This is a genomic window from Nocardioides limicola, assembly GCF_016827675.1.
Lineage (GTDB): Bacteria > Actinomycetota > Actinomycetes > Propionibacteriales > Nocardioidaceae > Nocardioides > Nocardioides limicola.
Genome location: NZ_JAERJA010000003.1, coordinates 115,344 through 230,686 on the forward strand (window position 1 = coordinate 115,344; position 115,343 = coordinate 230,686).

97 protein-coding genes, 1 tRNA gene and 3 pseudogenes (2 of these 101 cut by a window edge) are annotated in these 115,343 nt (G+C 69.1%); 49 read left to right on the forward strand and 52 right to left on the reverse strand.

Going from position 1 to position 115,343, the window contains the following annotated elements:
* From JKG67_RS07720 to JKG67_RS07735, 4 genes and pseudogenes are all read left to right on the forward strand, one after another.
* Positions 1-1,133 carry the 3' portion of a DEAD/DEAH box helicase family protein gene (locus tag JKG67_RS07720; RefSeq protein WP_203336721.1) on the forward strand. 2,233 nt of this gene lie to the left of the window's left edge, so 1,133 of the gene's 3,366 nt are visible here — the last part of the coding sequence; the start codon falls outside the window, past its left edge; it ends in the stop codon at positions 1,131-1,133.
* Positions 1,134-1,380: 247 nt separating this feature from the next.
* Complete coding sequence (locus JKG67_RS07725) at positions 1,381-2,625, forward strand: esterase/lipase family protein (protein WP_203336722.1); 1,245 nt, start codon at positions 1,381-1,383, stop codon at positions 2,623-2,625.
* Complete coding sequence (locus tag JKG67_RS07730) at positions 2,622-4,997, forward strand: hypothetical protein (RefSeq protein WP_203336723.1); 2,376 nt, start codon at positions 2,622-2,624, stop codon at positions 4,995-4,997. The genes JKG67_RS07725 and JKG67_RS07730 overlap by 4 nt, the downstream gene beginning before the upstream one ends.
* A gap of 198 nt (positions 4,998-5,195) precedes the next feature.
* A pseudogene (locus JKG67_RS07735) lies at positions 5,196-6,388 on the forward strand (IS3 family transposase).
* Between the two features lie 142 nt (positions 6,389-6,530).
* Here the strand turns inward: JKG67_RS07735 and JKG67_RS07740 are convergent.
* The 4 genes from JKG67_RS07740 to JKG67_RS07755 form a co-directional block, all read right to left on the reverse strand.
* Positions 6,531-8,927 (reverse strand): AAA family ATPase, encoded by a 2,397-nt coding sequence (locus JKG67_RS07740; protein ID WP_203336724.1) that lies wholly within the window; start codon positions 8,925-8,927, stop codon positions 6,531-6,533.
* 405 nt (positions 8,928-9,332) lie between these two features.
* Positions 9,333-10,448, reverse strand: coding sequence for an AlbA family DNA-binding domain-containing protein (locus JKG67_RS07745; protein ID WP_203336725.1), 1,116 nt, complete (start codon positions 10,446-10,448; stop codon positions 9,333-9,335).
* Positions 10,449-10,628: 180 nt separating this feature from the next.
* The gene (locus JKG67_RS07750) at positions 10,629-11,492 is read right to left on the reverse strand and encodes a GIY-YIG nuclease family protein (protein ID WP_203336726.1); all 864 of its coding nucleotides are present in this window, start codon (positions 11,490-11,492) and stop codon (positions 10,629-10,631) included.
* Positions 11,493-11,818: 326 nt separating this feature from the next.
* Positions 11,819-12,910 (reverse strand): helix-turn-helix domain-containing protein, encoded by a 1,092-nt coding sequence (locus JKG67_RS07755; protein WP_275403312.1) that lies wholly within the window; start codon positions 12,908-12,910, stop codon positions 11,819-11,821.
* Positions 12,911-13,016: 106 nt separating this feature from the next.
* On the opposite strand from JKG67_RS07755, the gene JKG67_RS07760 reads away from it, so the two are divergent.
* The 3 genes from JKG67_RS07760 to JKG67_RS07770 all read left to right on the forward strand — a co-directional run bounded on the left by JKG67_RS07760 (position 13,017) and on the right by JKG67_RS07770 (position 15,960).
* Positions 13,017-14,006 carry a phosphotriesterase family protein gene (locus JKG67_RS07760; RefSeq protein ID WP_203336728.1) on the forward strand — a complete coding sequence of 330 codons (990 nt, stop codon included), beginning with the start codon at positions 13,017-13,019 and terminating at the stop codon, positions 14,004-14,006.
* 18 nt (positions 14,007-14,024) lie between these two features.
* Entirely contained in the window at positions 14,025-15,536 is a 1,512-nt protein-coding gene (locus tag JKG67_RS07765) for a class I adenylate-forming enzyme family protein (RefSeq protein ID WP_203336729.1), read from the forward strand.
* A gap of 64 nt (positions 15,537-15,600) precedes the next feature.
* A complete protein-coding gene (locus JKG67_RS07770) occupies positions 15,601-15,960 on the forward strand; it encodes a hypothetical protein (RefSeq protein ID WP_203336730.1) in 360 nt (119 codons plus the stop codon).
* A gap of 82 nt (positions 15,961-16,042) precedes the next feature.
* Here the strand turns inward: JKG67_RS07770 and JKG67_RS07775 are convergent, their stop codons facing one another.
* The 5 genes and pseudogenes from JKG67_RS07775 to JKG67_RS07795 form a co-directional block, all read right to left on the reverse strand.
* Positions 16,043-16,297: an LmrA/YxaF family transcription factor gene (locus JKG67_RS07775; RefSeq protein ID WP_203337074.1), complete on the reverse strand. Its 255-nt coding sequence runs from the start codon at positions 16,295-16,297 to the stop codon at positions 16,043-16,045.
* Positions 16,180-16,497, reverse strand: coding sequence for a TetR/AcrR family transcriptional regulator (locus JKG67_RS19175; protein WP_372442056.1), 318 nt, complete (start codon positions 16,495-16,497; stop codon positions 16,180-16,182). The genes JKG67_RS07775 and JKG67_RS19175 overlap by 118 nt, the downstream gene beginning before the upstream one ends.
* 260 nt (positions 16,498-16,757) lie before the next feature.
* Positions 16,758-17,628: pseudogene (locus tag JKG67_RS07785) on the reverse strand (IS3 family transposase); the annotation flags it as partial.
* 31 nt (positions 17,629-17,659) lie between these two features.
* Entirely contained in the window at positions 17,660-18,229 is a 570-nt protein-coding gene (locus JKG67_RS07790; protein WP_203336732.1) for a hypothetical protein, read from the reverse strand.
* 967 nt (positions 18,230-19,196) lie between these two features.
* Positions 19,197-19,754, reverse strand: coding sequence for a TetR/AcrR family transcriptional regulator (locus tag JKG67_RS07795; protein WP_203336733.1), 558 nt, complete (start codon positions 19,752-19,754; stop codon positions 19,197-19,199).
* Between the two features lie 128 nt (positions 19,755-19,882).
* Between JKG67_RS07795 and JKG67_RS07800 the strand changes: the two genes are divergently transcribed.
* From JKG67_RS07800 to JKG67_RS07810, 3 genes are read left to right on the forward strand one after another with little or no spacing between them, the layout of a single operon-like run.
* A complete protein-coding gene (locus JKG67_RS07800; protein WP_307816471.1) occupies positions 19,883-22,351 on the forward strand; it encodes a molybdopterin-dependent oxidoreductase in 2,469 nt (822 codons plus the stop codon).
* Positions 22,348-22,521 carry a hypothetical protein gene (locus tag JKG67_RS07805; RefSeq protein ID WP_203336735.1) on the forward strand — a complete coding sequence of 58 codons (174 nt, stop codon included), beginning with the start codon at positions 22,348-22,350 and terminating at the stop codon, positions 22,519-22,521. The genes JKG67_RS07800 and JKG67_RS07805 overlap by 4 nt, the downstream gene beginning before the upstream one ends.
* Positions 22,518-22,862, forward strand: a complete 345-nt coding sequence (locus JKG67_RS07810; RefSeq protein ID WP_203336736.1) for a DUF2200 domain-containing protein — start codon at positions 22,518-22,520, stop codon at positions 22,860-22,862. The genes JKG67_RS07805 and JKG67_RS07810 overlap by 4 nt, the downstream gene beginning before the upstream one ends.
* On the opposite strand, the gene JKG67_RS07815 is transcribed toward JKG67_RS07810, so the two are convergent.
* The 3 genes from JKG67_RS07815 to JKG67_RS07825 form a co-directional block, all read right to left on the reverse strand.
* Positions 22,859-23,629 (reverse strand): hypothetical protein, encoded by a 771-nt coding sequence (locus tag JKG67_RS07815; RefSeq protein WP_203336737.1) that lies wholly within the window; start codon positions 23,627-23,629, stop codon positions 22,859-22,861. The two genes, JKG67_RS07810 and JKG67_RS07815, sit on opposite strands and share 4 nt — an antisense overlap.
* Before the next feature lie 221 nt (positions 23,630-23,850).
* A complete protein-coding gene (locus JKG67_RS07820) occupies positions 23,851-24,465 on the reverse strand; it encodes a mobile mystery protein B (RefSeq protein ID WP_203336738.1) in 615 nt (204 codons plus the stop codon).
* A gap of 100 nt (positions 24,466-24,565) precedes the next feature.
* A complete protein-coding gene (locus JKG67_RS07825) occupies positions 24,566-25,078 on the reverse strand; it encodes a mobile mystery protein A (RefSeq protein WP_203336739.1) in 513 nt (170 codons plus the stop codon).
* Positions 25,079-25,947: 869 nt separating this feature from the next.
* Here JKG67_RS07825 and JKG67_RS19180 point away from each other — a divergent pair.
* Positions 25,948-26,073, forward strand: coding sequence for a Clp protease N-terminal domain-containing protein (locus JKG67_RS19180; protein WP_372442057.1), 126 nt, complete (start codon positions 25,948-25,950; stop codon positions 26,071-26,073).
* Positions 26,074-26,198: 125 nt separating this feature from the next.
* Positions 26,199-27,566 (forward strand): HNH endonuclease signature motif containing protein, encoded by a 1,368-nt coding sequence (locus JKG67_RS07835; protein WP_203336740.1) that lies wholly within the window; start codon positions 26,199-26,201, stop codon positions 27,564-27,566.
* A gap of 13 nt (positions 27,567-27,579) precedes the next feature.
* On the opposite strand, the gene JKG67_RS07840 is transcribed toward JKG67_RS07835, so the two are convergent.
* Genes JKG67_RS07840 through edd form a run of 3 tightly spaced genes read right to left on the reverse strand, consistent with a single transcriptional unit; the run spans position 27,580 to position 30,454 of the window.
* On the reverse strand, positions 27,580-27,933 hold the full coding sequence (locus JKG67_RS07840) for a DUF1801 domain-containing protein (protein ID WP_203336741.1): 354 nt from the start codon (positions 27,931-27,933) through the stop codon (positions 27,580-27,582).
* A 39-nt stretch (positions 27,934-27,972) separates the two neighbouring features.
* Positions 27,973-28,596: a bifunctional 4-hydroxy-2-oxoglutarate aldolase/2-dehydro-3-deoxy-phosphogluconate aldolase gene (eda, locus tag JKG67_RS07845; protein ID WP_203336742.1), complete on the reverse strand. Its 624-nt coding sequence runs from the start codon at positions 28,594-28,596 to the stop codon at positions 27,973-27,975.
* The gene (edd, locus tag JKG67_RS07850) at positions 28,580-30,454 is read right to left on the reverse strand and encodes a phosphogluconate dehydratase (protein ID WP_307816472.1); all 1,875 of its coding nucleotides are present in this window, start codon (positions 30,452-30,454) and stop codon (positions 28,580-28,582) included. The genes eda and edd overlap by 17 nt, the downstream gene beginning before the upstream one ends.
* Before the next feature lie 86 nt (positions 30,455-30,540).
* On the opposite strand from edd, the gene JKG67_RS07855 reads away from it, so the two are divergent.
* Positions 30,541-31,710 (forward strand): ROK family protein, encoded by a 1,170-nt coding sequence (locus JKG67_RS07855; RefSeq protein ID WP_203336743.1) that lies wholly within the window; start codon positions 30,541-30,543, stop codon positions 31,708-31,710.
* Between the two features lie 29 nt (positions 31,711-31,739).
* Here the strand turns inward: JKG67_RS07855 and JKG67_RS07860 are convergent, their stop codons facing one another.
* Positions 31,740-33,854 (reverse strand): DEAD/DEAH box helicase, encoded by a 2,115-nt coding sequence (locus tag JKG67_RS07860; protein WP_238998140.1) that lies wholly within the window; start codon positions 33,852-33,854, stop codon positions 31,740-31,742.
* 334 nt (positions 33,855-34,188) lie between these two features.
* Here JKG67_RS07860 and JKG67_RS07865 point away from each other — a divergent pair, with 334 nt between their 5' ends.
* The 5 genes from JKG67_RS07865 to JKG67_RS07885 all read left to right on the forward strand — a co-directional run bounded on the left by JKG67_RS07865 (position 34,189) and on the right by JKG67_RS07885 (position 43,554).
* Positions 34,189-39,678: an ATP-binding protein gene (locus tag JKG67_RS07865; protein WP_203336745.1), complete on the forward strand. Its 5,490-nt coding sequence runs from the start codon at positions 34,189-34,191 to the stop codon at positions 39,676-39,678.
* A 399-nt stretch (positions 39,679-40,077) separates the two neighbouring features.
* Positions 40,078-40,914, forward strand: a complete 837-nt coding sequence (locus JKG67_RS07870) for a TIGR03619 family F420-dependent LLM class oxidoreductase (protein WP_203336746.1) — start codon at positions 40,078-40,080, stop codon at positions 40,912-40,914.
* A 97-nt stretch (positions 40,915-41,011) separates the two neighbouring features.
* On the forward strand, positions 41,012-42,259 hold the full coding sequence (locus JKG67_RS07875; RefSeq protein ID WP_307816473.1) for an NADH:flavin oxidoreductase/NADH oxidase family protein: 1,248 nt from the start codon (positions 41,012-41,014) through the stop codon (positions 42,257-42,259).
* Between the two features lie 7 nt (positions 42,260-42,266).
* On the forward strand, positions 42,267-42,845 hold the full coding sequence (locus JKG67_RS07880; RefSeq protein ID WP_203336747.1) for a TetR/AcrR family transcriptional regulator: 579 nt from the start codon (positions 42,267-42,269) through the stop codon (positions 42,843-42,845).
* Between the two features lie 94 nt (positions 42,846-42,939).
* Complete coding sequence (locus JKG67_RS07885; RefSeq protein WP_203336748.1) at positions 42,940-43,554, forward strand: hypothetical protein; 615 nt, start codon at positions 42,940-42,942, stop codon at positions 43,552-43,554.
* A gap of 74 nt (positions 43,555-43,628) precedes the next feature.
* Here the strand turns inward: JKG67_RS07885 and JKG67_RS07890 are convergent, their stop codons facing one another.
* Entirely contained in the window at positions 43,629-45,056 is a 1,428-nt protein-coding gene (locus tag JKG67_RS07890; protein ID WP_203336749.1) for a phytoene desaturase family protein, read from the reverse strand.
* Complete coding sequence (locus JKG67_RS07895; protein WP_203336750.1) at positions 45,053-46,906, reverse strand: DUF3556 domain-containing protein; 1,854 nt, start codon at positions 46,904-46,906, stop codon at positions 45,053-45,055. The genes JKG67_RS07890 and JKG67_RS07895 overlap by 4 nt, the downstream gene beginning before the upstream one ends.
* A gap of 201 nt (positions 46,907-47,107) precedes the next feature.
* Here JKG67_RS07895 and JKG67_RS07900 point away from each other — a divergent pair, with 201 nt between their 5' ends.
* On the forward strand, positions 47,108-48,394 hold the full coding sequence (locus tag JKG67_RS07900; RefSeq protein WP_238998142.1) for a PucR family transcriptional regulator: 1,287 nt from the start codon (positions 47,108-47,110) through the stop codon (positions 48,392-48,394).
* 9 nt (positions 48,395-48,403) lie between these two features.
* On the opposite strand, the gene JKG67_RS07905 is transcribed toward JKG67_RS07900, so the two are convergent.
* Positions 48,404-49,282, reverse strand: coding sequence for a MerR family transcriptional regulator (locus tag JKG67_RS07905; RefSeq protein WP_203336751.1), 879 nt, complete (start codon positions 49,280-49,282; stop codon positions 48,404-48,406).
* Entirely contained in the window at positions 49,257-49,724 is a 468-nt protein-coding gene (locus tag JKG67_RS07910; RefSeq protein WP_203336752.1) for an SRPBCC family protein, read from the reverse strand. Before JKG67_RS07910 ends, JKG67_RS07905 begins: the two co-directional genes overlap by 26 nt.
* Positions 49,725-49,816: 92 nt before the next feature.
* Between JKG67_RS07910 and JKG67_RS07915 the strand changes: the two genes are divergently transcribed.
* The 7 genes from JKG67_RS07915 (at position 49,817) to JKG67_RS07945 (ending at position 57,460) form a co-directional block, all read left to right on the forward strand.
* Positions 49,817-51,085: an NAD(P)/FAD-dependent oxidoreductase gene (locus JKG67_RS07915; protein WP_203336753.1), complete on the forward strand. Its 1,269-nt coding sequence runs from the start codon at positions 49,817-49,819 to the stop codon at positions 51,083-51,085.
* Positions 51,082-51,828, forward strand: coding sequence for a DUF1365 domain-containing protein (locus JKG67_RS07920; RefSeq protein ID WP_307816474.1), 747 nt, complete (start codon positions 51,082-51,084; stop codon positions 51,826-51,828). Before JKG67_RS07915 ends, JKG67_RS07920 begins: the two co-directional genes overlap by 4 nt.
* Positions 51,825-53,102 (forward strand): SAM-dependent methyltransferase, encoded by a 1,278-nt coding sequence (locus JKG67_RS07925; protein WP_203336754.1) that lies wholly within the window; start codon positions 51,825-51,827, stop codon positions 53,100-53,102. Before JKG67_RS07920 ends, JKG67_RS07925 begins: the two co-directional genes overlap by 4 nt.
* Positions 53,099-54,445, forward strand: coding sequence for a cryptochrome/photolyase family protein (locus JKG67_RS07930; protein ID WP_307816475.1), 1,347 nt, complete (start codon positions 53,099-53,101; stop codon positions 54,443-54,445). The genes JKG67_RS07925 and JKG67_RS07930 overlap by 4 nt, the downstream gene beginning before the upstream one ends.
* A 33-nt stretch (positions 54,446-54,478) precedes the next feature.
* Complete coding sequence (locus JKG67_RS07935; RefSeq protein WP_203336755.1) at positions 54,479-55,831, forward strand: TIGR01777 family oxidoreductase; 1,353 nt, start codon at positions 54,479-54,481, stop codon at positions 55,829-55,831.
* Positions 55,828-56,799 carry an SDR family NAD(P)-dependent oxidoreductase gene (locus tag JKG67_RS07940; protein ID WP_203336756.1) on the forward strand — a complete coding sequence of 324 codons (972 nt, stop codon included), beginning with the start codon at positions 55,828-55,830 and terminating at the stop codon, positions 56,797-56,799. Before JKG67_RS07935 ends, JKG67_RS07940 begins: the two co-directional genes overlap by 4 nt.
* A 184-nt stretch (positions 56,800-56,983) precedes the next feature.
* A complete protein-coding gene (locus JKG67_RS07945; protein WP_203336757.1) occupies positions 56,984-57,460 on the forward strand; it encodes a DoxX family protein in 477 nt (158 codons plus the stop codon).
* An 11-nt stretch (positions 57,461-57,471) separates the two neighbouring features.
* Here JKG67_RS07945 and JKG67_RS07950 read toward each other — a convergent pair whose 3' ends face one another.
* The gene (locus JKG67_RS07950; RefSeq protein ID WP_203336758.1) at positions 57,472-58,131 is read right to left on the reverse strand and encodes a TetR/AcrR family transcriptional regulator; all 660 of its coding nucleotides are present in this window, start codon (positions 58,129-58,131) and stop codon (positions 57,472-57,474) included.
* 125 nt (positions 58,132-58,256) lie between these two features.
* Here JKG67_RS07950 and JKG67_RS07955 point away from each other — a divergent pair, with 125 nt between their 5' ends.
* The 5 genes from JKG67_RS07955 to JKG67_RS07975 are packed head-to-tail and all read left to right on the forward strand — an operon-like array spanning position 58,257 to position 61,862.
* Positions 58,257-58,925 carry a class II aldolase/adducin family protein gene (locus JKG67_RS07955; RefSeq protein ID WP_203336759.1) on the forward strand — a complete coding sequence of 223 codons (669 nt, stop codon included), beginning with the start codon at positions 58,257-58,259 and terminating at the stop codon, positions 58,923-58,925.
* Positions 58,922-59,878, forward strand: a complete 957-nt coding sequence (locus JKG67_RS07960; RefSeq protein WP_238998143.1) for a carbohydrate kinase family protein — start codon at positions 58,922-58,924, stop codon at positions 59,876-59,878. The genes JKG67_RS07955 and JKG67_RS07960 overlap by 4 nt, the downstream gene beginning before the upstream one ends.
* Positions 59,875-60,336 (forward strand): SRPBCC family protein, encoded by a 462-nt coding sequence (locus JKG67_RS07965; protein ID WP_203336760.1) that lies wholly within the window; start codon positions 59,875-59,877, stop codon positions 60,334-60,336. The genes JKG67_RS07960 and JKG67_RS07965 overlap by 4 nt, the downstream gene beginning before the upstream one ends.
* Before the next feature lie 30 nt (positions 60,337-60,366).
* Positions 60,367-61,002 (forward strand): flavin monoamine oxidase family protein, encoded by a 636-nt coding sequence (locus tag JKG67_RS07970; RefSeq protein ID WP_203336761.1) that lies wholly within the window; start codon positions 60,367-60,369, stop codon positions 61,000-61,002.
* Positions 60,945-61,862 (forward strand): flavin monoamine oxidase family protein, encoded by a 918-nt coding sequence (locus tag JKG67_RS07975; RefSeq protein WP_203336762.1) that lies wholly within the window; start codon positions 60,945-60,947, stop codon positions 61,860-61,862. The genes JKG67_RS07970 and JKG67_RS07975 overlap by 58 nt, the downstream gene beginning before the upstream one ends.
* Positions 61,863-61,928: 66 nt before the next feature.
* Here JKG67_RS07975 and folP read toward each other — a convergent pair whose 3' ends face one another.
* On the reverse strand, positions 61,929-62,813 hold the full coding sequence (gene folP / locus JKG67_RS07980; protein WP_238998144.1) for a dihydropteroate synthase: 885 nt from the start codon (positions 62,811-62,813) through the stop codon (positions 61,929-61,931).
* Entirely contained in the window at positions 62,810-63,721 is a 912-nt protein-coding gene (locus JKG67_RS07985; RefSeq protein ID WP_203337046.1) for a bifunctional methylenetetrahydrofolate dehydrogenase/methenyltetrahydrofolate cyclohydrolase, read from the reverse strand. Before JKG67_RS07985 ends, folP begins: the two co-directional genes overlap by 4 nt.
* A gap of 138 nt (positions 63,722-63,859) precedes the next feature.
* Here JKG67_RS07985 and JKG67_RS07990 point away from each other — a divergent pair, with 138 nt between their 5' ends.
* From JKG67_RS07990 to JKG67_RS08005, 4 genes are all read left to right on the forward strand, one after another.
* Positions 63,860-64,693, forward strand: coding sequence for an IclR family transcriptional regulator (locus tag JKG67_RS07990; RefSeq protein ID WP_203336763.1), 834 nt, complete (start codon positions 63,860-63,862; stop codon positions 64,691-64,693).
* Positions 64,694-64,913: 220 nt separating this feature from the next.
* Positions 64,914-66,602: a BCCT family transporter gene (locus JKG67_RS07995; protein ID WP_203336764.1), complete on the forward strand. Its 1,689-nt coding sequence runs from the start codon at positions 64,914-64,916 to the stop codon at positions 66,600-66,602.
* A 79-nt stretch (positions 66,603-66,681) separates the two neighbouring features.
* On the forward strand, positions 66,682-67,767 hold the full coding sequence (locus tag JKG67_RS08000; RefSeq protein ID WP_203336765.1) for an S-(hydroxymethyl)mycothiol dehydrogenase: 1,086 nt from the start codon (positions 66,682-66,684) through the stop codon (positions 67,765-67,767).
* The gene (locus JKG67_RS08005) at positions 67,764-68,393 is read left to right on the forward strand and encodes an MBL fold metallo-hydrolase (RefSeq protein WP_203336766.1); all 630 of its coding nucleotides are present in this window, start codon (positions 67,764-67,766) and stop codon (positions 68,391-68,393) included. The genes JKG67_RS08000 and JKG67_RS08005 overlap by 4 nt, the downstream gene beginning before the upstream one ends.
* On the opposite strand, the gene JKG67_RS08010 is transcribed toward JKG67_RS08005, so the two are convergent.
* The 11 genes and pseudogenes from JKG67_RS08010 to JKG67_RS08060 form a co-directional block, all read right to left on the reverse strand.
* Positions 68,387-70,684: an FdhF/YdeP family oxidoreductase gene (locus JKG67_RS08010; RefSeq protein ID WP_203336767.1), complete on the reverse strand. Its 2,298-nt coding sequence runs from the start codon at positions 70,682-70,684 to the stop codon at positions 68,387-68,389. The two genes, JKG67_RS08005 and JKG67_RS08010, sit on opposite strands and share 7 nt — an antisense overlap.
* Complete coding sequence (locus JKG67_RS08015) at positions 70,684-72,054, reverse strand: L-serine ammonia-lyase (protein WP_203336768.1); 1,371 nt, start codon at positions 72,052-72,054, stop codon at positions 70,684-70,686. The genes JKG67_RS08010 and JKG67_RS08015 overlap by 1 nt, the downstream gene beginning before the upstream one ends.
* The gene (locus JKG67_RS08020; RefSeq protein WP_203336769.1) at positions 72,054-72,668 is read right to left on the reverse strand and encodes a sarcosine oxidase subunit gamma; all 615 of its coding nucleotides are present in this window, start codon (positions 72,666-72,668) and stop codon (positions 72,054-72,056) included. Before JKG67_RS08020 ends, JKG67_RS08015 begins: the two co-directional genes overlap by 1 nt.
* Entirely contained in the window at positions 72,661-73,776 is a 1,116-nt protein-coding gene (locus JKG67_RS19185; protein ID WP_372442058.1) for an aminomethyl transferase family protein, read from the reverse strand. The genes JKG67_RS08020 and JKG67_RS19185 overlap by 8 nt, the downstream gene beginning before the upstream one ends.
* A 153-nt stretch (positions 73,777-73,929) precedes the next feature.
* Positions 73,930-75,543 (reverse strand): annotated as a pseudogene (locus tag JKG67_RS19190) (2Fe-2S iron-sulfur cluster-binding protein); the annotation flags it as partial.
* Entirely contained in the window at positions 75,540-75,839 is a 300-nt protein-coding gene (locus JKG67_RS08035; RefSeq protein WP_203336770.1) for a sarcosine oxidase subunit delta, read from the reverse strand. The pseudogene JKG67_RS19190 and the gene JKG67_RS08035, both read right to left, overlap by 4 nt.
* Before the next feature lie 23 nt (positions 75,840-75,862).
* On the reverse strand, positions 75,863-77,080 hold the full coding sequence (locus JKG67_RS08040) for a sarcosine oxidase subunit beta family protein (protein ID WP_203336771.1): 1,218 nt from the start codon (positions 77,078-77,080) through the stop codon (positions 75,863-75,865).
* A complete protein-coding gene (gene glyA, locus JKG67_RS08045) occupies positions 77,080-78,366 on the reverse strand; it encodes a serine hydroxymethyltransferase (protein WP_203336772.1) in 1,287 nt (428 codons plus the stop codon). The genes JKG67_RS08040 and glyA overlap by 1 nt, the downstream gene beginning before the upstream one ends.
* A 16-nt stretch (positions 78,367-78,382) precedes the next feature.
* Positions 78,383-79,597, reverse strand: coding sequence for a formaldehyde dehydrogenase, glutathione-independent (gene fdhA, locus JKG67_RS08050; protein ID WP_203336773.1), 1,215 nt, complete (start codon positions 79,595-79,597; stop codon positions 78,383-78,385).
* Positions 79,598-79,643: 46 nt separating this feature from the next.
* Positions 79,644-80,798, reverse strand: a complete 1,155-nt coding sequence (locus JKG67_RS08055) for an FAD-binding oxidoreductase (protein WP_203336774.1) — start codon at positions 80,796-80,798, stop codon at positions 79,644-79,646.
* A gap of 26 nt (positions 80,799-80,824) precedes the next feature.
* Positions 80,825-82,135: an aromatic ring-hydroxylating oxygenase subunit alpha gene (locus tag JKG67_RS08060; protein WP_203336775.1), complete on the reverse strand. Its 1,311-nt coding sequence runs from the start codon at positions 82,133-82,135 to the stop codon at positions 80,825-80,827.
* A 278-nt stretch (positions 82,136-82,413) separates the two neighbouring features.
* On the opposite strand from JKG67_RS08060, the gene JKG67_RS08065 reads away from it, so the two are divergent.
* Positions 82,414-83,262: a methylenetetrahydrofolate reductase gene (locus JKG67_RS08065; protein WP_203336776.1), complete on the forward strand. Its 849-nt coding sequence runs from the start codon at positions 82,414-82,416 to the stop codon at positions 83,260-83,262.
* 8 nt (positions 83,263-83,270) lie between these two features.
* On the opposite strand, the gene JKG67_RS08070 is transcribed toward JKG67_RS08065, so the two are convergent.
* Genes JKG67_RS08070 through JKG67_RS08085 form a run of 4 tightly spaced genes read right to left on the reverse strand, consistent with a single transcriptional unit; the run spans position 83,271 to position 87,351 of the window.
* A complete protein-coding gene (locus JKG67_RS08070; protein WP_203336777.1) occupies positions 83,271-83,912 on the reverse strand; it encodes a DUF1638 domain-containing protein in 642 nt (213 codons plus the stop codon).
* Positions 83,851-85,806, reverse strand: coding sequence for an ASKHA domain-containing protein (locus JKG67_RS08075; protein ID WP_203336778.1), 1,956 nt, complete (start codon positions 85,804-85,806; stop codon positions 83,851-83,853). The genes JKG67_RS08070 and JKG67_RS08075 overlap by 62 nt, the downstream gene beginning before the upstream one ends.
* Before the next feature lie 7 nt (positions 85,807-85,813).
* A complete protein-coding gene (locus tag JKG67_RS08080) occupies positions 85,814-86,686 on the reverse strand; it encodes a dihydropteroate synthase (RefSeq protein ID WP_203336779.1) in 873 nt (290 codons plus the stop codon).
* On the reverse strand, positions 86,686-87,351 hold the full coding sequence (locus tag JKG67_RS08085) for a cobalamin B12-binding domain-containing protein (protein WP_203336780.1): 666 nt from the start codon (positions 87,349-87,351) through the stop codon (positions 86,686-86,688). The genes JKG67_RS08080 and JKG67_RS08085 overlap by 1 nt, the downstream gene beginning before the upstream one ends.
* A 38-nt stretch (positions 87,352-87,389) precedes the next feature.
* On the opposite strand from JKG67_RS08085, the gene JKG67_RS08090 reads away from it, so the two are divergent.
* Positions 87,390-88,925, forward strand: coding sequence for a trimethylamine methyltransferase family protein (locus JKG67_RS08090; RefSeq protein ID WP_203336781.1), 1,536 nt, complete (start codon positions 87,390-87,392; stop codon positions 88,923-88,925).
* Positions 88,926-88,986: 61 nt separating this feature from the next.
* Here JKG67_RS08090 and purU read toward each other — a convergent pair whose 3' ends face one another.
* Entirely contained in the window at positions 88,987-89,868 is an 882-nt protein-coding gene (purU, locus tag JKG67_RS08095) for a formyltetrahydrofolate deformylase (RefSeq protein ID WP_203336782.1), read from the reverse strand.
* 227 nt (positions 89,869-90,095) lie between these two features.
* On the opposite strand from purU, the gene JKG67_RS08100 reads away from it, so the two are divergent.
* From JKG67_RS08100 to JKG67_RS08125, 6 genes are all read left to right on the forward strand, one after another.
* Positions 90,096-92,621, forward strand: a complete 2,526-nt coding sequence (locus tag JKG67_RS08100) for a GcvT family protein (RefSeq protein ID WP_203336783.1) — start codon at positions 90,096-90,098, stop codon at positions 92,619-92,621.
* Between the two features lies 1 nt (position 92,622).
* A complete protein-coding gene (locus tag JKG67_RS08105) occupies positions 92,623-93,396 on the forward strand; it encodes an electron transfer flavoprotein subunit beta/FixA family protein (protein WP_203336784.1) in 774 nt (257 codons plus the stop codon).
* On the forward strand, positions 93,393-94,376 hold the full coding sequence (locus tag JKG67_RS08110; protein ID WP_203336785.1) for an electron transfer flavoprotein subunit alpha/FixB family protein: 984 nt from the start codon (positions 93,393-93,395) through the stop codon (positions 94,374-94,376). Before JKG67_RS08105 ends, JKG67_RS08110 begins: the two co-directional genes overlap by 4 nt.
* A gap of 87 nt (positions 94,377-94,463) precedes the next feature.
* Positions 94,464-95,825: an MBL fold metallo-hydrolase gene (locus JKG67_RS08115; RefSeq protein ID WP_203336786.1), complete on the forward strand. Its 1,362-nt coding sequence runs from the start codon at positions 94,464-94,466 to the stop codon at positions 95,823-95,825.
* Complete coding sequence (locus JKG67_RS08120) at positions 95,822-97,144, forward strand: MFS transporter (protein WP_307816476.1); 1,323 nt, start codon at positions 95,822-95,824, stop codon at positions 97,142-97,144. Before JKG67_RS08115 ends, JKG67_RS08120 begins: the two co-directional genes overlap by 4 nt.
* The gene (locus JKG67_RS08125; RefSeq protein WP_203336787.1) at positions 97,137-97,802 is read left to right on the forward strand and encodes an ArsR/SmtB family transcription factor; all 666 of its coding nucleotides are present in this window, start codon (positions 97,137-97,139) and stop codon (positions 97,800-97,802) included. Before JKG67_RS08120 ends, JKG67_RS08125 begins: the two co-directional genes overlap by 8 nt.
* A gap of 146 nt (positions 97,803-97,948) precedes the next feature.
* On the opposite strand, the gene JKG67_RS08130 is transcribed toward JKG67_RS08125, so the two are convergent.
* The 6 genes from JKG67_RS08130 to JKG67_RS08155 all read right to left on the reverse strand — a co-directional run bounded on the left by JKG67_RS08130 (position 97,949) and on the right by JKG67_RS08155 (position 104,391).
* On the reverse strand, positions 97,949-99,136 hold the full coding sequence (locus JKG67_RS08130) for a fatty acid desaturase family protein (protein WP_203336788.1): 1,188 nt from the start codon (positions 99,134-99,136) through the stop codon (positions 97,949-97,951).
* 31 nt (positions 99,137-99,167) lie between these two features.
* The gene (locus JKG67_RS08135; protein ID WP_203336789.1) at positions 99,168-100,283 is read right to left on the reverse strand and encodes a ferredoxin reductase; all 1,116 of its coding nucleotides are present in this window, start codon (positions 100,281-100,283) and stop codon (positions 99,168-99,170) included.
* A 183-nt stretch (positions 100,284-100,466) separates the two neighbouring features.
* Positions 100,467-100,667, reverse strand: coding sequence for a hypothetical protein (locus tag JKG67_RS08140; protein WP_203337075.1), 201 nt, complete (start codon positions 100,665-100,667; stop codon positions 100,467-100,469).
* Entirely contained in the window at positions 100,583-101,017 is a 435-nt protein-coding gene (locus JKG67_RS19195) for an SDR family NAD(P)-dependent oxidoreductase (RefSeq protein WP_203336790.1), read from the reverse strand. The genes JKG67_RS08140 and JKG67_RS19195 overlap by 85 nt, the downstream gene beginning before the upstream one ends.
* Before the next feature lie 6 nt (positions 101,018-101,023).
* On the reverse strand, positions 101,024-103,033 hold the full coding sequence (locus JKG67_RS08150) for a fatty acid desaturase (protein ID WP_203336791.1): 2,010 nt from the start codon (positions 103,031-103,033) through the stop codon (positions 101,024-101,026).
* Positions 103,034-103,122: 89 nt separating this feature from the next.
* On the reverse strand, positions 103,123-104,391 hold the full coding sequence (locus tag JKG67_RS08155; protein ID WP_203336792.1) for a PucR family transcriptional regulator: 1,269 nt from the start codon (positions 104,389-104,391) through the stop codon (positions 103,123-103,125).
* Between the two features lie 58 nt (positions 104,392-104,449).
* On the opposite strand from JKG67_RS08155, the gene JKG67_RS19200 reads away from it, so the two are divergent.
* From JKG67_RS19200 to JKG67_RS08170, 3 genes are all read left to right on the forward strand, one after another.
* Entirely contained in the window at positions 104,450-104,686 is a 237-nt protein-coding gene (locus tag JKG67_RS19200) for an SDR family oxidoreductase (RefSeq protein ID WP_203336793.1), read from the forward strand.
* Between the two features lie 252 nt (positions 104,687-104,938).
* Complete coding sequence (locus JKG67_RS08165) at positions 104,939-105,754, forward strand: SGNH/GDSL hydrolase family protein (RefSeq protein WP_203336794.1); 816 nt, start codon at positions 104,939-104,941, stop codon at positions 105,752-105,754.
* A gap of 235 nt (positions 105,755-105,989) precedes the next feature.
* On the forward strand, positions 105,990-106,247 hold the full coding sequence (locus tag JKG67_RS08170) for a hypothetical protein (protein WP_203336795.1): 258 nt from the start codon (positions 105,990-105,992) through the stop codon (positions 106,245-106,247).
* Positions 106,248-106,702: 455 nt separating this feature from the next.
* Here the strand turns inward: JKG67_RS08170 and JKG67_RS08175 are convergent.
* From JKG67_RS08175 to JKG67_RS08200, 6 genes are all read right to left on the reverse strand, one after another.
* Positions 106,703-106,776, reverse strand: a tRNA-Met gene (locus JKG67_RS08175).
* Between the two features lie 131 nt (positions 106,777-106,907).
* Positions 106,908-109,853 (reverse strand): UPF0182 family membrane protein, encoded by a 2,946-nt coding sequence (locus tag JKG67_RS08180; protein WP_203336796.1) that lies wholly within the window; start codon positions 109,851-109,853, stop codon positions 106,908-106,910.
* Between the two features lie 62 nt (positions 109,854-109,915).
* Positions 109,916-110,485: a PPA1309 family protein gene (locus tag JKG67_RS08185; RefSeq protein ID WP_203336797.1), complete on the reverse strand. Its 570-nt coding sequence runs from the start codon at positions 110,483-110,485 to the stop codon at positions 109,916-109,918.
* On the reverse strand, positions 110,482-111,537 hold the full coding sequence (locus JKG67_RS08190; protein WP_203336798.1) for a YlbL family protein: 1,056 nt from the start codon (positions 111,535-111,537) through the stop codon (positions 110,482-110,484). Before JKG67_RS08190 ends, JKG67_RS08185 begins: the two co-directional genes overlap by 4 nt.
* 57 nt (positions 111,538-111,594) lie before the next feature.
* Positions 111,595-111,840 (reverse strand): hypothetical protein, encoded by a 246-nt coding sequence (locus tag JKG67_RS08195; protein ID WP_203336799.1) that lies wholly within the window; start codon positions 111,838-111,840, stop codon positions 111,595-111,597.
* 35 nt (positions 111,841-111,875) lie between these two features.
* Positions 111,876-112,301, reverse strand: coding sequence for a molybdenum cofactor biosynthesis protein MoaE (locus tag JKG67_RS08200; protein WP_203336800.1), 426 nt, complete (start codon positions 112,299-112,301; stop codon positions 111,876-111,878).
* Between the two features lie 45 nt (positions 112,302-112,346).
* On the opposite strand from JKG67_RS08200, the gene JKG67_RS08205 reads away from it, so the two are divergent.
* From JKG67_RS08205 to JKG67_RS08215, 3 genes are read left to right on the forward strand one after another with little or no spacing between them, the layout of a single operon-like run.
* Complete coding sequence (locus JKG67_RS08205; protein WP_203336801.1) at positions 112,347-113,645, forward strand: zinc-dependent metalloprotease; 1,299 nt, start codon at positions 112,347-112,349, stop codon at positions 113,643-113,645.
* Positions 113,642-114,241 (forward strand): NUDIX domain-containing protein, encoded by a 600-nt coding sequence (locus tag JKG67_RS08210; RefSeq protein WP_203336802.1) that lies wholly within the window; start codon positions 113,642-113,644, stop codon positions 114,239-114,241. Before JKG67_RS08205 ends, JKG67_RS08210 begins: the two co-directional genes overlap by 4 nt.
* A gap of 10 nt (positions 114,242-114,251) precedes the next feature.
* On the forward strand, positions 114,252-114,770 hold the full coding sequence (locus JKG67_RS08215; protein ID WP_307816477.1) for a M48 metallopeptidase family protein: 519 nt from the start codon (positions 114,252-114,254) through the stop codon (positions 114,768-114,770).
* A 39-nt stretch (positions 114,771-114,809) separates the two neighbouring features.
* Here JKG67_RS08215 and JKG67_RS08220 read toward each other — a convergent pair whose 3' ends face one another.
* Positions 114,810-115,343 carry the 3' portion of a PHP domain-containing protein gene (locus tag JKG67_RS08220; RefSeq protein WP_203336803.1) on the reverse strand. Its footprint extends 486 nt past the window's final position, so only the last 534 of its 1,020 coding nucleotides appear in the window; its start codon lies beyond the right edge, outside the window — the gene reads right to left on this strand; the stop codon is at positions 114,810-114,812.

The window sequence follows — 115,343 nt, forward strand, 5'->3', positions numbered from 1 at the left end:
TCAGTCAAGACCTCCCCGGGTCTGAGGGGTCGACACAGAAGTCGCTGGCTGAGCGGCTGTTCGAGGCCCGGCTCGGCCTGGTCACTGCGCTCGGCGACGACGAGCCGGAGCTGCGGGCAGCCACCACGACGACGCTGCACGAGATCGTGTCGGCGATGAACCTCGACAACTTCGTGGTCCGCCCGCACCGCAAGGCTGTCGAGCGGTTCGCGACGGCCGATTCCTGGGGTGCGCTCACGCCGGAGGACGCCGAGGCGGCCTTCAAACTCGCCGGTCTGCCGTCGGCGGTCCGCGATGACGACGAGGACGCCAAACGCTTCGACCTGCTGATCCTGCGCCGACAGCTCGCCCAGCTCGACGGCGACGCCGTCCTGGCCGAGCGGCTTCGCGAGACCATCCAGAACATCGCAGCCGCGCTGCTGGGAAAGACCGCGATCCCGTCCGTGGCCGAGCAAGCCGTGCTCATCGAGTCGGTCGCCAGCGACGAGTGGTGGGTCGATGTCACCCTCCCCATGCTTGAGATCGCGCGTCTGCGGCTCCGGGCCTTGGTGCGCTTCATCGAGCGCACGACTCGCAACCCGGTCTACACCGACTTCGAGGACGAGCTCGGGCCCACAACCGAGATTCACCTGCCCGGGGTCACTCCGGGGACGAACTTCGAGCGCTTCCGCGCCAAGGCAGCGGCGTACCTCAAGGAGCACGAAGACCACGTGGCGCTGCAGCGCCTCCGTCGCAACAAGCAACTCACCGCCGAAGACCTCACGTCACTCGAGGAGATGCTGGTGGCATCAGGCGGCCAGCAGGTCGACATCGCGTGGGCCGATCAGCAGACCGGCGGCCTGGGACTCTTCGTGCGCTCCTTGGTCGGCCTGGACCGCGCGGCAGCGGCCGAGGCATTCGCGCGCTACCTCGACGGCTCAAGGTTCTCGGTCGAACAGGTGAGATTCGTGAACCAGATCGTCGACGAACTCACCGCAAACGGGGTCATGGAACCCGGACGCCTGTTCGAGTCGCCCTACATCGACCACGCCCCCACCGGCCCGGAGTTCTACTTCCCTGACGCGGACGTCGAGGTCATCGTCGACACCCTCCGCCACATCAAGCGGACCGCTGTGCCGGACGAGGTGGCCTGATCCGCTGACTGCTACACCGCAACGTGTCCGACTCGCTTCCGGGGCCCGATCGGGACAGAGATCGGGGTCCCAGGCTCGCTGGGGTTCCATGTCGCAGCGCTGCGGGTGAGGGGCGCGAGCCGTTTCCCCCTTGACGCAGGGCTGCGTTGCGAGAGCGCCTCGTCCATAGCGAAATCTGAAACGGTCCGAAGAACCAGCCGCAGGATCCACTGATTGGCACTAGCCTCGTGCACGCGAGAGGAGATGCATGGGGAAGCTCATCACAGATCAAGTGGAGTTGGACAAGCGGTCTTTCAGCACAGATCCATTCGTCGTCCTGACACGGCCGGATCGCGAAAGGCCTCGCGGCGTCGTTGTCATGATCCACGGACTTGCCGGTTCCGGCTTCGCAACCTGGAGAACCCTCCCCGCTCATCTGCTTCAGTCGCAGCAGGCCAACGTTGACGTCGCGATTCTCGACTACCGGAGCGCTTGGCGTGCACTGAGCAGGAAGCCAAAGCTGGAGATGGTCGTCGACCTTCTCTACGGCGAACTGCAGGCCCTCGACTATGAGTCGATCGTCCTTGTCGGCCACAGCATGGGAGGTCTCCTGGCGGCCTCCACAGTCCGTCACTGGAGTTCGGTCCTGAACCCCCAGACCGGTATCGAGCGGGTGGCTGGGATGATCTACGTCGCATCGCCACGAGCTGGCACGAAGTGGCTCGTACCCACACGGGAACGTCGCCTCCTCAAGCGTCACAGTGCGGATCAGCGTCTCAACGAGAGGTTTCTGATCGATCATGTCGATCCAACAGTTGGCCGCAAGGGTGTCGGGCCGCGAAAGATCCCGAGCTTCACAGCGACCGCTAGTCGTGATCGATTCGTCGGGAGGTGGAGTACGGAACTCGGCATCCCGGTCGGCCAGACGCGCGTCTTCGATGGCAGCCACAGCGGGGTCCTTGCCAATCCCACGCTCCACGGTTGGCTCGATGAACGGATCTCGGAATCGCTCGCAATCCACCGGCTTCCTCTGGGGCCCGACGTGCTCGCCGCAGGCCCTACGACGCAGTTCAAGGGCGATTCAATGAATGGCTCTTGGGAAGACGCCTACCTCGGCGCCCTCCTCCGTCACCGGAACACCCATGGTGTCGTTTGCCGAGATGTCGCGGAATCGGAGAGCGACATCGGACTCCGGATGCGGGTGGTCTCAGACGAGTCGGTCGCCGGGGGTGAATGCCGCGCAGACCTTGTACAAGATGTAGCCGATCACGACTGCAGGCGGATCGGCGCTCTGGGCATCGCGACATACGGTCAAGACCCGTCATCGATTAAGACCGTCCGAGAGATCGCTGGAACAGCGGACAAGAGGTGGCTAAAGGCGACATCAACGCGTGGAGAGTTGGAGGACGAGATGGCGAGGTGGCTCGAGCGGCTCGCGATCAATCCCATTCTGAGCACAAGAACTCGCGCCGCGGAACGACACGACCTAGGCCACGAGGGGAGCCTCCTGTGAGCACAAACATGCGATGGATCGCGGCACTCTTGGCGAGCAACGCCGTCGCCGTGCATCCAAACTTTCGCTCAACGGATCCTTCGTCGCTCGAAGCGGTGTTGGCCGGACACTTCTTGGGCCGCTCGCCCGGCGCCACCGACTACCTCAATTCGGATGAGTTCAAAGCTGCATCAGCCAATGACCCCGCCGGCGCGTCATTGCTCGCTGCGTCTATCGCAGCAACCACCTTGGGCACCGTTCCGCAGGGCATCAAGGAACTGGAGCGCCTTGTAAGCAAGGGAACCGATACGGCGATTACGACCTGTGCCGCGCTGATCGCGTCCACGGCACTCATGGACTTGGATGACGTTGAGTCGGCTCTCCGGGTGCTCCGCAAGGCGCTCGACTTGACCGCTCAGGCACCAGGAGACGGATTGCTGCGCGCCGTGCTCCTGCAAGGAATCGCACACAGAACTTGGGACGCAGGCGAGGTTGGCACTGCCGAGGCGGAGGAAGCTCTCCGCAACCTTGACCATTTCGTGCCGTCCACGGTTCCCACCTTTGAAGTGAGTCGTCGCGTCGCAGGTGGATCACACGCAATCCTGGCCGAAATTGAAGACCTCATCCGCGACGCATGCCATTCATATGCTGTGGCAGCCAGCCCGGACATGGGCGCGCGCGTCGAGCGCATCGCGGTCGAACGTCCGACCATCTACAAGCAGGTCGAGCTTCGGGCAGGAGGATCCTTGGGAGACATGCAGGACCGCTCGTTGCTGGCCTCACTTGAGGGATCGCGGAACTCAATCACTTGGCGCAACGAACGCGGCGACGAGGCCGTCGTGCATGCGCTATACGTCTTTGAGTTCGCGGGCCACCCCCAGGCTCGCTACTATAGACAGTTGGCCGGCGTTGTCCGTGGGTTGATGGCGTTAGGCGACGGTGAACGCTGGCTTCTGCGGGAATCGCTGCGGCTACTACGTCACGCGGGGGCAAGAAAGCACGTCGATGCCCTTCTCCGAAGACTCGATTACTACGGCCCGCTCGAAGTCCTCAAGGAAGAGACCTACCAAGTCGCGCAACAGTGCACGCGAATCGGACAGCTCGACGAATGCAACCTGCGCGTCCTCGCCGTCGGTGCGGCTTGCCTCGATCCAGTCTTGGCTAAGGAACTCCTTGCAAGACTCATGGCTGTCCGACATGTCGCGCCGGTCCAACGTGGATTCGGATGGCAGTCACACGGCACCCGAATCGAGACCCTATGGCCCGCGATCTTTGCCGTAGCGGCGTCAGCAGAACGTCTCGACGAGGCAGCCGTAACGTTCATCGAGGACCTCAGTCACACTCCCAGCGCCGATCTGGACCCCTCGTATGCACGGTCCTTCCCGCAACGGTCGAAGCTCGCTGATGAAACGCTTGTGGCGTTCGCGGCATGGGCAGAGTCTACTCAATCAGCCGAACTTCCTGAGTCGGCGCAAGCCGCGCGTGACCTCGCGGGCCATCCGTTGGTCCCGCCCCTGCCGACGAATCCGTCCCTCGGCGAGATCAGGCGTACATTGAACGCCGCTCTGGCCGCCGAGGGGTGGCCGTCCAATGCAGATCTCGGCGCCATGGAACCGGTCCTCAGAGACAAGATGGACCAGATCCGGAGTTCGGCCTCCAACGGCACATTCACGTTCGGAGGAGTTTCAGCAGCGGCGCTGGCGGTTGTAGCGGCTGAGTTCGGTGCGAACCTCTGGACCGAGATCGCTGCGTTCATCCTTGATCCAGCCGTTGCGCGACAGGACAAGACAGGAGCCTTGCATCGGCTGTCTCGGGCAGGGGAGAAGGTTCCAGCTGACCTCATCAAGACCTTGCGAGACCAGGCGCGCGATCTCTTGGAAGGCCACAGCACCTTCCGAGAGAGCCCGCTCGATCCCTTCCCTGAAGGACTCCAGGTCTTGGGTTCTCTGCGTCTTGCGAGCGACGGGGATCTGCTCGTACTCCTCAGTCAACTCCTGGGGAGTGGCGAAGACGGGGCACGGTATGAAGGGGCCCAAGTGGCTCGTCAGTGGGCGATGTCCGGGATGAGCGAACCGTGGCTGGAGGTACTGCTCATCTCCCTGAGCCACTCGGCTGATGATGAGGTGAAGGGTGTCGCGATGAATGCGCTCTGTCACCTTGACTCGGGTGGAGATGGATTGACCGAGGCTGCCGAGCTTCGAGCCCTGCAACTCCTCCACGGCGACGGTTCGCTAGTGCCGCGGCAGGTCCTCAACGGACTCAAGGATGGTCCACGACGCCTAAGCGCGGCGACCGAGCGACGAATCGAGCACATGGCTGCCCAGCACGTCCATAGAGAAGTCCGCGACCTCGCACGGACGGTGCTTGCGACGAATCGCGACAACCGGGCATGAGTCGGAATGTTGTGATCGATGGTGTCCGCAGAGCCTACTGCTCGGGTCCTCGGCCGCGCCGACTTGTCAACGGCGGCTGCGCGTGTCGGCCACAGGGATACGGTTGCGAGGGCTTTGGCCATGACGATCGGGTCTGCTGCACGGATCGGTGACAACCGATCTGCCTAGTCGAGAGACTGGGCTGGAAGGATGTTCACCGTGTCCAAGCCGTACCCCAAGGAGTTCCGTGACGACGTGGTCCGGGTCGCGCGGAACCGTGAGCCCGGTGTCGGGCTCGATCAGATCGCCAAGGACTTCGGGATCCACTTCACGACGCTGTACTCGTGGATGAAGAAGGCCGACATCGAGGACGGGGAACGCCCTGGGGCGAGCGAGGCCCAGTCGGCTGAGCTGCGTGAGGCCAAGCGGCGGATCCGGACGTTGGAGCAGGAGAACGAGGTCCTTCGCCGCGCGGCTGCGTATCTGTCGCAGGCGAACCTTCCGGGAAAATGATGTACCCGCTCGTCCGCGAGCTGGCCGAGGACGGAGTCCCCGTCACGGTGACGTGCCGGGTGCTCAAGATCGCCCGCCAGCCCTACTACCGCTGGCTGGCCAACCCCATCACCGACGCCGAGTACTAGGAGGCCTACCGCGCCAACGCTCTGTTCGACGCCCACCGCGACGACCCCGAGTTCGGCTACCGGTACCTGGCCTACGAGGCCCGCGATGCTGGTGAGGCGATGGCGGCACGCACCGCGTGGCGGATCTGCTCGGACAACGGCTGGTGGTCGGCGTTCGGGAAGAAGCGCGGCAAGAACTCCAAGTTGCCCGGCCCGCCGGTCCACGACGACCTGTGCGCGGTGACCGATGAGAACGGACGGGTCCGGCACGAGTTCACCGCCGATGCGCCCAACGAGTTGTGGGTCGGCGACATCACCGAGCACTGGACCGGCGAAGGGAAGCTGTACCTCTGTGCGTTCAAGGACGCCTACTCCAACCGGATCGTGGGCTACTCCATCGATTCGCGGATGAAGTCCCGCCTCGCCGTCGCCGCGTTGAACAACGCCGTGGCCAGGCGCGGCGATGTGGCCGGCTGCATCGTCCACACCGATAGGGGGTCGCAATTTCGCAGCCGGAAATTCGTCCGCAGACTCAACCACCACCGCATGGTCGGATCCATGGGCCGTGTTGGCGCAGCCGGCGACAACGCCGCCATGGAGAGCTTCTTCTCGCTACTGCAGAAGAACGTCCTCGACCGCCGCTCCTGGGCCACCCGCGAAGACCTCCGCATCACGATCGTGACCTGGATCGAGCGGACCTACCACCTCCGTCGACGCCAAGACGGACTCGGCCGGTTGACCCCCATCGAGTTCGAGACCATCATGACCACGCCAGCCAGTCAGGCTGCGTGACTAACCACTGTCACCCATTCGTGCAGCAGACCCCTCGGATGAGACGGCCTGGCGGCTCTTCGACCCCCCGCGTGACGCATGTGGGGCAACACGGAGCTGTCGACCAGAAGTGACTAGGGCGGCGTTCGGGACTCTGGATGTGCTACCGGACTGCGGCCTCGCGGACGGCCTTGTAGGCTAATCCGTCGAGGGCCGTGAGGAGCCCGTCGAAGTCGGTAACATGCTTGCGCGGGTCTGTGTCAAGTTCGAACCTCGCGTACCAGGTGCGCATTACGGCCCGTACATCCTCGGCCTCCGGGGTACGGTCGAGTTGGCTTCCTATTTCCTCTATGAGTGTGGCGACGTCCTCGCGACGCGCTTGGCTAGCATGGGTGCGCGTGAAGTCCTTCTTGGCGCGGTTGATGCGGCTAGAGATCTTCTGGACAGACTCGGCTCGCTCGGCCTTCCGCTGGCACAGGGCGATGTTCTTTAACAGCAGCTTGAAGTTCTCGGCCGCGGTCTCGCGGTCCTCCCCGGTTGCCTTGACGTCGTCGACGGTGCCGGTCAGTGCGTCGATTGTGGCGCGTGAGAACGCAACCTTGTCCAAGTGGAAGCTCGGCATCCCCGCCTGTACCGCGATGGCCCCCTCGAGGAACTTCAGGGTGCCGGAGTTCTTGGGCGCTTTCCCGTCGGGACCGACTGCATCCGGGTAGACCTTCGCAGGGACGACGTCGAGGTCGAGCGGGCTAACGCTCGGTACGAACTCCCGGCAGTAGATCGCGGCTGCGAGGACTGCGACGTTGAACGGGACGATGTCCTCGATGCCCGCAATGCCGAGCGGGTTGTCGGTCACTAGGCCAGCGAGGTCGCCTTGTGCGAGCTGGAGGACTAGATCCTCGTCAACAAGCTTGTCGCCGTACGCACCGCCGGCCGCGAGGTCGTCCCTCGCATCGTTGCCGGCTTTGTCGTTGTCCAGGAGCGCAACGACGGGCGGCTTGTCTATGTCGCGTCCGCGGGCCAGGTACACGAGGTAGGGGATGTGACGGGTGCCGCCGGCGGGAACGATGGTGATGTGGTTCAGGTCCAGTCGGTCACGGCCCGCAATGCCGAGCTTCTTGAGCCATCGCGATGCCCCGGCAATGAGGACCTGGTCGGACGGTCCCTCGACCATGAGGTTGCAGTTGCCGATAAAGGTGGTCTCGGCGACATAACTGCCGAACGCCGAACGCAGCGGCTCGTAGTGATTCGCGGCGGCACTAGTAACGACGCGTGTGCCCTCGTCGTGCTCGCCCTTCTCGAGGACGCGGATGCGGTCGGCTTCGTTCTTGTCGATGAGGAACGGCGAGTGCGTCACGTATACGACCTGAACTGGGTCGCGGCCTGCATCCTTGGGGTCGGCGAAGTCGTCGAACACCCGAAGCAAATCTTGTTGGCCTGATGCCGACAGAAACTGGTCCGGCTCGTCCATGAGGAGGATTTCGGGGCGGCCGTCGGGTCGCACTTCATGGGCGAGGTATTGGACGAAGTAGGACAGGAAGTACTTTAGACCGGCACTGCGCTCGTCGAACCCGTAGGTGCGTCCGGTTCGGTCGCGAATCATGAAGACGAGATCGAACTCGTACAGCGAGACGAACAGCTCGAATTGGGCGTCCTGAGACCACCAGTGAGGGAAATCGAGGGCCTTCGCGAGTTCGCTGTTGATGGTGTCGACAATGCTGTTGGCGTAGCCGTTCTTCTTCTTGACGTGCTCCTGGAGTTCCTTTAGAAGTTCCTTCTTGATGCCGGCGACCTTGAAGATGAGGTCGCCCGCGAGCTTGTACATCTCGACCTCCGCCTCGGTGGCCTGACGCACGGGCTGGAACAGCTTGGAGATGCCGCCGGCGTTCGTCGTGATGGTCTGGTCGGACTCGAACCAGGCGTTGTGCTTCTGGAATCCGTCCCAGAGCTCACGCAGCAGGTCCCGGCCGAGCGGCGCAGTCTTGTTGCCCGAGACGAGGTAGTCGAGGGGAACGCTGTCGGGGAGCGGAACGCCCGCGTCGATGTGAAACGGAACGGGGACACCGAGATCTGCGAGTGCGGTGGGCTTTTCGACATGCTCAGGACCCGTCCACTTGTCCTTCTGTCGGACGTAGACCCGGAACTTGGGCGTCTCGTTCATTCGAAAGAACGCGACCCGCTCAACGTCGTGGAGGTCGCTATGGCCCGAGATGCTCTCTATGAGCTTAACCGCCTCATCCGTTACGTCAGCGAAAGCCGCGCCGAACTCAGGCAGCACGATGTCATTGTGGACACCGAAGAACCGGGAGTAACGACAGAAGTCGCTGCGCTCGAACCCCTTGCCGGTCAACGCGGCTTCAATGGCGCTGAGAACCTGGGACTTCCCGGACTCGTTCGCGCCGACGACAGTCGTGATGCCCGGGCGGAGCTTGATGCGGACGAACGGGTATTCGCCCTCAGGCGTGGAGTCCCATGGGTCCGGGTCGTACTTCTCGCCCGATGCGCGTATGAAATCGTAGTTCAGCGACCGGTAGAATCGTGCGTACACCGAGTGAAGTCTCATGCGGTCTCCTGTCTTGGGTCCGAGTCAGGACTCTGTCACACGGGACCGACGGTTTGTGGGTCATGACGCAGACTCAGAGATCAGACAGTCCTCGCCGTCCTGGCGGGTCGCCGTCGCCCGCGGGTCGGAAAGGCGCCGACGTTGCCGACCTCGCGCAGCAGCTCGGCCCAATGCCAAGGCCGCTCGTCCATGTAGCCCAGGTGATTTCATCATTGTGAGCGCTGCCTTCGTCGACACCCTGCTCGGGGCAGACGCCCTCCAGCGGCTGGCCGTACATCACCACGGTGCCGACTGCGTGGAACGTCTTGGGGGCCCCGTGCTTCGTGCGTTCCGGCGTGCGTCTGACCGCCGCCAACGAAAGCTTGACAGGTCCCGGAATCCGCCGGGATCGCGGAACTCGCCTGCTCACTCGTTGGAGTCCTGGGGCCGGCCGGCGCCTCTCAGAAGAGCGCGGCCGGCTGCAAGGGAGGCGTGAATCATCGGTGCGGTGATGGGCATGCTGCCTTCACCGCGGCGTTGTACGACGCTGATGAACGAGCCTTGGGTGTCGCCATCGGCGGTGATGGCGCCGTGAACGAGGAACGGTTTGAGTTCCTCGGGCTGCGGTGGGATGTCGATACTGATGAGGGACTTGTCGTCGGTGGTCGGAACGACGTCGATACGCAGACCCCACACCGGTGGATACAGGTGGTGGTCGAGGATGCGGCGGTATCGGGCTTCGGTGTCTTTGTAGCGCGGAGAGACGCCGGGGACGCTGCGGATCTCCTCACCGCCGGGAATCTTCTTGGCGTGGGCACCGATGATGATGACCCCGCCGTCTTCGCCGTTCGCGAACCGGGCGACAGCCTGCGCAAGACCGACCTTGCCTCGCAGCGTAGCGAGGTCGTACTCCTGGGCTTTCGCGTCCAGCCAGTTTCCTTCCGGTTGCCCAATGAGTAGTTCGGCTGCACCGCCGCGGACTAGGTCCGCGACCACGCCTCTCGATACGGAGCCTGAGCTCAGCGTGTCGCAGAGCTGGCGTGTTCCGTCGCCGATGTCGTGCAAGTCTTGGACAGTGCGGCCGCGGATGGGCAGCGCGATTCGGAGTTCGATCGCGAGGTGTTCCGGCCCGGAGTAGGCGTCTACCACGTTGGCGGATGCCAGCGTTGCGCGCTTGTGGGCCAGGTATGGCGCGATGAGACGCTCGACCTTCGCGACGGCTGCGTGTTCATCACCATCGTGGGACCGATCCCCGAAGTGCATGGCGGTTACGAGAAGGTGCCCGTCTCGGTACTCGAACCCGACTTCAATGCCGACTACGTCGGTGTCCAGGTTGGCTAGGGAGAGCGGTGATACACAGGCTGCGGAGTCCTTGTGGCCCGAGTACTCGGCTTTTGACGAGAGGGCGTCGCGCAGGTCTACCGCTCTAAGGTCCGCTAGTTCGTCATGGGCCAGGACGAGGTCGCCGCCCATGCCACTGCGACGTTCCTCTCCGTGCACGAGCCACTCGCCGTCACGCTTTGAGAAGGCCACGGTCCGCACAACCCGGAGCCTAACGGCCCCTAGCCGTTGACGATGGGTCGAATCGGGCTAATGCGTTCGGCGGCGCAGCCTCACATGTAGTCCGGGGCCGGCGTGCGCAAGGGGCAACGCCCCACCGAGACGGAACGCATCTGCCGCAATCGGTGCGTCACTCCGCCGCGATCCGGCGCAGACCACGATTCAGTTCTCGTTCAGTCCATGCCTGCGGGAGTCGAGGGCGTCCTTGTAGTGCTTCTCAACCGCGTTGATGTCTGCCTCTGCTGAGGACGGGTCCAGGACTCGCAGGACCGAGTAGCGGAACTTGGTCGCGTCCCGTCGCTTCAAGCCAACGTTTCCACCGTGCCCGTTTGTGGCGTAAGCGCTCCAACGTTGCAGCAGAGTCTCGTGTCCGTCGGCCTTGCCGACATAGTGACGGCCGTCGGAGGTGTCGGTGATCAGGTAGATCCCGACTACCGACGACAGCGCCGTACGCCATGCCGCGTAGACAGGATCCCGAACGACCGCTTGAAGGCGTTCGTGGTCAACGACGAGGTGATCGAAACCCGGGAAAGGTTCGGGTTCGACATCAGCCACGTCGAGGATGGGGTACTTCGCAGCCGTTGTGCCGTGGACCCACCAGGCACGCGGCGAGCCCCACTGGATGACGCAGCGACCGGTGAGGTCGGACAGCAGGTCGACTAACCTCAAGTCGAAGCTCCGGTGCTGCTCGCTCGACGGAGCCTCGCCCCGGTTTTCCACGATCCGCCACAGCCGCGCACGCGTCCCCTGCGCCGGCAGCAGGATCACCCAGTAGCGGGGTGGCTTCTTGGCGAAGCCGTTGAGGCTCTGCGTGCTCGTGTAGGTGAGGATCTCCCGATCGGTCGAATCGGCATGGATGCCCGGGTACCCGTCCTTGTGGATCTTCACGTAGGCATGCCGGATCGCCATCACCTCGTTGAGCGAAATGCCCGTCTTGGCGAGAGCGTCACCGAGCGTGAACGTCGAGACGGCAAGGAGTTTTGGATCCGGCGTCTCGGCGGAGCTCGTCTCGTCGGCAATCGTCACCCACTCATCATGCACCGGGTGACTGACCGATGTGCTCGAACAGGGAGCCTGACACGCCCAGGCAGGGAGTGGGACGTGATTCCCCCGGGGCGAGTCAATCCGCCGCGAGTGATGCTCGCGCCCAGACAGGCCCGGCGCCGCACCTTGAGCCTCAGCCACCCGCCCCCAACAACACACCCACCTGCCTCGCCGCGTCGTACAACGGCTGCGTCGACCGCCCACTCCGGGCCACCATCAGCGCCCCCTCGACGGCAGCCGCGATCGGGCAGCCGAGGCCTTGCCCGACCCGCTTCATCCAGGAGCGGCCGACTGGGTCGAACGGTTCCTCAACAACTGGCCGGACCGGGCGGACCGATCTCGTGTCTTGTCTCGCGTGGCGACTGCCCGAAGTGCCGGCGGTAGGCATTGCTGAAGGCGCTTGGTGATGTGAAGCCGACTGACATGGCGATTGCGGCGACGTTGCGGGACGCGAAGGCCGGGTTCGCGAGCCTGGCCCTTGCGAGCTCGAGTCGCTCGATGCGGATCAGCTCCCGGGCCGTCAGGTTCTCCCTCGCCAGCACTGACTGGACGTAGCGCAGCGACCAACCGATCGCGTGGGCCATAGCGGCCACGGTGAGCTCTGGGTCCGTAGCGTGCTCTCGGATGTAGCGGCGTACCGCTTCCAGCACAGGCTGAGTGTCGGCAGCGTCGGGCAGCTGTTCGTCACCGTCCGCTGCGAGGCACAGGAGGTCGACCACCCGATCGGCCGCGGCGTCGAATCCCCTGCCGGAGAGCGCGTTCCGTTCCCGCAGCAGGCTGACGATCAGGTCACGGCCAACCTTCGCCAGGCCTCGCGAGGCGTGCACTCGCGCGCCGCGGTCAGAGGTGGGCCCGAGCCGCTGGTCGATGCGTTCGCCCGGAACCAGCAGCGTGAGGGCACGGGCACCGCCGTCATGGGCGACCTCGAACGGGGTATCGAAGGGGACGATGGCCATTTCGCCGGGAACGAGCCGGGACAGTGCCTCCGCGACCCCCACGACGAGGGTCCCCTGCAACGGCACGAGCAGCTCGTAGTGACCGCGCGGATCGCGGCGGATACCTGCGGCCCGGCGCTTGAGGACCTCCGCTTCGCTGGTCCAAGCAACGAGCTGGTAGTTCGAGGTGCGCTGCCGAACGACGCGCCCGCGGTAGCCCTCGTTGCCGAAGGTGATGTCGAACATGCCGTGGACGTCGTTGCACCAGTCACGCCAGGCGTCCTGGGCGGTCGTTCCGACGGAGTCGGGCCCACCGGTGACCAGACCATCGATCGTGTACGTGGTCGTCACCCCCTGTTCGCGGTGCGCCCAAGGATATACCGCGGCGCAGGAACGGGGTCGATTTCGTCGCGGTTCTGACCCGCCGTACCGGACTGTGCGCCTCAACGACAGAGGTGTGCGCATCGGCGCGAGACCGGACCGGGTGTGACCACGTTCACTCAGGTATCGCCCATTCACTCATGCGCAGCGGCCGCCGGGGGCGAGGCGGTCGCGTCAGAAGGAGCAAGCAATGACAACTGGCACTGTCGCCACGGTGCGCGGCCCGATGGCCGTTGACCAGCTCGGAAGCACGCTGATGCACGAGCACGTCTTCGTGCTCACGCCAGACGTGATGGCCAACTATGGGAGCGAGTGGTGGGACGAGGAGCTCCGGGTCGCTGACGCAGTCGAGAAGCTTCGGGCCTTGAAGGCGGCCGGCATCGACACCATCGTCGACCCGACGGTGGTCGGGCTCGGCCGCTACATCCCCCGGATCCAGCGAGTCAACGCCGACGTCGACCTCAACATCATCGTGGCCACGGGCCTCTACACCTTCGACGAGATCCCGCACTACTTCCACTACCGGGGACCGGGTGCGCTGTTCGATGGGCCCGAGCCGATGACAGACCTGTTCGTGAAGGACATCACTGAAGGCATCGGGGAGACCGGCGTCCGGGCTGCCTTCCTCAAGGGTGTCATCGAGGAGCGCGGCCTGACGCCGGACCAGCTGCGAGTCCAGACGGCGATCTGCGAGGCCCATGTGCGGACGGGAGCCCCGATCACCGTGCACACCAATTCGGCCGCCAAGACCGGACTGATCGCCCTGGACTTCTACCGCAAGCACGGGGTGGACCTCACCAGAGTGGTGATCGGGCACGCCGGCGACAGCAATGACCTCGACTACCTCCGCGAACTCATGGATGCCGGGGCCACGATCGGCTGTGACCGGTTCGGTCTCGACGTCTTCAACTCGACGGCCGACCGGGTGCGCACGATTGTCGCCCTGTGCGAGGAGGGGTACGCCGATCGGATCGTGCTCGCCCACGACGCGTCCTGCTACATGGACTTCTTCTCTGGCGAGGAATCGCAGGCGCAACTCAGCACCGCGGTGCCCAACTGGAACTACCAACACATCTCCGAGGACGTCCTGCCCGCCCTCCGCGAGCAGGGAGTCAGCGACGCTCAGATCACCACGATGCTCGTGGACAACCCGCGTCAGCACTTCACGGCGGGGGTGTGACTGCGGATGAGGGAGTCCTTGACCAGGCCGTTCGACCTGACCGGGATCACCCGAGATGCCAGCGGCATCGCGCGATACGACGGCCTTCCGGCGTCGCTCGTGGAGGCGGTCCGGATGTCCGTGGAGGCACACCCGGACCGGGATGCCATTGTCGAGGTCGGCGGCAACACCTACACCTACGCGCAGCTCTGGGAGCGGGCCGCACGGGTCGCCGGAGGGCTGCATGAGCACGGGCTCGTGCGTGGCGACCGGGCGGCGATCCTTCTCCCTGCCGGCGCCGACTGGGTGCTCGCCTTCCTCGGGACGCTGCTCGCCGGCGGAGTAGTCGTCCCGGTCAACACGAGGTTCGCCGAGCCCGAGATCGACTACGTGGTCGAGGACGCGGGCGCGGCGTACGTGTTCCGCCCGGAGGTGGTGCTGCCCGACGGGCCGGCGTACGCCGTCGAGGACCTGGCGTTGTCCGATCCGGCGGCGATCTTCTACACCAGCGGCACCACGGGCTTTCCCAAGGGCGCGATCACGACCCACGAGAACTTCCTGTCGAACATCGAGACCGCGATTCGGGTCATGCCGCTGGACCGGAGCGCCGGCCCCACCCTGCGGAGCCTGATCTCGGTGCCGTTGTTCCACGTGACGGGCTGCAACACCCAACTGCTCGTGCAGCTGGCGCTGGGGGGTGCGGCGGTAGTGCTCCCGGTGTTCGATGTCCGCGCCTTCCTGGCCACGATCGTGGACGAGCGGATCGACGTGCTCGTATCGGTGCCCGCGATCTACGCGCTGGCGCTGTCTCATCCAGACTTTGCAGCGATCGACACGAGCCGCGTCTCGCTCGTCGCCTATGGCGGTGCGCCGATCGCGCCCGCCCTGGTCGAGCGGATCAAGGCCGGCTTCCCGGCCGCGCGGGTCGGCAACGGCTTCGGCCTGACCGAGGTTTCCTCGATCGCCACCTACCTGCCTCACGAGTGGTCGAGCGAGCATGCCGACTCCGTCGGCTTCGGGGCTCCGGTCGTCGACCTGCGGCTGCTCGACCCGGATCCCGTGACCGGAGTGGGTGAACTGCTCCTGCGCGGACCGAACACCGTGGCCGGCTACTGGAACAAGCCGGAAGCCACGGCCCAGGCGTTCCAGGACGGTTGGCTCCGAACCGGAGACCTTGCCCGTGTGGACGACGAAGGCCTGGTGTACATCGTCGATCGGGCCAAGGACATGATCAACCGAGGCGGCGAGAACGTGTACTGCGTCGAGGTTGAGAACGCGCTGGCCGGGGCTCCCGGGGTCGCGGAGGCGGCGGTCGTCGGCGTTCCCGACCCGGTCATGGGCGAGAAGGTGGGTGCGGTCATCGTCCCGGGGCCTGCAGGCGTCGACGTGACGGAACTCTTGGGCTACTTGGAGCAGCGGCTAGCAGACTTCAAGGTGCCCCAGTACGTCGCTCTTCGAGACCTTCCTCTGCCGCGCAATCCGGGAGGAAAGGTACTGAAAGGTGACCTCCGCGAACACACCGAGTGGGGGCGGCAAGTGCGGGGGCGGTGACGGCCCGGTCTGTGCTCGGGAAACGTGGTGCGCTCTGCCTGCGTCGGTCCGTACACTCCGAGCCGTGCCCTCACCCGATTGGATCGAACACCGGCGCTCCGACGGTGAGCGCGTGGGTTGGATGGTGCCCTCGGGCGACGCCTTCCACGTGGTCGACCTGCTGGGCCGCCAATGTACGGATGTCCCGGTTGACTGGTTGCAGGCAGAGGAAACTATTGAATCGCTCGGCATCCGCTACCTCGCCCACCGCTACGTCCTACGCCTTGCAGATGGCAGCGAGCGCCGCGTCCGCATCAGTGAGGTAAGTACATCGCGCATAGTCGTTCTGGATGATGAACTCGGCAGCGCCTCCGTGGTCGGGGCCCAGCCGGAGGCGTTTGACTTGCCGTTCCCGGCGCCCGAAGGCTTGCGGTCGCTCGACTGACGCCCACGGAACTCCGGAGTGCGGCTATCCGCCGTGAGCGACGCTCTCGCCAAGAGTCCGCCCGGTGCCGAGCATCGGAGCCTCAGCCACCCGCCCCCAGCAACACGCCCACCTGCCTCGCCGCGTCGTACAACGGCTGCGTCGACCGCGCACTCCGGGCCACCATCAGCGCCCCCTCGACAGCGGCCACGATGAACCGCGCCAGCGACTCGGCCTCCCCTACCTCGCGCCCTTCGGCGACCAGCGCCGCGCTGAGCTCATCGGCCCAGCTGTGGAATGCCTCCGCGGCAGCGGCGCGCCCTGGCCGCCCACATCCTTTCCGACCCGCTTCATCCATGAGCCTGCCGCCCTGGTGGAGGCAGCGATGAGTTCGTCCTTGCCTCCCGGGAAGTGCTGATAGATCGAACGTCGGGCCGTGCCGGAGCGCTCGAGCAACTCCGTCAGACCGGTGCCCTCCACGCCGTGGGCGCGGACCAGCGCGATCGAGCTGCGCAGCAGCCGCTCCCGGGGGTGCTTCCAACTCCACGTGTTCGGCAGTCAGCCCAGGCAGCCGCTTCTGGTACTCACGCAGCAGCTTGCCCACGACGTACAGGTAGGTCTCTCGAATCCCGCGAGTCATCAGGACGGCGTAGATGTCCAGGACGAAAGCGAGCAGTTGCTCGTCAGCGACCGGCGGGCAGAGCCCCGCGTACCGCCCTGTTGCCACGCGGTCGGCAAGAGATGCCCCGCGCCTGCGCTCGATTCAACATCTCGCTTCGTGCCCTCACGACAGAGAACTGGCATAGCGTCGCGAGCGGGGTCTCGGCGAGCGCGTTGTCATACGAGTCGCCCGCGGTGCCGATCGACGGAATGGCGCCGATCTCGGCGAGCCGCTCCCTTTATCGCAGGCTGGTGAACTGGGCGAGTTCAACCGGTCGAAGCCCCTTGAGTTGGGTGCCGCGTGACCAGCGGACCATCCCGATCGCGTCGAGCACCGTCTCGGTGCGCATGTTCGACGGGACCCGCCACCCGACGACCATCCGGTTGAACGCGTCGATGATGAAGCAGACGTAGGCGATCCCGGCGAACGTCGGCACGAAGGTCAGGTCGGTGACCCACAGCTGGTCCGGCCCGGTGGCCGTGAAGTTCCGCTTCACCAGGTCCGGATGCCGAGCTGCAGCCGGGTCCGGTCTGGTGGTGCGGACCCGCTTGGTGCGCCGGACGCCCTCGATGCCCTCGGCACGCCTCAGCCGGGCGACCTGGTCACGGCCGGCATCGTGGCCGGCTCGCGTGGCAGCCTTCCGCAGCTTCCGTGCCCCGTAGGCCCGATAGTTGTCCTCCCACAGCGCCCGGAGCGCCGACCGCAGCAACGCGTCACGCCGAGCGCGCAACGACGGCTGCCGGGACCTCGCGGCGCAGTAGGTGCTCGGAGCCACCTGCAGCCCGCCGTGGACAGGGTGCTGCAGATGGACTCGACCCCGAGCTTCTTGCCGCCCACGACGTCGTCGCGGTTGGCATCGATGAACGCGACTACTTCTTGTGTTGGCGGTCGAGTTCCGCCCTGAAGAAGCTGGCGGCCTTCTTCTGGATCTCGTTGGCCCGCTTCAACTCGCGGTTCTCCTGCTCGAGCTCCTTGATCCGCTTGGCCTCGGCCGTGGTGACACCCGGCGCGTGGCTCTCGTCGATGTCACACCCCAGGGGACTCTCCTCCCGGCAGCGATCAGAGCCGGATTGGGTGGATCAACGCGGCTGCAGCGATAAGCGCAGGTCCCGTCACCCCGCCCATGGCGATGATCGGCGCCCACTGCACCCAAGAGATCGGGAAGTAGACACCGTTGCCGTTATTGACCAGGGTGATCTCGGCTGCCTTGATGATCAGGACCGCCGCGATTGCTGCGCCGGCAACGGTGGCCAGCCCACCGGTCACAAGCCCCGCATTGGTGATGACCGTGCCAGCCAGACCTGAGAGCGTGGCCATGGTCGCTCCGCCACCTGCGATGTCCTTGCACAGCGTGTCGTTCATCGTGAATGTGACGCCCCACCAGTCCCAACTGACGGTCAGCTGCTCTGACTCGGCCAGGGCAGCGTGGAGACTTACCCCTCGGTCGGTCGCGGCTGAGTTGGCCAGGACGGAGGCCCCCGGAGGTGTTAGATCCTCCTGAGCTACTAGGTCTACGCCGTGCTTCTGGAGGTACACCAGGGGCTCTTTGATGAAGGCATCATAGTTGCCTTCATCCGCCTTGATATCGGCCAGCATTACTGAAAACTTCTGCTCATTCGAGTTGGTCATCACTTTGTCCTTACCTGAGTCGGAATCGAGCACCCTCCCGAACGCCAGTAGTTCATGAAATCGGCGTCCTACTTAGCGTGACAGCCGAGCGGAGACTCCGCAACAGAATGGCGAGGTTAAACGAGCAACGAGAAAGGCGGCGTCTGGGCTTGCGTAGGGCGTCTCGCACGACTGCCGTAGTTTGCGGTTGGAAACGCCACGTACTTGACCAGCCTTTACCTGTGAACAGGTCTAGCGCCCGAGGGCTCACTGCTGCTGACGGTTGTGCGCTGCTCCCACCTGAAGGCGCCCCAAGGGCCACGCGGACTGTGTGCCGATGGACGATCCTCCAATGGCGAACGTCGAGCGCAGAGTTGTGGACAGTTTCTGGGACCTCCGCGACGACGCCTATACCCATCCCGGGCGTTGGTAGGAGACCACGGGCCGACGTCCTCTCACCGCCTCGCCGACTACGTCGAGGAAGCGAAGGAGCGCGAGGAGCGCGTTGGCTGGCGTGGCCGTAGCGGAGCGCATGATCGCTTGGCGAGCAAGCGAAGGTGGAGCGGAGTATGAGTCGGCTCCGCGTCGCGGAGGTAGTGCCTAGGCAATGGCCCGGGATCATGGTGCGAGGTGCGACCGCGAGGCGCGAGCCGCGGGATGCGTCGTTTCGCTTGCTGGCGCGCCTCAGAAGCCCGATCATGGCGATGATTGGGCAGTCAATCCTTGGGCAGACTTCCTCCTTGCGGCGCCGCCATCGCCGGCGTACGGAGCGTGGTCTGTCCTGCTGTTTCTGTTCTGCGGCCAGGAGCGCGCCCCAGATCGCCTCAGGATCGTTCGGGGTAGCCGGTGGCAACAATAGGCCTCGGCCTTCTGCCTCTGCACGAAGCAGCCGGACCAGGTCGCCCGTCCGACTACTTCCGGACGATGGCCCCATTCCGCCGCGAGTGACGCTTGCACAGAAGGCATGCCCGGCGCCGCACCTAGAGCCTCAGCCACCCGCCCCCAACAACACCCCCACCTGCCTCGCCGCGTCGTACAACGGCTGCGTCGACCGCGCACTCCGGGCCACCATCAGCGCCCCCTCGACGGCGGCCACGATGAACCGCGCCAGCGACTCGGCGTCGGCTACCTCGCGCCCTTCGGCGACCAGGGCCGCGCTGAGCTCATCGGCCCAGCTGTGGAACGCCTCCGCGGCAGCGGCGCGCACAGGGAGTGAGTCGGCGAAGGCAGCCGCAGCGATCGGGCAGCCGAGGGCGAAGTCCTCGGCTTCGAGGTTGCGGGCGACCTCGGTGATCACCAGGGTGACCGCGGCGGCGACGTCGCCCTGGCCGCCCACGTCCTGCAGGACCCGCTTCATCCAGGAGCCTGCCGCCCTGGTGGAGGCGGCGATGAGTTCGTCCTTGCCGCCCGGGAAGTGCTGATAGATCGAACGTCGGGCGGTGCCGGAGTGCTCGAGCAGTTCGGTGAGGCCGGTGCCCTCCACGCCGTGGGCGCGGACCAGCGCGATCGAGCTGCGCAACAGGCGCTCGCGGGGACCGTCGGTCATCGATGTGCCACCTCCTCTCGCTGCACCAGGGTAGACCGTCCGGTCTATCCGTGCTCTACTGTAGACCAATCGATCTACCCGCGCGGGAGTGCGCCGCTCCCCCACCCGTCGCACCCAAGGAGCGAGCCGTGACCGAAGCCCCCACCGCCCCGGAGTGGAAGAAGTCCGCCTGCATCCTCTGCGAATGCAACTGCGGCCTCGAGATCCAGCTCGACGGCCGCCGGCTGGCCAAGATCCGCGGCGACAAGGCGCACCCCGCCTCCGCCGGCTACACGTGCGAGAAGCCGCTGCGCCTGGACCGCTACCAGAACAGCCGGGACCGGCTCACCTCGCCGCTGCGCCGCAACGCCGACGGCGGCTACGACGAGATCGACTGGGACACCGCCATCGCCGAGATCGCCGCCAAACTCAGCGCCGTCAAGGACCAGCACGGCGGCGACAAGATCTTCTTCTACTCCGGCGGCGGCCAGGGCAACCACTTCCCCGGCGCCTACGGCCAATCACTGCGCGCCGCCCTGGGCACCAAGTACTACTCCAACGCGCTCGCCCAGGAGAAGACCGGCGAGATGTACGTCGACGGGCGGCTGTACGGCGGCCACACCAAGGGCGACTTCGAACACGCCGAAGTCGTCCTCTTCCTCGGCAAGAACCCCTGGCAGTCCCACAGCTTCCCCCGCACCCGACCCACCCTCAAGGAGATCGCCGCCGACCCCGACCGGGCAATGATCGTCCTCGACCCCCGCCGCACCGAGACCGCCGACCTGGCCGACTACCACCTCCAGGTCCGCCCCGGCACCGACGCCTGGTGCCTCGCCGCGATGCTCGGCGTACTCGTCCAAGAAGACCTCCTCGACCACGACTTCCTCAGCACCCGCACCACCGGCGCCGACCAGGTGCTGCCGCTGCTGCGCCAGGTCCCCGTCGCCGAGTACGCCGAGAAGTGCGGCGTGCCCGAAGAGCTCATCCGCGCCGCCACCCGACGCTTCGCCGCCGCGGCCACCGCCACCACCTACGAAGACCTCGGCACCCAGCAGGCGCCCAACAGCACCCTCACCTCCTACCTCAACAAGCTGCTGTGGATCCTCACCGGCAACTTCGGCCGCCCCGGCACCATGTATCTGCACTCCAGCCTGGTCAGCATCGGCGGCGGTGGCAGCGGCAAACCCCGCAGCACGCCCTCACCCGCGGCGAGGGCCGCCAAGACCGCCGCCGCGCGAGCCACCACGCTCGCCGCCGGCGGCCTCAGCCACGCCGTCGGCCTGGCCGCCCGTACGCCGGTCCCCGACGACGTACTCGCTCGGCTGGCCAGGCTGGCCGTGGACCCGATGGCTCCGCTGGTCGGCGGCTCAACCGTCGGAATCGGCGGCGGCGCCTCGAAGACCACCCCGGTCACCGGCGCCCGGATCATCGGCGGACTGATCCCCTGCAACTCCATCGCCGACGAGATCCTCACCGATCACCCCGACCGGTTCCGGGCGATGTGGATCGACTCCTCCAACCCCGCGCACTCCCTGCCCGACTCAGGCCGGTTCGCGGACGCGCTGGCCGCGCTCGACCTCGTGGTGGTCGTCGACATCGCCTTCACCGAGACCGCCCGGCTGGCCGACTACGTGCTGCCCGCCGCCACCCAGTACGAGAAGTGGGAGGCGACGTTCTTCAACTTCGAGTTCCCGCGCAACGTCTTCCAGCTCCGCGCCCCGCTGCTCGACCCACTGCCCGGCACGCTGCCCGAGGCCGAGATCTACACCCGGGTGCTGCGCGCCCTCGGCGCGGTCGACCCGGCCGTCATCACGCGGCTGCGGGCGGCCGCCGAACGAGGCCGGGACGTGTTCGCGCTCGCCTTCTTCACCGCCGTGGCCGCCGACCCGTCGCTCATGAAGATGGCGGCCTACGTGCTCTACGAAACCCTCGGACCCACCCTGCCCAACGACGCCGCCGCGGCAGCGTTCCTGTGGGGCGCCTCGCACCTGTGCGCGCTCGCCCACCCCGCCGCCGTCGCCCGCGCCGGTTTCGACGGCCCAGGCCTCCGACCCGGCGAGAAGCTCTTCGACGCGATCCTCACCCAGCGCAGCGGCGTCACCTTCACCGTCGACACCTGGGACAACGCCTGGGACCACGTCCGCGGCGACCGGTTCACCCTCGCCATCCCCGGACTCCTCGACGACCTCGCCGGACTCGGGGAGGCGCCCTCGAGTTGGACCAGTGAGGAGTACCCGTTCGTCCTCGCCGCCGGCGAACGCCGCGCGTTCACCGCCAACACGATCATCCGCGACCCCGAATGGCGCCGCCGCGACGGCCAGGGGGCGCTGCGGATCAACCCCGCCGACGCCGACCGGCTCGGCGTCGAGACCGGCGGCCGGGTCCGCGTCGTCACCGAGACCGGCAGCGCCGAAACCGTCGTCGAAGTGACCGACACCCTCCAGCCCGGGCACATCACCCTGCCCAACGGCCTCGGGGTCGACCACCCCGACGAGTCCGGGCAGACGGTGGTGACCGGCGTACCGCTGAACACTCTGACCAGCAGCCGCTACCGCGACCCCATCGCCGGTACGCCGTGGCACAAGTACGTGCCCGCGCGAGTGGAGGCGCTCGCGTGAGCCGTGGACTCGCTGGGCTGGTCGTGGCGGACGCGATGCTGCGACACCCGAAGGTCGACGGCGTGGACGTCACGGTGGCGGAACTGCGTGCCTTCTTCGCCGACCTGGACGAGGTCTGGCAGACGATGCGCACCCAGGCGCGCCTGCCTCTCGGTAGCCTTCTGAAATGAGCAGGATCTTCACCACCAGCGTTGCCTCGGTCTATCCGCACTACCTGACCAAGGTGGAGCGCAAGGGGCACAGTCGGGCCGAGCTGGACCAGGTGATCGAGTGGCTCACCGGCTTCGACGCCGCAGAGTTGGCCGACCACCTGGCCCAGGAGACAACCTTCGAGGAGTTCTTCGCCGCAGCCCGATTGAACCCGAACGCCTCCCTGATCACCGGCGTCGTCTGCGGGGTACGAGTCGAAGAGGTCGAGGACCCGCTGATGCAGAAGATCCGCTACCTCGACAAGCTTGTCGACGAACTCGCTCGCGGGAAGAAGATGACGTCCATCCTGCGCGGCGGCTAGTAGCGGATCTGCACCCCCATCACCTGGATGGCCCCGCAGGTGTCCGCCGCGTTGCCACCGTTGCGCTGGACAGCGAACTGCACGTACTTCCCCGGCGCATCCGTGTGGGGCCAGGTGAACGTGGCCTTGAACGTGTTGGACCCGCCCGCCGGCACGGGGATGGTGCCTTGCCAGCCCGTGTGTCCGGGGAAGGCCCACGCACCGTTGTGCGAAACCATGTCGCCAAGGTGCTCGTTCGGACCGACCAGACCCGAGGTGGAGATGTGCCACGAACAGGCGCCCGAACTGTGCTCGCGATAGACGATGTCCGCGTGCAGCTCCGTCCCCTCCGTGTGGTCGGGCGGCACGATGAACCCGAATCGCATCTCCCCGGTGCTGCCTGCCGAGAGATTCACCCCACCCGAACCCACGGTTGCAGTCCCCGAGACGCCTGCCCCTTGGACCAGCAGCGGCATCGACGACATCTGCGCATGCGTGAATCCACCGAGTCTGGCAGCGTCCGGCGCCCGCTTGATGATGTTGTTGGGCAGGTACCCACTCTTGTTCGTGGCCACCAGCTTGCCCCGGCGCTTCGCGACGCCGGCTCCCGCCCCCACCGCGTGCTTGCCGTCCACCTTGTCGGCATTGTGCGCGAACTTCGCATGTACGCCGTGTCCAACCGCCGGCGCAGAGAGCCCCAGCAAGATGGCCACTGCGGCGACGACGATGAGTTTGGCATTGTTCCTGAAGAACCTGATCATGACCGATCCTCGTTCCCGCGAGACCATCCCGCTCTCTCGGCACGCTAATCCCGGCTACGGTGAGCCGCCATGGCCCGCCTGGGGGGTGTACGCCGGCTCGTGGTGCGCGGTTCCGGCGTCGCGTGGAGCGGCCCCTCAGCCACCCGCCCCCAGCAGCACGCCCACCTGCCTTGCCGCGTCGTACAACGGCTGCGTCGCCCGCCCACTTTGACGCAGGTTCACAGCGCCAGTTCGACCAAGCCGAGAGTTCAGGAACGCACGAAGGAAAGCAGCGGCTCGCAATCGCCGACGTCGCCTGCGCGCAGCGCCGCGAGGTACTTGGCCCGCACCTCGGTTGCGGTGCTCAGGACGTTGCCCTGACTGCCTCCCCAGGTGAACTCGGGCGCTCCGAGCGCTCTGAGAATGAGGTCGGTCATGAATCGGGAGTGGCGTCCGTTACCGTTCGCGAACGGGTGGATGGCGACGAGTTTATGGTGGAACCGGACGGCTGCGGCGTCGATGGACAGGTCAGAGTTCTCGGCGAACCAGTACTTGGCGTCCTCGACTAGGTTTCGGACTTCGACGCTGATGTAGATCGGGTCGATGCCGATGGTCCTCTCGGTGCGCCGGTAGGTGCCGGCCCAGCTCCAGACTTGGCCGAAGAGGTCCTTATGGAGGTCGCGGACGGTCTTGTCGTCGAGTATCCGGTCGAGAGTGTTGCGCCGCTTGGTCCACTTGCTCTGCCCGGACAGAATGTTGTCCGCCTCAGCTTCGTTGAGGTCGCCGCGCGTGGTGATCCACGATTGTTTGAGCCCCTCAAGCTCTTCTTCATCGAGCGGGGTCGCGCCAGGTGGTTCCTCCCCCCGGTCCGTCAGCACCTTCACGTCCAGGGCGTTAGAGCTCGCCGGTTAGCGCCGGCGTGCAGCTGGGTGAGGATCGTGAGCATGAGTATGAGCATCATGATGCTCATGCTCATGCTCATGTTCAGGCCCCCGCCCGTGTAGCGGACGTTGAATGATTGTCGGAGCTGGCGCTCCAGAGCCCCGGCCTCGTCAGGTACATGTCTGCGAGGTCCCTGACTCGCCTTTCAAGCTGCTCGTTGCTGAGCGCCTGGTCCTCAAGAGCCATCGTGTGAGCGACCCGGCCCAGACGCTCGAGTGCACGAGTGCGCGCCCGTTCGTTGACCATCTGTTCCAGCGAGCGGCGAGGTACCAAGGCGTATACGACGTCACACTCCAACGCGTCAGCAGCCCGCTGCAGAGTGTCGAGTCGGATGCTGCCCGTTCGTTCATTGCTCTCGAGCCTGGTCAGGCTCGGCTGGGAGACGCCCATGCGCTCAGCCAGATCATCGGCACGCATCCCCAGCGCCTCACGGATGGCACGCACCCAGCCGCCGTGCGGCTTTGCGCCCTTCGCCGGCAGTTGCCGCCACGCCACGAACCTTTCGTCGAGGGCCGCGCGCGCACGAGCTTGGGTTCGAAGTCGGTCGGACACCATCCAAACCGCCTTTCAGATACGTTGCAACGTATGAAGAATCCGATCTTTCATGCATTAGAGTACATGAAGGTTCCACCTTAGTATACAGTAAAACGTATGAGACAAGGTCTTCTCCATACGCTCAAGCGTATCTCGAAGTGAGGAGCGAACCTCATCTGACGGCAGCACCGACCTCAGTGCCCGCCAGACGAAGGGTCTGTGACCGTTCGTCCCAGAACCCCGTCCGTTGTCGAACCCGCGTCACTCCGCCATAAGTCCCCTACCCATCTCGGAGGGCGAGGTCGTAGAAGCGCTGCCGACCGTCCGACCCGACCGCGAAGAGCAACCGCCGTGGACCGAGCTCCGCGGATCGGTCCCACTCCATGGATGGCGAGTCTCTTCGAGCTTCCTCTTCCCATCGCACCTGATCGTTCGGCACGACGGAGAGCTGGTCTCCGGGCAGCACGATAGTTGAAGCATGGGTCCAACCCACAGCGTTTGCCTCCGGCCGCTGCCAGCGGTGGAGTATGCGACCGTCCTCAGCACTCCTCGCACCGAAGTGGACCGACTTGGCCCGATCCGGCTCCCATCAGGCTTGAGCCCAGCGCTGCGAGCAGCGCCACGACCCACCGTCGGTCAACACGTGCGTCTTGCCGCCGCGAGTGACGCTCGCGCCAGGGCATGCCCGGTGCCGAGAATCGAGCCTCAGCTCCGGGCGGTTCTGCTTCAACCGAATCGCCTCGGATAGCGCTAGTTCGAGCGCCTTCTTCGCATCCGGCGTGAACGGAATGTGGCCACCCGGGGCCCGGGCTGCCCGCTCCAGTGCATCAGGGCCGAAGACTGCCTCCGCTTGAAAGAGCATCCACACCGGTCATCTCCTACTCGGCATCCTGCAGGCCGAGAGCCCCGGTCGAGCGCTCCTTCTCCAGGCAGGGGTTGACACCGACGCGCTCCGCAAGGAGCTCGAAGAGCAGACGAGGGGGGTACAAGGTCACCGTGCGCTGCCCAGTAGCTAGCGCAACCCCGACAGCATTGTCGGCGGTGACGCGTACGTTGAGCGGCATGCAGCAGAGCTCTGACCGTCCGAAAATTCTCTCAGATCTGCCTTGTATTCGTATATACGTTCTGATATAGTCACGTCATGGAGCGATTCGGCGCATCGGCAGACCACATGGTCAGTCACGTGCGCGCCGCTCGCAGCCAAGTCGCGAACGCTCTAGCAACTCCGCTCAGCGACCTCGACGAGGTCGGGCTGACCACGGCGATCACCGAGGCAGCCGCGCTGGAGTCCCAGCTGCAGGCCCTGAAGCTGCAACTCGCCGCCGAGGCCGAGCGTCGCCAGGCCGCAGAAGACACCGGCGACACGGGCACCGACGCCTGGTTGGCCAGACTGACCGGGGACCGCCGCGAGCTGCTCAACGGCGGACTGCTGCTGGCCGAGGCCTTGCAGGCCCACCACCGGCCCACTCTGACCGCCCTGAGCGAGGGCAGGATCCGGTTGGACCAGGCCCGAGCCATCGTGAACGGCCTCGCGCCCACCGTGGACGAGGCCACCCCGCAGCAGATCGCGGCTGCCGAAGACCTCCTGATCGCCAAAGCCACCGGCGAAGGCACCCGGTCCGGCGTCCCGATGCCACCGGCCCGCCTGCGGCAGGCCGCCCGCCGCGCCTACGCCCGGATCGACCACGACCTGCACCTTCGCCACCAGGCCATGAGCGTCAACGGACACGAACGGCGCGGCCACGGCGAAACCTGGCTGTCGATGGGTCCGCGCGGCGACGGCACCTACTCGGGCAGGTTCTCCATCCCCGAGCGCCACGGCGAGCTGCTGCGCAGCGTCTTGGAGAAGCTCTCCGCCCCACGCCGCCTGGTCCGCGACCGCGCCGGCAACTCGATCGTGGACGACTCCGCGCCCGACTGGGGCGTCACCGACCGTCTCGGCCACGCACTGTGCGAACTCATCGAGCACTTGCCCACCGACCGGCTCGGCCCCTCAGCCATCACCATGCTGGTGAAGATGGACCTGGACGACCTGATCGCCAAACTGAGCGAGGCCGGGGTCGCCACCACCGGTTCCGGAGTCGACATCTCCGCAGCCGAAGCCCGGCGCCTGGCCTGCCAGGCCCAGCTCGTGCCGGCGGTCCTCGGTGGCCGATCCGAGCCACTCGACCTGGGACGAGCCCGCCGACTGCACACCGACAAGCAGCGCCAGGCACTCGCGCTCACCCACGACTCCTGCGCCATCGCCGGCTGCGACCGGCCCTTCGACTGGTGCGAGATCCACCACCCCACCCCCTGGAGTCACGGCGGAGGCACCGACCTCGACAACGCCCTCCCCCTCTGCGGACACCACCACCGCACCGTCCACCAGGGCAAACACGAACTACTCCGACATTCGGACACCGAGTGGACCCTCAAGTATCTGAGACCACCGCGCCGACGACCACAGCCATCTGGCCGCTACACCTACATCCCCACCCGCGAGTCGGGCCTGCCAGAAGCGAGCTGACGCCGGCTCATGCTCACCCGCTGACCGCTCGCCGGAGCAGAGCGGCGACGCTGTCCCGCTCGGCGTCGGCAGCGGTGTCAACCCGCACGTGCCGCACGTGCTTGCCCTTCCCGGCCAACAGCCCATCCGGGTCATCGAGATGCGCCCCACCGAAGAAGCCGAACTGCACATGATCGGCCTCGGTATGCACATAGGCCACCGGACGGTCCACGTCGAGCCAACAGCCGTTGCCCCACTTCACCGACTCGGTGAGCTCAGGCGCCACCTCGGCGACCAGCACCCGCAGCCGGTCGATGAGCGGCCGCGCGTGTGCCGGCTGGGCGGCGGCGTACGCATCGAAGGTGTCGTAGCGCGGCATCGCGGGCATGGGCAACCTCCTCGGTGGTCGCCCCCACGATAGCCAGCATCAACCCAGCGCAGCGGCCTCCGCGGCCAGGTCGGCGATCCGGCCCCAGTCCTTGGCCGCCACCGCGTCCTTCGGGGTCAGCCAGGTCCCGCCCACACAGCCGACGTTGGCCAACGCCAGATAGTCGGGCGCGGTGGCGGCGGTGATGCCGCCGGTGGGACAGAAGCGTGCCTGCGGCAACGGCCCGGCGATCGAGGTGAGCATCCGCACCCCACCGGCAGCCTCGGCGGGGAAGAACTTCATCTGCGTCAGACCCGCCTCCAGCACCGCCATCACCTCCGACGGCGTGGACGTGCCCGCCAGGAACGGCACCCCGGTGTCGGTCATCGCCGCCAGCAGCGTCGGCGTCGCCCCCGGCGACACCAGGAACGACGCGCCCGCAGCGGCGGCTGCCTCGGCCTGGGCCGGGGTGGTCACGGTGCCCAGACCCAGCGCGATCTCCGGCACCTCCGCGGCGATCGCCCTGGCCGCCTCGAGGGCCACCGGGGTGCGCAGCGTCAGCTCGATCGCCGGCAGGCCACCGGCCACCAGCGCCCGCGCCAGCGGGACGGCGTCGGCGACGTCGTCGATGACCACCACCGGCATCACCGGGACGATCGAGAGCAGGTCAGACGTGGACGACATCGCGCACCTCCTGGGCTTCGCCGATCACACGGAACACACTGGCACCGGTGTCGGCAGTCCCGACGGTAGCCCGGAAGGCGGCGAACAGTTCGCGGCCGGTGCCCGCCTGCTCGGCCTCGGTGCGCGGCCGGCCCCCGGCCGCTCGGGCCGCCAACTCGGCCTCGTCGACACCGATGTCGAGCAGGCCACGGTCGGTGTCGACGGTGATCAGGTCCCCGTCACGAACCCGCGCCAACGGGCCACCCAACGCCGCCTCGGGGGTGACGTGGATCGCCGCCGGCACCTTCCCCGACGCGCCGGACATCCGCCCGTCGGTGACCAGGGCGACCTTCTGGCCGCGGTCCTGCAACACCCCCAGCGCCGGGGTCAGCTTGTGCAGCTCCGGCATCCCGTTGCCGGCCGGCCCCTGGTAGCGGACCACCGCCACGAAGTCCTGGCCGTCGAGCTCGCCCGCGCCGAACGCAGCCAACAGCTCGGACTGGTCGTCGTACACCTTGGCCGGTGCGCTGATCACCCGATGCTCCAGGCCGACCGCGGAGACCTTGGTGACCGCACGACCCAACGGCCCGCCCATCACCCGCAGCCCGCCGTCGGCGGTGAACGGGTCCGCCGCGCTACGCAGCACCGCGGTGTCGGCGGACTCGGTCGGACCCTCCACCCAGGTCACCGCGTCGCCGTCCAGGCGCGCCTCGGCCGTGTAGCGGCGCAGGCCCGGACCGGCGACGGTGCGCACGTCCTCGTGCAGCAGTCCGGCGTCCAGCAACGTCGCGATCGTGTACGCCGTCCCGCCGGCGGCGTGGAAGTGGTTCACGTCCGCGCTGCCGTTCGGGTAGACCCTGGCGATCGAGGGCACCACCGCGGACAGGTCCGACAGGTCGTCCCAGGTCAGCGAGATCCCGGCCGCGGCCGCCATCGCGACCAGGTGCATCGTGTGGTTGGTGGAGCCACCGGTGGCCAGCAGCGCCACGCAGGCGTTCACGATCGCCTTCTCGTCCACCACCTCACCGATCGGGGTGTACTCCTCCTCACGGGAGATCGCGGTCACCCGGGCGCCGGCGGCCTCGGTGAACGCGGTCCGCAGCGCGGTGCCCGGAGGCACGAACGAGGCCCCCGGCAGGTGCAGACCCAGCACCTCCATCAGCATCTGGTTGGAGTTGGCGGTGCCGTAGAAGGTGCACGTCCCGGCCGAGTGGTAGGAGGCCGCCTCGGACTCCAGCAGCTCCTCGCGGGTGGCCAGGCCCTCGGCGTACCGCTGCCGGACCTTGGCCTTCTCGCCGTTCGGCAGGCCCGAGGCCATCGGCCCGGCCGGCACGAAGACCGCCGGCAGGTGCCCGAAGGAGAGCGCCCCGATCACCAGGCCGGGCACGATCTTGTCGCAGACCCCCATCAGCAGCGCGCCGTCGAACATGTCGTGGGAGAGCGCGATCGCGGTCGACATGGCGATCACGTCCCGACTGAACAGCGACAACTCCATCCCGTCGCGGCCCTGGGTGACGCCGTCACACATCGCCGGCACTCCCCCGGCGAACTGACTCAACCCGCCCGCCTTCAGCACCGCACGGTTGAGCACCTCGGGGTAGTCCCGGAACGGCTGGTGCGCGCTGAGCATGTCGTTGTAGGCAGAGACCAGCGCGATGTTGGGTTTGCGCCCCGACCGCAGGCCGGTCTTCACCGGCTCGTCGGCGGCGGCGAAGCCGTGCGCGAGGTTGGTGCACGCCAGCCTCCCGCGGGCCGGGCCGCGCACGGCGGCGGCACGGTTGCGCTCCAGGTAGGCGGCCCGGGAGGCCGCGCTGCGCTGCTGGATTCGGCTGGTCACGTCGGCGATCACGGGGTTGATCGCTGGCTTGATCTGGGTCACACCGACGATGGTAGACCAATTATGTCTGTCTTGAACAGTCCTTAGGTCTTTCATAATCCAAAGGGGGGTGATTGAATGCGGCCACCATGGAAAGAACCACCACAGCCGGCGACCTGCTGCAGCTGATCCGCGCCGGACAGGTCGTGACCCGGGCCGACCTGCAACGCCACACCGGCCTCTCCCGCACCGCGATCACCTCCCGGCTCGCGGCGCTGGCCGACCTCGGCCTGCTCACCGAGGCCGAGAGCACCGCCACCGGCGGCCGCCCGGCCGGTCGGCTGCGGTTCTCCCCCGGCGCCGGGCTGGTGCTGGCCGGCGCCATCGGCCGCAGCCGCATCCAGTTGGCCGTCTGCGACCTCGACGGCACCGCCCTGGTCTCCAGCAGCCACGACCACGAGGTCAGCGCCGGAGCCGACGCGGCGATGCAGTTCGTCGGCGACGAGTTCGCCGCCCTGCTCGCCCAGCTCTCCCCCGGCGGCCAGGACCAGGGCCGGATCTGGGGGGTGGGGCTCTCCATCCCCGGCGTCGTCGACATCGACAAGGGCGCCAGCGTCGACTCCCCCGTGCTGGCCGGCTGGGACGGCATCCCGCTGGCGCCGTACCTGCAGCACGTCACCTCGGCCCCGGTGGTGGTCGGCAGCGACTGCCAGGCGCTCGCGGTCTCCGAGCGGGACGGACACCTGCGTGAGGTCCGCGACCTGCTCGCCGTGAAGGCCTCCACCGGCTTCGGCCTCGGCGTGGTGGTGGACGGCCGGCTGGTCCGCGGCCACCGAGGCGGAGCCGGCGAGATCGGCCACGTCAAGGTCGACGCCGCGGCCGGGCTGCCCTGCCGCTGCGGCGACTCCGGCTGCGTCGAGGCGATCGCCGCCGGCTGGGCCCTGGTGCAGCAGTTGCGTGCCCGCGGCGACGACGTCGCCCACGTGCGTGAGGTGGTGGCCCGCGCCCAGACCGGCGACGCCGAGGCCCGCGCGCTGCTGCGGGAGAGCGCCCGCCGGCTCGGCGAGGTGCTCGCCGACGCGGTCACCCTGCTCAACCCCGAAGCGGTGGTGGTGGCCGGCGACATGGGCGCCGCCTTCGACGTGTACGCCGCGGGGTTGCGGGAGAGCCTCTACTCGCGCGCGTCCGCCCTGGCCACCCGGGATCTGAAGCTGCTGCCCGCCACCCACGGAGAACGGGCCGGCCTGGTCGGCTGCGCCCGACTGGCGCTCGACCAGGTGCTGGCCCCGGCCGCGATCGACGCCCTGCTGACCCGGTGACTCGGCCCCGGTGATTCAGCGCCGCTGACTCAGCCGCGCTGCTCCAGTGTCTGGGTGAGCAGGGTGACCAGCGCCTCCAGCCGGATGTCGGTGGTGGAGACCTCCCCGTCGGCCCCGTCCAGAGCGCGGGCGGCCAGACCGGCCTTGGAGTCGATCAACTCGGCGACCCGGGCGTCGATGGTCTGCGCGGCGATGATCCGCCACGCGGTGACCGGCTCGGTCTGACCGATCCGGTGCACCCGGTCGATGGCCTGGGTCTGCTCCGCGTCGGTCCAGGACAGCTCGGCGAGCACCACGTCGGAGGCGACCTGGAGGTTGATGCCCACCCCGGCCGCGGTCAACGAGCAGACGATCACGGCTACGTCGGGGTCGTTGACGAATGAGTCGATCGCCTTCTGTCGCGCGGTCGCGGACTGGTCGCCACGGATCTCGGTGTAGCGGATCTCGCGCCGGTCGAAGAGCGCCCCGGCCGCATCCATCACGTCCAGGTGCTTGGCGAACAGGACCACCTTGCCGGCACTGCGCGCCAACTGGGCGGCATAGTCGGCGGCCAGCTCGGCCTTGGCCCGGCCGATCCGGCGCATCATCGCGAAGACGTTGTCGCCGCTGCCCGAGTCGTCGCTGTCGGAGAGCTCCCAGCCCGCCACCCGGCGTACCAGCTCGTGGTCGATGCCGTCGACCTGGTCGCCGCCGCGACGCGTCACCATCGCCGCGTCGTAGCGCTGCGCCAGCCGCACCGCGAGCTCGCGTTCGGCGTCGCGGATGGAGCGGGTGTCGGCGTCGCTGAGCTCGACCGGGACGTCCGCGATCCGACGCGCCGGGATGTCGGCGGCCACGTCCACCTTGCGGCGGCGGACGATGCCCATGTCGACGACCGCCTGCCGGGCCGCCGGATAGAAGCCGAAGTCGGCCGGGGTCATCCCGGTCGCCTCCAGCGACGCCATCAGCGCCAGCCCCGGCTGCTTCTCCTCGATCCAGCCCAGGAACTGCCAGATGGTGCGGAAGTCCTCGACGTCGTTGATCAGCGGGGTGCCGGTCAGCGCCATCATCAGCGGCCTGGCCACCCGGCGGCGGATCCGGTCGGCGATCTCGAGGACGTGCTGGGAGCGCTGCGACTTCTTGTTCTTGATGAAGTGCGCCTCGTCCACGATCATGCCGCGGAAGCCGTGCTCGCCGATCCAGTCGACGTGCCGGTCCAGCACCTCGTAGTTGACCACCATGATGTCGGCGAACCCGTCCACGTGCTCACCGTCGCCGTGGATCACCGAGACGCTGCGCGACGGCGTCCACATGCTCACCTCGCGCGCCCAGTTGGTCTTCACCACGTTGGGCACCACGGCCAGCAGCGGGAACGCGTCGGCGGCCTGAGCGGCGAGCAGCGCCTGAGCGGTCTTGCCCAGACCCGGCTCGTCGGCGAGCAGGAAGGTGCGGTGCCCCTTGGCGACCGCGGCCAGCAGCTTGGCCTGGTGGCCCATCAGCTCCAGGCCCTCGGGCAGCAGCACCGGCCGTGGGTCGGGCAGCTCCATGCAGGACGAGGCGCCCGGGGACGGGTGCTCGAACGCGTTCAGCAGCGGCCCGATCAGCTCCCAGCCGGCCAGCCGACGCTCGGTCAGCTTCGGCGGCGCGGCCTGGTAGTCGGGCGTCATGAACGGGTTGGCCATCTGCGCCCGGATCACCGACTGGGGCACCACCCGCCGCTCGGCACGCTCGGTGTCCACCGCGGCACGGGGCTTCTGCTCGGGCACCGGCTCGGGCTCCCGGCCGCCGGCGATCTCCATCTCCCGCTTCAACCGGCGGGCGGCGTCGGAGACGTCGGCATCGTCGGCCAGCAGCGTGAACAGCGCCGGCTGCCGGGCCGCGGTCTGGGCCAGGATGGTGGCGATCCCGTCGAGTCGCTTGAGCTGGCCGTCGCGTTGCGCAGCCGTCAACGAGGTGTCCGCATTCAACGCGGCGCGCTCCTCACGCACCAGCAGCGCGATCGCCTGGAAGCCGGCGGCGGCGACCTCGCCGCGCTGCACCTTGGTCTCCACCTCCCGCACCCGCATCGCCAGGATCGGGATGATGCCCTGGTTGTCCTGAGCGCGACGACGACCACCCGAGGTGGTGCGCGCTGCGCCGGAACGGCGTCGACCCTGTGCGGCCAAGAGAACTCCTCCCACGCCACACTGCGGTGACGTGCCAGTTGGTACGGCGATGTCCGGGCCACGCAGGGGGCCACAGACCTCGACCCCCGGATCGCTCCGATAGACCTGCCTCACTCGGACCAGATGGCCATCGGGGGCAGCCTTCATCTCAGAGCACTGAATCTGACTCCGGACGAGGCCCAGCGTACCCCGGAACCGGCCCCGCGCGTAGCAGTACCCCCGTGCTGGCGAGCCGTGGCTACTCACGCGTACGCGTCGTACTCGCCCGTAACCCGCCACCCATGACAGCCTTCAGGCCCGACCGCCGTTCCTCGGCAGCCGAAGGAGCCACGCCATGTTCACCCGAATCGCCATCGTCAACCGAGGAGAGGCCGCGATGCGGCTGATCCACGCCGTGCGGGACCTCAACGCCGAGGGCGGAACCCCGATCCGCACCATCGCGCTGCACACCGACGAGGAGCGCACCGCGATGTTCGCCCGCGAGGCGGACGAGGCGTGGCCGCTCGGCCCGGCGTCGGCGCGGCCCTACATCGACCTGGCCGTGCTGGAGCGGGTGCTGGTCGAGTCCGGTGCCGACGCGGCCTGGGTGGGCTGGGGATTCGTCGCCGAGGACCCCGCGTTCGCGGACCTGTGCGACCGGCTCGGGGTCACCTTCATCGGCCCCAGCGCCGAGGCGATGCGCAAGCTCGGCGACAAGATCGGCTCCAAGCTGATCGCCGAGGAGGTCGGTGTCCCGGTCGCCCCGTGGAGCGGTGGCGGAGTAGACACCCTGGAGCAGGCACTCGCCGCGGCCGAACGGGTCGGCTACCCGCTGATGCTCAAGGCCACCGCCGGCGGCGGCGGCCGCGGCATCCGGCGGGTCGACTCGGCCGACGACCTCAGCGACGCCTACCAGCGCACCCGGGACGAGGCGGAGCGCGCCTTCGGCAGCGGCGTGGTCTTCCTGGAGCGACTGGTCACCGGTGCCCGGCACGTCGAGGTGCAGGTGATCGCCGACGGCCAGGACACCGCCTGGGCCATCGGAGTGCGCGACTGCTCCGTACAGCGACGCAACCAGAAGGTGATCGAGGAGTCCGCCTCCCCCGTCCTGGACGCGGACCAGAATGCCGAACTGAAGGCAGCCGCGGAACGGCTGGCGATCGCGGTCGGCTACCGCGGCGCCGGCACCGTGGAGTTCCTCTACCACCCGGGCGAGCGGACGTTCGCGTTCCTGGAGGTCAACACCCGCCTGCAGGTGGAGCACCCGATCACCGAGGTCACCTGCGACTTCGACCTGGTCAAGGCCCAGATCCGGGTCGCCGCCGGCGCCCGCCTCGAAGGCGACCGGCCCACCGAGAAGGGACACGCCGTCGAGGCCCGGCTCAACGCCGAGGACCCCGACCGCGACTTCGCGCCCGCCCCGGGCCGGATAGCGCTGCTGGAGCTGCCCTCGGGCCCCGGGATCCGGGTGGACACCGGTGTCGGCGAAGGCGACACCATCCCCGCCGACTTCGACTCGATGATCGCCAAGATCATCGCCCACGGCAGCACCCGCGCCGAGGCACTGGCACGACTGCGCCGGGCGATGGCCGAGACCTGCGTGGTGATCGAGGGCGGGGCCTGCAACAAGAGCTTCGTGCTCGACCTCCTCGACCAGCCCGAGGTGATCGACGGCACCGCCGACACCGCCTGGATCGACCGTGCCCGGGACCAGGGCCGCCTGGTCGTCCACGAACACTCCGGCATCGCTCTGGTCGCGGCCGGCATCGAGGCCTACCAGGACGAGGAGCGGGTGGAGATCGCCCGCCTCCTGGAGAGCGCCCACGGCGGCCGGCCCCAGGTCCAGCACCGGGTCGGCCGACCGGTCGAGTTCAAGCTGCGGGGTACGTCGTACCAGGTCACCGTGCTGCAGATCGGCCCGTCCCGGTTCCGGGTCCGGATCGGCGCCGGGGACCTCGTCCACGAGGTGGTGGCCCAGCTGGAGCGCCGCGGCGAGTTCCACGCCCGCCTGCGAGTCGGTGACCGCGAGTACCGGATGGTCACCGCCACCCACGGCCCGGTGCACCTGGTCGAGGTCAACGGGGTCGCCCACCGGGTCAGCCGGGACGAGGGCGGCGTGCTCCGCTCACCCGCACCGGCACTCGTGGTGGCCTCACCGGTGGCCGTCGGGGACGTGGTGCCCGCCGGCGCACCGGTACTGGTGCTGGAAAGCATGAAGATGGAGACCGTGTTGCGCGCCCCCTTCGAGGCGCGGGTGCAGGAACTGATGGTGATGACCGGCAGCCAGGTCGAGACCGGCGCACCGCTGGTGCGGCTGGAGCCGATCGGCGACGGCACCGACGAGGAGTCGGCCAGCGACACCGCCGGCCCGCCGCTGGACCTGCCCGAACTGAACCCCGCCGCGTCGGCGACCTCACGCGCGGCGGCCACCCGGGCCGACGTGGCCGCGCTGGCGATGGGCTTCGACCTCGACCCGAACGACGGCGACGACGCGGTCGCGCAGTACCTGTCGGTCCGCGACGAACTCGTCCGCGCCGGGCACGACGTGGTGGCCGAGGAGCTGCCACTGCTCGGTCTCTTCGCCGACTTCGCGGAGCTGAGCCGGAACCGGCCCGCCGGGGAGGAGCTGCACACCGAACTGCGCGTGCACAGCTCCCGGGAGCACTTCCATTCCTACCTACGCAGCCTCGACGTGGAGCGCGACGGCCTCCCCGCCCAGTTCACCGACCGGCTCGCCCGGGTGCTCGCCCACTACGGCGTCACCGACTGGGACCGGACCCCGGCGCTGGAGGCTGCGGTCTTCCGGATCTTCCTCGCCCAGCAGCGCTCGGCGCCCGAGGTGCACCTGGTGACCGGGCTGCTGCAGCGCTGGATCGCCGAGCCGCCGGTCCCGGCCGACCTGGCCGGACCGGTCCGCGAACTGCTGGAGCGCCTGGTCCGGGCCACCCAGCTCAGGTTCCCGGTGGTCGGCGACCTGGCCCGCAGTGTCCGGTTCCGCTGGTTCGACCAGCCCCTGGTGGACGCCGAACGGGCCAGCGTGCTCGGCGGCGTCCAGGACCAGGTCGCGGCCCTGGCCGCGGACCCCGACCTGCCGGACCGGGCCGAGCGGATCGAGGCGCTGGCCGCCATCCCCGAGCAGATCGTGGACTTCCTGGCCGAACGGCTCCAGCACGGCGTACCCGAAGAGGAGCCGATGCTGGAGGTGCTGGTCCGGCGGCACTACCGCGAGCACGACCTGACCGGCGTGGCCTCGGTGCAGCGTGGCGGGCGCCCGTTCGCGGTGGCCGACTACACGCTGGACCAGCGGCCGACGCGGCTGATCTCCACGGTCGGCTCGGTCGCCGAACTCAGCGACCCCGCGCTGACCACCGCACTCGCCGAGGAGGTGGCCGCCCGCACCGGAGGCGACGACGCCGTCATCGACCTCTACCTGCACTGGCCCGACGCCCCCGAGGCACCCGAGGCGGCGAGCGCGGAACTGGCCCGCCTGGTCGGCGCCCTCGCGCTCGACGTACGCCGGGTCACCATCGCGGTCTGCCCCGGCGGCGGACGTCCGGTCGGCTACTTCAGCTTCCGGCCCGGCCCCGACGACACGACGGTCGAGGACGACCTGATCCGCGGCGTGCATCCGATGGTCGGCCGGCGACTCAACCTGTGGCGGCTGCGCAACTTCGACGTCACCCGGATCGAGGCCCCCGAGGACGTGCTCCTCTACGAGTGCGTGGCCAAGGAGAACCCCCAGGATCGGCGCCTGGTGGCGCTGGCCCAGGTGCGGCAGCTCGCCGTGGTCCGCGACGATGACGGCAAGGTCGTCGGTGTCCCGCACGCCGAGCGTGCGGTGGAGAACTGCCTGGAGGCGATCCGGCGGGCACGCACCGCCCGCGGCGCAGCCGGCAGCAAGCTCGACACCAACCACGTGTGGGTGCAGGTATGGCCCGTGGTCGACGCGGACCCGGAGCAGTTGGGCGCCCTGCAGGGCAAGATCACGCCGCTGACCGACAACGCCGGCATCGAGGAGGTCTGCGCGCAGGGCAGCCTGGCCGGCCCGGACGGCCCGACACCCGTGGTGATCCGGTTCCACTCCCGGCCCGGCGCCGGCGTCACCGCCTCGGTGGAGGCGCCGCCCACGGAGCCGCTGAAGCCGCTGGACGAGTACAGCAACAAGGTGGTCCGGGCCCGTCGACGCGGCCTGGTCTACCCCTACGAGCTCGAGTCGGTGCTGGCCGGTCCCGGCGGCACCCTGGTCGAGCACGACCTCGACGACACCGGAACCCTGGTCCCGGTGCACCGCCCGCGCGGCCTGAACAAGGCCGGCATCCTGGTCGCGGTGGTGACCACGCCGACCTCCCAGCACCCCGAGGGCGTCACCCGGGTGGTGCTCTGCGGCGACCCGACGATGGCGTTGGGTGCGGTCGCCGAGCCCGAATGCAGCCGGGTCATCGCCGCCATCGACCTCGCCGAGCGGATGCAGGTGCCGGTGGAGTGGTTCGCGCTCTCGGCGGGTGCCCGGATCTCGATGGAGTCCGGCACCGAGAACATGGACTGGGTCGCCGCCGCGTTGAAGCGGATCATCGAGTTCACCCAGGCCGGCGGCGAGATCAACATCGTGGTGGCCGGCATCAACGTCGGCGCGCAGCCGTACTGGAACGCCGAGGCGACGATGCTGATGCACACCAAGGGCATCCTGGTGATGACCCCGGACAGTGCGATGGTGCTGACCGGGAAGCAGTCCCTGGACTTCTCCGGCGGCGTCTCGGCCGAGGACAACTTCGGCATCGGCGGCTACGACCGGGTGATGGGCCCGAACGGCCAGGCGCAGTACTGGGCTCCGGACCTGGCCGGCGCCTTCGACGTACTGATGGCCCACTACGACCACACCTATGTGGTCCCGGGTGAACGACGCCCCCGCCGGGCGGTGACCACCGACCCTGCGGACCGGGACATCGCCTCCTTCCCGCACACCTGCCCCGACAGCGACTTCAGCACCGTGGGTGAGATCTTCTCGGCGACGAAGAACCCGGACCGCAAGAAGCCGTTCGACATCCGGACCGTGATGCGGGCGCTGGCCGACCAGGATCACCGCACCTTGGAGCGATGGGCCGGGATGGCCGACGCCGACACCGCGGTCGTGCAGGATGCCCACCTGGGCGGGCACCCGGTGTGCCTGCTCGGCATCGAGTCGCGGCCGGTGCCCCGGCTGGGGTTCCCTCCCACCGACGGGCCCGACACGTACACGGCAGGCACCCTGTTCCCGCGTTCGTCGAAGAAGGCGGCCCGGGCGATCAATGCGGCCAGCGGCAACCGTCCGCTGGTGGTGCTGGCGAACCTGTCCGGCTTCGACGGCTCCCCGGACTCGATGCGGCACCTGCAGTTGGAGTACGGCGCCGAGATCGGTCGGGCGATCGTGAACTTCGACGGACCGATCGTCTTCGTGGTCATCTCCCGCTACCACGGCGGCGCCTTCGTGGTCTTCTCCAAGGCGCTGAACCCGAACATGACGGTGCTGGCCCTGGAGGGCTCGTACGCGTCGGTGATCGGTGGCGCCCCGGCCGCAGCGGTGGTCTTCGCCGGCGAGGTGCAGAAGCGCACCTCGGCCGACCCCCGGTTGCAGAAGCTGAAGGATGAGATCGCCGAGGCCAGTGGCGCCGACCAGAGCAGGCTGGTGGTCGAGCTCGCCGAACTCGAGGCCTCGGTGCGTCCGGAGAAGATCAGCGAGGTGGCGGCGGAGTTCGACGGCGTCCACGACATCCACCGTGCGGTGCAGGTCGGCTCGGTGGACGAGGTGATCAGCGTGGCCCGGCTGCGTCCGCGGGTGATCGAGGCCCTGGACGCCGCCCTCCCCTAACCCGCGAGGTGTCACATCTGGTCGGCCGAGGTGTCACATTTCGGCGGTCGAGGTTTCACATCTGGTCGGTCGAACGGGGTCTCGATACGCTCGCTGACGCTCGCTACTCGACCGCCGAACAGCTCACGCTCGCGACTCGACCGCCGAACCGCTCACGCTCGCTACTCGACCGCCGAACAGCTGACGCTCGCGACTCGACCGCCGAACAGCTCACGCTCGCTACTCGACCGCCGAACCGCTCACGCTCGGTGGTCGACCGCCGAACCGCTCACGCTCGGTGGTCGAGTGCCGCCGAGGAACGAGGCGGTGTATCGAGGCCACCCATCCGGTCCAGCCGACTGCTAGGTTGACGCGGATGGCGCAGACCCGGTCCAGCGAGGCACGCCGATGAGACTCGCCGTGAGCAGCCCGATCGTCACCGCGGTCCCGGGCGCCAGCAGCACCTGGGAGCGGGCCGCCGGGATCGATGACCTGGTCAGGGTGGCGCAGGAAGCCGAACGGCTCGACTACCACCACCTGACGTGCAGTGAGCACGTGCTGGTGCCGACCGGGGTCGCCGCCGAGCGAGGTGGCACCTACTGGGATCCGTTGGCCACCTTCGGGTTCCTGGCCGGGCACACCGAGCGGATTCGCTTCGCCACCCAGGTGCTGGTGCTCGGCTACCACCACCCCCTGGCGATCGCCAAGCGGTACGGCACCCTGGACCGGATCAGTGGCGGCCGACTGGTGCTCGGGGTCGGCGTCGGATCACTCGAGGAGGAGTTCGCCGTCCTCGGGGCGACCTTCGAGGGCCGGGGCGCCATCGCCGACGACGCACTCGCGGCACTGCGAGCGGCGCTGTCCCAGCGCGAGCCCGTGTACGACGGGGCACACTTCGCCTTCGCCGACGTGGTCGTGGACCCGTACGCCGTGCAGCCGCGGGTGCCGCTGTGGGTCGGCGGCCGGACCCGCCGATCACTGCGACGGGCGATCGCCCTCGGCGACGGCTGGGTGCCGTTCGGACTCGGCGCCGGTGAGCTGGCCCGGATGCTCGGCGAGGTCGACGTACCCGCGGAGTTCGAGACGGTGCTGGGTCCGGGCCGGCCCCTGGACCCCCTCGGCGAACCGGACCTCGCCCAGGATGCGGTGGCGAGGCTGGCCGAGGCCGGCGCCACGATCGTCTCGGTGACGCTGCGTGCCGACTCACTCGCGCACTATCTGGAGCAGCTGGCCGCGATGGCCGAGCTCGACCGGTGAGGTGATCGCGGGTGAGGCAGGTCACACGCCCGGACCCTGTCCAAATAACTATGTAGGTGTGCATACTTAAGGTCGATCCCGTCCCCAAGGAGCACCCGTGACCACCACCACCGCCGCCGAGGCCCTGCACCAGCCCCTCACCCTGCGCGAGGGCATCGTGCTCCGCAACCGCCTGGCCAAGGGCGCACTCAGCGAGAGCCTGGCCCGGCGCGACCACTCCCCCGGCTCCCGGATCAAGAACCTCTACCGCCGCTGGGCCGACAACGGGCTCGGCCTGATCATCACCGGCAACGTGATGGTCGACCGACGCGCGATCGGCGAACCCGGCAACGTGGTCGTCGAGGACGACTCTGCGTTCGCCGATCTGGTCGAGTGGGCCCAGATCATCAAGTCCGGCGGCGCCGCCGCCTGGGCACAGATCAACCACCCCGGCCGGCAGGCCCCCCGCACCCTGACCCCGCAGCCGGTCGCCCCCTCCGCGGTCGCCCTGCCCGGCGCCGGCGGCATGTTCGCCGAACCGCGCGAGCTGACCGTCGCCGAGATCGAGGAGATCATCGCCCGGTTCGCGACCACCGCCGGCATCTTGATCCGCGCCGGCTTCGACGGCATCCAGATCCACGGCGCACACGGCTACCTGGTCAGCCAGTTCCTCTCCCCGCTGGCCAACCAGCGCACCGACGAGTGGGGCGGTACACCGGAGAACCGGCGCCGCTTCGTGCTCGCCCTGGTCCGCGCCATCCGCGCCGAGATCGGCCCCGATGTCGCCCTGGCGATCAAACTCAACTCCGCTGACTTCCAGCGCGGCGGCTTCAACGAGGACGAGTCCCTCGACGTGGTTCGCGCCCTGGCCGCCGAAGGGATCGACCTGCTGGAGATCTCCGGTGGCACCTACTCCTCCGCGGCCATGCTGGGCGTCGACCCGACCCTGAAGGAGAGCACCCGACGCCGCGAGGCCTACTTCCTCGACTACGCCGAACGGGTTCGCGCCGAACTGCCCGATCTGCCGTTGATGCTCACCGGCGGCTTCCGCACCGCCGAGGCGATGAACGACGCGGTCGCCTCCGGGGCGGTCGACCTGATCGGCCTGGGCCGGCCACTCACCGTCGAACCCGACGTACCCGGCCAACTGCTGGACGGCACCGTCACCGCCAGCACCGTCAAGCCCAAGCGCAGCGGGATCCGGCTGATCGACAGCCTCACCGAGCTCACGGCGTACACGGTGCAGATGTGGCGGATGGCCGACGGCCGTGAACCGGCTCCGCGTCGCCACCCGGCGTTCAACGTGACCGCCTACCTGATCCGCAACGGTCGCGACAGCGTCCGCGTCGGCCGCCGCGGTCTGTGAGCCGGCGATGGCTCGGCGGCCCAACCCGGAGAACCGCGATCGGATCGTCCGCACCACCCGCGACCTGATCCGCCGCAACGGCGTCCCCGGTACCACCATGCTCGACGTCGTCGCCGCCGCCGGCGCCTCCCGGGGCTCGCTGTACCACTACTTCCCCGGGGGTCGTTCGGAGATGGTCGGCGACGCGGTCCGCAGCGCCATCGACGAGTACACCACCGGCATCGACTACCTGGTCACCCTCACCCCCGCCGAAGCGATCCCACTGCTCGTGGAGGTGTGGCGCGCCGAGGCCGAGGCCAGCGACTACACCGCCGGCTGCCCGGTGGTGGCCGCCGCTCTGGGCGGCGCCAGCGAACCCGAGGCCCGGGACCTGGCCGGTGAGGCCTTCACCTCCTGGACGCACGCGATGAGCCAGATGCTCGTCAACCACGGGCTACCCGGCGACCGCGCCGAGTCGCTGGCCACCCTGGCGCTCGCAGCCATCGAAGGCGCCGTCGTCCTCGGCCTCGCGCAGCGCTCCAGCGAGCCGATGGAGCGGGTGGCGCAGGAGCTGGTCGCCCTGGTCGAGGGGTTCGAGCCCGGATAGCCCCACGGCCCTGCCCCCCGACGAAGCCTGACGGGAACCACCCGACGCCATGACACGTCACATCACTTGACCGACTGTCGACCAGGAGGGTGACGTGACCAGACGAGGCCTCACCCTTGGAAGCGTGATAGCCGTGTTCGTGGCAACGGCTGCCGTGGCCGCAATGGCGACTGCCACCGCACTCTCGCAGGAGAGCACGACGCCTCCCGGAGACTCGGACGACCAGAACACGTCGCGGATCACATTGGCGGAACAGCAGGTCGACGATGCTGCGGACTCGATCGCGACGTTCTGGGACCTTCCTGGCTTCGCTGCCACCGGGCTCGACTACGACGCCCGAAGCGTGACGGTCTGGTGGGTCGGTGACCTGCCTGGCGAAGTGACCCGGGCTATCGCCGAGCTCCCTGCGGACATCACAATCATCGTGAAGCAGGCGAAGACTTCTGGCGACGACGCCCTGACCGCAGTGGAGTCGCTGGTCGAAAGCGGGATCCTCGACACCCACGGCTACCAGTTCGCTCACGGTGGCCCCAACAGGGACTACAGCGGCATCGAGGTGTACGTGGCCCCGACAGCCAGCGCCTCAGCCGCCGCTCGCTTCGAGGAGGCCGCCCAACTCCACCACTCAGCCGGTCCCCAGAGTCACCTGCCCCTTGAGATCGTCCACGTCGACGAGAACCAGGTTGCCCGACCCGCGCCAGGGCGGTGACCTGCCAACCAGCACGCTCCTTCACCCTCCGTTCCTGCCATCGGCCCCGGAAGCCTCCCGCTGATCGGTCGGGATCAGCGTGCGCGCGCCAGCGCGGTCCGGGCGGCGTTGAACCCACCCATGCCATGGACGCCCGCCCCCGGCGGCGTGGCCGAGGAACACAGGTAGACCCCCGGTACGCCGAGCACGTAGGGGTTGACCGCGAGGCGGGGTCGCAGCGCGATCTGACGTGCCGTGTTGGCACCGGCACTGATGTCTCCCCCGACGTAGTTGGCGTTGTAGGAGCCCATCTGGACGGCCGTCCGGCTGTGCGTGGCCACGACCTGGCCGCGGAAGCCGGGAGCGAACCGCTCGATCTGCCGGGTCACCGCCTCGGTGGCGTCCGACCCCCACCCATGGGGCACGTGGGCATAGGCCCACAGCGGGTTGACCGACCCCACGGAGCGCGACGGGTCGGCGAGGTACTGCTGCCCGACCAGGACGAACGGGTCCGCCGGCATCCGACCACGAGCGGTCGCGGCTTCGCTGGCCCGGATCTGCTCGGCGGTGCCGCCCAGGTGGAGGGTGCCGGCACGCCGGCAGTGCTCGTTGATCCAGGGCACATCCCCCTCGATGGCGAAGTCGACCTTGTGCACCGCCGGGCCGTACCGGTACGAGGTGAGGGCCTTGCGGACCCGTCGCGGCAGCCTGTCGCCGACGATGCGTACGACGGCATCGGGCGCGGTGTCGAGCATCACGATGTCGGGTGGCACGCCCGTCAGATCGCGGAGTTGATCGAGGGACTCGACCCTGACGCTGGTCCTCACCTTGCCGCCGTACCCTTCGAGGATCCCGAGCAGCGCAGCGGTGATGGTGCCGGAACCGCCCTTGGCGACCGGCCAGCCTGCGGCATGTCCCACCGCGGTGAGCATCAGCCCGACCGATCCGCTCAGCGGCGTGTCCAGCCGCCCGAAGGCGTGCGCGGCGACCCCCATGAACAGCGCCCGTGCCGGATCCTCGCGCCACCGACGTGCGGTCCAGGTCGCGGGGAGCAGGGCGTTGGTGCCGAACCGGGCCAGCGTGATCGGATGCTTCGGGAGGTGCAGGATGGGTTGGAAGATGTCCTCGACCAGGTCGTCGATCCGATCGACGTAGGTGCCGAACAGTCGTCCCCAACTGCGGGCGTCGCCGCCGAGCGTCTCGGCGGTGCGCGCCATGTCCCGCGACAGGACCCCGGCCCGGCCATCGTCAAGCGGGTGGGCCAGGTCGATCTCGGGCCACAGCCACTCCAGTCCGTGCCCGGCCAGGTCCAGCGATGCCAGGAACGGGGACACGATCCCGGTGGGGTGGAACGCCGAGCAGTCATCGTGCGCCAGGCCGGGCACCGTCAACTCGGATGTGCGGGCTCCGCCCCCGGGGCGGATCGCCGCCTCCAGAACGGTGACGTCCACCCCCTCCCGGGCCAGCGTGATCGCAGCCGCGAGCCCGTTCGGGCCGCTGCCCACCACGACGGCCGTGGTCACGCGTGCTGCCCGCTGCCACTGGTCAGCGTCTGCTGCCGTTGATACCCCTCGGCCGCCCAGGTGACCTCGAGCGGGATCGGGCCGTTCGGCAGCCACGGCTGCTCCTTGACACAGTCCTTGACGTTCCAGGTGCCCCGCTCGACGACCCCGAGCGCGGCGTCGATGACCCGATAGGCCTGCGGCGGGTTGGCCCACGGGATCGCCTGGGACTCGCAGTAGGCGACCACCAGATCGCCCGGCTGCAGGTTCAGTCGCCGCTGGACGGCGGCGACGAGCCGCTCGTCGTGCAGATGGCCGTCGCCGAAGTTCCAGCCGAGCAAGGCGTTGCAGATGAACTCGCCCTCGCGGACGGTGCGCCCCTCGATGTCGTCGAGATGCTCGTAGAGCACCGAGAACAGGCCGCGACCTTGGCTGTGCATGGACCGCCAGGCGAGCGCCTTCTGGACGGTCATCTCCGCGTCGTCCTTCTGATACGGCATCGGCTGCATCCGCTGCAGCTGGTCGACCTGGTTCTCCACCAGCGGCAACTCGTTGAGACGCTCCTCGACCCCGGGCTTCATCGCCCAGACCGCCGACGCCCAGTTGCCGGCGTACTGCCGCATCGACGGCAGGAACGACACCAGGTCGGGCCGCAGGTTGCCCAGCACCGGACCGAAGCACAACACCGCGAAGATCGGGATCAGCAGCAGCGGCTCGGAGAACTCCCAGATGTTGTAGACCGACGCGTCGAAACCATCGCCGAAGCCGGCCCACAACACGATCGCGATGTAGCCGAAGTAGACGTTCCACTCCAGCGGGACCGCCAACGGGAAGGTCGAGGTGATGAAGACGTGGAAGATCAGCATCGCCACCGCACCCGCCAGGGCGATCGTGTTGTTGGTGGTCAGCAGCAGCACCAGCGGGATGGCGATCTCGACCGTGGTGCCGCCGACGTGGGCCATGAACCAGGCCACTCGGCTCGGCCGGAGGTCCTCGGGGGCGTTGCGGTAGTGCCGCCGCTTGACGACGTTGAGCTGGCCGGGGCTGTTCGACACCATCGGCGGTACGACGTTGATGAAGTGCTCGCCGAGCTTCGACACGCCGGCGCCGATCCACACCACGCAGATGATGATCTTGAAGGCGACCACCAGGTTCACGAAGTCGGCGGTGCTCGCGCCATCCCTGGTCACCAGCCAGCCGAAGGTGGCCGAGAAGAGCATGATCGGCAGGTACTGCTCCGAACGAGCGGCCAGGAAGATGACCTTGTCGCGCAGCCCCATCAGCGGCATCAGCACCAGGATCGGGATGAACGCGGCCGGCGGGATCAGCTCCTGGGGTCCGGTGCCCTGGGGAAGCAGCGCGATCGGCTCGGCACTGCGGAGCAGCGGGTAGGCGAGGCTGGCCAGCACACCGAGATAGAGCAGTACGTCGACGATGGTGCGCTCGTCACCACCGGTGAAGGGGACACGTCTCCCCCATGGCGCCATCCGGATGGTGCCGGGCCGGATCCAGTAGCGGATGTTCCCGAGCATCGGCACGAAGTGCCCGCACAACGGTCCGAAGGCGCCGCCCAGGCCGATGACCTCGAGCAGCATCAGCCACACCGCGAGCTTCTGGTAGACGACGATGTTGTCGAACCAGGTGGAGGGGTCGGTGAACTCGACCCCGGCCGTGGTCATCGCGGTGATCCAGAGCCCGACGCCGAAGTAGAGGCCGAGCATCTTCAGGACGTAGACGATGTGCAGCACCCGGGGGGTGCCGAAGCCGTCTTCGACCCAGTGCACGGCCAGCAGCCGGATCCGCTCACGCAGCGGCAACTGGAGGAACTCGCTGGGTTCGACGGGTTGGGGTGAGGGGCTGATGAATCCCATTTCGGGCTCCTGGAGGCTGGGGTCGCAGACAGCACCCTAGGAGTGGGCGTGAGGTCCGTCACTGTGCTCAGAGCACGAAACGGAGGTCGACCCTCGTGGCCGGAGCGCAGTTCCGCCGCGGGCAGATCGGTGTCAGGATGAGCCGGTCCGGCCACTCGTTGGGTGTCGGAACCAACGAGACGATGGTCAAGGAGGATCACGATGGGGCCGAGGAGGGCTGACTCCGCGGAGTTTCTCCGGCTGACCGAGGCTCGCGTTGCCGAGGTCGCGACCACCATGGGTGAGCAGTTGACCGACCTGACGCGAGGCGTCCATGCCGAGCTCGCCGAGTCGATCCCCGAACTTCGCGGCGACCCGCTGATGCTCGATCTTCTCCGGGCGAGCATCGAGAGCAACATCGAAACGTTCCTGCATGTGGCGCAGTACAGCATCGTGATCGAGGACGTCAGGCCACCGTCGGCCGCCGTCGAGTACGCGCGACGGCTCGCCCAACGCGGCACCTCGTCGAACGCACTGCTCAGGGCCTACCGGCTCGGACAGCAACTGATGCTCACCTGGGTGTTCGAGGAGATCGCCCGCGAGGAGCTCGACGGCCGGGTCGCGTTCGCGGCCGCGGAGATCCTGCAGGCCACCTCGTTCAGCTACATCGACAAGGTCTCCGAACAGGTGGTCGCGGAGTACGAGGCCGAGCGGGAACGTTGGCTCGCGAACCGCAACACCGTGCGCGCCACCATGCTGGCCACCATCCTCACCGGCACCGAGGTCGACGTGGCCACTGCCGAACGGGCGTTGGGGTACCGGCTCTGGCAGCATCACGTGGGCGTGGTCGCCTGGGCGAGCGAGCGAGACGAATCCACCAGCGAACTCCGACACCTCGAGTCGCTGGTCGCGGCCATCGGCGAGAAGCTCGGCGCGGTCGGGCAACCGCTCTTCATCCCCCAGGACCGCTCGTTGGGCTGGGCCTGGGTGCCCCTCGGTCGCACCGCGACCGAGGTCGACGCGAGCGTGATCGACGGGCTGGTCACCACGGCCGGACCGAGGATCCGTGTCGCCCTCGGCTCCCCGGGCGCGGCGACCGCGGGCTTCCGCACCACCCACATCGAGGCGATCCGCGCCCACACCGTCGCGACCATCGCCGGCGATCAGGCTTCAGCGGCCACCAGCTACGGAGAGTCGGGGGTCAGGACCGCCGCGCTGCTCGCCGGAGACCTGGAGGCGACCCGCGACCTGGTCAGGTCGACCCTCGGCGGGCTCGGCGCCGACGACCCGGCCGCCGAGCGGCTCCGTGACACCCTGCTGGTCTTCCTCACCGAGAAGGGCAGCTACCTGTCGACGTCCGCGCGCCTGCACGTGCACAAGAACACGGTGAAGTATCGGGTCGACAAGGCGGTGGAAGCACGCGGCAGCGGGCTCGACCACGACCGCTTCAACCTCGAACTCGCCCTCACCGCCTGCCGGTGGCTGGGCCGAGGCGTGCTCCCCGGCTGAGAAGGCCGCTCAGCGGCGGATCGCCTCGGCGACGGTGACGGCCGCGGCACCGATGCCGTGGCCCAGCCGAAGCACTCCCTCGGGAGCCTGGTCCTGTTCGCTGCCACCGACGGCGGTGAGCAGGTCCGGCCGTTGGGCGCGGACCGCGCCGACCACCGCGGCCGTGGCCTCGACGTCGGTCGGGCACGGGACGGCCAGCACCACCGCGGCCACCTCGCGGTCGCGGACCGCGTGCACCCAGTCGGCCACCGGCAGGTCGGCGCCCAGATAGTGGGTGCTGACGCCGCGCCGTCGCAGCGCGACTGCGAAGGCGAAGAGCCCCAGTTCGTGCCGGCCGCCCGGGGCCAGCCCGAGCAGCACCCGCGCCCCGCTGCCGACACTGGCGGCCGCCTCGTACGCGGTGCCCAGCCGACGCATCACCGCGTGCGCGACCAGGTGCTCGCCGGCGACGCTGACCCGGCCCGTCTCCCAGGCCTCCCCGAGCGCGGTCAGGGTGGGCAGCAGGCGCGTGTCGACGACCGCCTCGAAGCTGCCCCGCGTGAACATCTCGTCGAGCGCGGCGCCGAGGAGTGCCGCGTCCAGGGTTGCCGCCGCCTCGATGACCGTCTCGCTGACGGCGGGCGACCGGTCCACCCCCACGGCATCATCGGTGAGGCCGACCGACTGCGCCGAGGCCTGTTCCCTCGCCTCCCGGGCGGCCTGACTGGGAGACCATCCCTCCGCGACCAGCCGGGCCATCGCCTCCAGCACCCGGACGTCGTCGTCGCCGTAGAGGCGGTAGCCGCCGTCGGAGCGCTGCGGCGTCACCACGGCGTACCGGCGCTCCCACGCGCGCAGCGTGGCCGGGCTGATGCCGACCTGTTCAGCCGCGCGTTTGATCGTGTACATCGGGCCGCCCTGTGAGTCCGGTCAGTGCCTCGGCGAGCCCACGGGCACCCTTGTCCCCCAGCCTACGGAAGGCGGGCGCCAGGAGCGGAGCCAGCACTCGACCGACGCCGTGGAAGTCGAAGGAGGCGTGATAGGTGACCTGGGTGCCGCCGTCGATCGTCGCGGACACGTCGATGGCGTCCCGGGCGAGCACGGTGTCGTTCTCGCCGCGGAGGGCGATGCGCTGCAGCGGCACGAACTCCTCCACGACGTAGATGAGGCGGGTCTGGCGACCCAGGAATCGAGAGATGTTCTCATACCGGGTCCCCACCCCACCATCACCGTCGACGCGGGTGGTGCGGACGGTGCCCGGATCCCACTCGGTGGTGGTCGAGAAGTCCGCGAGGTAGTCGAAGACAGCGGCCAGGGGCGCTCGGGTCGTGACGATGCGACGGATCTCCATACCCTCACCATACCTTCTACGTACCTTTGACAAACCTTGAACAGAATCCTAACATTGGCGCCGTGACAACGCGAGGCACCCAGGAGGATCCGATGACCGTCGAGAGTCGCCCGAGCGTGGCAGTGATCGGCGCCGGAGTCTCCGGGCTGACCGCGGCCCATCTGCTCAACCGCACCCATCACGTCACCCTCTTCGAAGCCGACGACCGCGTCGGCGGGCACGCCCACACCCACCAGGTCACCAGCGCCGCCGGCACGACGCTGCATGTCGACAGCGGCTTCATCGTGATGAACGAACGCACCTACCCGCAGCTGCTGCGCCTCTTCGACGACCTGAACGTCCCGACAAGGCCGACCGAGATGAGCATGAGCGTGGCCTGTGACGGCTGCGGCCTCGCGTACGCCGGCGGCAAGGGGTTGGGCGGCATCCTCGCCCAACCCCGACGCATCGCGGACCCGCGATTCCTCCGCATGCTCACCCAGATCCCGCGTTTCCATCGCCGCGCCCGGGCCCTGCTGGCGCACGATGCGGCCGACCCGACCTGGGGCGAGTTCCTGACCCAGGGCGGCTTCAGCCCGTACTTCATCCACCACTTCGCGCTCCCCCTGGTCGCCTGCGTCTGGTCGTGCGGGGACGAGGACGCCTCGGCGTACCCGGCCCGGCACCTCTTCGCGTTCCTCGACCATCACGGGATGCTCCAGGTCACCGGGTCACCGACCTGGCACACGGTGGTCGGCGGGTCACGGACCTACGTCGACCGGATCGTCGCCCGGCTCCCCGACGTCCGCACCGGCGACCCGGTGCTCGCCGTGGAGCGGCACGCCGACGGCGTCGACGTGCGCACCGCGTCGGGGACCAGCACCCGGGTCGACCGGGTGGTGATCGCCACCCACGCCGACCAGGCGCTGGACCTGCTGGCCGACCCGACACCGCAGGAGAAGGCCGACCTGGCCGCGATCGGCTACTCCCGCAACGAGACCTGGCTGCACCGCGACTCCACCATCCTGCCCACCTCACCGCGGGCGCGCGCGTCGTGGAACTACCGGTTGAGCGCCTGCACGGGCGGCTCGGACGCGGTGCAGGTCAGCTACTGGATGAACCGCCTCCAAGGACTGACCGACGACCACGATCACGTGGTGACCCTGAACGCCACCGACCGCATCGACCCGGAGACGGTGACCGCCCGGATGACCTACACCCATCCGGTCTTCACCCCGGCCGCGGTCGAGGCGGCAGCCCGCCTGCGCACCGCCGGCGGCGACCGACTGGCGTTCGCCGGCGCCCACCTGGGCTGGGGCTTCCACGAGGACGGCTGCCGTTCGGGTGTGGAGGCAGCCGGCTCCTTCGGGGTGACCTGGTGAGCACCCTCGCGCTCCCCGCCCTGCCGGCCCTGGTGGTGGGCTCGGTGAGCCACCGCCGGCAGCTGCCGATCCACTACGCGTTCACGCACCGCGCCTACCAGTGGCTGGTCGACGTCGACCAGCTGCCGACGCTCCCGGTCCTGCTGCGGCCACTGGCCAGGTTCGACGCCGCCGACCACCTCGATCGCGGTCGGCACGGCGGCATCCGTGGCGACCTGGCCCAGTTCCTGAGCGGCCACGGCCTGACACTGAGCGCGAGCGACCGGGTGCTGATGCTCGCCAACGCCCGGGTGCTGGGCCACGTCTTCGACCCGTTGACCGTCTTCTGGGTGCTCGACCAGGCCGACGCCGTGCGCGCGGTGGTCTTCGAGGTCCACAACACCTACCGGCAACGGCACGCCTACCTGCTGGAGGTCGACGCGCACGGCCGCGCACGGACACCCAAGGCCTTCCCCGTCTCCCCGTTCAACGACCTGTCCGGCCAGTACGCCGTGCGGGTCCGGTTCGGTCCCGAGCAGATCCACCTCTCGGTGGGCCTGGACCGGGACGGCACCCGGGTGCTGACCGCCACCAGCGGCGGTCGATGTGTGCCGGCCACCCCCAGGTCGCTGCTGCGCACCGTCGCCACCCACCTGCTGATGACCCAGCGAGTCACCGCCCTGATCCGCCTGCACGGGATCCGGTTGTGGCTGCGCCGCCTGCCGGTCCACCCCCGGCCCCGACCACAAGGAGAGTCCAGATGAGCGTTGAGGTGTTGCCGAGCCCACCGGCGCCGGCCCGGACCACGCGGCGACCCAGCGCACGCGAGCGCCTCACCCGCCAGTTGCTGCGGGTGGTCGCCGGCCGGGTGCCGGTCGACATCCTGCTCCCCGACGACACCCTGCTGCCGCCGCTGCCTCGTGCCCGAGGCCGCCGCGACCACACCGGCGGCGCGACCGACCGCCCCCGGCTGAGGCTGATCGAGCCGGACGCCTTCGTCCGGCGGCTGGCCCGGGACCCGAAGGTGGGGATCGGTGAGGGATACACCGCCGGAGAGTGGGCGGCCGAACCCGGCACCGACCTCGCGGCGGCGCTGATCCCGTTCGCGGAGCGGCTCACCGACGTCCTGCCGGCCTGGCTGCTGCGGCTGCGGCGGCTGGTGGACCGGCCCATTCCCGAGGACCAACACGGCGCCCTGGAGCACAGCCAGGCCAACGTGGCCGCCCACTACGACCTGAGCAACGACCTGTTCGCCGCCTTCCTCGATGACTCACTCACCTACAGTTCCGCACTCTTCGACGACTCCCGGCCACTCGCGGAGCAGGACCTCACCGACGCACAACTGCGCAAGGTGCACGCCGCCCTCGACCTGGCCGGCGTCGGCCCCGGGACCGACCTCGTCGAGATCGGGACCGGCTGGGGCACCCTGGCCATCGAGGCGGCGCGGCGCGGCGCCACGGTCACCAGCGTGACGCTCTCGGTCGAACAGGCCGACCTCGCCCGGCAGCGGATCGACGCGGCCGGGCTGAGCGGACGGGTCAAGGTGATCGTGCAGGACTACCGCGAGGTGACCGGCGACTACGACGCCGTGGTCAGCATCGAGATGATCGAGGCCGTCGGCGAACGGTTCTGGCCCGACTACTTCGGCACCCTCTCCCGGCTGGTCCGGCCCGGCGGCGCGGTGGTGCTCCAGTCGATCCTGATGTCGCACGAGCGCTACCTGGCCACCCGGCACTCCTACGGCTGGATCCAGAAGCACATCTTCCCCGGCGGCCTGGTCCCCTCGCTGCCCGCCATCGAACAGCATGCCGAGGTCGCTGGCCTGCGCGTGGCGCGTCAGCACGCGTTCGGGACCGACTACGCCGAGACGCTGCACCGCTGGCGGGCAAGGTTCCTGGCCGCCTGGCCGACGATCCGCTCGGACCTTTTCGGCGACGAGTTCGCCCGCACCTGGGAGTTCTATCTGGCCTACTGCGAGGCGGGCTTCCGGACCGGCTACCTCGACGTCGCCCAACTCCGCCTGGAGCCGACCGGGTGAGCTCGGTGTCCTCGACCAGCATCGTGTGGTTCCGGCGAGACCTGCGCCTGGACGACCATCCGGCCCTGCTCGCTGCCGACACGGCCGCCGATCGGGTGCTGCCCCTGTTCGTCCTCGACCCCACCCTGATGGCCACCGCCGGCGCCCGACGCGACCGGCTCCTCGCCTCACTGGCCGCGCTGCACGAGTCGACCGACGGTGCGCTGGTGATCCGGACCGGAGACCCGACCCAGGTGCTCCCCCAGGTCGTCGCCGAGGCCGGCGCGGGCAGCGTGCACATCAGCGCCGAGACCACCCCCTACGGCCGGCGTCGGGACGAGTCGGTGGCCCGACGCCTCCAGGACGCCGGCGTACCGCTGGTCGCCACCGGCAGCCCGTACGCCGTGACACCCGGTCGGGTGCGGAAGCCGTCGGGTGCGTCGTACCAGGTGTTCACGCCGTTCTTCAAGGCGTGGCGTGCGGCCGCCACTCGCGCCCCCGCCCCGACGGCCGACCCCCGCTGGAGCACCGGCGCCGCCTCCGAGCCGCTCCCCTCGCCGACGTGGGCGACCCCGGCCGGCGAGCAGGCCGCCCGGGTCCGATGGGAGCAGTTCCTCGACCACGACCTGGAGACCTATGCCGAGACCCGGGACCGGCCCGACCTCGACGTCACCAGCCGGCTGTCGGTGTCACTGAAGTACGGCGAGCTGCATCCGCGCACGCTGCTCGCCGAGCTCAGCACCCGACCCCCGAACACCGTGGCACGCTTCGTCACCGAGCTCGGGTGGCGCGAGTTCTACGCCGATGTGCTCTGGCATCACCCGGCCTCGGCCTGGCAGGACTGGCGCCCGCAGCTGCGCCGGATGCGTCACGACCACGACCGGGCGTTGATCGACGCCTGGCGCTCCGGGCGGACCGGCTATCCCTTCGTCGACGCGGGGATGCGTCAGTTGCGCTCGGAGGGGTGGATGCACAACCGGGTGCGGATGGTGACCGCCAGCTTCTTGGTGAAGGACCTGCACGCCTGGTGGCCGGTCGGCGCCCGGCACTTCCTGGCCCATCTGATCGACGGCGACGTGGCCTCCAACAACCACGGCTGGCAGTGGGTCGCCGGGACCGGCACCGACGCCGCGCCCTACTTCCGGATCTTCAACCCGGTGACCCAGGGCCTGCGGTTCGACCCCGCGGGTGACTATGTGCGCCGCTGGGTACCCGAACTGCGACACATCACCGGCGCCGCCGTGCACGAGCCCTGGAGACTGGCCGAGGGCGGCGAGCACGGCTACCCGGACCGGATCGTCGACCACGCCACCGAACGCGACGAAGCACTCCACCGACTCGCCGAACTCAAGGAATCGCGATGACCCACTCGCCACCCGCCCACGAAGGGAGACCTCGTGATCTCGCTGTCGCGCACCGCTGAGTTCACCCAGTCACTGCCCGACCCGCCCGAGGTCGTCTTCGACTGGCACCGGCGCCCCGGGGCGCTGGCCCGACTGCTGCCACCGTGGCAACCGGTCCGGATCGGCCAGGAGTCACCCGACCTGAGGGCCGGCGCCGCCGAACTCGTCTTCCCCGGCGGCCGGACCTGGGTCGCCCAGCATCTGGCCACCGAGTACGCCGACGGGCGCTGCTTCGTGGACCGGCTCACGTCGCGACCCTTCGTCGTACCGATCTCCTGGACACACCGGCACGAGTTCTGTGCCGAGGGCGGCGGCACCCGGCTGATCGACCAGGTGCGCACCACCGTCCCGCGGCGACTGCTGCCGGCGATGTTCGCCTTCCGGCAACGGCAGCTCGCCGACGACCTGGCCGCGCACCGCTGGGCGAGCGAGTCGCCCCGCCTGACCGTGGCCATCACCGGGGCCTCGGGGCTGATCGGCAGTGCGCTGGCGCCGTTCCTGACCACCGGGGGCCATCGGGTGATCCGGCTGGTCCGCGGAGCCGCCGCCGGCGAGGACCAGCGGCGCTGGGACCCCCGGCGCCCCGACCCGGCCGCGCTGGCCGGGGTCGATGCGGTGGTGCACCTGGCCGGCCACAGCATCGCCGGCCGGTTCACCGACGCCCATCGGGACGCAGTCGCGTCGTCACGGATCGAGCCCACCCGGCTGCTCGCCGAGGCAGCGGCCACCGCCGGGGTGCCGGTCTTCGTCAGCGCGTCGGCGATCGGCTACTACGGCCCGGACCGCGACGACGAGGTCCTCGACGAGTCCAGCAGCCACGGGGAGGGGTTCCTCGCCGATCTCGTCGCCGCCTGGGAGCGGGGCGCCGTGGAGGGTGCCGGACCGGGCACCCGGGTGGTGCTGGTGCGCACCGGGGTGGTGCAGAGCCCGCGCGGCGGCGCCCTGCGGCTGCAGCGACCCTTGTACGCCGCCGGACTGGGCGGGCCGTTGGCCGGCGGCGACCAGTGGCTCTCCTGGATCGGGATCGACGACCTCGTCGACGTCTATCACCGTGCCTTGATCGACTCCCGACTGCGCGGGCCGGTGAACGCGGTGACCCCCCACCCACTCACCCAACGCGAGTACGCCAGCACCCTCGGCCGGGTGCTGCACCGGCCCGCCGTCCTGCCCACCCCCCGGCTGGGCCCGCGCCTGCTGCTGGGCCGCGAAGGTGAGCGCGAGGTGGCCTCGGCGAGCCAGCGAGTGGCGCCCCGAGTGCTGCTGGAGGCCGACCACCGGTTCCGGTTCCCGCACCTCGAGCCGGCGCTGCGGCACCTGCTCGGCGGCGCCGGCGAGGAGGCGCAGTGAGCCCCGATCGTGGCCTGGACCGGCTCCTGGACCGCTCCGTGGTGCTCGGCTACACCTCGTGGGGGTTGCGGCTGCGGCGCCGATCCTGGCAGCCCGACGACCCCGCCCCGGACGCGCTGGCCGGGCGCCGCGCGCTGGTCACCGGCGCCGGATCCGGCCTGGGCGAAGCCACCGCTCTGGGCCTGGCCAGGCTCGGCGCGACCGTGCATCTGCTGGTCCGCTCCGCTGACCGTGCCCGACCCGCGGTGGCCCGGATCGGCCAGGCCCTGGCCGCGGACGGACTCCCGTCCCGGGTGCAGGTCGAGGCCTGTGACGTCTCCGACCTGGCGTCGGTACGCCGGTTCGCCGACGGGTTCACGCTGCCTCTCGACGTACTCATCCACAACGCTGGCGTGATGCCGGCCGCACGCACCACCTCGGCCCAGGGGCACGAACTGACCCTGGCCACCCACGTGCTCGGCCCGGTGCTGATGACCGAACTGCTGCAGCCGGCGCTGCGCGCGTCCGAGACCGGTGCCCGGGTGGTGTTCGTCTCCTCCGGTGGCATGTACACCCAACGGCTCGATGCCGCGGATCCGGAGTTCGAGAACGGTCGCTACCGCGGCTCGGTGGCCTATGCCCGGTCCAAGCGCCTCCAGGTGGCGTTGACGCCGCTGCTGGCCCGACGCTGGCCGACGGCGGTCTACGCCATGCACCCGGGTTGGGTCGACACTCCGGGGGTGGCGCAGTCACTGCCGGTCTTCCGGGCCGTCACCCGACCGCTGCTGCGCACCGCCGAGCAGGGCGCCGACACGACGGTCTGGCTGGCGGCCACCGAACCCGCCCCGCCGGCGGGGACCTTCTGGCATGACCGTCAGCAGCGCCCGGCCCACTACCGGCGATCGACCCACAGCACGGCTGCCGAGGTCGAGGACGTGTGGCGCCAGGTGGCGGAGGCGACTGGCCTCCCCCCTGCCGGAAAAGCCTGATATCAGGGACTGTCGACTGTTGTCAGGTGTTGCAACCCCTGACAACAGTGCGAAGTCCCTGACATCAGGGGATTCTGGCAACAGGGGCGAGGCGGCCAGAGGGGCGAATATGGGTAGCTCTACCGATGCCCCTCAGCGTGGGCAGAGGTGAGTCTGGTGCTCCCCGACACAGAAGGAGCCTCCGATGAACCGTTCCGGAAAACTCACCACCCGCAGTGCCGACAGGAGCCAGCTCATCCGGGCGGCGACCCGCCTGCGACAGACGGGATCCCACCGGCTCACCGTGGTGGCGCGACTGGTGGCCGGGGTGCCGCTGCTGGGGATCGGGATCGCCCACGTGGTGGTCCCCGAGGCGCCGATGGGCCCGCTGGTCGAGGCCGCCGGCATCCCGTTCGCCGGGCTCGTCGCCCCGGTCTCGGTGGGGGTCGAGATCGTCGCTGGCCTCTCGCTGATCCTGGGCCTGTGGGCCCGGGTCGGCGGCCTGCTCGCCATCCCGACCATGCTCGGCGCCCTCTATGCGCACCTGGTCATCGACGTGTGGCCCAACGGGCCGGAGAACGAGCCACCGTTGCTGCTGCCGATCGCCGTCCTGGTGGGTGCGGCGTACGTGGTGAGGCGAGGTGCGGGCCGCTGGAGCCTCGACCACCGCACACGTCCGTGATCCGACACAGGTCAGTGATCCGACGATTCGGCAGCCATCTCGAGAAGGTAGCTGCGCACCATCGTCTTGAGGTGGGCGAGCAGCACCGCGTCGCCGCGCGGGTCCATCCGGAAGGCCTCCTGGATGAGGGCATCGGCGGTGAGTTGGATGGTCTGGGCGAAGCGTAGCGTGGACTCGTCGTGGCGTCCGATCCCGCGCTCGACGAGCAGGCCGCGGATCCGATGGGCCATGGCCAGTTTGTGAGCCCGGTCCTGTTCCCGGGTCTCCTCGGTGAGGTGCCGGCTGAACCACAGCGCCCGGAAACCGGGGTGGTCGCGGTAGAAGTCCGCGAAGGCGTCGATGCTGAGACCGACGACGTCGCCACTGGTGCCCGCAAGTTCCAGCCCCACCTCGTCCATCCGCTGTTCCAGCAGGGTGAGGTAGTGCCGCGCGAGTGACTCGATGATCGCGTCCCGGTTGGGCAGGTAGCGGTACAACGAGCCCACCGAGACGCCGGATTCAGCGGCGATCCGGACGGTGGTGATCGCCTCCACTCCCTCGGCCGCCATCACCCGGTCGGCCGCCGCGAGCAGCCGCGCAACCTTGTCCCGGCCTCGCGCCTGCTGGGGCACGACCCGGAGGTTGCTGCCGACGGCAACCTCCTCGACGGCCATGCCCGAGAACTCGGTCATCCCATTCCCCTCCACCGGCTCAGATTAACACTGACTCGAACTTGAATCTGTTTCAGGTTTGCATCTACAGTCATCACCAGCCGATCCCCACCGCACCTCCACCTTCGACCATGGGACACCCACGCATGAGCACCTTCGACGAGGAACGATCCGCGATCGCCATGGCCTGCCGGCGATTGGCCGAGGCGGGCCTCGTGATCGGTACGGCGGGCAACGTCAGCGTGCGCATCGACGACCGGGTCGCGATCACCGCGACCGGTGCCAGGTTCGAAGAGCTCACCGCCACCGACGTCAGCATCGTCGACCTCGACGGCGATCACGTCTGGGGAGAGCTGCAGCCCACCTCGGAGCTGGACCTGCACCTGGGCATCTACCGACGGTTCGGCAGCACCGCCGTGGTGCACACCCACTCCCCCGTCGCCACCGCTGTCGGACTGGTCGTCGATGAACTGCCCTGCGTGCACTACCAGATGCTGCTGCTGGGCGGCGCGGTCCGAGTGGCGCCGTACGCGACCTTCGGCACCCCCGAGCTCGCGACCGCTGTCGCGGCCGCACTCGAGGGCAGGTCCGCCGCACTGATGGCCAACCACGGTGCCGTCACCCACGCCGGATCACTCCAGGCCGCCGTCGACCAGGCCCTGCTGCTCGAGTGGGCCTGCACCCTCTACTGGCGCGCCGCATCGATGGGCTCGCCTCGACACCTCAGCGCCGCCGAGCAGGAGCAGGTCGTCGTCCAGGCGACGGCCCGGCACTACGGCAGCACCCGACCCGCCCGCACCGAGGAGAACCGATGAACGCCACCGACATGACCGTGATCGCCCTGGGAGCCCATGTCCTGGACACCCTGGTCCGTCCGGTGGAGGTGATCCCCGAGGGCCAGGGGGGCCAGCTCGTGGACCAGATCCGGGTGACCGCGGCCGGCCCGGCCGGCGGCACTGCGCTGGTGCTTGCGCGGCTGGGCGCGACGGTGCGCAGCGCCGGCGCCATCGGCACCGACGCCCTGGGCGACCAACTGCTGACGCTCCTGGCCAGGGACGGCGTGGACACCTCGCTGCTGCTCCGCCGCACCGACCAGCAGACCTCCGCCAGCGTGCTGCCGATCCGCCCCGACGGGTCCCGACCCGCCTTCCACGTGATCGGCGCCAACGGCGCCTACGGCCCAGACGACGCACCCTGGGACGAGATCGCGTCGGCGACCCACCTGCACCTGGGCGGACCGGAGTTCATGGGCGGTGAGGCGGCGGGCAAGATCCTCTCCTTCGCCCGCGATCACGGCGTGGTCACCTCGCTCGACTCGCTGGCTCCCGACGACCCCGGCATGCTGGAGTGGATCGCACCGGCGCTCCCCTACGTCGACTACCTGCTGCCCAACGACGAGCAGATCCTCGGCTGGACCGGCGCCGGGGACCTGGTCGCCGCAAGCCGGGCGCTGTTGGAGCTCGGCGTCGGTTGCGTCGCCGTCACCGCGGGCAGCGCCGGAGCCCTGGTCGTCACCGCCGACCACGAGGTGAGCGTGCCCGCCTTCGCGATCACTCCTGTCGACACCAGCGGATGCGGCGACTCGTTCTCGGCGGGCTTCCTGCGTGGCCTCGCCCTCGGCCAGACACCGGAGCAGGCCGCCGTGCTGGGCTGTGCGGTCGCCGCCCAGACCGCCAGCGGCCTCGGCACCGACGCCGGCAGTTACGACCTGGCCGCCGTCCAGGCCTTCGCGGCCACCGCCCCGCGGAACGGAGCGGTGCCGCAGTGACCGAGGTGACGGAGACGGCGATCCTGGCGGTTCCGCTGGAGCGGGTCTGGCAGGTGATCAGCGCCACCGACCGGTACGCCGAGTGGGTCGACGGCGTACTCGAGGTGACCGACCACCATGGCACCGCAGCGATCGGTGCCAGCTACAGCGAACGGAACCGGACCCTCGGACCGCTGACCACCCGCTCGGTGTGGACCGTCCGGGAGATCGAGCCGCGCCGACGCCGGGTCGACACCGGTGTCGGCTTCGCCCCGATGCACGACATGACCAACATCTTCGAGTTCCGCACCGTCCCGCACGCGGACGGCGAGCACACCGAGATGACCTACACGGTGCGCTACCGCCCCGGCCTCGGCCCGATCGGACGCCTCATCGACACGCTGCAACAACCCGGCCTGCGTCAGCGCTTCCAGCAGTCGATGCGCAACCTCGAAGGCCTCGTCACCGCCGAAGGCTGAGCCACCACCACGACAGAACCGGAGCCCCTGATGACCACCTCACCACTGCGTTCGCCCGCGGCCGGACCAGCGCTCGGCAGGCGCGGTCTGCTCGGCGGTCTCGCCGCCGGCGCCGGCTTGGGCGTCGTCGGCCTGCCCTCGTCCGCGTCCGCTGCGTCCTCGGCCGGTTCACGTCGTACCGACGTGGTGGTGGTCGGTGCCGGGCTGGCCGGGCTCACGGCGGCACGGCGACTGGTCGCCGCCGGCCACTCGGTCACTCTGCTCGAGGCGAGCGGCCGAGTCGGAGGGCGCACCCTGAACCACGACCTGGGCGACGGGTTCACGGTCGAGGCGGGTGGCCAGTTCGTAGGCCCCACCCAGGACCACATCCTCTCGCTCGCCTCCGAAGTGGGAGTGACGTCGTACGCCGCCACCCGCCCTGGCAAGAACGTCTACTTCGCCGACGGGCTGCGCCGCACCTACACCGGCGACATTCCCCCGGACCCGACCGCGCTGGCCGACCTGGCGCTGCTGATGCAGCGGCTCAACCACATGTCGACCGGCGTGCCGGTGGCCGCGCCGTGGGCGGCCGCCAAGGCCAGCGTCTACGACCGCGAGACCCTGGACAGTTGGATCCGCCGCAACAGCCTGCTGCCACGCGCCCTGGAACTGGTCAACGTGTCCTGAGCTCCGCCTACGGCGGCGAGGCCCGCGATGCGTCCCTGCTCTTCACGCTCTACTACATCGCCTGCTTCGGCAACGAGACCACGCCGGGCACCCTGGAGCGTGGCATCGGGCAGGACGGCGGCGCCCAGGACGCCCGGTTCCACGGTGGCTCCCAACTGATCTCGTTGCGGATGGCCGACCAGCTCGACGGCCGGGTCGTCCTGAATGCGCCGGTGCGTCGGATCGACCAGGACAGCACCGGCGTCCTCGTGCACTCCGACGCCGGCGTCTGGTCCGGCAAGCGAGTGGTGGTGGCGATCCCGCCCCAGTTGGCCGTGAAGATCGCGTGGAACCCGGGGCTTCCGGTCGAGCACGAGACCTTGTTCCAGAGGCTGCCGATGGGCACGCTGATGAAGGTCGAGGCGGTCTACCCGCGGCCGTTCTGGCGCGACGCGGGCCTCTCCGGGATGGCGATCAACCTCGCCGGGCCGGTCCGATCGATGTTCGACAACACCCCACCCGGCGACGAAGCTCCCGGCGTGCTGATGGGGTTCATCGGCGGCCACGCCTGGCGCCGGTACCGCGACCCCGCCACTCGCCGGGCAGCGGCTCTGAAGAACTTCGCCACCACGGTGGGCAGTCGGGCGCTCACGCCGGTGGAGTACTTCGAGCAGGACTGGACGCGGCAGCCGTGGACCCTCGGCGGACCGACCTCGGTGGCCGCCCCCGGAGTGGTGTCGGACTTCGGCGCCGCCATCCGCGATCCGTTCGACCGGGTGCACTGGGCCGGGACCGAGACCTCGACGTACTGGAACGGCTACATGGACGGCGCCGTGCGCTCGGGTGAGCGGGCCGCCCTCGAGGTCCGGCAGCGGCTCTGAGTTCGGCGCTGAGCCAGGCCCTGCCGATCGTCTGCGTACTCGGCGCCTTCCAGGTCCCACTCGCGCTCAGTGAGCTGAGCCGGTGTCGGCACGCAGCCGACTGACGGTGCGGCTCGCTGCCGCCGCGACGGCCACCGAGTGCACCCGCACGCCCCAGGCGCCGGTGGCCGCGGCGAGGGTCGCCACCGCCGCGGAGACGTCGTCGCGATCCTCGGGCCGGGCGCCGTCGAGTCCGCCGTAGTCCACGCACTCGGCGAGGAACCGTTTCCGGGAGGCGCCCACCAGCAGCGGGAACCCCAGGGAGATCAGCCGGGGCAGGGCGGCCATCAGCGACCAACTGTGCTCGCTGGTCTTGGCGAAGCCCAGACCCGGGTCGATGACGATGCGCTCCTCGCGCACCCCCGCCGACAGGGCCGCCTCGCAGCGTCGCCCCAACTCGCTGCGGACCTCCTCGACCACCGACCCGTAGTGGGCGTGCTGCTGCATCACCTGGGAGTGGGCACGCCAGTGCATCAGCACGCACGTCACGTCGGCCTCGGCGAGGAACGGCAGCATCGCCGGATCGGCCAGCCCGCCGGAGACGTCATTGACCAGGTCGGCGCCGGCCGCGACGGCCGCCGCCGCGACGCCGGCGCGCATGGTGTCCACCGAGACCCGGACGCCGGCGTCACTGAGGGCCTCCACCACCGGCAGCACCCGGCGCAGTTCCTCGCCCTCGCTCACCCGCACCGCCCCCGGCCGGGTCGACTCACCACCCACATCGACCAGGTCAGCGCCCTGCCGTACCAGGTCCAGACCGTGCGCCACGGCCGCGTCGACATCGAGGAACCGGCCGCCGTCGGAGAACGAGTCGGGGGTGACGTTCACGATGCCCATCACCTGGCACCGCCTCGTCGAGGTGGCCGATGGCCCGGTGTCGCCCAGCGGCGCGGCGACGGTCGGCGTACTCATGCCGACCCCGCGGCCACAGCCGGGGATGCCATGTCCGCAGCGCCACCGAGGTCGGGGAGTCCTCGCTCGGCGATCTCGACGATGTTGGTCAACAGCATCGCGCGGGTCATCGGCCCGACGCCACCGGTCGCACCGCTGACCTTGCCGGCCACCGTGTCGACCTCGGGATGGACATCGCCGAGGATCCCCTCGATGGTGCGGGTGATCCCGACCGAGAGCACGGTGGCGCCGGGACGCACCCAGTCGGGTTTGACCAGGTGGGCGACCCCGGCGGCCGCGACCACCACATCGGAGGCACGCGTGTGGGCGGCTACGTCGACGGTCGCCTCGTGACAGAGGGTGACCGTGGCGTGCTCGGTGGGCCTGGTCAGCATCAACCCGAGCGGGCGTCCCACCGTCAGGCCACAGCCGATCACGCAGAACCGTGAGCCGGTGATGAGCACGTCATGTTGGCGGAGCAACTCGATGATCCCCCGCGGTGTGCACGGCAACGGTCCGGGGATTCCGAGCACGAGTTTGCCGAGGTTGGTCGGGTGCAGCCCGTCGGCGTCCTTGTCCGGATCGATCAGCTGCAGGACCCGGTGCGTGTCGATGTGCCGAGGTAGCGGGAGTTGGACGATGAACCCGGTGCAGGCCGGGTCGTCGTTGAGCCGGGCTACGGCGGACTCGACCTCGGCCTGGCTGGCCGTGGCGGGCAGTTCCACCCGCAGTGAGGCGATGCCCACCTCCGCGCAGTCACGATGCTTCCCAGCCACGTAGGCATGACTGCCCGGGTCCTCACCGACCAGGATGGTGCCGAGCCCGGGATCGCCGCCCCGGGCACGCAACCCCTGGACGCGGAGGGCGAGTTGCCGTTTGACCTCGGCAGCACTACGCGTGCCGTCGATCCTGGTCGCAGTGGCCACCATGTCTCCCTTCACACAACGCGGAGCGTAATGCGCAACAGTCTCCGAGAGGTCTCCCCGCGTGTCAAGAGGACGATGATTCCCGTCACACCGAGTGGCGCGAACCCGAGTCCCCCTCCACTCATGACGTAGGGTTGCGCTATGAGCAACTCGGACCAAGCGCAAGGCACCACCAAGCGCGGAGGCAGCGACAGCGCCGGCGGCGTTCAGTCGGTGGACCGCGCCATCACCGTCCTGGAGATCCTGGCCCGCGAGGGCAGCGCCGGGGTCAGCGAGGTCGCTGCCGAGGTCGGCGTACACAAGTCGACCGCCTTCCGCCTGCTGGCCGCCCTCGAGGAACGCGACCTGGTCGAACAGAACCATGAGCGCGGCAAGTACCAGCTCGGGTTCGGCGTGCTGCGACTCGCCGGCGCCATCCCCACCAGACTCGACGTCGTCCGCCAGGCCCAGAGCGTCGTCGACGAACTGGCCGCGCGCCTGGACGAGACGATCAACGTCGCCGTGGTGCGCAAGCACTACGCGGTGCACGTCCAGCAGGCCCTCGGCTCCGCCGCCGTCGCCAGTCAGAACTGGGTGGGTCAACTCACGCCCCTGCACGCGACCTCGAGCGGCAAGGTCCTGCTCGCCTTCATGAGCGAGCAGCAGTGCCACGACGTTCTGGATGAGGCCGGACTCGAGGCGTTCACCGAGCACACCATCACCTCGCGCGCCGCACTGCTGGAGCAGTTGCGCCAGGTTCGCGAGGATGGGTACGCCACCACCTTCGAGGAGTACGAGACCGGCCTCAACGCCGCCGCGGTCCCGATCCGCGACCACACCGGAGCCGTGGTCGCCGCCCTCAGTGCCGCCGGACCGGCCTACCGGATGGACCAGGAGAGCATCGCGGCCCAGATCAAGGATCTGGAGGCCGCCGGCGCTCAGATCAGCCGCAGGATGGGCTACTTCGACCGGGATCCAGCCCCCGACCAGTCCTAGCGGCCAGCCCTAGCAGTCAGGGCACCTCGCACGTCGTCACCAGTCCCCCGCTCGGCTCGTCCGGGCGGGGGACTGGTGCCTTGGTCGGACCGGTCCCCTCGGCAGAGTCGCTCGACGAGTTTTTGTTTCTTGTTCAGCATTGTGTTGCGAATCACACAACAGTCGTCCTAGAGTGAAAAGCAACTCCGGCAACGTTGCCTCCATCCGAAGGGACATTCGCATGACAAGCACACCCGAGATGCCGCAGGCGAGACGTCGCAGGTCTCAGGCAACTGCGACAGAGGAGCTGCCCCCACCCAAGCCCCCAAGCACGGGCGGACTGATCCCGGCCCCACGCGTCTTCATCCCCGCAGCAGTGCTGGTGGTGGGGTTCGTAGCCATCACCGCGGCGTTCCCCACGAAGATGGGTGAGTGGATCGGCAAGGCCAACAGTTCGGTCGTCCAGGACCTCGCCTGGTGGTACATCGCCATCGTCGCCGGCTTCGTCTTCTTCTCGATCTGGATCGCCGCCTCCCACATGGGCGACATCGTGCTCGGCAAGGACGGCGAACGCCCCGAGTTCTCGCTCACCTCCTGGTTCGCGATGCTCTTCGCCGCCGGCATGGGCATCGGACTGGTGTTCTGGGGCGTCGCGGAGCCGCTCAACCACTACGCTGCCACCCCGCCCGGGATGGACGGCTCCACGCCTGCGGAGCAGGCCAAGTCCGCGATGGACATCACCTTCCTGCACTGGGGCCTGCACGCCTGGGCGATCTACGTGGTGGTCGGCCTCGCCGTCGCCTACTCGGTGCACCGCAAGGGCAACCCCATCTCGCTGCGTTGGGTACTACGACCGCTGCTCGGCGACCGGGTCAAGGGCTTCTGGGGTGACGTCATCGACGTCATCGCCGTCCTCGGCACCCTGTTCGGCGTGGCGACCTCGCTGGGCCTCGGCGTGAGCCAGATCGGCGCCGGCCTGGCCTACCTGGGCGTGGTGGACCAGGCCACCACCTTGCTGCTGGTGCTGCTGATCATCGTCATCACCGCCATCGCCACGGTGTCGGTGGTCACCGGCATCGACCGCGGCATCAAGTGGCTCTCGAACATCAACCTGGTGCTGGCTGTCGGTCTGGTGTTCGTGCTGCTCGTGGTCGGCCCGACGGTGTTCATCCTCAGCGACTTCGTTACCCAGGTCGGCTCCTACGTGCAGAACTTCTTCACGCTGTCCTTCAACGGGATGCCGTTCGAGGAGGACGGCAAGCAGTGGCTGGGCTGGTGGACGACCTTCTACTGGGGCTGGTGGATGAGCTGGGCGCCGTTCGTGGGCGTCTTCATCGCCCGGATCTCCCGTGGCCGCACCGTGCGCGAGTTCATCGTCGGTGTGCTGCTGGTGCCGACCCTGGTCACCTTCATCTGGTTCTCGGTGATGGGCGGCACCGCTCTGTACCTGGAGGTCTTCGAGGGCGGCGGCTTGATCGAGGATGGTGCCGTCAGCACGAACACCGCTCTCTTCCAGCTGATCGACCTCGTGGCGCCGTCGATCTCGGTGCTGCTGAGCATCGTGGTGATCTTCCTGATCGTGATCTTCTTCGTCACCAGTTCCGACTCCGGCTCGTTCGTGATCACCATGCTCTCCTCCGGTGGAAACGCCAACCCGCCGGTCTGGAGCCGCACCTTCTGGGCCTGCCTGGAGGGCGCGATCGCAGCAGTGCTGCTGCTGGCCGGCACCGCAGCGGGCGGGGACGCCAACCCACTCGGCGCTCTGCAGACGATGGCCATCCTGCTCGCGCTCCCCTTCAGCATCGTGATGGTGCTGATGTGCATCGCCACGGCGAAAGCACTGCTGGCGGAGAACCGACTCCGCCTGGAGAAGCACCGGCAGTGGCTGGCCGAGCAGGTGGCCGAGGAGTTGGAGAACCACAAGAGCTGACCCGCCTCATCGCGGCTGGCTCGCGGGTGCCCGGGACCGCACGGTCCCGGGCACCCGCACCCACAGACCAAGGAGAATCATGGCCGCCATCGTCCAGGGCGTCGTCGCCCTCAGCAAGGGAGCACCGGTCGAACTCGTCGACATCGTCGTGCCCGACCCCGGACCGGGCGAGGCGGTCGTCAAGGTGCAGGCCTGCGGCGTCTGCCATACCGACCTGCACTACCGCGAGGGCGGCATCAACGACGAGTTCCCGTTCCTGCTCGGTCACGAGGCCGCCGGCGTCGTCGAGACCGTCGGCCCCGGCGTCACCGAGATCCAGCCCGGTGACTTCGTGGTCCTCAACTGGCGCGCGGTGTGCGGCCAGTGTCGTGCCTGCGCCAAGGGCAAGCCCCAGTACTGCTTCGCCACCCACAACGCCACCCAGCCGATGACCCTGACCGACGGCACCCCCCTCTCCCCCGCCCTCGGCATCGGCGCATTCATCGAGAAGACCCTGGTGGCGGCCGGGCAGTGCACCAAGGTGGACCCCCACGCACCCGCCAGCGCTGCCGGACTGCTCGGCTGTGGCGTGATGGCAGGGTTCGGCGCTGCGGTGAACACGGGCGGGATCAGCCGGGGCGAGTCCATCGCGGTGATCGGCTGCGGCGGCGTCGGCAATGCCGCCATCGCCGGCGCCACCCTGGTCGGGGCGAGCACCATCATCGCCGTCGACGTGGACGACCGGAAGCTCGAGTGGGCGAGGAGGTTCGGCGCCACGCACACAGTGAACTCCCGCGAGGAGGACGCCGTTGAGGCCATCCGCGGGCTCACCGGCGGATTCGGCGCGGATGTGGTCGTGGACGCGGTCGGTCGCCCCGAGACGTACGAACAGGCCTTCTATGCCCGCGACCTCGCCGGCACCGTCGTGCTGGTCGGCGTCCCCACGCCCGACCTGCAGATCACCTTGCCACTGCTCGAGGTGTTCGGCCGCGGCGGCGCCCTCAAGTCCAGTTGGTACGGCGACTGTCTGCCCTCCCGCGACTTCCCGATGCTGGTCGACCTCGCCGCGCAGGGCCGGTTCCCACTCGCGGAGTTCGTCACCGAGACCATCGGGCTCGGGGACGTCGAGGCGGCGTTCACGAAGATGCACCACGGTGACGTCCTGCGTTCGGTGGTCGAACTGTGACCGCGGTGCGCTGCACCCGGGTCGTCACCGCGGGCACCTTCAGCCTCGACGGCGGCACCTGGGACGTCGAGAACAACGTCTGGGTGATCGGCGACGACGACCAGTGTGTCGTCATCGACGCCGCCCATGACGCCGCACCGATCCTGGCGGCCGTCGGCGGCCGCCGGGTGCTCGCCGTCCTTCTCACCCACGCCCACGACGACCACATCGGCGCCGCCGGTGACCTGTGCGCGGCCACGAACGCCCCGTCGTACCTGCACCCCGACGACCGGGTGCTGTGGGACCGCGTGCATGCGTTCCCCCCGGACCGAGACCTCGCCGACGGCGACTCGTTCGAGGTCGGCGGCATCCGCCTGTCCACCCTGCACACCCCGGGTCACGCCCCAGGAGCCTGCTGCTTCTACTCCGAGGAACTGGGGGCGGTGTTCACCGGCGACACCCTGTTCCAGGGTGGACCCGGCGCCACCGGCCGCTCCTTCAGCGACTTCCCCACGATCATCGACTCCATCCGCGACAAACTGCTCACCCTGCCGCCCGAGACCGTTGTGCACACCGGTCACGGACAGGACACGACCGTGCGGGCCGAGCTGCCCGCACTCGACGCGTGGATCGCCCGCGGCTACTGATCCCCCGCGGCCGAGCGCTCGAGGCGGACCAGCACCGACTTCGAGGTCGGGGTGTTGCTCTCCTCGGCCGTGGAGTCGAGAGGCACCAGCGGGTTGGTCTCGGGGTAGTAGGCGGCGGCCGTGCCGACGGGCGTGTCGTACTCCACGACCCGGAAGTCGCGCACCCGACGCTCGCGTGCGTCGTCCCAGCAGGCGACGATGTCGACGAGGTCGCCGGCCCGCAGTCCCATCGCCGCCAGGTCGCGGCGGTTGACCATCACCACCAGGCGGCCCCCTTCGATGCCGCGGTATCGGTCACTGAGCCCGTAGACGGTGGTGTTGAACTGGTCGTGGCTGCGCAGCGTCTGCAGCACCAGGTGCCCTGGCGGGACCTGGAGTGGCTCGATCGGTGAAGCCGTGAAGTGCGCCCTGCCCGAGCCGGTGACGAAGGTGCGACTGTCCCGCGGCGGATGCGGCAGCACGAAGCCGCTGCGCTGGACGACCCGCGCCTCGAAGTCCTCGAAGCCTGGTACGACGCGCTCGATGCCGGCCCGGATCAGCCGGTAGTCCGCCCGCAGTTCCCTCCAGTTCACCACCGACGCCGGCCCGAGGGCTGCCTCGGCGATCCCGGTGACGATGGCGACCTCGGAGCGCAGGTGAGCACTGGCCGGGTCGAGGCGCCCACGGGAGGCGTGCACCACCGACATGGAGTCCTCGACGGTGACGAACTGTGGACCGCTGGCCTGCTCATCACGTTCGGTGCGGCCGAGGGTGGGCAGGATCAGCGCCGTGCGACCGGTGATCAGATGGGACCGGTTCAGCTTGGTGGAGATCTGCACCGTGAGCGCCGTACGTTGCAGCGCTTCCGCGGTCAGAGCCGTGTCCGGGGCCGCGTGCAGGAAGTTGCCCCCCAACGCCACGAAGACCGACGCCTTCCCCTCGAGCATGGCGTGGATGCACTCCACGGTGTCGTGGCCGTGCTCGCGGGGCGGTTCGAAACCGTAGGCGGCGGCCAGCGCGTCGAGGAACTCCGGTGGCGGCTTCTCCCAGATCCCCATCGTGCGGTCACCCTGCACGTTGGAGTGGCCGCGCACCGGGCACAGCCCGGCGCCTGGCTTGCCGATGTCTCCCCGGGCCAGGGCGAGGTTGACCACCTCCTTGATGGTGGCGACGGCATTGCGGTGTTGGGTCAGGCCCATCGCCCAGCAGTAGATCGTCGCCTGCGAGTCGGCGATCATCCGGGCCGCCTCGGTGATCTGCTCCCGGTCCAGGCCAGTGACGGCCTCCACCTGCTCCCAGTCCACCCCGGCGACGTGATCTCGCCACTCGCCGAAACCCTGCGTGTGGGCGTCGACGAAGCTGTGGTCGATCGCATCCCATTCGACCAGCAGCGCCCCGATGGCCTGGAAGAGCGCGAGATCGCCGTTGAGGCGGACCTGCAGATGCAGGTCGGTGAGGTCGGTCCCCCGCCCGACGATGCCGCGGGGGTACTGGGGATTGCGGAAGTTGACCAGACCGGCCTCGCGAAGCGGGTTGATGGAGATGATCCGCGCCCCGCGACGCTTCGCGATCTCCAGCGCGGACAGCATCCGAGGATGGTTGGTCCCGGGATTCTGCCCCGCAAGCACGATCAGGTCCGCCGAGTAGAGATCCTCCAGGCTGACGCTGCCCTTGCCGATGCCGATCGTGTCGATCAGCGCGACACCGCTGGACTCGTGGCACATGTTGGAGCAGTCGGGCAGATTGTTCGTCCCGAACTCGCGGGCGAACAACTGATACGCGAACGCGGCCTCGTTCGAGGCGCGGCCGGAGGTGTAGAAGACCGCCTCGTCCGCGGAGCCGAGCCGCTGCAGGTGGTCGCCGACGACCTGCAGGGCGGCATCCCACGAGATCGGCTCGTAGTGCTCGGATCCGGGCCACTTGACCATCGGGTGGGTCAGGCGCCCCTGCTTCCCCAGCCAGTGGTCGGTCTGCTGGAGGAGGTCGCCGACGCTGTGCTCGGCGAAGAACTCGGGGGTGACTCGCGCCTTGGTGCCTTCCTCGGCGACCGCCTTCGCGCCGTTCTCACAGAACTCGGCACGGTGCCGGTGCTCGGGGTCGGGATCGGGCCACGCGCAGCTCATGCAGTCGAAGCCCTCGGGCTGATTGACGCGCAGCAGGGTGCGCGCGGTGCGCACCGGCCCCATCTCCTTGAGGGCGCGCCGCATCGCCACCGTGACGGCGGGCAGACCCGCGGCGTGGTCGCCCGGTCCGGTGATGGTCAGGTCCGACTCGTCCGCGGAGCCGAGGAGGCGCTGGTCGTCGCCGCTCATCAGCACTCGATGACGTTGACGGCCAGACCGCCGCGAGCGGTCTCCTTGTACTTGCTCTTCATGTCACGGCCGGTGTCGCGCATGGTCTTGATCGCCTTGTCGAGGCTGACCTTGTGACTGCCGTCGCCGTTGATGGCCAGCCGGGCGGCGTTGATCGCCTTGATCGAGGCGATCGCGTTCCGCTCGATGCACGGGATCTGCACCAGGCCGCCGACCGGGTCGCAGGTGAGCCCGAGGTTGTGCTCGATCCCGACCTCGGCGGCGTTCTCGACCTGGGGCGGGTTGGCGCCGAGGACCTCGGCGAGACCGCCGGCCGCCATCGAGCAGGCCGAACCCACCTCGCCCTGGCAGCCGACCTCGGCACCGGAGATCGAGGCGTTGGTCTTGAACAGGATCCCGATCGCCGCGGCGGTGAGCAGGAACCGCACGATGCCGTCGTCATCGGCGCCCGGCACGAATCGCACGTAGTAGTGCAGCACGGCGGGGATGATCCCGGCCGCTCCGTTGGTGGGTGCGGTGACGATCCGCCCGCCCGAGGCGTTCTCCTCGTTGACCGAGAGCGCATACAGGTTCACCCAGTCCATCACATGCAACGGATCGGCAACGCCCTGCGCGGAGAGGTCGCGGTGCAGGGCCGGGGCGCGGCGAGGCACCCGCAGACCGCCGGGCAGCACTCCGTCCCGGTGGAACCCCCGCTCGACACAGTCGGCCATCACCGACCACAGGTGCAGCATCCCGTCCCGGATCTCCGACTCGGTGCGCCACGCCTGCTCGTTGGCGAGCATCACGTCGCTGATCGAGAGCCGCTCACGCGCGCAGATGTCGAGCAGTTCGCCGGCGGTGCTGAACGGGAACTCGACCGCGGTGTCGTCGACCACCACCCGGTCGGCGCCGGTGGCCTCCTCGTCGACGACGAAGCCGCCGCCCACCGAGTAGTAGGTGCGGGACCTGATCTCGACGTCTGCTTCGTCGTACGCCGCGAACGTCATCCCGTTGGGGTGTGCCGGCAGGCTCCGGCGGCGGTGCATGATCAGGTCGGTGTCCACGTCGAACCTGACCGGGGTGGTGCCTCCCAGCAGCAGGTAGCCGAGCGCGCGCACCTCGTCGATCATCCCGTCGGCCCGGTCGGTGTCGGTGGTGGCCGGGTCCTCCCCCTGCAGGCCGAGGATGACCGCCTTCGGGGAGCCATGGCCGTGGCCGGTGGCGCCGAGCGAGCCGAAGAGCTCGGCCCGCAACCGGCGTACGTCGGCCAGCAGGCCCGCCTCGGCCAGACCGTCGGCGAACCGCTTCGCGGCGCGCATCGGCCCGACCGTGTGGGACGAGGACGGACCGATGCCGACCGAGTAGAGATCGAACGCGGAGAGTGCCATCACAAGGTCCCGTCATCGGCGAAATCGGAGGCGAACTCCTCGGTGGCGTCCAGCAGCCAGCGAGCAACGTAGTCGGCGAAGGAGGAGCGTGGCAGCAGCCGATACCCGTGCGGCCCGACCTGCCAGAGCAGCACCGGGACCCGGGCCAGGGTCGTGGTCACGGCCTTGCCGGGCCCGAACGCTCGGGGATGGAGGTCAAGGGGGCACCCCTTCTGCAGCACCGCGCGAGCGGCAGCGCCCTGCACCTCCAGCACGGTCCGGTTCGCCGACACGTCCACCACCGCGGCGTGGGCGTCCAGCACGCTGGCCGCGAGGGCCGGAACCAGAGTGTCCGGGGACTCCTCGGACACCACCAGCCACTCGTCCGGTCCCTGCCAGATCACGTGGTGCTGGCCGCGGCTGGACACCTCCCCCACCACCCGCGGCAGCGCGGTGCCGAGGACCTGTGCCAGGGCCGCCGCGGCATCGGTGCCCGGATCCACCCGCAGACTCACCATGGTCGTGAAGCGCCACTCGGACAGGCGGACGTGACGCCTGCCGGTCACCGCCTTCTCCATGAACTCGCGGGCCAGCCCGGCCAGCGGGCTGCGGCGCGCCATCGTCAGGTCAGCCATCTCGCTTCGTCCCTTCGGGGTCGTAGAGCACGGTGGGGGCCACCTCGACCTCGACCAGGTCGTCGCCGACCGGCGCCAGCAGGATCTCGCCCAACCGGTCCCGGCCGCCCTTGATCAGGGCCAGGCCGAACGACCGGCCGAGGGCTTCGCTGTGGTAGCTGGAGGTGACATGACCCAGCATCGGCACCGGGTCGTTGCCGTGTCCGAGGCCGGTCCCCGCGGCGATCAGCTGACTCCCCTCCGGCAGCACGGTGGTCCGGTCCAGCGGCAGCACACCGACGAGCTGCAACCGGTCGGCGCGTCGGGTGTCGACCCGGGAGTAGGACCGTCGGCCGATGAACTCCTTGCGCTGGGAGACCACCCACGCCATCCCGGCATCCTGGGGGGTGACGGTCCGGTCGGTGTCCTGACCGACGATGGGGTAGCCCTTCTCGGCGCGGAGCACGTGCATGGTCTCGGTGCCGTACGCCGTGATGCCCAGGTCCTGCCCGGCCGCGTGCACCTGCTCCCAGACCGAGAGCCCGTACCAGCCGGACACATTGATCTCGAAGGCGAGCTCGCCGGAGAAGGAGATCCGGCAGATCCGAGCGGGCACGCCCGAGGCCAAGGTGGTCTCCTCGAAGGTCATGAACGGGAACGCCTCGTTGCTGACGTCGAGGTCGGGCGCGAGCCGGGCGACGACCTCCCGTGAGCGCGGGCCGACCACGGCGATGGTCGACCACTGCTCGGTGACCGAGGTGCAGTAGACATCAAGCTCGGGCCATTCGGTCTGCAGGCACTGCTCCAGCCACTCCAGGACGTCCGCGGCCCCGCCGGTGGTGGTGGTCATCAGGTAGCGGTGCTCGTCGAGACGGAGGGTGACCCCATCGTCGAAGATCATCCCGTCGGGCTGACACATCACGCCGTAACGGGCGGAGCCGGGCGGGAGCGATACGTAGGCGTTGGTGTAGACCCGGTTGAGGAACTCGCCGGCGTCGGGACCCTGGATCTCGATCTTCCCGAGCGTGGAGGCATCCATCATCGCCACCCCGGTGCGGGCCTGGCGGCACTCGCGTGCCACGGCCGCGTCCATGTCCTCACCCGGCAGCGGGTAGTGGCGAGGGCGCAGCCACTGGCCGACCTGCTCGAAGACCGCGCCGTGCTCGACATGCCAGGGATGGATCGGGGTCGTCCGCTCCGGCTCGAACAGGTCGCCGCGTTCGCGACCGGCCAGCGCGGCGAACAGGACCGGCGAGTACGGCGCCCGATAGGTCGTGGTCCCGATCTCCCCGACGCTCGGCCCCCCGAGCGCCGCGGCGATCACCCCGATGGCATTGACACCGGAGGTCTTGCCCTGGTCATGGGCGGTGCCGATCGACGTGTAGCGCTTCACATGCTCCACGCTGCGCATCCCCGCCCCGGTGGCCCGCCAGACATCGGCCACCGTCTGGTCGCGCTGCAGGTCGACGAAGTGGTCCTCCCACTCCCCCGGATCACCCTTGACCGCGGGCACCATCCATAGCTGGCGCACCTCGCCGGCCTCCGACGTCGGGGCTGAGCCGCCCACCGGCAGCGGGCGCACGGCGAAGCCGGCTCGGGTGGCCGCGTCGGCGCCGGCGAGGGCGCCCTCACGCAGCACGCCGTCCAGGGTGACGGTGCCCGCGGCGGCGCCGACGACTTGCTGGCCCTTGACAGCCCCCTGGGGGACGAACGCGGCCAGCCGATCGTCCCAGCCCAACGCGCCGTGGCGCTGGCTGTGCAGGTGCACCACCGGGCTCCAACCACCCGAGACGGCCAGCAGGTCAGCGTCCAGGCTCTCCCAGCAGGTGGCCTGGTCCCGGTCGTCCAGGGTGCCCACGTGGACACGGGTGAGTCGGGTGTCACCGTCGGTGCCCTGCACCGTGCTGGACGCCATCACCCGGACGCCGCGGCCCGCGGTCTCGGCGGCGCGGCACGACAGCACGTCCCGCGCGTCGAGCACCCCGACGACGTCGACCCCGGCGGCGAGCAGATCGTCGACGGTGTCGTAGGCGCTGTCGTTGGTGGTGGCCACCACGGCCCGCTCCCCCGGCCTGACGGCGTACCGGTTGAGGTAGGTGCGGACGGCGCCGGCCAGCATGATCCCGGGGCGGTCGTTGCCGGAGAACACCAGCGGGCGCTCGTGGGCGCCGGTGGCGAGCACGACCCGGCGGGCCCGCAGGTGCCAGACGCGCTGCCGGGACACCCCGGCCGGCGCGGCAGCGCCGAGGTGGTCGGTGCGGTGCTGCACGGCGAGCACGTAGTTGTCGTCGTAGGAGCCGAAGGCAGTGGTCCGGGTCAGCACGGTGACCTCCGGCTCGGCGGCCAGCGCCGAGGCTGTCTCGGCGACCCAGTCGAGCGCGGGCTGGCCGTTGACCCGCTCGCGTCGGCTCGACAGCAGTGATCCGCCGAGTTCGGCCTGCTCGTCGATCAGCACCACTCGGGCCCCGGAACGGGACGCCGAACGGGCCGCGGCCAGCCCGGCAGGTCCCCCGCCGATGACCAGCACGTCGGTGTGCAGGAACTGCTTGTCATAGCTGGCGTCGTCCCAGACGGGCTCGAGGACCCCGAGACCGGACAGGGTGCTCGCCGTGAGTCCGTCGACCAGGGCCCGCGTGGTCGCCGGCACCATCGGCTCGGGCTGGTCACCGCCGATCTGCAGCAGGGCGTTGGGCTCCTCCACGCCGGCGGTCATGATGCCGCGGGGTCGGCCGCGGTAGATCGAGTCGCCCACCCGCACCCGACCGTTGGCCAGCATCGCGGAGGCGACCGTGTCGCCGGGATGACCGGCGTACTCGACACCATCGATGGTGAACCTCAGCACCGTGTCGCGGTCGATCCGCCCGCCGACGGCGAGACGGTGGGTCTGGGTGTTCATCGGGAGCCTCCTGCGGTGGAGCCGGGCACCGGGCGCGGGTCGGCGTGGGTGTACACCGCGAGCACCTCGTAGCTGGCGGTGTCGCGGACGACGTTGAACCAACGTCGGCAGCCGGTGCTGTGGGACCACCGCTCGGCGTACGGCCCCCGGGGGTTGTCGCGGACGAAGAGGTACTCCGCCCATTCCGCATCGCTGAGCGCGCTGGGGTCCTCGGGGTAGGGAACGTGGGCCTGGCCGCCGTAGTGGTACTCGGTCTCGTCCCGCGGACCACACCACGGGCAGTTCAGTTGCAGCATTCGGTGTTCCTCCTCTCCGGACGTCAGTGCGCGACAGCCGCGGCGCCGTGCTCGGCGATCAGCGCCCCGGTGACGAAGCGCTCGAGCCCGAACGGTCGGTTGAGTGGGTGCGCCTCGCCGGTCGCCATGGTGTGGGCCATCGCCGTGCCGGCACCCGGTGTGGCCTTGAACCCTCCGGTGCCCCACCCGCAGTTGATGTAGAGGTTCTCCACCGGCGTCGGGCCGATGATCGGCGACGCGTCCGGGGAGACGTCGACGATGCCGCCCCAGGTGCGCAGCAGGCGCGCCCGTGCGAAGATCGGGAAGAGTTCCAGGGCGGCGGCCATCTGGCGCTCGATCACGTGGAAGGACCCACGCTGCCCGTACCCGTTGTAGGGGTCCACGCCGGCGCCCATGACGAGCTCGCCCTTGTGGGCCTGGGAGACGTAGACGTGGACGTGGTTGGACATCACCACGGTCGGGTGGATCGGCTGGTAGAGCTCCGAGACCAACGCCTGGAGGGGGTGCGACTGCACCGGCAGCCGGAAGCCTGCCATCTCCGCGAGCACGCTGCTGTGGCCGGCGGCCGCCAGTCCGACGGTGCCGGCGGCGATCCTGCCTCGGGTGGTCTCCACACCCACGACCCGGTTGCCGTCCTTGACGAAGCCGGTGACCTCGCAGTTCTGGATCAGGTCGATGCCGCTGGCGTCACAGGCGCGTGCGAACGCCCAGGCGACGTGGTCGTGCTTGGCGATCCCGGCGCGCGGCTGGAAGGTGGCGCCCAGGACCGGGTAACGCAACTCCGGCGAGACGTTGAGGATCGGGCAGACCTTGGCGACCTCGTCCGGCTCCAGCCACTCGGCGTCGACCCGGTTCAGCCGGTTCGCGTTGACGCGCCGCCTGGCCTCGCGGACGTCCTGCAGGGTGTGGGCGAGGTTGAGCACCCCCCGCTGGCTGAACAGGAAGTCGTAGTCCAGCTCGGTGGGCAGCTGCTCCCACTGCTTGAGTGAGAACTCATAGATCGCCGCGCTCTCGTCCCACAGGTAGTTGGACCGGATGATGGTGGTGTTGCGGGCCATGTTGCCGCCGGCGAGCCAGCCCTTCTCCAGCACCGCGACGTTGGTCAGGCCGTGGTTGCGCGCCAGGTAGTAGGCCGTGGCCAGTCCGTGCCCGCCGCCACCGACCACGATCGCGTCGTACGACGGTCGGGGGTCAGCGTCCCGCCACAGCCAGTCGGGATGCTCGGGGAGCGGCTTGGCCATCAGGGCTCCAGGTCGGGGTAGAGGGGGAACTTCGCGGCGAGCACCTCGACCCGGCCGCGGAGCTCCTTGAGCTGGGTCTCGTCGCCGGAGCCGGCGAGTGCCTCGGCGATGACGTCGGCGACCTCGGTGAAGGCGGCGGCGTCGAAGCCACGGGTGGCCAGCGCCGGGGTGCCGATCCGGACACCGGAGGAGATCATCGGCGGCCGCGGGTCGAACGGCACGGCGTTGCGGTTGACCGTGATCCCGACCGTGTGCAGCCGGTCCTCGGCCTCCTGGCCGTTGATCTCGGCGTCACGCAGGTCCACCAGCACCAGGTGCACGTCGGTGCCACCGGACAGGACCGTGATCCCGGCCGCGGCGACGTCGTGCTGCCCGAGCCGGCCGGCGATGATCCGCGCCCCCTCCAAGGTCCGCTCCTGCCGGTCCTTGAACGCCGGCTCGGCGGCCATCTTGAACGCGACCGCCTTGGCGGCGATCACGTGCTCGAGCGGACCGCCCTGCTGGCCGGGGAAGACCGCGGAGTTGATCTTCTTCGCCAGCTCCGCCCTGCTGAGGATCACGCCGCCGCGGGGCCCGCCGAGGGTCTTGTGCGTGGTGGTCGTGACCACGTCGGCGTACGGCACGGGGCTCGGGTGCAGGCCGGTCGCGACCAGGCCCGCGAAGTGCGCCATGTCGACCATCAGATAGGCGCCGACCTTGTCGGCGATCCGGCGGAACTCCGCGAAGTCCAGCTGACGCGGGTACGCCGACCAGCCCGCCACGATCAGCTTCGGCTGGTGCTCGACGGCGAGACGCTCGACCTCGGCCATGTCGATCCGGAAGTCCTCCGGGGAGACCTGGTAGGCCACGACGTGGTAGAGCTTCCCCGAGAAGTTCAGCCGCATGCCGTGGGTGAGATGTCCGCCGTGGGCCAGGTCGAGGCCCAGGATCGTGTCGCCCGGGTCGAGCAGCGCGAACATCGCCGCCGCGTTGGCCTGGGCGCCGGAGTGCGGCTGCACGTTGGCGGCCTCGGCGCCGAAGAGCGCCTTGATGCGGTCGATGGCAAGCTGCTCGACGACGTCGACGTGCTCGCAGCCGCCGTAGTAGCGGCGGCCGGGGTAGCCCTCGGCGTACTTGTTGGTGAGCACCGAGCCCTGGGCCTCCATCACCGCGCGCGGTGCGAAGTTCTCCGAGGCGATCATCTCCAGCGTGCTCTGCTGGCGGACCAGTTCGCGCTCGATCTGCTCGGCGATCTCGGGGTCGAAGTCGGCGAGGGTGCGGTCGAGCACGGAGATCTGCGAAGTCATGACGTCTCCCATCGCCTCAGGCCCGGACCATGCCGTGCGGGTCGATGACGAACTTCTGCGCGGCGCCCTGGTCGAACTGGGCGTAGCCGAGCGGCGCATCGTCGAGGCTGATCGCGGTCGCGTTCACGGCCTTCGCGATGTGCGCCTTGTCGGCCAGGATCAGGTTCATCAGCTGGCGGTTGTACTTCTTCACCGGGCACTGGCCGGTGACGAGGGTGTGGGACTTCGCCCAGCCGAGGCCGAGGCGGACGCCGATCTGGCCGATCTTCGCTGCCTCGTCGACCGCGCCCGGGTCGCCGGTGACGTAGAGGCCGGGGATGCCGAGGGAGGCACCCGCGCGGGCGATCCCCATCACGTCGTTGAGGACCGTGGCCGGTGCCTCGCCGGCGCCGGCGCCGTGGCCGCGGGCCTCGAAGCCCACCGCGTCGACGGCGGCGTCGACCTCGGGCTCGCCGAGCAGGTCGGCGACGATGTCGGTCAGGGAGTCGCCCGTGGACAGGTCGGCGATGTCGCAGCCGAAGCTGGCGGCCTGCGCGAGCCGGTCGGCGTTCATGTCACCGACGATGACCCGGGAGGCGCCGAGGAGCTGCGCCGAGTACGCCGCGGCGAGGCCGACCGGACCGGCGCCGGCGACGTAGACCGTCGAGCCCGTGGTGACGCCGGCGGTGACCGCGCCGTGGTAGCCGGTGGGGAAGATGTCCGACAGCATCGTGAGGTCGAGGATCTTCTCCAGCGCCGCGTCGCGGTCGGGGAACTTCAGCAGGTTGAAGTCGGCGAACGGGATCATCACGTACTCCGCCTGGCCGCCGACCCAGCCACCCATGTCGACGTAGCCGTACGCCGCCCCGGCGCGCGCCGGGTTCACGTTGAGGCAGATGCCGGTCTTGCCCTCGTTGCACATCCGGCAGCGACCACAGGCGATGTTGAACGGCACCGAGCAGATGTCGCCGACCTGGTGGAAGAGGACGTCCTCACCGATCTCGACGATCTCGCCGGTGATCTCGTGGCCCAGGGACTGGCCCACGGGTGCCGTCGTCCGGCCGCGGACCATGTGCTGGTCGCTGCCGCAGATGTTGGTCGTGACCAGTTTGAGGATCACCGCGTGCGGGGCTGCCTGCTTGATGCCGAGTCCTTGGGAGACCTCACGCGGAATCTCCAGCTTGGGGAACTCGGTGTTCTCGATCGCGACCTGTCCAGGTCCCGCGTAGACGACGACTCTGTTGTCAGCCATGGTGTGACTCCGTTTCTGCTTCGGGTGGGGGGTGCTGCTGACGCGATCAGGCGTCGAGGGTGAGGTCGCTGAGCGGCTTGGAACAGCAGACGAGGATCTTGCCCGCGGTGATCTCGCGCGGGCGGATGCCGCCGTTGTGGTTCATCTCCACCTCCCCGGACAGCTTGGGGAGCTTGCAGGTGCCGCACATGCCCTGGCTGCAGGACGACGGGATGCGCAGGCCCTCCGCGAGCGCCGCGTCCAGCACGTTCTCGTCGGCGCGACAGGTGACCGTGCGGCCACTCCTGACGAACTCGACGGAGTACGTCGTCACCGCCCCCTCCGTGCCGTCCACCTCGGTGGACCGCGGGGCAACGGCGATCTCGTCGTAGTCGACTCCCTCCGGAGGCGGCGTCGCACCCGGCTGGGCCGGGTCGTCGAAGGTGAAGCTCTCCTCGTGGTAGTTGCGGAGGTCGTAGTCGGACTCCTCGAGGATGCGGCGTACGGAATCCATGTAGGGCACCGGGCCGCAGTTGAACGTGATCCGGTCGTGCAGGTCGGGCACGATCGTGTTGAGCATGGTGAGCGAGAGGCGACCACGCATGCCGCCCCAACGCTCCGACGGGTAGTCGTTCTCGCAGACGTGCACGACCCGCAGGTTGGGCATCATCGTCTCGATGGCTGCGAGTTCGTGGCGGAACACGATGTCGCTCGGCGTGCGTGCGCTGTGCAGGAACACCACGTCGGCATGCGACCCGAGGTCATACATCGTCCGGATCATCGACATGAGCGGCGTGATCCCGCTTCCTGCGGAGAGGAAGAGGTACTTGTCCGCCGGCTGCCGCGCCAGCGTGAAGGCACCGAGCGGCGCCATCGCGTTGACCTTCCTGCCGGGCACGATGTTGTCGTGCACCCAGTTGGACACCGTCCCGCCCAGGACCCGCTTGACCGTGATGGCGATGCGGTGGGGGCGGGTCGGAGGCGAGGAGATCGTGTAGCAGCGGTTGACCGGGTAGCCGTCGATGTCGAGCATCAGGGTCAGGAACTGTCCCGCTTCGAAGTCGAAGACCTGCTGTCCCTCGGGCTCGAACACGAAGTTCTTGACGTCGTGGGTGACGTCGGAGACCCCGGTGCACACCAGCACGGTCTGGTCCTCCTCCGACCAGCAGACCGGCGACTGCAGGGGCGGCACGAGACGCTCGGGTGCCTGGGTGGACGACATTGGCTACTCCCGGTGATCAGGTAGGGCTACTGGCTCGCGGCCGCGGTGAGGCGGCTGAGCTTCTCGGCGTGCTCGTGGTGCGGCGTGAGGTAGTCGTGGAGCCGGCCGACGTACCAGTTGATGAACGACTCGACGTCGTCCTCGACCAGGGCGTAGGGACCGGGCTCGTAGCTCGGGTCCGCAACGCCGCGCTGGGCCTTCTCGACGAGAAGCCGGTCCTGGTCGTTGGTGGCCTGCCACACGCCGGTCAGCCCCTCGATGGTGTAGTCGACGCCCTCGACGGCGTCCGGGTGGACGAGCCAGGTGGTGCGGACCATGGACCTGTCCGGCCCGAGCGGCAGGACGCTGAACACGACAGCGTGGTCGCTGAGCATGTGGAACCAGGAGTTGGGCTGCATGTGCAGGGACAGGTCGCCGAACTGGGGGTTGGTGAGGTCGCCCATGAGCTTGCCGCACACCTGGGCTCCGTCGGGTCCGAAGGACGCCCCGTCTCCGTCCAGCGGAAGGCGCATGATCATGAAGCCGGTCGGGCGCGTGTCGAGGTCGTGGACGAGCTCGCGCGGGACCCCGTTGAGCTTGCAGACGTTGTCCAGGTTCTCGGTGGCGGTGAGGTAACGGTCGTAGATCGGCCGCATGCGGGGTGTCACGTCCTCCTCGGAGTAGCGGAGGAACGGGAAGTAGGAGGTGATCAGCTCCGGGTGCGAGGCGTCGCAGTGGTGGCACTCGCGGTTGTTCTCCAGGACGAGCTTCCAGTTGCCCTCCTCGACGAGGTCGGTCTGGTGGGCGACCTTCGCCTCCTCGAGCCGGTACGACGCGAGGTAGGGCTCGATGACGGCAGCCACCTCGTCGAAGTCCTCCGGCGGCTCCTCCGCCAGGCACACGAAGATCAGACCGGTGACCGTGCGCACGTGCACCTGCTTGAGGCCGAACTTGGTCATGTCGAAGCTGGGTGACTGGCCCTCGGCGAAGATCAGGCTGCCATCGGTGCGGTAGGTCCACTGGTGGTAGGGGCAGACCAGGTTGCCCACCGAGCCACACGTGTCCTCGAGCAGCCGGGAGCCCCGGTGCCGGCACACGTTGTGCAGCGCACGGATCTCCTCGTCGTCGTCGCGGACGATGATGAGCGAGTAGGCGCCGATCTGGACGGTGACGTAGTCCCCCGGCTCGGGCACCTCGGCCTCGGTGGCGCAGAAGAGCCAGTGCGCCCCGAAGATCGCCTGCATGTCGAGGTCGTAGACGGCCTGGCTGGTGTAGAAGGGCGCCTCGAGGCTGTAGCCCACCTCACGGCGCTCGACCATGCTGGCGATCTCAGCAAGATGGGCGGCAGGGCCGGTCATGAAACTCACAGGGAACCTCCGAAGGCTGGGCGCGGGGAGCGGATGACGGTCATGCCGGCACTCCCACTCCCATTGTTGCGTAATATGCACCGTAGTGCGTTAATGGCAACAATGCCTGTTCGTCGATCCCGCCGTCAAGAGCCCGGGCGGGACAAATTTGCGACGCGCTTCGCTAGTCGACCATCGCCGCGCACATCGGGTCCTCGGCACTCTGGCGCCAACAGCCTTCGGCGGCTACGCTACCGTCATCCGATGCGCATCACGAAATGAGTTGCTTAATGCGCAATGCAGCTTCCGCGTCCGCCACGATGGTCCGCCTGCTCCAGCACGCGCGCTACGAGGTCCTCCCGACCGCCACCACCGAAGACAAGGTGCTCGCGCACGTGCCGTCCGACGTGACCATCACCGTCACCGCCTCTCCGGGCAAAGGCCTCGATGCGACGTTCGACCTGGCCGAGCGACTGGCCAAGAGCGGCTACCCGGTGGTGCCTCACATCGCCGCCCGGATGGTCACCGGACGTGCCGAACTCGTCGAGATCTGCGAGCGGCTCGTCTCCCAGGGCATCACCCGGATCTTCGTCCCCGGGGGCGATGCGGACCCCGCCGGCGACTACCCCGACGCCCTGTCCCTGCTCGAGGACCTGGTCAGCCTCGGCCAGCCGTTCGAGCAGGTGGGCATCACCGGGTACCCCGAGTCACACCCCACGATCGACGACGACCTGACCGTCCAGTCGATGTGGGACAAGCGTCGCTACGCCACCCACATCGTCAGCAACCTGACCTTCGATCCGGCCGTCATCCGTGACTGGGTCCGCCGACTCCGCGCGCGCGGCGTCACGATGCCGCTGCTGCTCGGCCTCCCGGGGCCCGTGGACCGCACCAAGCTGTTGTCGATGGCCACCAAGATCGGCGTCGGCGAGTCGACGAAGTTCCTGTCCAAGCACAAGGGCACCTTCGCCCGGTTGGCCGCGCCCGGGGGGTTCACCGGCGAACGCTTCCTGGAGCGCTGCGCCCCCTCACTGGCACCGCCCGAGGCACTCGTGGAGGGTCTGCACGTCTTCACGTTCAATCAGGTCGCCGAGACCGAGGCCTGGCGCACAGATCTGTTGCAGCGACTGCAGGGCTGAGGCCGCGCTCATCCCAGCAGCGTGGCGAGCTCCCGCTCCAGCCCGGCATGGCCGGTGTCGACGACGGTCAGTGGCAGCCCGATCGCCCCGGCCGCCTGCGCCGCGAGTGCGTGCAACTCCTCAGACGGCTCCTGGGCCAGCCAGACCACCCGCGTGTAGGCACCGAAGTAGTCATCGCGCAGCTCCGGGTGCCGGTCCAGGCCGAGCTCGCGCAGCACCGTGCGCGCGAAGGAGCGGACCAGGAAGTCGGTCAGCACGTAAGTGCCGGGCTGCTCGGCGAAGAACCCCGCCAGCCGGTCCGGCCCGGCGAACACGTCGTAGCAGTGCAGGCCCGGCAGCCGCTCGAGCCCCAGCTCGCGACACACCTCGTCGAGGGCGCCGTAGGTGCCGCAGTCGGCGTAGCCGACCGCCACCCGATCACCGTCGGCGAGCAGTCGCTCGGCCAGGGCCCGGACCTCGCCGGCGATCAGCTGCGGCTGGTTGTGCAGCAGCGGCGGCAACGGATGTACGACGAGCGGCCAGCCGCGCGCGGCGGCGATCTCCGCGGCCGGCTGGGCCAGCGCACCGCAGGCGATCAGGGAGAGTCGCTCAGAAGCCGAGCTGGTCGACGAAACGGTCGTTGAAGTCGGCGCGGTCGGAGAGCTCGACATAGGTCACCTCCTTGAGCAGCGCCGCCGCACCGGTGCGCTCGCGCACCGACAACAGGGCCATCTTCGCCCCCTCGCCGGCCACGTTGCCCGCGGAGACGATCCGCAGCACGGGCAGCTTCGGAACCAGACCGATCCGCACTGCCGAGGCCGGGGAGATGTAGCTGCCGAAGGAGCCGGCCATCAGCACCTGCTGCACGTCCAGGTGCTCCACCCCGAGCTCCTCGAGCAGCAGGGTCCAGCCGGTGGAGATCGCCGCCTTGGCGAACTGCAGCTCCCGCACGTCGCGCTGCGAGAGCACCACGCAGTCCTCGGGGGCGGAGTCGGGCTGCGGCCGGTGCAGCACGAACACCCGCTCGTCGCCGATCCGGGTGAGCCGGTCGGCCAGATCGGGCGCGATCTCGGCGGCCTGCTCCTCGGGCACGAACCGGCCCGAGCCGTCCAGGAGCCCGACCCGGACCAGCTCGGCCACCGCGTCGACCAGGCCGGAGCCACACAGGCCCTTGGGAGGCACGTCACCGATCACGCCGAGCTCCACGGTCTCGCCCAGGCGGATCACCTCGATCGCCCCGTCGGCGGCGCGCATGCCGCACCGGATCGCTCCGCCCTCGAACGCCGGACCGGCCGGGGCGGCCGTGCACACCAGCCGGTCCCCGTTGCTGACCACGATCTCGCAGTTGGTCCCGACATCGATGAAAAGCCGGGTCCGCTTGTCCCGGTCCATCCCGGTCGCGAGCATGCCGGCCACGATGTCACCGCCGACATAGGCCCCCAGGGCCGGGAAGAAGTAGGCGCGGGCCTGCGGATGCAGACCCAGCCCGAGGTCCGCCGCAAGGATCGTCGGGGGTTGATCGGTGAACATCACGAAGGGCGCCACCCCGAGGGGCTCGGGATCGATGCCGAGGGCCAGCGCGACCATGGTCGCGTTGCCGGCCACCGCCACCTCGTAGACCTGCCCGGGGTCGACATCGCCGTCACTGCAGACCTGCTGGGCCAGCTCGGCCAGCGTGGCGGTGGCCGCCTGCTGCAGCCGTGGCAGCGTGTCGGGGTCGAGCATGGTGGCACTGATCCGGGTGATCACGTCACCGCCGAACGGCTGCTGTTTGTTGAGCATCGACGCGACCGCGACGGGGACGCCGAGCGCGACGTCGAGCAGGGTCGCCACCACTGTCGTGGTGCCGAGGTCGAAGGCGATGGCGTAGCGCTGCTCGGTGGTGTCGCCCGGTTCGACGTCGATGAGCTCCTCGTCCACGATCACCGCGGTCACCTTGAAGTCCGCCCCGCGAAGCACCGAGGGCAGCCGGCGCAACACCGGCAGGCCGGCGGTCAGCTCCAGATCGTCGATGGCGCCGAGCAGCCGGCCGAGGTCGGGGCGCTGGTCGGAGAGGTCCGGCTCGGCGAGCTCGACGTACCTCTTCTGTACGGCGGGGCGCAGGATCACCTGTCGTCCGACACCCACCGTAGCCGCCTTGGGTCGGGTGGTCAGCGGCGGCACGTCGACGGCGAGATCACGGGTGGCCTGCACCAGGCAGGCCAGCCGCCATCCGTCGTCGAGCTGATCACGGCTGAAGGTGCGTACGTCGTGCCGGGTGATCGGCGTACTGCCCTCGACCCGCACCTTGCACTTGTGGCAGGTCCCGTGGCCGCCGCAGGTGGAGTCGATCGCGATGCCGTTCCACGAGGCGGAGTCGAAGACGGTCACCCCCGGAGGGACCCGGACCGTCCGCTTGGCCGCGGGGGCGCCACCGGCGTCCTCCACCGTGAAGGCGAGCTCGACCCGTCCGGCCCCGTCGTGGTCGACCGTCGGCGCCCCCGGGGCGGCCAGCAGGCCTTCTCGGCGAACGTCGTCGAGCGAGAAGTCCTGGTCCGGCACATCGTCGACGGGACCGGTCGTCACGGTGTCCTCACGCGCCCGCCTGTCGCGCGCGATGCGCAGCGATCCACGCGCCACCCCAGTCGTCGTGACCGAGCAGCAGGTCCGCCGCCTTCACACCCTCGACGACCGCGGGGGTGCGGGTGTCCATGATCGCGCTGGTGAGCCCGGCGGTCATCGCCATCGGCAGGAACGTCGCGTTCAGCGCATGCCGGTTCGGCATCCCGAAGGACACGTTGGAGGCGCCACAGGTCATGTTGACACCGAACTCGTCGCGGATCCGGCGCATCGTCTCCAGGACGGTGTTCACCACCGCCTGGTCGGCGCCGATCGGCATCGCCAACGGGTCGATCACGATGTCGGCGGCGTTGATGCCGTACTCGGTGGTGGCGACCTCGATGATCTTGCGGGTGAGCTCGACCCGCTTCTCGACCTCCATCGGGATCTCGTCCTCGTCGTTGGGCAACGCGATCACCGCGGCGTCGTACTTCTTGACCAGCGGCAGGATCTGCTCCATCCGCTCGTCCTCGGCGGTGATCGAGTTGACCAGCGCCCGCCCCTGGTAGACCGACAGACCCGCCTCCAGTGCCTCGACGACCGAGGAGTCGATGCAGATCGGCTTGTCGGTGAGCTGCTGCACGAGCGTGATGGCCTTGGCCAGCAGGTCGGCCTCGTCCGTCAGCGGCACGCCCATGTTCACGTCGAGCACGTCGGCGCCACCGTCCACCTGCGCCTTGACATCGCGCTCGATGGCGGACAGGTCCCCGGCACGCAACTGTTCCTGGAAGATCCGGCGACCCGTCGGATTGATCCGCTCACCGATCAGACAGAACCGGGTGTCGTGGCTGATCGTGAACTCGCTCGTGGCTGAGCGGAGCACCGTCTCGAGCCGTGGCGCGGCCATCAGGCGGGCACCTTCGTGCGCTTCTCGTCGAGCAGTGCCTTCGCCCGCTTCACGGTGGCGGAGGCATCGGCGGCGTACCCGTCGGCTCCGACCGCGTCGGCGTACTCCTGGGTGACCGGGGCGCCGCCGACCATCACGATCACGTCGTTGCGGATGCCGGCCTTCTCCAGCGCGTTGAGGTTGGCCTTGAACATCGGCATGGTGGTGGTGAGGAACGCGGAGAAGCCGACGATGTCGGGCTGGTGCTCCTCGATCGCCGACACGAACTTCTCCGGGGCGACCTGCACGCCGAGGTCGATCACCTCGAAGCCGGCCCCCTCGAGCATGATGTTCACCAGGTTCTTGCCGATGTCGTGCACGTCGCCCTTGACCGTGCCCATCAGGAACTTCCCGATGGTCTCGACGCCGGTCTCGGCCAGCAGCGGCCGCAGCACCGCCATCGCGCCGGCCATCGCCTTGCCGGCGATCAGCATCTCGGGCACGAAGAAGTCACCGCGCTCGAAGCGTGCACCCACCTCCTCCAGCGAGGGGATCAACGCGTCGAACAGCATGGTCTGCGGCTCCATCTGCAGCCGTAGACCCTCATCGGTCAACTCGAGCACACGGGGGCCGTTGCCGACCAGCGTCTCGTCGTACAGCCCTTGCAGGATCTCCTCGGGGGTCACATCCGCGTCCCTTCATCACTTGGCAAGAGTTCCGCGATATGGAACGCTTCCTTAATGACGCAACGCTAGGATGCCCGAGGCAGCGGCGTCAAGCGCCCCACGAGGCTTTTTCCACGACCACCGCAGGAGGATCGATGTTCCAGAACCGGATGCCGCGCTACGAGGTCCTCTCGCAGGATGCGATGGCGACGCTTGAGAAGGGGTGGCGCCGGCTGATCTCCGAGATCGGCGTCGAGTTCATGGACGACCGCGCTCTCGAACTCTTCCGCCGCGCGGGTCAACGCGTCGAGGACAACACGGTCTTCCTGGACCCCGACTTCGTGTTGGAGCAGGTGGCCAAGGCGCCGCGCGAGTTCGACGTCCAGGCCCGCAACCCGGCCAACAACATCCACATCGGCGGCGACTCGATGGCCTTCGGTGCGGTCTACGGCCCCCCGTTCGTGCGCGAGGGTGACCTGCGCCGTGACGCGACGATGGACGACTTCACGAACTTCACCAAGCTGGCCCAGTCGTTCCCCGCACTCGACTCCGCGGGCGGGGTGATCTGCGAGCCCAACGACACCCCCCTCGACAGCCGCCACCTCGACATGACCTACGCACTGCAGACGCTCACCGACAAGGTCTACATGGGCAACGTCGTCTCGGGTGTCAACGCCGCCGACACCCTGGCGATGACCTCGATCCTCTTCGGCTCCCGCGAGGCGATCGAGGAGACTCCGGCGACGATCTCGCTGATCAACTGCAACTCGCCGCTGCGCTGGGACGACCGGATGCTCGAGGCCCAGTTCGAGTACTCCGGCGCCGGCCAGCCCGTCGTCCTCACGCCGTTCATCCTGATGGGCGCCATGTCCCCGGTGACCATCCCCGCCGCACTGGTCCAGCAGATCACCGAGGCACTCTCGGGCATCGCCCTCTCCCAGTTGATCCGTCCCGGCACCCCGGTGATCTTCGGGTCGTTCCTCTCCAACATCGACATGCAGTCGGGCTCACCGACCTTCGGGACCCCCGAGTCGGGCCTGGGGCTGCTGTGCACCGGCCAGATCGCGCGCCACTTCGGGCTGCCGTTCCGCACCGGCGGCGGACTCACCTCGTCGCAGACCGCGGACGCCCAGGCCGGGTACGAGGCGCTGATGACGTTGATGCCCACCTTCCTGGCCGGCGCCAACTGGGTGATGCACTCCGCCGGCTGGCTGGAGGGCGGCCTGGTCGCCAGCTACGAGAAGTTCATCGTCGACATCGAACTTCTGCAGATGCTGCGGGCCGAGTTCACCCCGCTCGAGATCGATGAGGAGTCGATGGCATTCGGCGCTCATGAGGAGGTCGGCCACGGCGGGCACTTCCTCGGCGCGATGCACACCATGGAACGGTTCCGCGACTGCTTCTATCGGCCACTGCTGTCCTCGTCGGAGAACTACGAGCGCTGGATGCGCAACGGCGGCAAGGACGCCAACGCGCGTGCGGGCGAGATCTACCGGCGCAAGCTGGAGGAGTACCAGGCCCCGGCGCTCGACGAGGCGATCCGCCTGGAGCTGGAGGAGTACGTGGTACGCCGGCGGGCCGAGCTCGGCGACTGAGCCCACGCGCCGCGGGGGCCACTCGAGCAGTGGCCCCCGCGGCGCAGGGTCAGGCCCAGAGTCAGCGGAAGACGACGGTGCCGCGACCGTTGAGCAGGATGCGCGACTGGGAGTGCCAGCGCACGGCGCGGGAGAGCACCTGCGCCTCGACGTCTCGACCCGCCGAGACCAGTTGGTCCTGGTCGTAGGTGTGATCGACCCGCATCACGTCCTGCTCGATGATCGGTCCCTCGTCGAGGTCGGAGGTCACGTAGTGCGCGGTCGCGCCGACCAGTTTGACGCCCCGGTCGAACGCCTGGTGATACGGCTTGGCGCCCTTGAAGCTCGGCAGGAACGAGTGGTGGATGTTGATGGCCCGGCCCGACAGCTTCTTGCAGAGGTCGTCGGAGAGGACCTGCATGTAGCGGGCCAGGACGACCAGGTGGATGTCCAGGTCGTCGACCAGGCGCATCAGCTCGGCCTCGGCCTCGGGCTTGGTGTCCGGCGTGACCGGGATGTGCCGGAAGTCCAGGCCGTAGGAACGGACCAACGGCTCGGCGTCGAGGTGGTTGGACACCACGACGGGCACCTCGAGCTGCAGCGAGTTGGTGCTGGCCCGGAACAGCAGGTCGTTGAGGCAGTGCAGGTGCTTGGAGACCATGATCAGCGTGCGGTAGGGCGCCGCGGCGTCCCACAGCTCGTACTCCATGCCGAACTCACGGGCGACCGCGGCGAAGTCCGAGCGCAGCGTCTCGGCGTCCGTCGGGCCCCGGGAGCCGTCGACGACGAAGTCGATCCGCATGAAGAAGCGGTCGGCGAGCTGGTCGTTGAACTGCTGACTCTCCAGGATGTTCCCGCCGTGACGCACCAGGAAGCCGGTGACGGCGTGCACGATGCCGGGTCGGTCGTGGCAGGAGAGGACGAGCACGAAGTCGCCTGCGGGCGTGGAGGCCGGTAACACCATGGGAGGTCCTTAGGTCGGGGTGGAAGATCAGGCTGGAAGCACGTTACGGAACTCATTGTGCAATACGCAACAGGTCCGTGGCCAGAAAAAGTTTTGATCCAGTGCTCGGTCGGGGATTGACACCCGGGCCAGGTGCGGTCGATCCTATACGTGTAGCGCATGACGCATCTTGTTGCGTATAGCGTAACTACGTCGACATCAGCCGTTCCATGAATCGAGGACCACTTATGGCCACCGTCCCCTCCACCGCCCGCGTCGTGGTCATCGGCGCCGGAATCGTCGGCAACGGGCTCGTCCACCACCTTGCCCGCCTCGGCTGGACCGACATCGTCCAGATCGACAAGGGGGCACTGCCGAACCCGGGCGGCTCCACCGGCCACGCCTCGAACTTCATCTTCCCCGTCGACCACTCCCGCGAGATCACGGACCTGACCCTGGACTCGGTGCGGCAGTACCAGGAGATGGGGGTCTTCACGCAGTCCGGCGGCTTCGAGGTCGCCCGGACCGAGGAGCGGATGGAGGAGTTGCGGCGACGGATGTCCTCGGCGAAGGCCTGGGGCATCGAGGCGGAGCTGGTCTCCCCCGCGTTCGTGAAGGAGAAGGTGCCGTTCCTGGAGGCTGACCAGATCATCGGCGCGTTCTGGACACCCAGCGTCGGCGTCGTCGACTCGCTGCGCGCCGGCACGATCATGCGCGAGAGCGCCCTCGAGGCCGGCGTACTCACCGTGGTCCCGACGGTCGAGGTCACCGGGCTCGACACCGAGGAGGGGCCCAACGGTCGCCGCAGGATCACGAAGGTGCGCACCACCGGTGGTGACATCGAGGCCGAGACCGTGGTGATCGCCTGTGGCGTCTGGAGCCCCAAGATCGGTGACATGGCCGGGATCAGCATCCCGCTGACCCCCGCGGTCCACCAGATGATCAGCGTCGGACCCTGCCCGCAACTGGAAGGGACCGAGGGCGAGATCTCCTTCCCGATCGTCCGGGACATGGACACCTTCTGCTACGAGCGCCAGCACGGAGCCGACATGGAGGTCGGCTCGTACGCACACCGAGCGATCCTCCACGAGCCCGAGGACATCCCCTCGATCGAGCAGTCCAAGCTCTCCCCGACCGAGATGCCCTTCACCTCCGACGACTTCGACCTGCAGCTCGAGCAGGCCTACGAGCTGATGCCCGAACTCCTCGGCGCCGAGGGCGCGGAGATGCGCTATGCGATCAACGGTCTGCTGTCACTGACCGCCGACGGCGCCCCGATCCTCGGCGAGAGTGAGGTCAGCGGCCTGTGGACCGCGGCCGCGGTCTGGATCAAGGAGGGTCCGGGAGTGGCGCGCGCGGTCGCGGAGTGGATGACCCAGGGCTGGTCCGAGATCGACATCCACCACAGCGACATCGCCCGGTTCCACGCGCACCAGGAGCGCCGCGAGCACACCCGGCTGCGGACCACCGAGTCCTTCATCAAGACCTACGGGATCGTCCACCCCTCCGAGCAGTACGAGTCCGACCGCGAGCAGCGGCTGTCGCCGATGTTCGAGGCGCAGAAGAAGCTCGGCGCGTTCTTCTACGAGACCGCCGGATGGGAGCGGCCGCACTGGTACGAGTCCAACGCCCACCTGCTGGACGTGTACGGCGACGCCGTGATGCCGCGCGAGCACGAGTGGGACGCGCGCTGGTGGAGCCCGATCATCAACGCCGAGCACCTGCGGATGCGTGAGGCAGCGGGGGTCATCGACCTGACCGCCTTCTGCATCTTCGACATCGAGGGACCGGGGGCGTTGGAGTCCGTGCAGCGCACCTGCGTCGCCCAATGCGACGTCTCGGTGGGCAAGGTGATCTACACGCCGGTGCTCGATGCCCGCGGCGGCTTCAAGTCCGACCTGACCGTGATGCGCCTGGGCGTGGACCACTTCCGGGTCGTCACCGGCGGCGCGCACGGCATGGCGGACCGCAAGTGGTTCACCGACCACCTCGTCGAGGACGGCGCGACCACCCTCACCGACCTCACCAACGACATCTCGACGATCGGCCTCTGGGGACCGCGAGCCCGCGACATCCTGGCCTCGCTGGTGACCGACGACGTCTCCGACAGTGGCTTCGGGTTCCTGTCCTGTCGCGACATCGACGTCCACGGGATCCCGGTCCTCGCCTCCCGCATCTCCTACGTCGGCGAGCTCGGCTGGGAGCTCTACGTCTCCATGGACCAGGCCGCCGAACTGTGGGAGTCGCTCCTCGAGGCCGGCGACTCGCACGGCGCGGTGCCTGTCGGCATCGGCGTCTACGGCACCACCGGGCGGATCGAGAAGGGCTATCGCGCGTTCGGCGCCGAGCTCGACGCGGAGCGCACGATCATCGAAGCGGGCATGCAGCGACCGAAGGTCAAGGCCGCCGACTTCGTGGGCAAGCAGGCCTACCTCGCCCAGCGCGAGACCCCTCCCGCCACTGTCCTGTGCACGCTCACCGTCGACGATCACACCTCCGCCAGCGGGATCAAGCGCTACATGCTCGGCGGCGAGCCGATCCTGACCCGAGACGGCGGCACGCTGACCGACGGTCACGGTCACCACCCGTACGTGACCACGGCGGGATCGGCGCCCTCGCTGGGCAAGCACGTGCTGATGGCCTACCTGCCGGTTGACCAGGCAACGGTGGGCAACCAGCTCGCGGTCTCCTACATGGAGGAGCTCTACCCGGTGACCGTCGGTTCGGTCGACGCCACCGGCCTCTTCGACCCCTCGAACGAACGGATCCACTGAGATGACCAATGTCCTGGTCTGCGTCAAGCGGGTGCCCGACGCCTCCAGCGAAGTCGTGCTGACCGCCGACGGTCAGTCCGTCGACGGCCGCTTCGCCGGGTTCACGATGAGCACCCACGAGGAGTGCGCCGTCGAGTTGGCCGCGCTGGTCACGGCGGCCGGCGGTGGTGAGGCGACCGCCCTCACCCTCGGCGACGCCGAGGCGGTCGAGCAGTTGCGGGCCGCCCTGGCGGTCGGGTGCACCGCGGCGACGCACGTCGTGGCCGACCCCCAGCGGTTCGGCCCGGCCGACGTCGCCCGTGAGATCGCCGCCGTGGTCCGCGACCACGAGGCTGCGGGTCGCAGCTACGACCTGATCCTGCTCGGCAACGACGCCGCCGACAGCGGCGACTTCCAGGTGGGGATCCGGCTCGCCTACGAGCTCGGCCGTCCGGTCGTCAACGGTGTCACCCACGTGTCCGTGGCCGATGGGGTGGTCACCGCCAGCGGCGCCGGGACCGACGGCTACGAGACCTACCGGGTGCCGGTCCCAGCGGTCGTCACGATCCTCGAGGGAGGCGTCGAGCCGCGCTACCCGACGGTCCCCGGCCGGATGAAGGCGAAGAAGGTGGCGATCGAGGAGCGCACCCCGGCCGGTGAGCCCACCGGGCCGAACCGGGTGAAGTTGGCGCTGCCACCCCCGGTGCCCAGCAACGTGCAGATCCTGGGCAAGGGCGCGGACGCCGCGCCGGCAGTAGTGGACGTACTCGAGGAGTTGGGGGTGTTGTCGCGATGATCGTGGTACTGGTGGAGAAGGGACCCGACGGCCTGGCCGTCGAGGTCTCGCGTGAGACCGTCACCTTCGCGCGCTCGTTGTCCGAGGCTGGAGGCGGCGTCGCCATCGACGCGGTGGTGGTCGGCGAGGTCTCCGACGCGCTGCGCGAGCAACTGGCGGCGTACGGCGTCCGCGACGTGCACCGGCTCGGCGGTGAGGCGTACGACTCCTTCGCAGGCGCCGCCTGGGCCGCTGGCATCGAGAGCGTGCTCGCCGCCACCACCACGGTGGTGGTGATGGCCGCCGGGACTCCGCGCGGCAACGAGGTCCTCGCTCACGTCGCGGCCCGCCGCGGCGTCGAGATGGCCGCGAACGTGCTCACCTTCGGCGGACTGTCTCCGTTCGTGGTGACCCGACAGGTCGTGGGTGGCCAGGCCCTGGAGGAGATGAGGCTCGGCAACCGGCCGGCAATCTTCACCGTCGCCGGTCACGCCGTCGAGGCCGCGCCGGCCGCCACACCGGGCGCGGCAACGCTGGTCGAGCACGCACCTGACGTGGCGGCCGCGGACCTGATCGCCCGGGTCGTGTCGTCGGAGGAACCCGAGCCCGACCTCTCCGGGGACCTGAAGTCAGCCAAGGTGGTGGTCGGGGCCGGTCGTGGCGCTGGCAGCGCCGAGGGGTTCGCCGACCTGGTCGAACTGACCGAGCTCGTCGGCGGGTCCATGGGCGTCTCGCGGGTGGTCACCTCGCTCGGGTGGCGACCCCACCACGAGCAGGTCGGCCAGACCGGCAGCCGGATCTCACCGGACCTGTACATCCCGTGCGGCATCAGTGGCGCCATCCAGCACTGGGCAGGCTGCTCCTCGGCCAAGGCCATCCTGGCGATCAACACGGACGCAGACGCACCGATGGTCACCAAGGCCACCTACGCCGTGATCGGGGACCTGCACGAAGTGGTGCCCGCCATCAACGCCGAGATCAGGCGCCGCCGCGGGGAGTAGCCACAGCGACCCCCTCCCCCTCGTCCACCCCCTCCCTCCCCCTCCACACTCATTCCATAATTCCATGGATTGAAGTACTGTTGGCCTATGGGTGACATCACGGTCATCCCCTTGGTGGACGAGGGGTTGGGCAACTCGGCGTACCTGCTGGACCTGGATGACGGGCGGGCGCTGGCGGTCGATGTCAGCCGTGACCTGCGCCAGGTCCGCGAGCTCGCCCAGCGGCGTGGGCTGAGGATCGCCTATGCGGCCGACACACACCTACATGCCGACTTCCTGACCGGCGCGGTGCAGTTGGCTGCGTCGGAGGGGGCGCAGGTGCTGGCTTCGGCGAAGGGCCACCGGGAGTATCGGCATGCGGCACTGGCCGACGGCGATGAGGTGGACCTGGGAGGTCTGCGGCTGCGGGCCCTGGAGACACCCGGGCACACCCATGAGCACCTCGCCTTCGAGCTGCTCGACGGCGCCGCCACGCTGGGGGTGTTCACCGGGGGCTCCCTGATCGTCGGCTCGGCCGCCCGCACCGACCTGGTCGCCCCGGAGCGGACCGAGGCGCTGGCCCGGGCTCAGTACCGATCGCTCCAGCGCCTGGCGAGGCTCGACGACGACGTCGCGGTATGGCCCACCCACGGCGCTGGTTCGTTCTGCTCCGCACCGCCCGGCGCCGAGCGGACCTCGACGATCGGCACCGAACGCGCCACGAACTCGCTGCTGCGGTCCCCGAACGAGGACGCCTTCGTCGCCCAACTGCTCGGCTCGCTGGGCACCTTCCCGCCGTACTTCCTCCGCCTCGGCGAAGTGAACCGCCGCGGGCCCGCCCTCACTGCCGAGGACGGCGTACTGTCCGGGCTCACCGCAGCCGAGGTCGCGCGCCTGCAGGCATCCGGCGCGGCGGTGGTCGACGTCCGGCCCGTGGTCGACTTCGGGGCCGGCCACCTGCCGGGGTCGGTGTCGATCCCGTTGCGTCCCGTGTTCGCCACCTGGCTGGGATGGCTCGTGGAGGCCGACACCCCGATCGTCGTCGTGCGCAACGCCGACCAGGACCCGGACGAGATCCTCTGGCAGGCCCGCAAGATCGGCTACGACCGGATCGCCGGGGAGCTCCACGGGGGCATCGACTCCTGGCATGCCTCGGGTGAGCCGACGACCGCGATCCCGGTGGTCTCGGCCAGCGAGGTGGGAGGCACTGCGGTGCTCGACGTGCGCCAGCGCCACGAGTTCGAGGCCGGACACCTCCCCGGGGCGCGGCACCTCGAGTTGGGCGCCATCGACGCGCAGGCGTCTGAGCTCCCAGCGGGACCGACGGTCCTGATGTGCGGCCACGCCGAGCGCGCCATGGGAGCGGCGAGCCTGCTCGCGCGGGCAGGACGCCGCGACATCTCGGTCCTGGCCGGCGGGCCGCAGGACTGGGCGGACGCGACCGGCGACGCCCTGGAGACGGGCACGTGACCCGGATCCGTGCTGCCGGGGGGACCGGCCGTCGGCCGGTCACCCTGGGGCTGCGCGCCAACGCGGCGCAGTTCACGATCCTGGTGGCCATCAACGCCCTGGTCGGTGGCATGGTCGGTCAACAGCAGACGGTGCTGCCGCTGCTCGCCGAGGACGAGTTCGGGCTCACCGGCTACACGTTCATCTTCACCTACGTGGTCGCCTTCGGTGTCACCAAGGCGGCCGCGAACTACGTCGCCGGCACCTGGTCGGACCGGTACGGCCGCAAACCGGTGCTGATCGCCGGATGGCTGTTCGCGGTGCCGGTGCCGTTGATGCTGATCTGGGCACCCCACTGGGGGTGGGTGGTAGCGGCCAACGTGTTGCTGGGCATCAACCAGGGGCTGACCTGGTCGACCACGGTGATCATGAAGATCGACCTGGTCGGACCGAAGCAACGTGGACTCGCGATGGGCCTGAACGAGGCGGCCGGGTACGGCGCGGTCGCGCTCACCTCCATGGCAGCCGGCTACCTGGCCGCCGAGTACGGCCTGCGGCCGGCGCCGTTCCTGCTCGGCCTCTCCTACACCGCCCTCGCGCTCGGCCTCTCGACACTGGCGGTCAGGGAGACCCGGGACCACGCCAGGGTCGATGCTGCCGGCCACGTGGCGCGGGCCGACGGCAAGCACGACCACCTGCACGGCGATCTCAGCAACCGTGAGGTGTTCGCGCAGGCGAGCTTCCGCGAGCCGGCGCTGTCCTCGGCCAGTCAGGCCGGGCTGGTCAACAACCTGAACTTCGGGCTGTCGTGGGGTCTGTTCCCGCTGTTGTTCGCGAGCTCGGGACTCCCGGTGGGCCAGATCGGGGTGCTGTTCGCGCTCTACCCCGGCATGTGGGGCATCGGCCAACTGTTCACCGGCGCCCTGTCGGACCGGTGGGGACGCAAGCACCTGATCACTGTCGGGATGTTCACTCAGGCGACGGCCCTGGTCGTGATCGCGACCGCCGGCTCGTTCGGTCTCTGGGCGGCAGGCGCCCTGCTGCTGGGTGCCGGGACCGCGATGGTCTACCCGACGCTGCTCGCCGTGATCGGGGACGTGGCCCATCCGGCGTGGCGTGGCCGGGCAGTGGGCATCTACCGGGTCTGGCGCGACCTCGGCTATGCGGTGGGCGCCCTCATGGGTGGCGTGGTGGCCGACCTGTGGAGTCTGCGCACCGCAGTATGGGTGGCAGCAGCGGTCAGTGTCGCCTCGGCGCTCGTGGTCGCCGTCCGGATGTACGAGACGCATGCTCGGCCGACGAGGGGTCGGGAGCAGGAGGGGGAGGTCACGGATGGGTGAGCGCGCTGCCAAGGAGGCCTTGTACGCCGAGTTCGCTGCGGTCGGCAAGGTCCTCGGCCACCCGAAACGGCTCGAGATCCTCGACCTGCTGGCCCAGGGCCCACGGAGCGTGGAGGAGCTCGCCGCCGCCACCGACCTGGGGATGAGCACCTGTTCGGCGCACCTGCAGACGCTGCGCGAGGCGGGCCTGGTGGAGACCCGCCGCCAGGGCAAACGGGTCATCTACTCACTCGCCGGTGCCGATGTGGCGGGGTTGTGGGCGCACCTGCGACGGGTGGCCCAGGCGCACCGACCACACACCGAGGTCGCCCGCCGCGCCTACCTGGGACCGGAGGACACCGAGGCACTCGACACCGCCGAGTTGCTGCGCCGGCTGAGCAGGGGTGACGTGGTCGTCCTCGACGTCCGCCCGCCACCGGAGTACGCCGGCGGTCACCTGCCGGGCGCCGTCCACATCCCGCTGGAGGAACTGGCCGACCGGCTCTCCGAACTGCCGCGGGATCGCGAGATCGTGGCCTACTGCCGTGGCCAGTACTGCGTGCTGGCCCACGACGCAGTGCGGCTGCTCACTGCCAAGGGTCACCGGGCCAGGCGGGCTGCCGACGGGGTTCTGGAGTGGCGCGCGGCCGGTCTGCCGATCGAGACCGGCGCCGCCTGACCGGGCGACCAACGTCCGCGACTCACGGCGGCGGCGGCGTTGCGGCTGATCAGGACGAACTTCCCGCAGACCAGCTGCTCCGGATCGAGTTCACCGTCGTCTGACGACCACTGCCCGGGCCCCGGCCAGCGCCAGGGAACCCGCGATCAGGCGGCGGCCTGCTGCTTCAGCTTCATGCTGCGCACCGGGAAGGTGATGATCTCGGCAAGGCCGGCCTTCTTCGACGTCGTGTAGAAGCTGTCCGGCAGCGAGAGCTTGAAGACCTTCTTCCAGACGCTCGCGAGCTGCTTGGCCATCGAGTCCTCGTGGTAGGCGATGTCGTACTTCTCGCAGAGCGCGCGGACCTCGACGGCGATCTCCTTGTACCGGTACGCCGGGATGTCGGGGAAGAGGTGGTGCTCGATCTGGTAGCTCAGGTTGCCCGAGAGCACATCGACCCAGTGCGAGCCGGTGAAGTTCGCCGAACCGAGGATCTGGCGGTAGTACCACTCGGCGTGGCTCTCGTCCTCGGTCTCCTCGATCGAGAAGGTCTCGACCTCTTCGGGGAAGTGGCCACACCAGATGACCGACGACGCCCACAGGTTGCGCACCAGGTTGGCGGCAGCGTTGCCGGCGAAGGTGAACGGCGCACCGGGACCGGAGAGCAGCGGGAAGAGGACGTAGTCCTTCAGTGCCTGCTTGCCGGCCTTGTCACGGAAGCGACGCAGGCCCGGCTTCATCTCGGCCCAGGTCTTCTCGCGCTTGAAGAACTTCTCCGACTCGAGCTCCTGGATCGCGGTGCCCCACTGGAAGAACGTCTGCAGGAGGCCGCAGAAGACCGGGTTGAGCAGCCAGATCGGGTGCCACGGCTGCTCCTCGGCCAGGCGCATGACGCCGTACCCGGTGGCGTCGTGGTCCTTGCCGATGATGTTGGTGAAGGTGTGGTGCACGTAGTTGTGCGTGTACAGCCAGCTGTCGGCGTGGATCGTGTTGTCCCAGTCGAAGTTCTTCGACGTGTACTGCGGGTCGTTCATGAAGTCGTACTGGCCGTGCATGATGTTGTGGCCGATCTCCATGTTGTCGATGATCTTCGACAGGGAGAGCGCGGTGACGCCGGCGATCCAGGCCGGCGGGAACCAGCCGGCCCACAACAGGCCTCGACCGGCGACCTCGAGCTTCTTCTGCTTGCTGACGATGTCGCGGATGTACGCCGCGTCCTTCTCGCCCAGGTCCGCGACGATGCGTGCGCGCAGGTCGTCGAGCTCCTTGCCGAAGGCCTCGATCTGGGCCGGGCTGAGCTTCTTCGCCGTCGTGCTCGAGGCGGTCGTGGCGGGGCTTTCCAGTGTGGTGCTCATGAGGTCTCCCGGAGTCAGGTCGGTCGGGTGGTCAGAGGGCGATGGACACGTCGCCGCAGGGCGCCGAGATGCAGGTCTTGATGTTGACGTCTTCGTCGCTGTTGATCTCGCCGGTCAGGACGTTGCGCGTCGTACCGGCGTCCTTCTTGAAGACGCAGGTGTTGCAGATGCCGATCCGGCAGCCGTAGTCCGGCGTGAGGCCTGCCGCTTCGGCCTGCTCGAGGATCGTCTGGCCGCTGTTCTCCACCTCGATCTGAGAGGCGCCGAACGACAGCGTGCCGGTCGCGTCGTCGGTCGGCACGGTGCGTGTGGGCGCCGCGAACTGCTCCAGGTGGAGGCGGTCGGAGATGCCCTCGGCCTCGAAGACCGCGCGGACGCCGTCCATCAGCGGCATCGGGCCACAGAGGAAGGTCTCCGCCTCGGCGTAGTGCTTGTCCGCGGCGACCAGGTGCTCGCGGCTGAAGAAGCCCCGGAGGTCACCGTTGTCGGCGTTGGTGTAGGCGCGCACGATGCGGACGCCCTCGTACTTCGCCTCGATCTCGGCGATCTCCTCGCGGTAGATCACGTCGTCCTCGGTGAACGCGTAGTGCAGGAAGGTGACCTTGCCGATGTAGGCGCGCTCGGTGAGCGTGCGCAGCATGGACATCACCGGGGTGATGCCGGAGCCGCCGCTGATCAGCAGGATGCTGCGCGGGTGCGGCAACGGGATGTGGAACTCGCCTTGCGCCTGGGAGATCTGGACGATCAGGCCGGGCTTCGCGTGGGCCAGCAGCCACGGAGAGACGAGGCCGTCCGGGTCGACCTTGATGGTCAGCTCGAGGTGGCCGTCGCGGCGGAACTGCGAGTTCGCCGGCGAGTAGCAGCGGGTACGACGGATGCCGTCGATCTCGACGGAGAGCTTGACGAACTGGCCGGCCTTGAAGCCGGTCCACAGGTTGTTGGGCCGCAGGGTCAGGGTGACGCTGTCGGCGGTCTTGCGCTCGACATCGGTGACCTCGGCGCGGATCTCGGTGCTGGACCACAGCGGGTCGATCATCTCGACGTAGCGGTCGACGCCGTGCGGCGTGGTGATCGCAGCCGCGAGGGATGAGTTCAGGACGCGACGAGCGACCGACGACGACGTCAGCCTCTGAGCGATGAGCGACATTCCCGACTCCTTTAGTGAACAACTGTGCACTGATTAAGGTAGGGCATGCCACCCCGTGGCGCCAAGCGAGCTCGACGTGATGCTCACTACAGTGAGCATGCGTGCACTGACTGTCGTTCGGTTGAGCGGATGCCAACGGCCTGAACCAGGCCGAGGAAGCGGCCGACGCGTCCGCCGATTCAGCTACGACGGCGGGGTGAGGCGCGGACGGAACAGTCCCAGCGCCTTGAGGAGACCCAGCCCTGCGACCGGGAAGCGCCGGTGGAGCCAGGTGACCAGCGCCAACTGCCAGGGGAAGATCACCTCGCGATGGTTCTTCCGGATCGCCTGAACCGTGCGACGCGCCACCGCCTCCGGTTCGAGCACGGGGAACCAGGTCGACATCCGGGGATACCACCCCATGTCGGCGTCGTTGCGCTCGAAGTAGCCGGTGTTGACCTCGGAGGGAGGGGCTTGAACGTTCCTGCGCCGACGTTGTTGACCAGGATGGCCACCGGCCCGAGGTCGCTCTCCACGTCGGCGACCATGTCCTCGATCGCCGCCGGGTCGCTCATGTCGCACGGATACGAACGGGCCAATGCGCCGATCTTGGCTGCCTGGGCCTCCAGCGCCCCGCGGCCACGTGCCACGAGCGCCACCCGCGCTCCTTCGCGTGTGAGCTCCTCGGCGATCGCGGCACCGATCCCCATGGATGCGCCGGTCACGATCGCGACCTTGCCCTCCAGCGTCCGCATCACGACTCAGACGTCGTAGTCGACGGCAACCGACGGCGTGGTCGGATGCGACTGGCAGGTGAGCACGTACCCAGCGTCCACGTCGGCCTGAGACAGCGCGAAGTCCTGCTCCATCGCAACCGACCCCAACAGCACCTTCGCCTTGCACGTCCCACAGGCTCCGCCCAGGCAGGCATAGGGCGCCTCTAGCCCGGCCTTCAGCGCGGACTCGAGGACGGTGTCACCGGCTGCCAGCGGGACCACGTGCTGTCGGCCGCGCAAGCTGACCGCGACCTCCGCCGGGGTGAAGCCGTCGGTGACCTTGGGCTTCTGGTAGCCGTGGAACAGCTCTACATGGACGCGGTCCGGGTCGCTGCCGCGCTCGAGGAGCAGGTCGCGCAGGTCGGTCACCATCTCGACCGGCCCACACAGGAACCATTCGTCCACCGAGTCCGGGGCCAGGTCGGAGTCGATCCATTGCTCGAGTTTCGGGCGGTCGATGCGCCCCCGCAGATGCTCGGGGTGGTGCGGATCGCGGGACCGCACGTGGATGATCCGGAACCGGTCGGCGTACCGCGCCTCCAGGTCGTCCAGCTCCTCGCGGAACATCGTGCTGTCCGCATCCCGGTTGCCGTAGATCAGCGTGAACCGACTCTCAGTCTCGATGGCCAGTGTCGTCTGAAGGATCGAGAGGACCGGGGTGATGCCGCTGCCGGCGACGATGGCGACGTAGTTCTTCGTGGCGAGTGGGTCGAGCGGAGTGCCGAAGGAACCGGTCGGGGTCATCACCTCGAGGGTGTCGCCGGCCCGGAGTTGTTCCATCGCGAAGGTGGAGAACGCCCCACCAGGGATGTGCTTGACGGCGATCGCGAGCTCACCGGAGGTGGCCGAGGTGCAGAGGGAGTAGTTGCGTCGTACGCCCTCGCCGCCCAGGTCGGTGCGGACTGTGACGTGCTGACCGGGCTCGAACGCGAACTGGTCGCGCAGGTGGTCGGGCACGTCGAAGCGGATCAGCACGCTGTCCTCGGTCACCCGGTCAGCACTCGCGACGGGGACCGGGTGGAAGACCGCGGCACGGACTGAGGATCGCTTCGGCATCCGCACGGGCAGGAGCCGAGCCAGCTTGCCGTTCAGCCTCTTCCACTCGCGGTACTCGTCTGTGTCGAGCTGCTGGCCGAAGACGGTGCCGATCGCAGCATCACGTTCGAGGTAGGCCTCCTCGTTGCGTCGCCAAGCGGCGACGTACCGATGGAAGGGGATCGAGGGGTGCAGGTGGTGAACCAAGTGGTAGTTCTGCGAGAGCAGCAGCGGCGTGAGGATCCATTCGGAGCCGACCCGGTTGCGGGTGGCGCGGTAACGGTTCTCCTGCTGGGTGTCCTCCAGATCGTGGTGCGGCAACCAGTCGAACCACCACGCCAGCACGAACATGGCGACCCGCGCCGGGATCAGGTACAGCACCGCCAGCGTCCACAGGTGACCGGCGAACGCAGCCGCCACGATCACCGCGACAGTCGTCCCCATCAGGAAGGCGGTCTCCAGCACCTCGGGCCGAGGACGGCGCTTCACGTTGCGCACCAGGAAGGACAGGTACGGCACATCCATGAACGGAGCCCGGAGGGGAAGCTGCCACCACGGGGCAGCGCTGACGAAGTGGTCGGGGTCGAAGTCGCCGTCGTTGGTGTTCCGGTGGTGCTCGATGTGGATGAACGCGAACGACTTGAACGAGATCAGCGGCGAGACGAAGAGCATCGCCACCCGGCCGAACGCCACGTTGACCCAGCGGTGGGTGCTGATCGAGTAGTGCGCGGCGTCGTGCAGCACGGTGAACAGCACGAAGATCGCGGTTGCGCTGAGCAGGATCGTCGCCGGGGCAGGAAGCCTGTCGGCCAGCGCCGCCCACGTGGAGAACGAAAAGGCCGCGATGGCACCGCAGAAGATGGCGACGATGGGCCACGAGATCGTCGGGACCTGCTCGCCCGGGTCAGGAAGTGCATGCCGCGACGCTGCGGGCGCGGGCCGCTCGGTGGTGGCTGACATGCCTCAGAAGATACGAACGGCGAGTGGGCCTCCGCGAGGGGTGCCCAGCCCATGTCCGTGTGCGCGCAGCACATGTCGGTCAGGTTCGGTCAGGGGCGATCTGATTCCGGGGTGAGCACCACCGGTCCGAGCACCTGGACCAGCCGCAGTGCGGCATGCAGCTCGGCAACACGGTCCGTAGCGAGACGGCCGCGTCGCTCCTCTGCCCGGCGAAGGCGCTGCAAGACGGTGTTGCGATGCACCCCCAACTCCTCGGCTGCGGCTGCCAGGCCACCCTGTGCGTCGAGCACTGCCAGCAGCGCCCGTCGTTCCTCCTCCTCCCGGCGCCCTACGACTGCCAGTGCCCCGAGTTCGGCCGCGACGAAGGCACGGGCAAGGTCCAAGTCGCCGCTCATCGTGTCCACGAGCGCGATGTCGGCGTACGACGTCACCGGAGCTCCCGGCCCGGCGAGCTCGACGATTCGACGGCCGCGCTGCGCCTGGGCATGCGAGCTGCGGAAACCACCGGGCCCTCTCGCCGGCATGCCGAGCGAGATCCGGACCATCGCTGGGACCTGGTCGAGCAAGGGCGCGAGGCCCTCCGGCGTCAGGTCGGGACTGTGGGTGGTGGACACCCAGCCCCACAGCGCCTGGACACCGTCCGGGACGAGAAGCGGATGGAGGGCGCCGAAGTGAGCACCGATCGTCGAACCAACACGTCCAAGGTCCGCGTCGTCGCGATCGGTCCAACAGACGAAGGCGGTCTGCCATCCGGTGAGCCGGTGGGACAGGGTGCGCTCCGCGCGGCGGAGGTCGACCTGGTCACCGGCGATCCACCCGCGGACCGCATCGGTCCGGGCCGCACGGACCCGATTCTGGATGCGATCCAGCTCGGCGACGTACTCGATGGCGACCTCGCTGGAGATGCGATCGACGTACGCGAACCCGTAGCTCTGCAGGTTGGCAACCACCGGCAGGGCGAGGGCCGGGTCGGGCACAAAACCGGTGATCCCGGACAGCAGCCGCTCACTGAAGTAGGCGTGACCGATCCGATAGAAGCGCAACATGACATCGACGCTGTAGCCGCGAGCCGCCATGGCGCGCGCATGCTCGAGCGCGGTGGCCGGCGCCGTCGCCGCACTCACGTCGATACCGTGCCGGACCATCGACAGCACCGCCTCGAGGTTCGACGAGCACGACCCCAACGTCAGCCCGCGCAGATCGTCATCCGCCCCGGCCTCGGGGATCCGTTCGAGGATGTAGCCGAGCATGTCATCGGCGTAGGCCGTCACGTCCCCCAGCAGCTCGGCAGCAGTGCGGCGCAGCTCGATCACCAGCGCCTCGGGAAGGCCAGCCTGCTCCCCCGCACTCACACCCATGACCACAGACTATCGAGCAGACTCAGTGGCCCATCCCAGGAGCAGGAACACGTGGGCGATGCCTTGGTCGAGCAGGTCACGCGAGACCTGGTCATCGGAGAGGGCTCGCGCTCTCGCACAGCACGGCATCCGGGTCAACACCATCACACCCGGAATCGTCGAAACTCCGATGCTGGCCACAATCAGCGAGGAGTTCCGCGCCGGCCTCTGCCGTGGTGACCTCGATCCGGCTGCCGTAGACCTGCGGAACGGCGCCTCCCCGACGCGGCGCAGCCGGCGTGTTCGGTACCCCTGACCCAGCTCTCGCGGCCCTATCTACGTGGGTACCTAAGTAGTTCTGCGGCTGTGAATTGGATCTGCGAGGGCCACTGTGGAGTGGTCAGCAGAAGTTCTTCAGATGAATGGGAAGTGTTCACGATGATCGAGTGGGGATCACACGACTGGGGCGGCAACGTCCACTCCGCAGCGAACGGCTCGTGGGTCACCGACCGCCACGGCGACGACGCCGCGAACGCGGACGAGTAGCAGGCCGCGGAGGTGCTGAGCCATGGAAACCGGATGCAGGTACGTGCGCTTCGTCGCGGTGGGCGACTCGGTGACCTACGGCCTGGGCGACCGCGCCGGTGAACGTCCCCGGGGCTGGGCTCGGCTGCTGGGTAAGGCCATCGCCGGCGACCACCACCTCTCCCTCTGGAACCTCGCGCAACCGGGTGCCACCGCCGCTCAGATGCGAGCCGAACAGCTCGACGAGGCCCTCGACCACCGGCCGCAACTGGCGGCACTGATCGTCGGGCTCAACGACACCATGCGCTCAGCCTGGGACCCTGCCGCGGTCCGGGCGGACCTTCTGTACGCCGCCGACCGCCTGGCCGAACAGGGAGCGCTGCTGCTGACAGTGCGCTTCCACGACCACAGCCGCGTCTTCGGCCTCCCCGGCTTCCTGGCCCGGCCCATGCGGCGGCGCATCGACGACCTCAACGCCATCTACGACGAGATCCACACCCGCTACGGCGGCGTGCAGGTCGACCTGGCCGACCACCCCGGCATCTACGACCGCGAGTTCTGGTCCCTCGACCGACTGCACCCCTCCGAACTCGGACACCGAGCCCTGGCACACGAGTTCGCAGCCCTGCTCGACCAGTACGGCCTGACCTTCGGGCCACCCGCCCTGGAACTGGACGGAGACCCGACCCCTCTCATCGGTGAGTTGCGCTCGCTCGCGGTCGACGGTGTGCCCTGGGTGGCCAGACGCGTCCGCGACCTCGGCCCCATGCTCGGCCGCAAGGCCCTGCAAACCGCTCTCCGCGGGTCACACGAGTCGCCCGTCCAGGGCACCTACCAGTTCGCCCCCCCGATGAGGTGATGACCTTGTCCGACCCCAGCGCCGATCCTCACCTCCTGGCTACCGCTGTCCGCCGCGAGCTCCTCCGCCTCGCTGCCCGGGAGGACGAACTCGCCGCCACTGAGGCTGCCTCGGTCCCCTACTGGGCACCCCATCCCCCATCCGTCCAGGCACATCGATCCGCGGCCGCTGCGCTGCGCTGCGAAGCCGACCGGTTCCTCGTCAGATCGTGACCCAGTCCAAAGGAGATGACCTCATGTCCGCAGTGATCCCCCAGAACCACCGGTACCTCCGCGACGCCTTCGGATCCACCATCACCGACGGAGCCTGCGTTATCGACCACGACCGCGAAGTCGGCTACGTCCGCCTCGACCTCGGGCCGGGCTGCCCCGGCCCCGGCTCGGCGTACTGGGACGGCTGGTTCAACGTCACCCGCACCCGCGCCGAGCATCCGATGCGCGGCAAGGTCATGAAGGGCGACCTGGTCCAGGTTCTGCGGGGTGGCCACCCATGACCTGGCACACGGTGACCGTGGCCGAGAGCGACCTGGACAAACTCCTTCTCACCATTCGGCGCGCCGGTGGATCGATCACGCATAGCTCTCCCTGCTCGAACGGATACACCGTCACCTACACCACCCTCGAGGACTGAGCCCATGAGACACGAAGACCCCAGCCCCGAGGAGGCGGCCGAACTCAGCGCCTGGTGGGGCCAGGCGTTCGAGGCGCTCAAGGAGCAGGAAGCCTGATCTAGGCGAGGCAGACCCACCTCCTGCGCGGGTCGGTCCGACGGCCACGAGGTCACCGAACCCAGGTTCCGCGGACGTCCGCCAGGCTTCGCCATCGTGCGCGCGGAGGCTCACATGGGCTCGATGTCCGCGCGGCGTCCGCAGACAGCGTGCGGACATCAACGCCAGAGGCGGCCTCCGGATTCCTCCGGAGACCGCCTCTGACCTGCACAAACACTTTGTAGCGGGGGCAGGATTTGAACCTGCGACCTCTGGGTTATGAGCCCAGCGAGCTACCGAGCTGCTCCACCCCGCGTCGGTGAACGCAACGTTACGCGACGAGGTGCAGCATCACCAAATCGGGACCGCGTTCAGAGCCCCAACCCACCGGACAGACCAGAGGCCCCGGGAGTGGTCTGACAACCACGCCCGGGGCCTCCGTTGATCTCAGTCCGCGATGGCCAGCGCGATCGCCTGGTCGACCAGCGCCCGGGCCTCCTCGATCGCCCGGGCGTAGCCGGCCAGATCGCCGCGCTGCAGGGCCGCATCCGCCTCGGCGAACTTGGTGTCCGCCTGCTGCAGCAGCGACTGCACCGTGGCATCGCCGGTCGGCGGCGGCGGGGCCGGCTCCGGGTCCACCTCAGGATCGCCCGGCTCCGGCTCGAGCTCGGGGTCCTCCGGCACCGGCGGCAGGTCACCAGGAGTGTCCGACGGGGTGCCGGACAGGTTCAGCACGTCGTAGATCGCCTCACCCAGGGTCCGGCCGATCCCGACTTCGTCACCGAACGACACCGCCACGAATCGCAGCACCGGGAAGTTGCCCTCACCGGTGGTACGCAGCGAGTACAGCGGTTGCACGTACAGCAGACCGCCACCGATCGGCAGCGTCAGCAGGTTGCCGTTCACCACCTGCGTCTGCGTCGACCGCGCATACGGCAGCAACGCGTTGGTGACCGCCTGGTCGGACTGGATCTGGTTGGCGATCTGGCCCGGGCCCGGGATCTGCGTCTGCGACGGCAGCCGCTTGATCCGCAACGTGCCGTAGGTGTCCGCAGCGGCGTCGGCGTCCACCGAGATGAACGCGGCCAGGTTCTCACGGTTCACCGGCGTGTAGACGCTGGTCAGCGAGAACATGTCGGAGTTGTCCACACTCGGCACCGACAACCGGTACGGCGGCTGCAGGCTGGCCGGGTTGTTCGGGTCAGCCGGCACCACCCAACGGTCGTTGGCCTCGTAGAAGTCCTTCGCGTTGGTCACGTGGTAGGCACCCAGCAGGTAGCGCTGCACCTTGAACATGTCCTCGGGGTAGCGCAGGTGGTTCATCACCGCGTCGGGGATCTCCGACTTCGGCTGCACCGTGTCCGGGAACGCCTTCATCCAGGCCTGCAGCATCGGGTCTTCCTCGTCCCAGGCGTACAGCTCGACAGTGCCGTCGTACGCATCCACCACGGCCTTCACCGCGTTGCGGATGTAGTTGATGTCATCGGTCGGCAATGTCTGGAACGGGTTGTCCACGGTCAGCGCGTCGTCGGTCATCTCGTCGAACGACCCACGCTGGCTCATCGGATACATGTCGCTCATCGTGTAGCCGTCGAGCAGCCACAGCACCCGCCCGTCGATCACGGCCGGATAGGGGTCACTGTCGACGGTCAGCCACGGGGCCACCTTCTCGACCCGACGGGCCGGGTCGCGGTCGTAGAGGATCTTCGACCCCTCGTGCACCCGCTCCGACAGCACGATGTTGACCTCGGAGAACTTCACCGCATAGAGCAGCTTGCGCCACAGCGAGCCCACCTCGACACCGTCGGCGCCGTCATAGGTGTTCGTCCGGTCACCACTGCCGGCCTCGTCCTCGCCTGCGGCAGCACCGTCACCGGGCAGGTCCAACTCGATGTCGCGGGCGTCCTCGCTGCGCTTGCCGACGATGGAGTACGTCGGGGAGAACTCGCCGAAGTAGATCCGCGGCTCATAGCCACCCTCGAACAGGTCGGTCAACTGACCGCGCGGCGGCAGGTCGATCTCGGCCCACGCCGGCTCCTGGCCGGTCAGCACCGCGTCGTTGTCCGCCGGGCGCTGGTTGCCGTAGGCCGCTACGACGCCGTAGCCGTGCGTGTAGACGGTGTGCAGGTTGGCCCAGTTCTGCGACCCGGAGGCGATGCCCGCCTGGTTGAGTTCGCGCACCGCCAGGACGACGTCACGCTCCTCACCGTTGATCGTGTACTGGTCCACGTCCAGCACCTGCGCGATCGTGTAGTAGCCCCGCACCTGCTGACGCTGCTCGAACGTCTGCCGCACCACCAGCGGGTCGACCAGCCGGATGCCCGGCGCGTCGATCACCGCCTGGGCCATGTTCCGCGGCGGCAGCGTCGGCGTGCCGCCGTACGACTCGACCACCGAATCCTCCAGCGAGAACGCCTTCCTGGTGCCGTCAATGTTGGCCGCGATGTAGGGCTCCTCGCGGTCCGCCTCGGTCGGCTTGACCCGGAACTGCTGGACCGTCGCCGGCCACACCATCCCGAGCAGGATCGCCGAGATCACCAGCAGCGCCACGCCCACCGACGGCAGCTGCCAGGACCGGCGCCACACGTTGATGAAGAACAGCAGCGCACAGATCGCCGCGATCGCGATCAGGATGTTCTTGGCCGGCAGCACCGCATTGTGCGAGGTGTACGTCATCCCAGTGTGGATGCCCGACGGGTCCACCATCAGGTCGAAGCGATCCAGCCAGTAGTCGACCGCCTTGAACGCCATGAACAGACCGGCCAACACCGAGATCTGCACCGCCGCTCCCCCGGTGAACCGGTTCGTGCGACTCTGCAGCTGGATGCCGCCGTACAGGTAGTGCACGACGCCGGCGGCGATCAGCGACACCACAGCGATCGCCATCGCGAAGTCGACCATGTAGTGCAGCCACGGCAGGTCCATCATGTAGAAGCCGAGGTCACGCCCGAAGTACTCGTCGGTCGCCCCGAACTCTGTGCCGTTGCGCCACAGCAGCCACGACCGCCAGTTGCCGGAGGCCGAACCACCCGCGAAGACACCCACCAGCAGCGCCACGCCGATCAGCAGCCAGGTGCGGATCGGGGTCACCGCCTCGCGGTACCGGTCCAGGTTGGTCTGCTCCGGAGAGGCCGGCCGGAAGAGCGGTCGCAGCCGGTAGGCGAGCCAGATGTTCAGGCCCACTGCGAGTGCCATCAGCGAGCCGAAGACCAGGAACAGCGCGATCCGGGTCCAGATCAGCGTGGTGAAGACGCTGCCGTAGCCCAGGGAGAGGTACCAGAGCCGCTCGGTGAGCAACTGCGCCAGGCCGGAGGTCGACATGAACAGGACGACCAGGATCACACCCGTCACCAGCAGCGCACGCGACCTCCCCCGGGGGGGTCCGGGTCTCATCCCGACACCGCCGGGGCCCCGGGGCGGGCCCGGGTTCCGAGGTGGGTTGCTGAAGAAGTCAGTCACTGGTCGGTCTCCTCTTCCAAGGTACTGCGCAGCAGGTCGGTCAATCGGGGGACCATGTCGGCGCCTGCCACCACCGACGTGTCCTCATCATGGGCTTTGAGTCTCAAGGCACAGTACGCTGCGCCGGCGCGGGTGGCACCGGCCACGATCCGCACCTCCTGACGCAGCGGATGCTCGCGGGCCATCGCCTGCGCCGCGTCGGCGTCCTCGGGCAACTGGGCCTCCGCCTCCGGGGGGAGCACCAACCGCTCGACCACCACCGCACAGCCCGCCACCTGGGCCGGCCAGACGATGGTCTCCAGAACCTGTTCGAGCACCTGGTCGGTGCCCACGGAGTCCTGCTCGATCGGGGTGAACGACCCAGCGGCCGAACTGTCATCAAGGCCCATCGACCGGGCCAGCGCCGGCTCCCTGGCCACCAGCTCCGCGGTGTCCACCAGCGCGAACAGGCGCGCCGGCTGGTCCCAGCCCTCGGCGGCCGCGTGCTGTTCGATCTCCAGCACCGCCGCAGCCAGGGCGGGGTCGACACCCTCCACCCGGAGCGGGTCCTCGCCGGCGGCCGTCATGCGGCCTCACACCCGGGCAGGTCGGCATCCGGGTCGGCCGTCCAGTCACGGACCGCCGCCACCGCATCGGAGAACGTGCGCACCATCGCCAGCCGGATCTCGTCCCGGGGGGCCCCGACCGCCTCGTCGCAGTTCTCGGCCGAGACCAAGAACAGTCCGGCGCCGTCCCGTTCGGCGGCCACGATCTTCTGCTGCACGCCGCCGATCGGGCCGACGTTGCCCTCGGCGTCGATGGTGCCGCTGCCCGCGATCAGGTCGCCGCCGGTCAGGGAGTCCTCGGTGAGGGTCTCGTAGATCGCCAGCGCGAACATCATCCCCGCACTGGAGCCGCCGATCGCCTCATCGATGTTCACTCGCACGTCGAAGGGGAAACTGAAGCCCGAGCCCGGCACGATGCCCACCCGCAGGACCGGCTCGCCGCTCTCGTCCTGCACCTGCTTCGGAGTCACATCGACGGTGAGCAGTTCGCCGCGACGACGGACCTCGAACGGGATCGGCGTACCGACCTGGGCGGCGCCGACGACCGCGTCCACCACGTCCTGGGGGGTGCTGATCGACTTGCCGGCCACCCGCACCAACTCGTCGCGCACCTGCAATCGGCCGTGCGCGGGCATGTCCGGGTCCACGTTGAGCACCTCGACCGAGGATTCGAAGTCGTGGCCCAACGCCCGCATCGCCGCCGCGACCGCAGAGTCCTGACTGGACACCATCATCACCTGGGACTGGCGCCTGTTGGAGTCCCTGGTCTCGGTCGGGCCATAGATGACGTCGCGGGGCACGATCGCGGTGGACCGGTCCAGCCAGGCACCCACCGCGTCCAGCAGGTTGATCTTGCCGTCCGGCTGGGTGACGTAGACCGTCGTCATCAGCAGTCCCCCGTCGTGGGGGTACGCCTCGGCGCCGTCGACCTGGATCACCGAGCCGTCCCCGAGGACGTCCACGGTGATGCCCGGGGTGTAGGTGACATACGGGAGCGGGACGAAGATCGCCGCTCCCCACAGCGCCAACAGCAGGGGTGCGGCGAGCAGTCCCGCAACGAGGCGGGGACTCATGCCACCACCTTCTCAGACCTCACCAACGCGGCCACGGGCAGCCCACGAGCCGGGCACTCAGGCGCTGCGCCGGGTGTCGTCGCGCGGTTGGCGCACCGCGACCCCGGTGCTGCGCTCCGCAGGCCGTCGCGGTGTGGGGGTACGCCGGGCGGCCGGATGCGGCTTGGCCAGCGCCCGACCCAGCTTGGCGACCTGCTGCTCCCGGTCCACCTCGTCATGGGCATCGCGACCCACCCAGGTCACCCAGGCCATCGCGCCCAGCGCGACCGCGGCCGAGGGCGCCAGCCACCACAACACCTCCATGGCTCAGAGCGTACGAGCCGCAGCCACTGCCGCGGTCACGGCGCGCCGACCCACTCACGCTGCCCGTCGCTGAAGAGCTGGTCCTTCCAGATCGGCACCTCGGCCTTGAGGGAGTCGATCAGGGCCTTGCTGGCCGCGAAGGCCTCGCCGCGGTGGGAGGTGGCGGTGGCCACCACCACGGCAGCGTCACCGATCTTCAGCTTGCCGACCCGGTGCACAGCAGCGACCGCGGCGACGTCGTGCTCGGCGGCGACCCGTTCGCAGACCTCGCGGAGCCGATCCAGGGCGGTCGGGTGCGCGGTGTAGGTCAACTCGGTGACCCCTTTGCCGCCGTCATGGTCACGAACCCGCCCCACGAAGACCACCAGTCCACCGGAGCTGTCGTCGTCACAGGCCGCCATCACGGCGTCCACGTCCAGAGACTCCTCGGAGATGGCAGCCAGCCGCACCGCATCGCTCATGGTGCCAGCGTACCGACGTACCCTCGCCCGGGTAACGTGGAAGCCATGAGCGACTTCCCCGGCGACCCCGACGATCGGAACAACCCGTTCAAGGGCACGCCGTTCGAGCAACTCTTCTCCGGGCTCGGCGGCGCGGCCGGCGCGGGCGGGTTCGACCTGAGCGCGATCTTCGGCCAACTCCAGGCGATGATGAAGCCCCACGACGGGCCGGTGAACTGGGAGTTCGTCACCGACACGGCCCGGCGCGCGGTCGCCCAGCAGCCCGACCCCTCCCCCAGTCAGCGGGAGAAGGACTCCGTCGCCGACGCCCTCGGGCTGGCCGACCACTGGCTCGACGAGGTCACCGACTTCAGCACCGGGGTGACCTCGACCGCGGCCTGGAGCCGCGCCGAGTGGGTGGTGAACACCGTCGACGTGTGGCAGGGGCTGGTCGAGCCGATCGCCGCCAGCGCCATCGATGCGATGGGGTCGGCAGTGCCCGAGGAAGCGCAGACGATGGCCGGACCGTTGATCGGGATGATGCGGCAGGGCATCTCGATGATGGTCGGCACCCAGGTCGGCACCGGCCTGGGCGCGCTGGCCGGCGAGGTGCTCAGCGCCTCCGACGTCGGGCTCCCCCTCGGCCCCCAGGGCCAGGCGGCGCTGTTGCCTGCCAACCTGGCCACCTTCGCCGACGGTCTCGACGTGAGCGCCGACGACGTCCGCCTCTACCTGGCGCTGCGCGAGGCTGCCCATCAGCGGCTCTTCCACAACGTCGGCTGGCTCCGCGAGCACCTGCTCACCGCCATCACCGACTACGCCGGCGGCATCAACATCGACACGTCCGGCATCGAGGCGCAACTGACCCAGATGGACCTGTCGAACCCGCAATCCCTCCAGGACGCCCTCGAAGGCGGACTCTTCGACCTCGCCCGCAGTCCCGCCCAGGAGGCGGCGCTGCAGCGGATCGAGGTGACCCTGGCGCTCATCGAGGGCTGGGTCGACGAAGTGGTCAGCCAGGCCACCGCGGACCGGATGCCGGCGGCCAGCAAGCTCGCCGAGGCGGTACGCCGTCGCCGTGCGGCCGGCGGACCGGCCGAGGAGACGTTCGCCGCGCTGGTCGGCCTCGAACTGCGCCCCCGACGGCTGCGCGACGCGGCCACCCTGTGGGGATCGCTGCGCGCCCGCCAGGGCAGCGAGGCCCGCGACGGGGTGTGGCTACACCCGCATCTGCTGCCCACCGCGGCGGACCTGGACGACCCGCTCGGCTTCCGCGAGGGCGCCTCTGCGCCGGCCGAACTCGACGAGGACGCCTTCGAGGCGGGCCTGCGGGAACTGCTCGACGGGCCCGACACCGACCAGTGACGCTGCACGCCGACGCCACCGCGGTGCTCGCCCGGTGGCGTGCCCCCGACGCGGCCCAGGCGGCGCTGCAGCAGCGCTACCTGGCCACCCTGGCCGACCACCACGACGCGGTGTGGCGGCAGTGCCGGCCCGACCACCTGACCGCCTCGACACTGGTCCTCTCCGCGGACGGTGAGCGAGCCCTGCTCACCCTGCACGCCAAGGCCCGGTCCTGGTTCCAGTTCGGCGGCCACTGCGAGGACGACGACGCGACGCTGGCCGCCGCGGCACTGCGGGAGGCGGTCGAGGAGTCCGGGCTGCCCACCCTGCGTCTCGACTCCGATCCGGTGCAACTGTCGGCCCACCCGGTGCCGTTCTGCCATCCCGAGGGACCCACCACCACCCACCTCGACGTCCGGTTCCTCGCCGTGGCCGAGGACTCGGCCGGGTCGCCGACGGTGTCGGCGGAGTCGGTGGACGTGCGTTGGTGGCCCGTCGACGAACTGCCCACCGACGACCCGGACATCGTCGACCTCGTCGAGCTCGCGAGAGCCCGACTCACTGGAGCCCGGCTCACCAGGGCCCGGCTCCCCGATTCCGGTTCTCCGCGCCGCTAGGTTTGCGGGTGTGACCAGCGTGCCGAACGTCGAGGTACGCCGCTCCAAGCGGCGGCGGCGCACCGTGTCGGCGTACCGGGACGGCGACACGGTGGTGGTGATGATCCCGGCGTCGATGTCCCGCCGGGACGAGGCCGCCTGGGTGCAGAAGATGATCGAGCGGCTGGAACGCTCCGAGCGTCGTACCCATCCCACCGACGCCGAACTGCACTCCCGCGCCAAGCACCTCAACGACGAGTACCTCGGCGGTCTGGCGGTGCCCGAGTCGGTGCGGTGGGTGGACAACCAGAAGAGCAGATGGGGGTCGTGCTCCCCCAGCGACCGGGCGATCCGGATCTCATCCCGGGTCCAGGGGATGCCGACCTGGGTGATCGACTACGTCCTGATGCACGAACTGGTCCACCTGATCGAGCCGCACCACAACGACGAGTTCTGGGCCTGGGTGGATCGCTACCCGAAGGCCGAGCGGGCCAAGGGGTTCCTGATCGGCTGGTCGCATGCGGCCGACGTGGAGCCACCGGCCACCTGAGTCCCCAGCCGGTCCGCGCAACCCACCGAGGGGCGCGGGTCAGAGGCGGCGTCCGGCCCAACTGAGCAGCCGTTCCACCGGCCAGGTGTTCACGATCCGATCCGAGTCGATGCCGGCCGCCTCCGCGCGCGCACATCCGTGCCCCAGCAGGTCCAGTTGGCCGGGTGCATGCGCGTCGCTGTCGATCGCGAAGAGGCAGCCGTGGTCGCGGGCCCGCTCCAGCAGCTTCGTCGGCGGGTCGCGGCGCTCCGGGCGGGCATTGATCTCCACCGCCACCTGGTGCTCCGCGCAGGCCTCGAAGACCGCGTCGGCGTCGAACTGCGACGGCGGCCGGGTGCCACGGCTGCCGGTCACCAGTCGGCCGGTGCAGTGCCCGAGCACGTTGGTGAACGGGTTGGCGATCGCGGTCAGCATCCGGCGGGTCATCCGGTCGGCGTCCATCCGCAACTCCGAGTGCACGCTGGCGACCCTCACGTCCAGCCGTCCCAGCATCTCCTCGGTCTGGTCCAGACCCCCGTCGAGCAGGATGTCGACCTCGATGCCCTTGAGCAGCCGGAAGCCCGGCAACTGGGC

Bases quoted from the DNA above. Each gene is read 5' to 3' on its own strand.
- fdhA (WP_203336773.1), bottom strand. From the start codon at position 79,597: ATGGCTGACAACAGAGTCGTCGTCTACGCGGGACCTGGACAGGTCGCG.
- JKG67_RS08205 (WP_203336801.1), top strand. From the start codon at position 112,347: ATGAGCGACTTCCCCGGCGACCCCGACGATCGGAACAACCCGTTCAAG.
- JKG67_RS07925 (WP_203336754.1), top strand. From the start codon at position 51,825: ATGAGCGTTGAGGTGTTGCCGAGCCCACCGGCGCCGGCCCGGACCACG.
- JKG67_RS07795 (WP_203336733.1), bottom strand. From the start codon at position 19,754: ATGACCGACGGTCCCCGCGAGCGCCTGTTGCGCAGCTCGATCGCGCTG.
- JKG67_RS07755 (WP_275403312.1), bottom strand. From the start codon at position 12,910: ATGCGCACACCTCTGTCGTTGAGGCGCACAGTCCGGTACGGCGGGTCA.
- JKG67_RS08125 (WP_203336787.1), top strand. From the start codon at position 97,137: ATGGGTGAGCGCGCTGCCAAGGAGGCCTTGTACGCCGAGTTCGCTGCG.
- JKG67_RS08000 (WP_203336765.1), top strand. From the start codon at position 66,682: ATGGCCGCCATCGTCCAGGGCGTCGTCGCCCTCAGCAAGGGAGCACCG.
- JKG67_RS07955 (WP_203336759.1), top strand. From the start codon at position 58,257: ATGAGCACCTTCGACGAGGAACGATCCGCGATCGCCATGGCCTGCCGG.
- JKG67_RS19195 (WP_203336790.1), bottom strand. From the start codon at position 101,017: ATGCGGACGCTGGAGGGCAAGGTCGCGATCGTGACCGGCGCATCCATG.
- JKG67_RS08135 (WP_203336789.1), bottom strand. From the start codon at position 100,283: ATGTCGCTCATCGCTCAGAGGCTGACGTCGTCGTCGGTCGCTCGTCGC.
- JKG67_RS08100 (WP_203336783.1), top strand. From the start codon at position 90,096: ATGGCCACCGTCCCCTCCACCGCCCGCGTCGTGGTCATCGGCGCCGGA.
- JKG67_RS07960 (WP_238998143.1), top strand. From the start codon at position 58,922: ATGAACGCCACCGACATGACCGTGATCGCCCTGGGAGCCCATGTCCTG.
- JKG67_RS08140 (WP_203337075.1), bottom strand. From the start codon at position 100,667: ATGTCGACCTGGTTCCCCGTGCTCGAACCGGAGGCGGTGGCGCGTCGC.
- JKG67_RS07815 (WP_203336737.1), bottom strand. From the start codon at position 23,629: ATGGTCTCGCGGGAACGAGGATCGGTCATGATCAGGTTCTTCAGGAAC.
- JKG67_RS07905 (WP_203336751.1), bottom strand. From the start codon at position 49,282: ATGTACACGATCAAACGCGCGGCTGAACAGGTCGGCATCAGCCCGGCC.
- eda (WP_203336742.1), bottom strand. From the start codon at position 28,596: ATGTCGTCCACGTCTGACCTGCTCTCGATCGTCCCGGTGATGCCGGTG.
- JKG67_RS07970 (WP_203336761.1), top strand. From the start codon at position 60,367: ATGACCACCTCACCACTGCGTTCGCCCGCGGCCGGACCAGCGCTCGGC.
- JKG67_RS07775 (WP_203337074.1), bottom strand. From the start codon at position 16,297: ATGGATGAAGCGGGTCGGAAAGGATGTGGGCGGCCAGGGCGCGCCGCT.
- JKG67_RS07725 (WP_203336722.1), top strand. From the start codon at position 1,381: ATGGGGAAGCTCATCACAGATCAAGTGGAGTTGGACAAGCGGTCTTTC.
- JKG67_RS08055 (WP_203336774.1), bottom strand. From the start codon at position 80,798: ATGTCGTCCACCCAGGCACCCGAGCGTCTCGTGCCGCCCCTGCAGTCG.
- JKG67_RS08170 (WP_203336795.1), top strand. From the start codon at position 105,990: ATGTCCGCAGTGATCCCCCAGAACCACCGGTACCTCCGCGACGCCTTC.
- JKG67_RS08010 (WP_203336767.1), bottom strand. From the start codon at position 70,684: ATGAGCGGCGACGACCAGCGCCTCCTCGGCTCCGCGGACGAGTCGGAC.
- JKG67_RS07855 (WP_203336743.1), top strand. From the start codon at position 30,541: ATGGAAAGAACCACCACAGCCGGCGACCTGCTGCAGCTGATCCGCGCC.
- JKG67_RS08015 (WP_203336768.1), bottom strand. From the start codon at position 72,054: ATGGCACTCTCCGCGTTCGATCTCTACTCGGTCGGCATCGGTCCGTCC.
- JKG67_RS07740 (WP_203336724.1), bottom strand. From the start codon at position 8,927: ATGAGACTTCACTCGGTGTACGCACGATTCTACCGGTCGCTGAACTAC.
- JKG67_RS07825 (WP_203336739.1), bottom strand. From the start codon at position 25,078: ATGGTGTCCGACCGACTTCGAACCCAAGCTCGTGCGCGCGCGGCCCTC.
- JKG67_RS08020 (WP_203336769.1), bottom strand. From the start codon at position 72,668: ATGGCTGACCTGACGATGGCGCGCCGCAGCCCGCTGGCCGGGCTGGCC.
- JKG67_RS08040 (WP_203336771.1), bottom strand. From the start codon at position 77,080: ATGGCCAAGCCGCTCCCCGAGCATCCCGACTGGCTGTGGCGGGACGCT.
- JKG67_RS08150 (WP_203336791.1), bottom strand. From the start codon at position 103,033: ATGTCAGCCACCACCGAGCGGCCCGCGCCCGCAGCGTCGCGGCATGCA.
- JKG67_RS07760 (WP_203336728.1), top strand. From the start codon at position 13,017: ATGACAACTGGCACTGTCGCCACGGTGCGCGGCCCGATGGCCGTTGAC.
- JKG67_RS08060 (WP_203336775.1), bottom strand. From the start codon at position 82,135: ATGACCGGCCCTGCCGCCCATCTTGCTGAGATCGCCAGCATGGTCGAG.
- folP (WP_238998144.1), bottom strand. From the start codon at position 62,813: ATGAGTACGCCGACCGTCGCCGCGCCGCTGGGCGACACCGGGCCATCG.
- glyA (WP_203336772.1), bottom strand. From the start codon at position 78,366: ATGACTTCGCAGATCTCCGTGCTCGACCGCACCCTCGCCGACTTCGAC.
- JKG67_RS07990 (WP_203336763.1), top strand. From the start codon at position 63,860: ATGAGCAACTCGGACCAAGCGCAAGGCACCACCAAGCGCGGAGGCAGC.
- JKG67_RS19200 (WP_203336793.1), top strand. From the start codon at position 104,450: ATGCCTTGGTCGAGCAGGTCACGCGAGACCTGGTCATCGGAGAGGGCT.
- JKG67_RS08130 (WP_203336788.1), bottom strand. From the start codon at position 99,136: ATGAGCACCACACTGGAAAGCCCCGCCACGACCGCCTCGAGCACGACG.
- JKG67_RS07915 (WP_203336753.1), top strand. From the start codon at position 49,817: ATGACCGTCGAGAGTCGCCCGAGCGTGGCAGTGATCGGCGCCGGAGTC.
- JKG67_RS08185 (WP_203336797.1), bottom strand. From the start codon at position 110,485: ATGACGGCCGCCGGCGAGGACCCGCTCCGGGTGGAGGGTGTCGACCCC.
- JKG67_RS07900 (WP_238998142.1), top strand. From the start codon at position 47,108: ATGGGGCCGAGGAGGGCTGACTCCGCGGAGTTTCTCCGGCTGACCGAG.
- JKG67_RS08195 (WP_203336799.1), bottom strand. From the start codon at position 111,840: ATGGAGGTGTTGTGGTGGCTGGCGCCCTCGGCCGCGGTCGCGCTGGGC.
- JKG67_RS08070 (WP_203336777.1), bottom strand. From the start codon at position 83,912: ATGTCGAGCTCTCCGACCGCGCCGACTTCAACGACCGTTTCGTCGACC.
- JKG67_RS08190 (WP_203336798.1), bottom strand. From the start codon at position 111,537: ATGAGTCCCCGCCTCGTTGCGGGACTGCTCGCCGCACCCCTGCTGTTG.
- JKG67_RS07865 (WP_203336745.1), top strand. From the start codon at position 34,189: ATGTTCACCCGAATCGCCATCGTCAACCGAGGAGAGGCCGCGATGCGG.
- JKG67_RS08065 (WP_203336776.1), top strand. From the start codon at position 82,414: ATGCGCAATGCAGCTTCCGCGTCCGCCACGATGGTCCGCCTGCTCCAG.
- JKG67_RS07895 (WP_203336750.1), bottom strand. From the start codon at position 46,906: ATGGGATTCATCAGCCCCTCACCCCAACCCGTCGAACCCAGCGAGTTC.
- JKG67_RS08115 (WP_203336786.1), top strand. From the start codon at position 94,464: ATGGGTGACATCACGGTCATCCCCTTGGTGGACGAGGGGTTGGGCAAC.
- JKG67_RS07790 (WP_203336732.1), bottom strand. From the start codon at position 18,229: ATGACCAACTCGAATGAGCAGAAGTTTTCAGTAATGCTGGCCGATATC.
- JKG67_RS07810 (WP_203336736.1), top strand. From the start codon at position 22,518: ATGAGCAGGATCTTCACCACCAGCGTTGCCTCGGTCTATCCGCACTAC.
- JKG67_RS07950 (WP_203336758.1), bottom strand. From the start codon at position 58,131: ATGACCGAGTTCTCGGGCATGGCCGTCGAGGAGGTTGCCGTCGGCAGC.
- JKG67_RS07985 (WP_203337046.1), bottom strand. From the start codon at position 63,721: ATGGTGGCCACTGCGACCAGGATCGACGGCACGCGTAGTGCTGCCGAG.
- JKG67_RS07840 (WP_203336741.1), bottom strand. From the start codon at position 27,933: ATGCCCGCGATGCCGCGCTACGACACCTTCGATGCGTACGCCGCCGCC.
- purU (WP_203336782.1), bottom strand. From the start codon at position 89,868: ATGGTGTTACCGGCCTCCACGCCCGCAGGCGACTTCGTGCTCGTCCTC.
- JKG67_RS07945 (WP_203336757.1), top strand. From the start codon at position 56,984: ATGAACCGTTCCGGAAAACTCACCACCCGCAGTGCCGACAGGAGCCAG.
- JKG67_RS07835 (WP_203336740.1), top strand. From the start codon at position 26,199: ATGGAGCGATTCGGCGCATCGGCAGACCACATGGTCAGTCACGTGCGC.
- JKG67_RS08035 (WP_203336770.1), bottom strand. From the start codon at position 75,839: ATGCTGCAACTGAACTGCCCGTGGTGTGGTCCGCGGGACGAGACCGAG.
- JKG67_RS08165 (WP_203336794.1), top strand. From the start codon at position 104,939: ATGGAAACCGGATGCAGGTACGTGCGCTTCGTCGCGGTGGGCGACTCG.
- JKG67_RS07910 (WP_203336752.1), bottom strand. From the start codon at position 49,724: ATGGAGATCCGTCGCATCGTCACGACCCGAGCGCCCCTGGCCGCTGTC.
- JKG67_RS08180 (WP_203336796.1), bottom strand. From the start codon at position 109,853: ATGAGACCCGGACCCCCCCGGGGGAGGTCGCGTGCGCTGCTGGTGACG.
- JKG67_RS08105 (WP_203336784.1), top strand. From the start codon at position 92,623: ATGACCAATGTCCTGGTCTGCGTCAAGCGGGTGCCCGACGCCTCCAGC.
- JKG67_RS08080 (WP_203336779.1), bottom strand. From the start codon at position 86,686: ATGGCCGCGCCACGGCTCGAGACGGTGCTCCGCTCAGCCACGAGCGAG.
- JKG67_RS08110 (WP_203336785.1), top strand. From the start codon at position 93,393: ATGATCGTGGTACTGGTGGAGAAGGGACCCGACGGCCTGGCCGTCGAG.
- JKG67_RS07880 (WP_203336747.1), top strand. From the start codon at position 42,267: ATGGCTCGGCGGCCCAACCCGGAGAACCGCGATCGGATCGTCCGCACC.
- JKG67_RS07995 (WP_203336764.1), top strand. From the start codon at position 64,914: ATGACAAGCACACCCGAGATGCCGCAGGCGAGACGTCGCAGGTCTCAG.
- JKG67_RS08200 (WP_203336800.1), bottom strand. From the start codon at position 112,301: ATGAGCGATGCGGTGCGGCTGGCTGCCATCTCCGAGGAGTCTCTGGAC.
- JKG67_RS08155 (WP_203336792.1), bottom strand. From the start codon at position 104,391: ATGGGTGTGAGTGCGGGGGAGCAGGCTGGCCTTCCCGAGGCGCTGGTG.
- JKG67_RS08090 (WP_203336781.1), top strand. From the start codon at position 87,390: ATGGAACGCTTCCTTAATGACGCAACGCTAGGATGCCCGAGGCAGCGG.